Genomic DNA, 115006 nt, shown 5'->3' with positions numbered 1-115006 from the left:
AGCTCAGCCTCAACGGCAACGTGCTGACCAACGACGTGCAAGGCGCCGACCGCGTACCGACTGGCCCAAGCGCCGGCCCGGTCACGCCCGGCACTTTCGTCGGCACCTACGGCACCCTGGTGCTGAACGCCAACGGCACCTACACCTACACCCTCAACACCAGTGACGCCGACTTCAAAGCGCTACACGGCGGCGGTAATGGCACCGAAACCTTCGCCTACACCCTCACCGACGCTGACGGCGATACCAGCACCGCCAATCTGGTGCTGAACATCCACAACAATGACGACCCGGTGATCGTCAGAGGTCTGGATGTGTGTGGTGGCGAGCTGACCGTCTACGAGAAAAACCTCAGCGACGGCACCAACCCCAACGCACCGGCACTGACCCAAAGCGGCACCTTTACCGTCACCGCAGCCGACGGCCTGCAAACCCTGACCGTGGGCGGCATCAATGTAGTCACTGGCGGCGTCGCGGCCGGCTTCCCACAATCGATCACCACGCCGTTGGGCAGCACCCTGACCATCACCGGCTACAACCCGACCACGGGCGTGGTCAGCTACAGCTACACCCTGGTGGACAACGAGGCGCATCCGACCGCCAACGGCGCCAACAGCCTCACCGAAAACTTTAACGTGGTGGCGACCGACACCGACGGCGATTCGGCCAGTGGCCAGATCAACGTCAACATCGTCGACGACGTGCCCAAGGCGGTGAACGACAGCAATACGGGAACCGCTTCGGAAACCCAACTCACCCTCAATGGCAACGTGCTGAGCAACGACGCGCAAGGTGCCGACCGCGTAACGACCGGCCCCAGCAGCGGACCCGTCACGGCAGGGACCTTCGTCGGTACCTACGGCACCCTGGTGCTCAATGCCAACGGCACTTACACCTACACCCTCAACCCCAACGATGCCGACTTCAAGGCCCTGCACGGCGGCGGCAGCGGTACGGAAAGCTTCACCTACACCCTCACCGATGCCGACGGCGACACCAGCACCGCCAACCTGGTGCTGAAGGTCTACAACAACAACGACGGCGTCACGCTCAACGGTCTGGATGTGTATGGCGGCGAGATCACTGTCTACGAGAAAAACCTCAGTGACGGCACCAGCCCCAATTCATCGGCGCTGACCCAGAGTGGCACGTTCACCGTCAACGCACCGGACGGCCTGCAGACCCTGACCGTGGGCGGCATCAACGTGGTCATCGGCGGTGTGGCGGCGGGCTTCCCGCAATCGATCGTCACGCCGTTGGGCAGCACCCTGACCATCACCGGCTACAACGCGACCACGGGCGTGGTCAGCTACAGCTACACCCTGGTGGACAACGAGGCGCATCCAACCGCCAACGGCGCCAACAGCATCACCGAGAACTTCAACGTGGTGGCCACCGACGGCGATGGCAGTTCGGCCAGCGGACAGATCAACGTCAACATCGTCGACGACTTGCCAACCGCCAAGGCCGATACGTCTTCGGTGGCGGAGGGCGGTACCGTCAACATCAGCGTACTGGGCAACGACATCAGCGGTGCCGATGGCCCGGCGACCGTGATCGGCGTGCGTGCCGGCGGCAATACCTCGACCTCGGCGGTCGGCGGCCTGGGCAGCAACATCAATGGCACCTACGGCTACCTGACCCTCGATGCCGCGGGTAACGCGGTCTATCACAGCAACCCGAACTCGGTCAGCCCGGCGGGGGCCACCGATACCTTCACCTACACCGTGCGCGATGCCGACGGCGACGAAAGCACCACCACCATCACCATCAACGTGTCCGACAGCAACATCAAGGCGGTCACCGATACCGATGTGACGGTCTACGAAAAAGCCCTCGACCTGACCAAGGATGGCCAGGATCTGGCGGCGGGCAACGTGACCGGCAGCGACCCAGGCAGCACCGGCGAAACCTCCAGCGGAACCCTGGTCGGTTCGGTGACCGGCGGCAGCGGCGCGATCACCTACACCCTGGTCGGCAGCGCCACCGGGACCTACGGGCAGATCCTGCTCAACCCCAACGGCACCTACACCTACACCCTGACCTCGGCGCCGAAAACCTCGCCGGGTGCCAACGACGGTGCCAATACGCTGACTGAAACCTTCACCTACAAGGCCACCGATGCGCTGGGCAACAGCACCACCAGCACCATCGTGGTCAACATCGTCGATGACGTGCCCAAGGCGGTGGCGTCGGAGCGCTCGGTGGCGGCAGTGGAGGTCGACACCAACCTGCTGCTGGTGATCGACGTGTCCGGCAGTATGGCCGACAACTCCGGCGTGGGCGGACTGTCGCGCCTGGACCTGGCCAAGCAGGCGATCAGCGCGCTGCTCGACAAGTACGACGACCTGGGCGACGTCAAAGTGCAGATCGTCACCTTCAGCAGCAACGCCACCGACAAGACTTCGATCTGGGTGGACGTCGCGACGGCCAAGTCGATCGTGGCCGGCCTGTCGGCGGGCGGCGGCACCAACTACGACGCGGCGGTGGCGATGGCGCAAACCGCGTTCAACACCAACGGCAAGCTGACGGGGGCGCAGAACGTCGGTTACTTCTTCTCCGACGGCAAGCCCAACGAAGGATCGATTGGCGGCGGGGACGAGACGGCCTGGAAAAACTTCCTCATCGACAAGCAAATCAATAACTACGCGATCGGCCTGGGCTCGGGTGTTGGCAGCGGCGACCTCAACCCGTTGGCCTATGACGGCACCGGCACGGGCACCAATACCAACGCGGTGATCGTCACCGACCTCAACCAGCTCAACTCGGTGCTGTCGGGCACCGTGGCGGGCGCGCCGGTCACCGGTTCGCTGCTGGGCGATGGCGCGACCTTCGGTGCCGACGGCGGCTTCATCAAGTCCATCACGGTCGATGGCACCACCTACACCTACGATCCGAAAGGCAACAGCAACCAGGGCTCGCTGACCTTCAGCGGCGGCGCCAACCATGGCACCTTCAACACCGTCAACAACACCCTGAGCATCGCCACCGACAACAAGGGCACGCTGGTGGTGAACCTCGATACCGGCGAGTACAGCTACACCTCGCAGAAAGCCACTTCGGTGCTGATCACCGAAAACATCGGCTTCACCCTCAGCGACAACGACGGCGATCTCGCCAGCTCCACCCTGGTGGTCAAGGTCATTCCGAATGCGGCGCCGGTGGCGGGCGATGACCACATCATCACCAACATGCTGTCCAGCAACGTGGTGGTGCCGGCGGATGTGCTGCTGGCCAACGACAAGGATGCCGATGGCGATCCGATCAAGGCGTCGCCGACCACCTTCAACACCGGGTGGACCAGCAAGGCGGCGGACTTTACCGGCACCGGAGCGATCGACTTCTCGGGCAGCGGCGTCAAGCCGTCCAACCAGGTCCTGGCCGATGTGCGCAATTCCTTCGCGGCCAATGCGGCAACCATGACTGCGTTGCTGGTGATCAGTGGCTACCTTGGGCCGGTCACCAACGCTAATGCCAACGATGAGGACAAGATCACCGTCAACCTCAAACAGGGCGAAACCCTCAACCTGGACCACAACCTGGCCGCCGGCCACATCACCATGGAGTACTCCATCAACGGTGGTAACTGGATTGCCATCGGCGATGGCCAGACCATCACCGCGGCGTCGGACGGTGTGTACCAGATCCATATCACCAACATCACCAACACCTCCGGCAGCAATACCAATGCGGCGGAGAACTACCAGCTGACCATGACGCTCAACTACGCCGGCGCCCATGACACCACTCCGGACTACCACGGTACCTACACCACCAGCGACGACCATGGCGGCAGCGCCAATGGCAACGTGACCATCAGCTACCAGGATGGACACACCCTCACCGGGACTTCCGGCGACGACACGTTGGTGGCGGGCAATGGCGACAACATCCTCAATGCCGGCGACGGCAACGACATCCTCACCGCCGGCACCGGCAACAACGAGCTGCATGGCGGGGCGGGTAATGACCTGCTGTTCAGCGGTCCGGGCAACGATCTGCTCGACGGCGGCACCGGCAACGATACCGCCAGCTACGCTCATGCCACGTCCGGGGTGACGGTGAACCTGGGCGTGACCACGGCGCAGAACACACTCGGCGCCGGTACCGACACCCTGACGGGGATCGAGAACCTGGTGGGTTCCAACTTCAACGACAACCTGACCGGCGACAACAACAGCAACGTCATCACCGGCGGCCTGGGCAACGACGTGCTCAATGGCGGGGGAGGCGACGACTTCCTGATCGGTGGCCTGGGCAACAACACCCTGACTGGCGGCAGCGGCGCCGACACCTTCCAGTGGCTCAAGGGCAACAGCGGCCACGACGTGGTCACCGACTTCACGCCGGGCACCGACAAACTCGACCTGTCGCAACTGCTGCAAGGGGAGAACGGCACCGCGGCCTCGCTGGATGACTACCTGCACTTCACCGTCAGCGGCAGCGGCGCATCGGTGGTGACCAGCATCGATGTCAGCGCCATGGCCGGCGCCGCGCCGAACCAGACCATCGACCTGGCCGGCGTCAACCTGGCCAGCCATTACGGGGTCACGCCAGGGGCGGGCGGGGTGGTCTCCGGGCCGGACACGGCGACCATCATCAACGGCATGCTCAATGATCATTCGTTGAAGGTGGATACCGTGTAATTGCCCCATCTCTCCTTGCAGGCGCTGGCGCAGGCTGCGATCTTTTGATTTTGATTTTTTGAAGATCAAAAGATCGCAGCCTTCGGCAGCGCCTGCAAAAGGGATGTGCAGTGCCGTGGCTACATGGGTTCCGGCGGCCCGATCAGCCTTCCCATCACCCCGAACACCCCCAGCTCCCGGATGACTTGCAGCTCACCCTGGGTCTCGACCATTTCCGCAATCAGCGGCAAATCGATGCTGTTGGTCGCCCTGAAGATCGCCTCGATGAACAGTCGTTTATCCCGCTGCTCATCGATACGCCGGATGTAGGCGCCATCGATTTTCAGGTAAGCCAGACCCAGCTGAGTGAGGTTGCCGATCTGGCTGAAGCTGCCGCCGAAATGCTGAAGGCCCAGGCGGTAATTGGTGTCGAGCAGGGCGTGGCTCAGGCGCTGCAGTTCGTCGGGCGGCGGCAGTTGGCGTTCGTCGATTTCCAGGGTCAGCAACGGCGCCAGTTCCGGCAGTGAATCGAGCATGTCGAGGATCAACCGCAGCTGCGTCTGATCGCGCAGGGTACTGCCGGACAGGCTCAGCGCCAACGGCCAGCGATTGACCGCCAGGTAATCGAGTGTCGCCTCGAGCATGGCCAGATCGAAGCGGGCGGACCAGCCCAGGCGCTCGATCCACGGCAGGAACTGCCCGGCGGCAATCGCCTGGCCCTGGGGATCGAGCAGGCGGGCGAGGACCTTGTGATGCAGCACTTCGCTGGTGTCGGCGCATTGCACCACCGGCTGAAAGTACAGTTGCAACCTGTCGTGGGTCAGGGCGTCGTCGATCCAGCTGCGCCAATCATGTGGGGCGTGATGGATTGCAGAGTCCTCATGACTCAGCTGCGCCCAGGGGCGTTCGGGCTGGAGCCGGGCCTGGGCCAGCGCCTGATCGAGGCGCATCAATACATCGCTGGCCAGTTCACCCGGACGGAAGACGACGATGCCCACGTGCGCGACGGGCAGGCAATCGCTGGCACCGGTCTGGCGCAGGTTTTCCAGGGTGGCACTGAGCTCCGCAGCCAGACGCGCCGCATCTTCGGCATTCAGCCCCGGCGTCAGCAGACTGAATTCGCCCCCACGATTGCGCGCCGCCAGCCAGGTGCGGCGTTCCGGCAGTCCGGTCAGGCGCTTGAGCAGTTCGCCGACGGCGCTGATCAACGCATCGGTTCGCTGGCCGCCAAGGCGCTGGTTGAGCCCAGTCAGGTCGTTGAGTCGCAGCATCAACAGGTGACCTTCGCCATGGTGCTCGGCCAACAGCAGATGGTCGGCCAGCTGTTCATCGAGCAAGCGTCGATTGGCCAGCCCGGTCAGGCTGTCCCGGTAGGACTCGTCGCGCAATTGCTCGCTGCGCGCCGCTTCTTCGCTGAACAGCGCCTTGAGCTTCTCGACCATCTGATTCATCGCCAGCACCACCCGTTTCAACTCGGGCGTGCGCGGCAGTTTCGGCAGGCTCAGGAACTCGCGCTTGCTGATGGCTTCGGCCTGTTTGACCAGGGTGTCAAGGGGGCGAAGTTGCCGGCGCAGCAGCCAGCCCCCGAACACCGCGCTCAGCAGGCCGCAGATCAGCAGCCAGATCAGGCTGCCCAGGGTGCTGTCCCAGAGTTTGGCCAGGGCGAATTGCGGGTTGCTCAGCACTTCGACCCGCGCCGCCTGTTCCCAGCCGCGCATGATCAGTGCATCACCGCCCTGATGGCGCAGGTTGACCAGACGAATGAACCAGCCCGGCACGCCCTCGATCCGCTTCGACGCATTGCGTTCCACCAGTACACGCTGATCGCGGTTGTCGATGATGCGGATGCTGCTGAAGTAGCCACTGTCGAAAATCGAGCTGACCATCAACTCCATCATCGCCGGGTCATCGACCTGCGCGGTCAGCGACAGGCCCAGGGCGGTGGCCGCGTCCTGGGCATGGGAGCGCAACTGGCCGAGGGTCTGTTCGCGGGAGCTTTCCAGACTGACAAAAAAACTGCCGCTGAACGCCACCACCAGGAACAGGCAGATGGCGAGAAACAACTGATTGCGCAGTTTCATGACACGCTCCTTGCTCGGGCTTTCAGCCGTCGCCGACGGGGAAGCCTTCGGCCTGCATTTTTTTCAGTACGTCCTGCCAGCGCGACAGCTTTTTCGAGTCGCTGCTGCGTTTGCCGCCATTGGCGCCCGGCAGGTACAGGCCTTCGGCGTTGAAGGCGTAAACCGGCAGCAGATCCTTGCGTTGCGAAGCGGGGCGGATGTCGCTGATCAGGTTGTCCAGCACCAGCGGGTCGGCGGTGGGGCTGCTGTAGAAGGTCAAGACCATGTGCGCCTGATTCTGGGTCAGTGCCTTGACGTAGGTGATGCGCAGTTTTTCGCTGGGAATTCCCAGCTCGCGCAGGCTGAAATATTTCGCCAGGGCGTAGTCTTCGCAATCGGCGGCGCCCTTGACCAGAGCCTCGACGGGGGTGGCCCAGTAGTCGGTCTGACGCCAGATCCGTGTGTCGTCCTGAAAGCTCAGTTGCTGATTGAAGAAGCGATTGACGGTATTCAACTGTTCGCGCTCGGGGGCATTGCGTTCGCCCTGCAGCATCTGGCTCCAGGCCTCTATCCGCCCCCGCGCCGGGCCGAGGTTGCCGTAGCGTTTTTCGGCGGTTTGCAGGATCTGCGCGAAATCCCAGTCGGCGCGGACCATGCCGAGCCCGGCCAACAGAAATACGCCCAGCAACAGCCACCCGCCGAACCGAAGCCGGGGCGCTGACCATCCTGGACTACGCGGACTGCGGAGCATGTGTGTCTGCTCGGGGGGCGGATTGGTGAAGTCTAGGTGGTGTTTGGGTGGGGGGAGGGTAGATCGTCGTTTTTCGATGTCTGGTTTGGGTACATATCCGTTTCTGCGGTAACGGCTCTGCCCCCAATCCCAATCCCAAAAAACCTCAGGACTTGCGCAAAGTCTTCTGCCGAAGAATATAAACCGTCACCAACACCGCACTGGTCAACATGAACCCCCGCGCCCAGGGCATCGGCACCAGATAGCAGGAAAACAGAATACTGACCCACATCAACCCAATGGCATACACCTTGCCCTTGAGCGGAATGCCATTGCCATCCAGATAATCGCGAATCCACGGCCCGAGACGAGGGTGATGCACCAGCCAGTGGTAGAAGCGCGGCGAACTGCGGGCAAAGCAGGCGGCGGCCAGCAGCAGGAAAGGAGTAGTGGGCAGTACCGGCAGGAAAATCCCGATTACCCCCAGCACTACGCTCAGCCAGCCGATGGCCAGCAGCACGTAGCGCAACATCAGGGGGCGGTTGCCTATGGGGTTGTCCATAGGCGGGACCTTAGTGGTGACGAGGCTTGAGGATCGCCGGTTTTTCGTCCGGTGCGTTGCACAGCAGGTACAGCGCAGTCAGGGCTTCAGGGATTTGAACGATCATGTCGTCCATCAGGTTGGCGTCAGCGGCGATGTCGGAGAACTCCGGTTGCTCGTCAAACAGGCCCGAACCGACCATGATCGGCAGCAGCATTTCGCTGACTTCGTCTTCGGCGGTTTCGAACCAGGCTTCCTCGCGCAGGAACACGCCTTCCATGAAGCCGATGCACCAGCCGCGCAGGTCGGAATCGTCCGGGTCTTCGCCCAGGTCCAGGTCGCAAGGCAACTCGAACTCTTCATCGGAGGCCAGCTGGCGCGCGATGTGGGCCTTGAGGGCCAGCAGGGTGGATTCGATGGCTTCACGCTCGATGTCGTCGGCGTAATGCGGCTCTTCGGCGAAGAGCGCGTCGATCCATTCGCGATCGGGAACGGGTTCGGAACAGATCGACAGGGCAGTGAGGTAGCCGTGGGCGGCCACATAGTCCAGAGCCTCGTCATGCAGTTCATCGGCGTCGAGGAAGGCTTGCAGGCGGGTGAGTTGCTCAGCGAAGGACATTAAAGGGCTACCTTGGGGAATGTGCGATGCGGGAATTCTAGGCCTTCTTGAGCCTCGGGGCCAGCCGCGCGGCATATTTGCTTTGCCCCTTTCCCGTAGGAGCTGCCGAAGGCTGCGATCTTTTGATTTTGTTTCAAAAACAGGATCAAAAGATCGCAGCCTTCGGCTGCTCCTACAGGTCGTATCTCTTCCAAGTGGCACCCTTTGCACAGGAGCGCTCGGGTATACTCGCGCGTTTTGTGATGCCCTGCCGGCTTCACGGCTGGAATGTGAAGCCCCATGTAATGCGCACTTACGATTCGACGGTGCAGCGTTGCCGGTTCTGAACCAGCCTTGCAGGGATGTTTCGGTGATTTTTGGAGTTTTTATGCTCGAACAGGCTCAACGCGTCCTCAAGGACATCTTCGGCTACGACAGTTTCCGTGGCCGTCAGGGTGCAATCATTGAGCGCGTGGCCAGTGGCGGCGATGCCCTGGTGCTGATGCCTACCGGTGGTGGCAAGTCCCTGTGCTTCCAGGTCCCGGCGCTGTTGCGCGACGGCCTGGCGGTGGTGGTTTCGCCGCTGATCGCCCTGATGGACGATCAGGTCGCCACCCTCGAAGAGCTGGGCGTGGCCGCGGCCGCCTTGAACTCCACCTTGAGTGCCGAGCAGCAACGCGACCTGGCCGCGCGCATCCGTCGCGGCGAGGTGAAAATGCTCTACCTCGCCCCGGAACGCCTGGTCCAGCCGCGGATGATGTCCTTCCTGCAGGGCCTGAACATTGCCCTGTTCGCCATCGACGAGGCCCACTGCGTATCGCAATGGGGTCACGACTTCCGCCCGGAATACCTGCAACTGGGTCAACTGGCGGAAATGTTTCCCGATGTGCCGCGCATCGCCCTGACCGCCACCGCCGACAAGCGGACCCGCGAAGAAATCGTCACCCGCCTGCACCTGCAGAACGCCGAGCGTTTCCTGTCGAGCTTCGACCGACCGAACATTTTTTACCGCATCGTGCCCAAGGAACAGCCGCGCAAGCAGTTGCTGGCGTTCCTCGCCGAGCGCCGCGGCGATGCGGGCATTGTCTATTGCCTGTCGCGCAAGAAAGTCGAGGAAGTCGCGGCATTTCTCACCGAACAGGGCTTCCCGGCACTGCCTTACCACGCCGGCCTGCCCAACGACCTGCGTGCCTACCATCAGAAGCGCTTCCTCAACGAGGAAGGCCTGATCATGGTCGCCACCGTGGCGTTCGGCATGGGCATCGACAAACCCAACGTACGCTTCGTCGCGCACCTCGACCTGCCGAAATCCCTCGAGGCCTATTACCAGGAAACCGGTCGCGGCGGCCGTGACGGCCTGCCGGCGGACGCCTGGATGGCCTACGGCCTGCAAGATCTGGTGATGCTCAAGCAGATGCTGCAGAACTCCGAAGGTGACGAGCGCCACAAGCGCCTGGAGCAGCACAAGCTCGACGCCATGCTCTCGCTGTGCGAAGAGACCCGCTGCCGCCGTCAGGCGCTGCTGGCCTACTTCGACGAGGAAATGCCCGAGCCGTGCGGCCACTGCGACAACTGCGTCGATGGCGTGCAGACCTGGGATGCCACCGAGCCTGCGCGACAGGCGTTGTCGGCGATCTTCCGCACCGGTCAGCGCTATGGCGTCGGCCATCTGGTGGACGTATTGCTCGGCAAGGACAACGAGAAGGTGCGCAGCTTCGGCCATCAGCACCTGTCGGTCTACGGCGTCGGCAAGGCCCTGGGCGAAAGCGAATGGCGTTCGCTGTTCCGCCAACTGGTGGCTCGCGGGCTGGCGGACGTTGATCACGAAGGCTACGGCGGGCTGCGTCTGAGCGACACTTGCCGACCGCTGCTCAAGGGCGAAGTGACCCTGGAACTGCGCCGCGATCTCAAGGCGCAGACCACCCCCAAAACCAGCAAGAGCCAGGCCAGCCAACTGGTGCGTGGCGAAGAGCGCGAACAATGGGAAGCCCTGCGCGCCCTGCGTCGCAAGCTCGCCGAAGAGCATGGCGTGCCGCCATACGTCATCTTCCCCGATTCGACCTTGCTGGAAATGCTGCGCAGCCAGCCGACCTCGCTGGCGGAAATGGCCCGGGTCAGTGGCGTTGGCGCCCGCAAGCTGGAGCGCTATGGCGAGGCGTTCCTGGAAGTGCTCGGTGGACAGGTCGAAGCGCCGAAGCCGGTGGCCGACCTGCGCCACGAACTGATCACCCTGGCGCGGGCCGGCATGACGCCGCTGCAGATCGCCGGTCAACTGCAATGCTCGGAAAAGAACGTCTACGCCATGCTCGCCGAAGCCATCGGCAAGCAGCAACTGTCGCTGGAACAGGCGCTGGATCTGCCGGAAGACTTGCTGGGTGAAGTTCAGGATGCGTTTCTGGACGGCGAAGGCGAATTGCCATCGGTTTCGGAGATTTCCGAACTCTTCGCAGGGCGAGTGCCGGAAGGGGTGCTGTACTGCGTCCGAGCTGCCCTTCAGTCGGAATTCGAGATTTAAGCCACTGTTTTTGAACGCGGAATCGCTGATGTAACGATTCAGTACAGAACAGGCCTTGCCACTGCTTCTGGCTCATGCTTAGCTGACTAATAATTAGTAATTCTTTATTTCAGTCTAATCATGAGTGTTTTATGCCGTTAACCGATCAACACCGTTTTGGCATGCAATTGGCCCAGATGTCGCGAGGCTGGCGTGCCGAACTGGACCGCCGTCTGGCAGGCCTTGGTTTGTCCCAGGCTCGCTGGCTGGTGCTGCTGCACCTGGCGCGTTTCGATGAAGCCCCCACCCAACGTGAACTGGCGCAGAGTGTCGGCGTGGAAGGCCCGACCCTGGCCCGGTTGCTCGACAGCCTGGAAAGCCAGGGCCTGGTGCAACGCCAGGCGGTTCTCGAAGACCGTCGGGCGAAGAAAATCGTTCTTTGCACCCCGGCCCGTCCCCTGATCGATCAGATCGAAACCATTGCCAATCAATTACGCCACGAATTGTTCGAAGGCGTCGATGAGGCAGATCTGAAAACCTGCATGCGGGTTCACGCGCACATTCTGGCCAACCTGGAAAAATCTTGATGCAGTGCCCATCTTTGATTTTTTGAGTTAGTGCGTTGAGCGGACTATAAGAACTACCAGGCAATATCGTGTTCGTACTGGATATGCGAACACGTGGAAGCTGGTTCTTGTTACCTAAGGGATGCTCATGCTCGAAAGTCGGCGGGTCGTTGTACGGTGTTGTGCCAGGTGGATACTGGCCGGTACCGCTGTCTGTTGGTCGGCGTTGGCGCCGGCGCTGGGGCTGGGTGAAATCACCCTGCATTCGGCGCTGAACCAGCCATTGCGTGCCGACATCGCCTTGGTGGATGTCGGCGGGCTGGAGGAGGGCGAGTTGTCGGTCAGCCTGGCCACGGCGGACGAGTTCAGCCGCGCGGGCGTCGAGCGGGTGTTCTTCCTCAATGACCTGAAGTTCACGCCTGTGCTGCGGGGCAACCGCAACTGGATTCAGGTCACCTCCAGCAAACCGGTCAATGAACCCTTTCTGAATTTCCTCGTGCAGGTCAATCAGCCCAACGGCCGATTGCTGCGCGAATACACGGTATTGATCGACCCACCGGGTTCCCCGGGGATCGCGCCAGCCGCCGATGAGCTGGTGCCAAGTCGTACCGACTCTGCCTTTCCAAAGGTCCAGCCTGCTGCCGCGCCACCGTCTGCGCCGGCGCAAACCTTGCCGAAACCTGCTGCGGCCCCCGTGCCTGATCCGCTTGCCGAGCAACTGGCGGCCAGCGTGCTGCAGAACCAGCAGTTGCAGGCCACCATCGATCAACTCAACCAGAAGATTCAGGCTCAGGACGAGCAGATCGCCGCTGAAAGGAAGCAGACCGCCGAACTGCAAACCCGGCTGGCGGAGATCAAGCAGGCACCACCACAGCCCGTGGCGCCCGTGGCGGTGACCCCGGCGCCGGTGGTGGTCGAGGAGCCGGGGATCAATTGGCTGTTGGTGGGCGGCTTGTTGCTGCTCATTGCGCTGGGATTACTGGTTGTATGGAATCGTCGACGACAACGGGCCCCGGTAATGTTCGATGTAGCGGCCACACAGCCACCGCGCCATGAACCGTTGGTCAGCCCCGCGGCAGAACCGCTCAGCCAGGATCCGGCGCTGCAAACCACTCACGTACATCCCGAAGAGACACACGCCAGCGAAGTACTGGAAGCGGTGGCGGTCTACCTGACATACGGTCGTTATGCCGAAGCCATCAGCCTGTTGCGCGAGGCGATCGACAAGGACCCGCAACGCACCGATCTTGCCCTGCAATTGCTGGAGGTGCTCGGCAGGCAGGGCGATGTGGCGGCCTATGACGCGCAGGAAGCCAGCCTGCGCAATGCGGGGTTTGACGAGCAAACGCTTCATGACATCCGCTCCCGTCACCCGAAAATCGAGCCCGTCGTGCCGGCTGCCGTTGCTTTACCGGTGGTTGCACCCATCGCTCCGATCTCGGAACCAGAACCCGAGCCCGAACCGGCACCCGCGGACGAGTACCAGTTGAATCTGGAAGAGCTGTCGATGGATACCCAGTGGGACCTGGGGCCAATGGAAGACTCTCCGGTGTCTGACCTGCATTCGAACGAGCCGCCGCTGCCCGAGCCGGAAATCGAATGGGAAATCGAACCCGCCTCGCGATCCCTGGACGACAGCTTTCTTGACGAGTTCAGGGACAGTCCGTCGCTGGAGCTCGAACCGCTGAGCCTGGAGCCGGCCGAACCCGGCAGTGCCGGCAAACTGGAACAGGCTCAGACCTGCATCGACGACGGCGATCTGGACAGCGCCATCAAACTGCTCAACGAGTTGCTCAAAGAGGCCGATGAGCCGATGAGGCAGACGGCTCGCAGCCTGCTGGCCGGTATCCGCTAACACCACGCTCCTACAGGGGAGGGCGGCGTAGGGTTATGATGGCCGCGCCCTCCGGCCTAAGAGACCTATCTTTCATGACCGCTCAAAAACCCGAAATCACCATCACCTATTGCACCCAGTGCCAATGGCTGCTGCGCGCCGCCTGGCTCGCCCAGGAACTGCTCAGCACCTTTGGCGACGACCTCGGCAAGGTGTCCCTGGTGCCAGGCACCGGCGGGGTCTTCCATATTTTCTGCGACGACGTGCAGATCTGGGAACGCAAGGCCGACGGTGGATTCCCGGAGGCCAAGGTGCTCAAACAGCGGGTTCGCGACCGGATCGATCCGGAGCGCGATCTGGGTCACAACGACCGAACTCACAATGACGGGACTCAGTGAGAAGCGGCTTCGGCGGCGACGGCTTTCTTGCTTGAACTGCCGGAAAGCCTGCTGGACACCACGATCGCAACGATGATCAGCGCGCCGCCCAGCAGCATGCGCAGGGTCGGTTGTTCATTGAACAGCAGCCAGGCCATGGTGATGCCATACACCGGCTCCAGGGCGAAGACCACGGCGGCGGTCCGCGCCTTGATCACCGCCAGGCTGGCGACGAACAGGCTGTGGGCGACGCCGGTACAGAACACCCCGAGCAGGGCGATCCACAACCAGTCCAGGGCGCGCACTTCGCTTAACTGCGCAGCGGCCATCGGCAGCAGGCACAGGGCGACCACCACGTTCTGACACAGCGCCGCCTGCACCGGCGCAATGCGCGCGGAGCTGGCGCGATTGGCCAGCGACAGCAGGGAAAACAGCAGACCGGATGCAATCGCCCAGAGCAGACCGGTCGTAGCGCCGCTGGCCAGATCGAAGTCCGGCGTCACCAGTACCAGCCCGATACTCACCAACGTCACCAGGACAATCTCATTGGCGCGGATCCGCTCGCGGAAAATCAGCCCTTCGAGAATCACGGTGAACGCCGGGAAGCTGGCAAAGCCCAGGGTGGCGATGGCAACGCCTCCAACTTTTACCGCAATGAAGAAACTCACCCAGTGACCGGCCAGCAGCAAACCGCTGAGCAGCAGCCGGCGCCAGTCCACCGCTTCGAGTTTTTGCCAGCGGGTATTGCTGGCGAATCGGGCAAAGAACGCCAGCGCCAGCACCGCGAACGCCGCCCGGCCGAAGACGATGATGGCCGGAGACGCGGCCGCGAGTTTGCCGAACACGCCGGTCAGGCCGAACATCAATGCGCCAATATGCAGGGCGCCCAGGGCGGTACGGGGAGTCATGGGAATCCTTAACGAAAGAGCACGAAAATCAATGCAGGAGCTGCCGAAGGCTGCGATCTTTTGATTTTGCTTTTAAAGATCAAAAGATCGCAGCCTTCGGCAGCTCCTACATTAGATAGCGAAAAGGCTGAAGGTGTCTGTCGCGAGGCTATTGTCTTTTGTCGCCAGCCTCGCGCCGCAGCGCACCCGGCGAGGCGCCGAACTCGCGCAACACCGCAGCGGAAAACGCACTCTGGGAGCTGTAACCGACGCGCATGGCGATTTCACCAATGGGCAGAGGGGAGTCGCGCAGCAATTGCACCGCCTTGTGCAAACGCCGGCTGCGGATGTAGTCCATCGGCGTCTGGCCGCATTCGGCGACGAAGCGCGCGTGCAGGCGGGCACTTGAAAGGCCGGCCACCTGGGCCAGGTCGGCGACCTGCAACGGGTAGGCGGCATACTGGTCGATGTGCGCATTCAGCGCGGCGTAGGGCAGGCGTCGACCGCCAACGCTGTCGGGGCGGGCGTTGTTGAGACTGGCCAGCAGCAGTACGGCGCCTTGTTGCGCAATCAGCGGATCAGCGACGTCGCTGTTGGCCAGCCAGTTGACCAACTGACTCTGCCCGGCGTCCAGCGACAACCGGCCGGCAGTGTCGAGCAAGCGCCGACTGGCCTCGGCGTGATCGCCCAAAGACTGGCCAAGCCATTGATCGTCGGGCACATCCAGCACCAGGCAGCGGCTGCCGTTTGGGCTGCCGCACGCATGATGGAACCCCGAAGGGATCACCACAAAACTCTGCTGGACCACCTGACTGCCACGCCCGTCCACCTCGAAATCCAGCGCACCGGACAGCCCGAACACCATTTGCGCGTGCTCGTGGCTGTGGACGATCAGGTCTTCGGTGTACTGGCGCAGTGTGAGGATCGGCCTCATCGCGGCTCTCATGGCAGGTTTGATGGACAAGCCGGCAGTCTACACCGCCGCGGCAGAAGCGCGTTGTCACGGGACTGACTTGCGCTTGTCATGGGCGATTAATCCGACGGGCGCAAGCTTTGCAAAACATGTCTGAGGGTTGCCCATGACCAGCGCCGAGCTCGCCAAACCCACCCGTAAGCAGCGTGTGCGGACCCTGTGGATTTCCGACGTGCACCTGGGCACGCGCGATTGCCAGGCCGAGCACTTGTCGCAGTTCCTCAAGAGTTATCACGCGGACAAGATCTATCTGGTCGGCGACATCATCGACGGCTGGAAGCTACGCGGCGGCATGTACTGGCCCCAGGCGCACACCAACGTGATCCGGCGCCTGCTGACCATGAGCAAGCGCGGTACCGAAGTGATCTACGTCACCGGCAACCACGACGAATTCCTGCGCCGTTATTCCAAGCTGATCCTGGGCAACATCCAGCTGGTGGACGAGGCGGTGCACGTGACCGCCGATGGTCGGCATCTGCTGGTGATCCACGGCGACCAGTTCGACGTGATCACCCGCTATCACCGCTGGCTGGCATTTCTCGGCGACTCGGCCTACGAATTCACCCTGACCCTCAACCGCTGGCTCAACCACTGGCGCGCCCGCTACGGTTACGGTTACTGGTCGCTGTCGGCCTACCTCAAGCACAAGGTGAAGACTGCGGTCAGCTTCATCAGCGACTTCGAAGAAGCCATCGCCCACGAATGCGTCAAGCGCGAGCTGCATGGCGTGGTTTGCGGGCACATCCACCATGCCGAGATTCGCAAGGTCGGGGGGGTGGATTACCTCAATTGCGGCGATTGGGTGGAGTCGTGCACGGCGCTGATCGAGCATTGGGATGGCACGATCGAGTTGTACCGGTTGGCCGATGCGCAGGCGCGGGAGGCGCAGTTGAAAGCGGTGAAGGTTGCGGAACCTGCATAAAAGCAAAATCAAAAGATCGCAGCCTTCGGCAGCTCCTACACAGGTATCGTATTAATCCTGTAGGCGCTGCCGAAGGCTGCGATCTTTTGCTTTTTACGCTGGCGCGTGCTCTTCCATCGCCGCTTTGTAGATCGAGTTCTTTGGCTGCGCAAACAGCCGCTCCATCATCGGCTCGAAGAAACTCAACGGCAGCGTGTCGTACTCCGGATCGAACGCCGCCGCATCGTACTTGGAGCAGAATTCGACGGTCGCCAGATACTGCGGATGGCCTTTGAATTGCTCGCGCAGGTGGCGATCCATCCCCAGATGATGGAAGAAGTAGTAACCCTGGAATATCCCGTGTTTCTCCACCATCCACAGGTTCTCGGCGCTGACGAACGGCTTGAGGATCGCCGCGGCGATGTCCGGGTGGTTGTAGGAACCCAGGGTGTCGCCGATGTCATGGAGCAGGGCGCAGACCACATACTCCTCATCGCGGCCGTCGCGCCAGGCGCGGGTGGCGGTTTGCAGCGAATGGGTCAGGCGGTCCACCGGGAAACCGCCGAAGTCACCTTCCAGCAGCTTCAGGTGCGCCATGATCCGCGAAGGCAACTGTCGGGCATAGGCGCTGAAGTCCGCGGCGATAATCGCCCAGTCTTCCTGAGTGCCATCTTTCATGTGAGTGAAACGTGCGTTGGCATTCATCGGCGATCCTCTCGTGATCTAGAACGGCACGCGTCCCAGAACCATGTCCCGATACATGACGAAGTCACCGAGCAGGCTGTAGAAGGGATGCTGGAAAGTCGCAGGACGATTCTTTTCGAAGAAGAAGTGCCCGACCCAGGCGAAGCCATAGCCGGCCACCGGCAGCAGCCACAACAGCATCCAGGCGCCCCGGCCGATGGTCAGTGCCAGGATGAAGATCACCAGCGTGGTGCCGATGAAATGCAATCTGCGGCAGGTACTGTTGCCGTGTTCACTGAGGTAATAGGGGTAAAACTCAGCGAAGCTGTTGAATCGTCTGATGTTTTCCACGACTGCGATCTCTGTGGTTATTGTTCTGACTGCAAGTTGTTCTGCGGGTAGCTTATTTAAGTCTAGAGTGAACAGTGGTGTGAGCCAGTGACAATCGGCGCCACTTTAGTATCCTTCGGAAATTGGCCGCGATAGCGGCACTTCATGCAAGAACCCGACATGAGCGAACGAACGACTTCTGCAAGCTGGGCGATGGGGATTGTCAAAGCACTGGAAATGGACGGCCTGGATTGCAAGGTTCTGTTCAAACAGCTGGGGCTCGACTACGCGGCGCTGGACGATCCGGACGCCCGCTTCCCGCAAGACTCCATGACACGACTGTGGCAACGCGCGGTTGAGCTGTCCGGCAACCCGGCGATCGGCCTGAACATGGGCAAGGTGGTGCGACCGGCGCAGTTTCATGTCACCGGCTACGCCCTGATGTCCAGCCAGACCCTGGCCGATGGTTTCCGGCGCCTGGTGCGTTACCAGCGCATCATCGCCGAAAGTGCCGACCTGAGCTTTCGCCTGCTGGACGAGGGCTACGCGCTGATCCTCACGGTGCACGGCGATCATCTGCCGCCGACCCGACAAAGCGCCGAGGCCTCGCTGGCCTGCGCCCTGGCACTGTGCGGCTGGCTGACCGGGCGCACGCTGCATCCGCGCAAGGTGCTGGTGCAGGGCGATGAGCCGGTCAATCTCGAACCCTATAAACAAGCTTTCCACGCGCCGCTGGTGTTCAACGCGCCCTACGATGCGCTGATTTTCGAGCGCGCCGACATGGAGGCGCCGCTGCCGACGGCCAACGAAGCGATGGCCCTGCTGCACGACCGCTTTGCCGGGGAGTATCTGGCACGGTTCTCCGAAAGCCGCGTGACCCACAAGGCGCGTCAGGTGCTGTGCCGGCTGCTGCCTCAGGGCGAGCCCAAGCGCGATGCCGTGGCGCAGACGCTGCACCTGTCGCAGCGCACCTTGCAGCGACGCTTGCAGGAAGAGGGCACGAGTTTCCAGACGTTGCTCGACGACACCCGACGAGAACTGGCCGAGCAATACCTGGCGCAACCGGCCATGACCCTGCTGGAAATTGCCTATCTGCTGGGGTTTGCCGATCCGAGCAACTTCTTCCGCGCTTTCCGCCGCTGGTTCGACACCACGCCCGGCGAATACCGGGCGCGGCTGGTGCAAGGGCCGGCGCCGGTCAGTGACGCCAGAACGCCGGAATACACAGTACAAACACCGTAATGATCTCCAGTCGGCCCAGCAGCATGCCGAACGAGAGAATCCACTTTGCGGCATCCGGCAGGGACGCGAAGTTGCCCGCCGGGCCGATGGTCTCGCCCAGACCCGGCCCGACGCCGGACACGGTACTGGCCGCGCCGGTGAGGGCGGTCATCCAGTCCACGCCGAGCAGCGACAGCAGCAGCGCGATCACGCAGATGGTGATGGCGAAGAAGAACGAAAAGGTCAGAATCGAACGCACGATCTCTTCATCGAGACGGTGACCGTTGTACTTCTGTTTGATTACCGCCCGCGGGTGGATCAATTGATTGAGGTTGGCCTTGAGCAGGATGTAGGCCACCTGGAACCGGAAGATCTTGATCCCGCCGGCGGTCGAGCCCGAGCAGCCTCCGACGAAACCCAAGTAGAAGAACAGCATCAGCGAGAAATTGCCCCACAGGCTGTAGTCCCCCAGCGCGAAACCGGTGGTCGTCACCACCGAGGTCACGTTCAGTGCCACATGCCGCAGCGCATCCAGCCAATGCAGCTTGGTGGTCCACCAGTACCAGGTGCCTAGCACCAGCCAGGTCACCAGCAACATGCCCAGCAAACCCTGCACCTGCTGATCCCTGATCAACGCCTTGCGATTGCCGCGCAACGTGGCCACGTACAGGGTGAACGGCAGGCTGCCCAGGATCATGATGACGATCGCCACCCAGTGCACCGCCGGTTGCGTCCACTTGGCCAGTGACTGGTCCGAGGTGGAAAAACCGCCGGTGGAGATCGCCGACATGGAATGGTTGATCGCATCGAAGGGGCTCATCCCGGCCCACCAGAAGGCCAGGCTGCCCAGAATGGTGATGCCGACGTACGCCGCGACGATCAGGCGCGCCACCATGTGCGAGCGGGGCATGACTTTTTCCGAACGGTCCGACGACTCGGTCTGGAACAGGCGCATGCCACCGATTCGCAGCAGCGGCAGAATCGCCACCGCCATACCGATGAACCCGATGCCGCCGATCCAGTGCAGCAACGAGCGCCACATCAGGATGCCGGGGGACATGTCGTCCAGGTGATTGAGCACCGTCGATCCGGTGGCGGTGATGCCGGACATGCTTTCGAAGAACGAGTCGGTGTAGCTGATGTGCTGGGTCAGCAGGAACGGCAGCGCGGCGAAGATGCACACCACCAGCCAGCTGCTGACGGTCAGCAGATACATGTCGCGCGGGCGCAGGTGGATATGTTCGGGACGTCCGGGAATGACCAGGGCGAGGCCGCCGACAAAGGTGATCATGCTCGCCCAGAGGAACGACGGCAGATCGCCGGTGCGATCGAAGATCACCAGGGTGGCCATGGGCACGACCATGGCGATGGCCAGCGTAATCAGGAAGATGCCGATGATGAAACCAATGAGACGTAAGGTCGGCAACGCCATGAAATCCGCTCGGCTGTGATGAGGAAGGGCGCCATTCTACCTGTGGGGCAGGGCATGTAAACCGGCACTCCGGCAGGAGTTACAGCTAGAATAGCTGCACATTTTTTTCAGGAGGTGGCCGATGCAGGCTCTCGACGTTTTGCTCAACCGTGTTTCCGTCCCGCGACTGATCGAACCGGCACCGACCCAGGCGCAGCGCGAAGTGCTGTTCGGCGCGGCCATGCGCGCCCCGGATCACGGGCATTTGCAGCCATGGCGTTTCCTCACGGTTGAAGGCGCGGCGCGCGAGCAGATGGGTGAGTTGCTGGCTGAAGCGGCGCAGATGCAGGAAGGTGAAGTGACCGAAGCGGCCATCGACAAGGCGCGCAATGGTCCGCTGCGGGCGCCGTTGGTGGTGGTGGTGATTGCGCGGGTGCAGGATCACGTCAAATATCCGAAGTCCGAGCAGTTGCTGGCGGCGGGGTGTGCGGCCCACGGGATTTTGCTGGCGGCTTATGCGCAGGGGATTGGTGCGGTGTGGCGTACCGGTGAGTTGGCTTATTCGCCGCATGTGGCCAAGGGCTTGGGGTTGGCTGAGGGGGAGGAGGTGATTGCTTTCCTTTACCTGGGGACGCCGCAGAAGGAGCCGCGGGTGGCGGAGAAGGTTGAGTTGGCGGAGTTTGTGAGCGCTTGGCCTGGTAAGCCTTAACCCTTGTGGGAGCGAGCCTGCTCGCGATGGCGGTTTTGAGGTTGGGTACATATCCGTTGCTGCGGTAACGGCCGCTTCACTCAGCCTGCCCTCGATCCAGATGTAGGAGCTGCCGCAGGCTGCGATCTTTTGCTCTACGGCTGCGCCACTGCTCCCGGCACCAACGGTAACTCCAGACTGGCCACGAACCCGCCTTCGGGGTGGTTGGCCAGCACCAGGCTTCCGCCATGCCGCTCAGCCGCGCGCCGGGCGATGGCCAGTCCCAGGCCGTGGCCGGCGGCGGTTTGTCCTGGGGCGCGGTAGAAGGGTTCTCCCAGTTGATTCAGATGTTCGGCGTCTACCCCCGGGCCGTGGTCGCGCACGGTGACGACGATTCGTTCGCCGTTGCGCAATGCCAGCATTTCGATCGGTTGTCCGCCCGCCGGGTTGAAGCGTTGGGCGTTGCGCAGCAGGTTGTCCACGGCGCGCTCGATCATCGTTGGCCAGCCACGCAGGTTCAGTTGTGGTTCGGCTTCAAGGCGCACGCTTTGTTCCGGCGAGCCCAGTTGCGCATCCTTTTGCAGGCCATTGAGCAGGGCGTTGAGGTCTACGTCTTCGGCGCTGGCGTTGTCGGCGTCGACCCGCGCCAGCACCAGGATTTCGCTGATCAGGGCTTCGAGGCGGTCGCACTCGCGGGTCAGGCGCGGCCAGAGTTTTTCCCGCTCTTGCGCGGACGCCCGTTCGGCCAGGGCCAGGGCGATGCGCAGGCGGGCAAGGGGGGAGCGCAATTCGTGGGAAACGTCGCGCAGCAATTGCCGCTGACTGCCGATCAGGCTCTGCAGGCGCGCGCCCATGCGGTTGAAGTCGTTGGCCAGCACGCCGAATTCATCGCGACGATTGGCCAGTTTGACCAGGCTGTTCTGTTGATAGGCGGTTTGTCCCAGATCATGCACGGCACCGCGCAAGCGGCTGAGCGGACGGGTGATGGACAGGGTCACCAACAGACTGAACAGCGTCAGCACCACCAGGGCAATGCCCAGCGCGCTCAGCGGCCAGAGCAGGCTTTCGCGGTGCCAGGCGTCCAGTTCCGGGTGGGGAATGCGGTAGATCAGCAGGTAGGTGTCGCCGGTTTTTTCGCTGGTGTATTCATCGGTCAGGCGACGCCAGGGCAGGCGCCGGTCATCGTTGTTCTGCCGCGCTTCGAAAGCCGCCGCGCGACGGGGGAACGTGCCGCGCACCACCGGATCACCGCTCTCGTTCAGGACCTGAACGTCGATGTGATACTGGCGTTTGCGCTGTTCGAGAATGTCCTGGGCGGCTTCTTCGCCCTGGGTTTCGTAGGTTTGCGTCCATTGTTCGGCCAGGGTGTTGAGGCCAGGATGGCGGCTGAGAATCCACGCGTCCTGATTGAGCATGTGCCCCAGCAGAATGGACAGGCCTGCAACCAGAGTGATGGCCAGCCAGAAGCTGGCCAGGATACGCCAGAACAATGAACGCACGAAAAATCCTCGGGTGAGCAAAAAAGACCCAACGGCGTTGGCCGTTGGGTCCGGGGTTAACGCATTATTGCGCTTTTTGCGGCTGTTGCGCTTTCCACGCCTTGAATTCGGCCCATTCGGCGCGGCGTTCGGCCTGTTTCTTCTGGATCTCGTCGAATTTCTTCTGTTGATCCGGCTTCAGCACGGCCCGCACATCGGCTTCGGCTTTCTTGTGGTTGGCGGCCATCTCGTCCTTCATGGCTTTCTGGTCGGCTGGCGAGAGTTTTTCCAGGTACTTGTCGACCACTTGCTTACGCTCGTGCATCTGCTCGCCCATGATTTTGCGGATCTGCTCGCGTTGTTCGCGGCTCAGGTCCAGCTGGCTGTACGGGCCTTTACCGTGCATGCCGTGCATCTGACCGCCGTGGCGTCCACCGTCCAGCGGGCCACCCATCGGGCCGCCGCCTTCAGGCATGGCCATGGCCACGGTCGGCAGAGCGGCGGCGAACATCAGAGCGATAAGAGTCTTGCGCATGGTGAATCTCCTTGTCTCATTCCCGGTACGTTCCGGATGAGTACAGATTACGGAGATCAAGGTCAGCGGCGGTCAGCGGAGCGTAAAGCTTGGGTAAAGACGGTTTTGAACTGCCCTGACAATTCAGCCACTCCAATCTCACCGACTGAACATGCCTTATGTAGCAGCTGCCAGGCCCCAGCGCGGCTGCGTCCGACCGCGCAGCGGTCGTCATCCGCCTCACGCGGTATGCAGGCAGGAACGCGTGCGAAGGTTTTTGCGATTGCTGCGCAATCGGACGCGGCCGCGCTGGGGCTTGGCAGCTGCTACAGGAAAGAGCGTGTGGGCGTCAGAGGCTGTAGTAGTAACCGCGGCTGCGCAGCGCCACGATGCGCGGGCGGCCGTCGGGGTGCGGGCCGATTTTCTTGCGCAGGTTGCTCACGTGCATGTCGAGGCTGCGGTCGTACAGGGTCAGCTTGCGGCCGAGGGCGATTTGCGCCAGTTCCTGTTTGTCCAGCGGTTCGCCGGGCTGCTTGAGCAAGGCTTCGAGCAGACGGCTTTCGGACACCGTCAGGGAAAATTCCTGTTCATTGATGCTGACCACGCCGCGTACCGGGCTGAACGCCAGGTCGCCCAGTTCGATCTGGCTGGACACCGCCGCCGGATGGCTGCGGCGCAGCACGGCGCGCAGGCGGGCGGTCAGTTCCCGCGGGTCGCAGGGTTTGGCCAGGTAATCGTCGGCGCCCAGTTCCAGGCCGAGGATGCGGTCCAGCGGTTCGCCCCTGGCCGAGAGCATCACGACCGGCAGGTCCGGGTGATCGCTGCGCAATTGCTTGAGCAGTTCCAGGCCGCTGCCATCGGGCAGCATCACATCCAGTACAACCGCCGCCGGAGAGGTTTCGGCCAGGGCGCGACGGGCGCTCAGGCCATCGTGGCAGGCCCGCACCTGAAAACCTTCCTGGCTCAGCCAACTGCTCAGGAGCTCACACAGCTCCTGGTCATCATCAATTAGTAACAGCTCGCTCATGACTCACTCAATTTAGCCATTGTCGACGTTTTCGACTTGCACCACTGGCGAAGATACCGCAGAGCAGGGCCAATAGCGCAACTCCGGCGCCAACGACGAACCACTGTTGCTGATCGGTCAGCAGGCGCGATGTCACGCTGCCGGCCTGGGCTTCGCGAAGTTGCAGCTTCAGACGCTGATTCTCCTGACGCAGGCGGGCCAGCAGGGGGCTTTCGCGTTCGCTATCGGCGCTCTGCAATTGTTTGCTCAATTCTTCCCGTTGCCGCTCGCTTTCCTTCAAGCGTTGCTGCAACTCGTTTATCTGGCTGCCCGCGCTCAACGACAACGGCGTCGAGTTCGTGCCCTCGGCATGTTCTTCACCATGGGCGGGGGCCACGATCGACAACGTGACCAACATCAGACACAACGGACCCTTGCGCATCGCGACTCCTGATTCCAATACGGGTATTGGGAAGTTGTCGGCCGGCAAACGGGAATAATGAGCGATTGAGAGCGCGGTGAACCGATAAGGTTCACCGCGCGGGGGTATTGCGAAAGGAAAGTTACGGCAGGACTTGCTTGAACGGCTTGACCGAAACGTTGGCGTAGACGCCGGCGGCGATGTACGGATCGGCATCGGCCCAGGCCTGGGCGGCGCTCAGAGAGTCGAATTCGGCGACGATCAGGCTGCCGGTGAAACCCGCCGCGCCCGGATCGTTGCTGTCCACCGCCGGGTGCGGGCCGGCCAGCACGATGCGGCCTTCGCCCTTGAGCACTTGCAGGCGCTCAAGGTGGGCAGGGCGCGCGGCCAGGCGAGCTTCCAGGGAGTTGGCGACGTCTGTGGCAATGATTGCGTAAAGCATGTCAGTCCTCGGTTTTGGGCGATGTGGTATCGGCGTCATGCAGGTGGCGGGACAGGTAGATACCCTGACCGACCAGGAACAGCAGCGTCATGCCCAGGCTGCCGAAGACCTTGAAGTCGACCCAGTAGCTCTGGAAGGTGAACGCGACGAACAGGTTGGCGGCGCCGCAAAACAGGAAGAACACGATCCAGGCGATGTTCAGGCGCGTCCAGACCGGCTCCGGCAGGGTCAGCGCATGGCCCATGATGCGTTTGATCAGCAGACGGTCACCGATGAAGTGGCTGCCGATGAAGCCTAAGGCAAACAGCCAGTTGACCACCGGGGCCTTCCATTTGAGGAAGGTCTCGCTGTGGAAGGCCAGGGTCAGGCTACCGAAGACCAGGCAGGCGATCAGCGTCAGCCATTGGCTCTTCTCCAGCTTGCGCTGCTTGATGAACAGCGTGCCGTACACCACCAGCGAACTGATGATCAGCATCGCGGTGGCACTGTAAATACCGCCTACAGTTACCTCGTGACCGGCAATGTCGACGACCCGTGGATCGATTTTGAAGACGATGAAGAACAGCAGGAGCGGGATGAAATCGATGAATTGTTTCACAGTGGCAGCCAGAAGCAGGATGTGGCGGCATAATAACAAACATATGGGCGCGCGATAGCGCCAGCTGATTTGAGGTTACAACCCCCTGTGAATGTTGATTTGCACTGCCATAGCACGGCCTCCGATGGCGCCCTGGCGCCTGCGGTTCTGGTAGCGCGTGCGTTCGAGCACGGCGTGCGAGTCCTGGCCCTGACCGATCACGACACCATCGAAGGCCTCGAAGAAGCGCGCATTGCCGCCAATCAATTGGGGATGCAACTGGTCAATGGCGTCGAATTGTCCTGCACCTGGGGTGGCGCGACCATCCACGTGCTCGGCTACGGTTTCGACGTCAATGCCGCGCCGTTGGTCGAGGCGATCGCCAAATTGCACGATGGTCGCTGGCTTCGGTCTGAAGAGATAAGCCGCAAACTTGCATTGAAGGGCATGCCCGGTGCGCTGGAAGGCGCCCGGGAAATTCAGCAGGAACTGGGCGACAGCGGCAATGCACCGGCCCGTCCGCATTTCGCCGACTGGATGGTGCGTGAGGGTTTCGTCAAGGATCGTGCCGAGGCGTTTCGCAAATGGCTGGGCGCCGGCAAGCTGGGGGACGTCAAGCAACACTGGCCGACCCTGGAAGAAACCGTCGAAACCTTGCGACAGGCCAATGCCTGGGTGAGTCTGGCCCACCCCTGGCATTATGAATTCACCCGAAGCAAGCGTCGGCGCCTGATTGCCGACTATATTCAAGCAGGGGGCCAGGCAATCGAGGTGGTCAATGGTCATCAGCCTGCCGAGCAAGTAGGCAGCCTGGCCATTCTGGCCCGCGAGTTCGGTCTGCTGGTCAGCGCCGGCAGTGATTTTCATGGCCCTGGAGGCTGGTCCGAGATAGGCGAATATCGCCCGCTCCCGGAGGATCTGCCACCACTGTGGTGTCGGTTCAAACATGACCCAATTATTGCCGTCGTCTGAACAGGTAGAGAATGTGAGTCAATTTTTCCAGATTCATCCGGAAAACCCGCAACCGCGCCTGATCAAACAGGCAGTCGAGATCATCCGCAGCGGCGGGGTGGTGATTTATCCCACAGACTCTTCCTACGCAATCGGTTGCCAGATCGGTGACAAAGTCGCCGTGGAGCGCGTTCGCCGTTTGCGCGGGCTCGACGAAAAGCACAATTTTGCACTGATCTGCAGCGATCTTTCGCAACTGGGTCTGTTCGCCAAGATCGACACCGGCACCTTCCGCATTCTCAAGGCCCATCTACCGGGTCCTTACACTTTCATCCTCAACGCCACCCGCGAAGTCCCGCGGCTGTTGTTGCACCCGAAAAAACGCACCATCGGCCTGCGCGTCCCCAGTCATCCGATTGCCCTGGCGCTGCTGGAGCAACTGGGTGAACCGCTGATGAGCGTGACCCTGATCATGCCCGGTGAAACCGATCCGATGAGCGATCCCTATGAAATGCGCCAGTTGCTCGAGCATCAGGTCGACCTGATCATCGACGGTGGCTTTGGCGGCATAAAGGCGTCCACCGTGATCAACATGGCCGACGGTGAACCTGAAGTGATCCGCGTCGGTTGCGGCGACCCCACGCCGTTCATGGCCGAGGCCTAGATGTCTGCAGTAGAACCCGTCGACCCGCAAGCCGGTGCCCAGCAAGAGCTGCCTTTCGCCATGGTCTATGGCCAGGCGGTCATGGAAATGCCGCTGGACCTGTACATCCCGCCCGACGCGCTGGAAGTCTTCCTCGAAGCCTTCGAAGGCCCGCTCGACCTGCTGCTTTACCTGATCCGCAAGCAGAACATCGACATTCTCGACATCCCGGTGGCGGAGATCACCAAGCAGTACATGGGCTACGTCGAGTTGATGCAGTCGGTGCGCCTGGAGCTGGCCGCCGAGTATCTGGTGATGGCCGCCATGCTCGCCGAGATCAAGTCGCGCATGCTGCTGCCTCGCTCGGAGTCCATCGAGGAAGAGGAAGAAGACCCTCGCGCCGAACTGATCCGCCGTCTGCAGGAGTACGAGCGGTTCAAGGCGGCGGCTGAAGGTATCGATGGCTTGAGCCGCGTCGGCCGCGATGTGGTGGTGCCCAAGCTCGATGCGCCCGAAGCCCGGGCGCGCAAGTTGCTGCCGGACGTGCGCCTGTCGGAATTGCTGTTGTCGATGGCTGAGGTATTGCGCCGCGGCGACATGTTCGAAAGCCACCAGGTCAGCCGCGAAGCGCTGTCGACCCGCGAGCGCATGAGCGACGTGCTCGAACGCCTCAAGGGCGCCGGTTTCGTGCCGTTCGTCGAGCTGTTCACGGCCGAAGAAGGGCGACTCGGCGTGGTAGTGACCTTTATGGCAATCCTCGAGCTGGTCAAGGAATCCTTGGTCGAGCTGGTGCAGAATGAGCCGTTCGCAGCGATCCACGTGCGAGCCCGAGCCGAATAACGAGTTGAATCATGAACCTGAGTGAACCCCGCGAGCTGGCGCCACTGCTTGAGGCCTTTCTGTTGGCCTCGGGAAAACCGCAATCCATGGAGCGCCTGTACGAACTCTTCGAAGAGGGCGAGCGGCCGGAGCCGGCGGTTTTCAAGAAAGCCCTGACGATTCTGGGCAAGTCCTGCGATGGTCGCGCCTTCGAATTGAAGGAAGTCGCCTCCGGTTATCGTCTGCAGATCCGCGAAAAGTTTTCGCCCTGGGTCGGTCGTTTGTGGGAAGAGCGCCCGCAGCGTTATTCCCGGGCAATGCTGGAAACCATCGCTCTGATTGCCTATCGCCAGCCGATCACCCGGGGCGAGATCGAGGACGTGCGGGGCGTGGCGGTCAACAGTCAGATCGTCAAGACTCTGATGGAGCGCGAGTGGATTCGCATCGTCGGTTACCGCGACGTACCGGGCAAACCGGCGATGTTTGCCACCACCAAGGCGTTTCTCGATCACTTCAACCTGAAGAACCTCGACGACTTGCCACCGCTGGCGGAACTGCGTGAGCTGGAGCCGGATCCTGTACTCGACTTCGACGACGCCCCGGTGCCGGCCGGGTTGCAGGAACTGGCCGACGCCAGCGCCGAACCGGAGGAGCCGAAGGAGGAAACCAGTTTCCATACGCTGTTGCTGGAACTGGACAGCATGGAAGAGGGGATCAAGACCGATTTCGACGATTTGTTGCGCGATGGGGAGATGCCGGTGTTCGATTCGGCACTGCCGCAGGTTGAGGTCGAGGTTGAGCTGGAAGGTGAGGTGGCGCAGGTTGTGCCAGAGCCAGAGCCAGAGCCAGAGCCAGAGCCAGAGCCTGAGCCTGAACCTGAACCTGAACCGGAAGACGAGCCAGAGCCTGAGCAGGATGACGACATTCTTGGCGTGGCCGAGGCTCGGGAAAAACTGCTGGCTGCTGTGGCTGCGTTGGAACAAACGGCGCCCGAGCCTGAATTGAGTGAGGAAGAGGCCGAAGCCTTGGCGTTGGCCGAGGCCATCGAAGCCGAGCGTCGCGAGCTTGAAGATTAATCAGTATTCCAGATGATGGAGATCCCTGTGGGAGCGATGCAGGTGAGATGTGCATTCCTCACCATCGGTCGGCGCAAACCCGGTAAATTTTCATTCATCAACTAGTCTCTGATGCGCAAACGCCCTCATGAGCGTATGATTCGCGACCCTTTGGCGATCCCTTCGCCCAAGACCCAGTTCCATATCGCTTCAGGCCACGCCTGAACAGACCACACCGGGAGGTGCCCAGATGAGTATCAACGACCAGCAAGACGACCAGCCAATCGGCCCAGCAGGCGAAAAACTGCAGAAAGTCCTCGCCCGTATCGGCGTCGGCTCGCGCCGTGATGTGGAAGCCTGGATCAGCCACGGCCGGATCAAGGTCAACGGCAAAGACGCCACCCTCGGCCAGCGCGTCGACATGCACGACGCCATCAGCATCGACGGCCGTGTCATCAAGCGCGAAGAGGCCGCCGAGTCGGTCCGCCGCGTGATCATGTACAACAAGCCCGACGGCGAAATCTGCACCCGCGTCGATCCGGAAGGCCGTCCTACCGTTTTCGACAAGCTGCCAAAGCCCAAAGAAGGGCGCTGGATCAACATCGGTCGCCTGGACATCAACACCACCGGTCTTTTGATGTTCACCACCGACGGTGAGCTGGCCAACCGCCTGATGCACCCGTCCTTCGAGATGGACCGTGAATACGCCGTGCGTGTGCGCGGTGAAGTCGACGACGAGATGATCGATCGCCTGAAAGCGGGCGTCGTCCTCGAAGACGGTCCGGCGCGTTTCACCGACATCCAGCAGGCTCCGGGCGGTGAAGGCTTCAACCACTGGTACCACTGCGTGGTGATGGAAGGTCGTAACCGTGAAGTGCGTCGCCTTTGGGAATCCCAAGGTCTGGTGGTCAGCCGTCTGAAGCGCGTGCGTTTCGGTCCGGTGTTCCTCAACTCCGACCTGCCGATGGGCCGTTGGCGCGAAATGAGCCAGTACGAAGTCGATGTCCTCAGCGCCGAGGTTGGCCTGACGCCGGTGGCATTGCCGCAGATGAATGCCAAGAGCAAGGACAAGCTGGAGCGTATGCAGCGTAAATCCTCGCGGCCAATGGCCCGCACCGATCGCGTGCGTACCTTGCGTCCGGCTACAGACGCACCTGCCGCGCCACGCGCCAACCGCGAGCCACAGCTCGAAGGCGAGCGCTCGGGTCGCAAGCCGGCCGCGCGTCAGGATGGCGAGCGCAGCCCACGCGCTCCGCGTCCGGCCGCTGGTCGTACCGAGCGTGGCGAAGGTCGCGGCACGCCAGTGGCCGACCGTCCAGCCGACACCAAGCGCCCGGCCAAGCCGGCGCCGAAGCGTCCGGGCATCAAGCTGACCGACGGCGATACGCCTTCGGGCAAGCGCCGCGGCGCACCGGCCGGTTCCGGCCAGCGTCCGGGGTTTGGACGTCGCAAGACGGAGTGAGGCAGCGGTAAGCCTTGAGCTTCAAGCTGCAAGCGAGATACGCCAGCCTTTGGGTTGGCGTTTTTTTTTGCGGTCAGATTTGATTTTTGGGGGGTGTGAGGGCCTCTTCGCGGGCAAGCCCGCTCCCACAGGGATCGAGTGTGCGGCGCGATTTTGTGATCACTGCAAAAACCTTGTGGGAGCGGGCTTGCCCGCGAAGACGTCAGCGGCAACAACATCGATTCCCGAAATGGAAAATCACCGTTACGGGCTGTAAAGAAATCCTGACGAAATCCACGGATTGCTCCTGTGGAATCACCCTTCACTCGCTACTGTAAGAAAATTCTTCCGCATCCCGACCAAACACGACGCTCCTTAACGCCCCGACCCGCTTGTTTCCCCCCTCCACGCAAGGTGTCATGCGCGCCATGCCCGAGGTTCGGGCGCGCAGTGTCTGGCAGCACGGGGTTGGCGGTGTACAATGCGCCGCGTTTTACCTGTGACCTCCTGCGCTATCGCGCACACCTCAAGGCTATCCGCCTTGTTCACTCCGCCGCGTCACGAGCGCGTCGGGTTCGATTTCGTCACAGATAAAAACAAACAGGTGACGCATGACCGTTGTAAATACGCTGAACTCCTGGTGCCTGCGCTGGGGTTTGATCGGTGCCGCTTAACGTCGTTTCCAAGCAGCAACGCTTCCCGAACATCATCAAACCTTGCGTGAGACCCTTTTCATGAGTGGACAAAACTCGCATTCAGGCGAGCTGAAACGCGGCCTGAAGAATCGCCACATCCAATTGATCGCCCTGGGCGGTGCCATCGGTACCGGATTGTTCCTGGGTTCCGCCGGGGTGCTGAAATCCGCCGGCCCGTCGATGATCCTCGGCTACGCCATCTGCGGTTTCATCGCCTTCATGATCATGCGCCAACTGGGCGAAATGATCGTCGAAGAGCCGGTTGCCGGTTCCTTCAGCCACTTCGCGCATAAATACTGGGGCGGTTTCGCCGGCTTCCTGTCGGGCTGGAACTGCTGGATTCTGTACATCCTGGTGGGCATGTCCGAGCTGACCGCGGTCGGCAAATACATTCATTACTGGGCACCGGAAATCCCGACCTGGGCCACGGCGGCAGCCTTCTTCGTGCTGATCAACGCGATCAACCTGGCCAACGTCAAAGTCTTCGGCGAGGCCGAGTTCTGGTTCGCGATCATCAAGGTCGTGGCGATCGTCGGCATGATCGGCCTGGGCAGCTACCTGCTGGTCAGCGGCCACGGCGGCCCGCAGGCGGCGGTCTCCAACCTCTGGTCCCACGGCGGGTTCTTCCCCAATGGCGTCAGCGGGCTGGTGATGGCCATGGCGATCATCATGTTCTCCTTCGGCGGTCTGGAAATGCTCGGTTTCACCGCCGCCGAAGCCGACAAGCCGAAAACCGTGATCCCGAAAGCCATCAACCAGGTGATCTACCGGATCCTGATTTTCTACATCGGCGCGCTGGTGATCCTGCTGTCCCTGACGCCCTGGAACAGCCTGCTGGATACCCTGAATGCTTCCGGCGACTCCTACAGTGGCAGCCCGTTCGTCCAGGTGTTCTCGATGCTGGGCAGCAACACTGCCGCGCACATCCTCAACTTCGTGGTCCTGACCGCGGCGTTGTCGGTGTACAACAGTGGCACTTACTGCAACAGCCGCATGTTGCTGGGCATGGCAGAGCAGGGCGATGCACCGAAGGCGCTGGCGAAGATTGACAAGCGCGGCGTGCCGGTTCGTTCGATCCTGGCCTCGGCGGCCGTGACGCTGATCGCGGTCCTGCTGAACTACCTGATGCCGCAAAGCGCGCTGGAACTGCTGATGTCGCTGGTGGTGGCGACCCTGGTGATCAACTGGGCGATGATCAGCTACTCGCACTTCAAGTTCCGCCAGCACATGAACAAGACCGGCCAGACTTCGCTGTTCAAGGCCTTGTGGTACCCGTACGGTAACTACGTCTGCCTGGCGTTCGTGGTGTTCATTCTGGGCGTGATGCTGCTGATTCCGGGGATCCAGGTCTCGGTGTACGCGATCCCGGTGTGGCTCGTGTTCATGTGGGTCTGCTACGCCATCAAGAGCAAGCGTCGTGATGCTGCCGTGGTAGCCGCGCCAGCCCGCTAACGGCCAGTGCGTCAATGAAAATGCCCGTCTCGCGAGAGGCGGGCATTTTTTATGGGCGGCGGATTTTTCAGGCCGCAGAAACGCAAATGCCCCGACAAGTCGGGGCATTTGTGATTGTGGCCTTGGCTTACATGTTCGGGTAAGTCGGGCCGCCGGCCCCTTCAGGTGTCACCCAGGTGATGTTCTGTGCAGGGTCCTTGATGTCGCAGGTCTTGCAGTGAACGCAGTTCTGGGCGTTGATCTGGAAGCGCTTCTCGCCGTCTTCCTTGGTTACCACTTCATACACGCCGGCCGGGCAGTAGCGCTGGGCAGGTTCGTCGTACAGCGGCAGGTTCTTGCTGATCGGGATGCTCGGGTCGGTCAGCTTCAGGTGGCAAGGTTGCTCTTCTTCGTGGTTGGTCCCGGAGATGAACACCGAGCTCAACTTGTCGAAGCTGATTTTGCCGTCCGGCTTCGGATAGTCGATCTTCTTGCAGTCGGCTGCCAGCTTCAGGCAAGCGTAGTCCGGCTTGGTGTCGTGCAGGGTGAACGGCAGTTTGCCGCCGAAGATGTTCTGGTCCAGCCAGTTGAAACCGCCGCCGACGATGGCGCCGAATTTGTGGATCGCCGGGCCGAAGTTACGGCTGGCGAACAGTTCTTCATGGAGCCAGCTGTTCTTGAACGCGTCGACGTAGGTGGTCAGCTCTTCGCTGCCGTCCTTGTCGGCGAACAGCGCGTCAGCCACCGCTTCAGCGGCGAGCATGCCGGACTTCATCGCGGTGTGGCTGCCCTTGATCTTGGCGAAGTTCAGGGTGCCGAGGTCGCAACCGATCAGCGCGCCGCCCTTGAAGACCATCTTCGGCAGCGAGTTCAGGCCGCCTTTGCAGATGGCGCGAGCGCCGTAGCTGATGCGCTTGCCGCCTTCCAGGTACTGCTTGAGCACCGGGTGATGCTTGAGGCGCTGGAACTCGTCGAACGGCGACAGGAAGGTGTTGCTGTAGGACAGGTCGACGATCAGGCCGACCACGACCTGGTTGTTTTCCAGGTGATAGAGGAACGAGCCACCGGTGTTTTCGGTGCCCATGATGTCCATCGGCCAACCGGCGGTGTGGACGACCAGGCCTGGCTGGTGCTTGGCCGGATCGACTTCCCAGATTTCCTTCAGGCCGATGCCGTAGTGCTGGACGTCGGAATCGCTGTCGAGCTTGAAGCGCTTGATCAGTTGCTTGCCGATGTGGCCACGGCAACCTTCGGCGAACAGCGTGTACTTGCCACGCAGTTCCATGCCCGGGGTGTAAAGGCCTTCCTTCGGATTGCCTTCGCGGTCGACGCCCAGGTCGCCGGTGATGATCCCGCGCACGATGCCGTTTTCGTCGAACAGCGCTTCCTGTGCGGCGAAGCCCGGGTAGATTTCCACGCCCAGGTTCTCGGCCTGCTGGGCCAGCCAGCGGCACAGGTTGCCCAGGGAGATGATGTAGTTGCCTTCGTTGTGCATGGTCTTGGGCACAAAGAAGTCAGGGATTTTCTGCGCGCTGTCGGCGTTTTTCAGGACGAAGATGTCGTCGCGGGTGACCGGCGTGTTCAGCGGTGCGCCGAGTTCTTTCCAGTCCGGGAACAGCTCGTTCAGGGCGCGTGGTTCGAACACGGCACCGGACAGGATGTGAGCACCGACCTCGGAGCCTTTTTCAACCACGCAGACGCTGATTTCCTTACCGGCTTCGGCGGCCTTCTGCTTCAACCGGCAGGCGGCGGACAGGCCAGCGGGGCCGGCACCGACGATGACCACGTCGAATTCCATGTATTCGCGTTCCACAGGCTATCTCCTACTCAAGGCTCAACAGTTTTTTCTAATTTTTAAGGTTTGGTGTCGCATCCATGAATCCCAGCGTAGAGTCGGGAGAGGACAATCGATCGACCACCTTTGTCTTGGGGTGGCGCATTATATCTACACCACTCTCAGGGTCCAATACAAACGTTTGTTTGAATTGGCTCAAAGCCAGAGAAATCAAAGTCACGCGGGTTATGAACGGCTATTTTGCCGTATTGACCGGAATAGGTGTTCCGGTCAAGATACGGGCGGTTTTGCGCTCGCCGTAGGCTTAATACAGGTATCAAGAGCACCTCTAAAGACAGGGCGATGGCAGTGGAAAGTGAAGCGCCATTGGGATTCAACGCGCAGTTTACACGCCACGAAATCGAATGACTTGTCGGTCACTCCTGACCAACGGTCATGAACATCGTGAGTGATGGTCACTTGACACCAATGCCGGCGTTTTTAGAGGTGCCCTTGCGCCCGATGAGCATCCAACCGCCAGGTTCGCCTAGGCGACTTTCTTTTCACCGGAGAGTAACGAGGAATCCATGAAGGTTCTTGTAGCTGTCAAACGCGTTGTGGATTACAACGTCAAGGTCCGCGTCAAGGCGGACAATTCCGGCGTCGATCTTGCCAACGTCAAGATGTCGATGAACCCATTCTGCGAAATCGCAGTGGAAGAAGCGGTACGCCTGAAAGAGAAAGGCGTTGCATCTGAAATCGTCGTCGTCTCCGTCGGCCCGTCCACCGCTCAGGAGCAACTGCGCACCGCGCTGGCTCTGGGTGCCGACCGCGCCATCCTCGTCGAATCCGCCGAAGACCTGACTTCCCTGGCCGTTGCCAAACTGCTGAAGGCCGTTGTCGACAAGGAACAGCCTCAGCTGGTGATCCTTGGCAAACAGGCCATCGACAGCGACAACAACCAGACTGGCCAGATGCTGGCTGCACTGAGCGGCTACGGTCAGGGCACTTTCGCCTCCAAGGTCGAAATCAGCGGCGACAGCGTAGCTGTCACCCGTGAAATCGACGGCGGCCTGCAGACCGTTTCTCTGAAACTGCCGGCCATCGTGACCACCGACCTGCGTCTGAACGAGCCGCGCTACGCGTCTCTGCCAAACATCATGAAAGCCAAGAAGAAGCCTCTCGAGACGCTGACTCCGGACGCTTTGGGCGTTTCCACCGCTTCCACCAACAAGACCGTGAAAGTCGAAGCGCCTGCTGCACGCAGCGCCGGCATCAAGGTCAAGTCGGTCGCTGAACTGGTCGAGAAACTGAAAAACGAAGCGAAGGTGATCTGACCATGACTATCCTGGTAATCGCTGAACACGACAACAAGGCGCTGGCTGCCGCCACGCTGAACACCGTTGCTGCCGCTGCCAAAATCGGCGGCGACATCCACGTGCTGGTTGCCGGTCAAGGCGCTGGCGCCGTGGCTGAAGCCGCTGCGAAAATCGCGGGCGTGAGCAAGGTCCTGAACGCTGACAATGCCGCCTACGCGCATCAGCTGCCGGAAAACGTTGCTCCTCTGGTTGCAGAGCTGGGCAAGGGCTACAGCCACATCCTGGCTGCCGCCACTTCCAACGGCAAAAACATCCTGCCGCGCGTTGCCGCTGCACTGGACGTCGACCAGATCTCCGAGATCATCTCGGTAGAAAGCGCCGACACCTTCAAGCGTCCGATCTACGCCGGTAACGCCATCGCTACCGTTCAATCGAACGCCGCCGTCAAAGTGATCACCGTGCGTTCCACCGGTTTCGACCCGGTTGCAGCTGAAGGTGGTTCGGCTGCCGTTGAAGCCGTTGCCGCTGCTCACGACGCTGGCATCTCCAGCTTCGTCGGCGAAGAACTGGCCAAGTCCGATCGTCCGGAACTGACCGCTGCCAAGATCGTCGTTTCCGGCGGCCGCGGCATGCAGAACGGCGACAACTTCAAACACCTGTACGCCCTGGCCGACAAGCTGGGCGCTGCCGTGGGTGCTTCGCGCGCCGCGGTCGACGCAGGTTTCGTACCGAACGACATGCAGGTCGGCCAGACCGGCAAGATCGTTGCGCCACAGCTGTACATCGCCGTCGGTATCTCCGGCGCGATCCAGCACCTGGCCGGCATGAAAGACTCCAAGGTGATCGTTGCGATCAACAAGGACGAAGAAGCGCCGATCTTCCAGGTGGCGGACTACGGTCTGGTTGCAGACCTGTTCGAAGCCATCCCTGAGCTGGAGCAGCTGGTCTAATCCGGCCGCTTCACTTATAAAGAGCCCGACCTTTTGGTCGGGCTTTTTTTTTAACTGCAGGAGCGAGCTCGCTCCTACAGGTGTCAGTGTTGTAAACAAGAGGAGTGCTTTCGCCATGGACCTGCGTCTGGCATGGAGTTTTCTGGGACTGGCGCTATTGCCAACGCTGTCGATCGCCGCCGGCAAATGCGAGCGCCTGATGGTCACCGGCAGCCCGGACGCGCCACCGTACCTCTGGCAGGACCCGCAAAATCCCAAGCACCTGATCGGCGCCAGTGCCGACCTGCTGCAGCAAGTGGCGGGGGAGTTGGGCATCAAGGTCGAGTTGCTTTATGCCGGCAAACGTTCCCAGGCCCTGGAGGAAGTGCGCAGTGGCCGCATGGACATGCTGGCCGATACCCCCTTGACGGTCAGCGAGCTGGAATCCCTGGACTACATCCATCCGCCATTGCTGGAAAACGACTACCTGGTCTGGACCCGCAAGGACTCGGCACTGATCTACAACGACCTGCAGGATTTGCCCGGACATGTCGGCGCTTTGTCGGAAAAGTCTCGATTGACGCCAGAATTCGTCGCTTCAACCCAGCAGAATTTGTCCCTGATCCGTACACCAAACCTGACCCAGGCCTTTCAGAAATTGCTGCTGGGCGAGGTGGAATTTGTCCTGGCGGGACGTTACTCGGGCATGGCCATGGCGCAAACACTGGGCATGACCAACGACCTGATCGCCCGTGCGCAACCTATCGACAAGCCGGGATTGTTTCTGGCGGTTTCCCATAACTCGGCCTGCAACGATCCGTGGTTGCGCGGACAGCTGGCGAAAAAGATGACAGAATTGCCCGCGTCCGGACTGACGGAGGCTGTGTTGCAACGCAATATCGAGCGTTGGAATACGCAGCAGCAACAGCCTGTCAGTGCCCCAAAACAGTAGGGATTCTTAGTGAGTATTCGACCTCTTTGCGCTGCCCTGGCCGTACTGGCTCTGGTGGGTTGCGCAGCCGATCCGGCACCCAACGAACAGATGCGCCTGACCGCAAAGGCGCTGGAACAGGCCAAGGCCGTGGGCGCCACGGCCGATGATGTGCCGGAAATGAAGCTGGCGGAAGAAAAGTACAACCGCGCCAAGGGCAGCATGGCCGATCAATCCTTCAAGAACGCGCGCATGCGCTCCGAGCAGGCCGAGCTGGATGCGCGTCTGGCCGAGGCAAAAGTCCTGACCCTCAAGAGCGAGGAGCAGATCAACGTGCTCAACACCCGCATCACCCGTCTGCGCAAGCAATTGGGAGATGCCCAATGAACTTCGGATCGAAGATTGTCGGTGGTTTGATCCTGGCAGGTTGCGCGAGCCTTTATGGCTGCGCCGGCCAGCACAGTGAAGCGGCGTTGCAGCAGGCAGGTGCCGACTTCCAGAAGGTCAAGGAAGATTCCAACGTCTTGCGCATCGCGCCCAAGGACGTGATCCGCGCCGGTGAATCCCTGGCCCGTGCCGATCGCTTGTCCACCTATTGGGGCAGCGGTTCGGACGTGGCGCATTACGCCTATTTGAGCCAGCGCTACAGCGAAATCGCCCGTGAGCACACCAATCAGGTGCTCAACGAAGAGCGCGCGGCGAAGCTCGAACTGGAACGCCAGCGCCTGCAACTGGCTTTGCGCGAATCCAAGCTGCTCAGTGTGCAACAGCAAGGCAAATGGCTCGAAGAACAGATGGCATTGGCCACCACCCAGACCGACCGCGGCCTGGTGCTGACCTTGGGCGATGTGCTGTTCGACACCGGTGAGGCGGAACTGAAAAGCTCGGCCAACCGCGTGGTCTTGAAGATCGTGCAGTTCCTGCAACTCAACCCCAAGCGCGTGGTGCGCATCGAAGGCTACGCCGACAGTACCGGCGGCAAGCAGGAAAACCTCAAGCTGTCCCGTGACCGTGCGCAATCGGTGGCGGACGTGCTGATGGACCTGGGGATCGACGACAAGCGCATCCAGGTCGAAGGTTATGGCGACGAATACCCGGTGGATGCCAACGCCTCCGAACGCGGTCGTGCGCAGAACCGTCGGGTGGAAATCGTGTTCTCCGACGAAAAAGGCCAGCTCGGCGCCGCCCGCTAAGGGTTGCGTCTCTGGAAAACCCGGCACTGTCATGCAGTGCCGGGTTTTTTTGTATCTGCCAACCCTTTGGCAGAACAGTACAGTTTTTTGCTGACACTGCACTGTATGGTCGACTATTGTGGTAACTGTCCCAGTACACTTACGAACTGTTACGGTATCGTTTCCCACAAGAATAAAATGCCTGTGAAACCGAGTGCTGCGTCATGACCAACCTCTTGCTCTATCAACGTATTGCTCAGCAACTGGCTGAAGACATCCGTCGCGGCGTCTATCAACCGGGAGAGCGCGTGCCTTCGGTGCGCAAGATGAGTTCGCAGCTCAACGTCAGCCATGCCACGGTTCTGCAGGCCTATGCCAACCTCGAGGATCAGGGCCTGATCCGCGCCCGTCCGCAGTCGGGTTACTACGTACACCAGACGCCGGCCCTGACCGCGCAGACTCCGGACATCGCCCGGGTCGAGCGTCCCGGCCTGGTCACGCGTAGCAGCATCATTCAGCAGGTACTGGTCGAGTCCCGTCGCGAAGGGGTGTTTCCTCTGGGCGCGGCGGTTCCGAGCGTCGACTACTTGCCGGTTCGGGCGCTGCATCAGCAGTTGGCCAAAGTCACCCGTTTCCACAGTCCTCGTGCATTCAGTTACATGTTCAGCCCGGGTTTCGAGCCACTGCGCCGGCAGGTGGCGATCCGCATGCGCGATGCCGGGGTGGTGGTCGATCCGTCGGAAGTGGTGATCACCCACGGTTGTGTCGATGCCTTGCAGATGTCCTTGCGGGTCCTGACCCGCCCTGGGGATCTGATCGCTGCCGAATCGCCAACCTATTACGGTTTGCTGCAACTGGCCGATCTGCTGGGGCTCAAGGTCATCGAAATCCCCAGTGATCCGGCCACCGGCATGAGTCTGGAAGCCCTGCAACTGGCGGCCAATCAGTGGTCGATCAAGGCGCTGGTGCTGACTACACGCCTGAGCAATCCCCTGGGCGGCACCATGCCCGAGGAGCGGCAGAAACAGTTGTTGCGCCTGGCGTCGGATTTCGACATTCAGATCGTCGAGGACGATATCTACGGCGAACTGATGTTCGAGCAGGGGCGCACGAAGGCGCTCAAGGCCTATGACCGGCTGGACCGGGTGATCTATTGCTCCAGTTTCTCGAAAACCCTGTCGCCGGGTGTGCGGATCGGCTGGATGATCGCCGGCAAGTTCCAGCAGGAAATCCAGCGTTTGCAGACCTTCAGCACCCATTCGGCCTGCAGCGTCACGCAGATGGGCATTGCCGCCTATCTGGAGAACGGCGGGTACGACCGGCACTTGCGCTACATCCGTCAGGAATACCGCAAGAATCTCAGCGCCTTCCAGTTGGCGGTGCAGCAGTATTTCCCCGAAGGCACGCAGATGACCCGCCCGACCGGTGGATTCATCTTGTGGGTCAGCCTGCCGGGAAGGGTCAATACCCAGGAACTGCATGTGCGGGCCTTGCAGCAGGGCATCAGCATTGCGCCGGGGCTGATCTTCAGTAATACCGAGCAGTTCAACCACTGTATCCGGCTCAACTGCGGCATCCCGTGGAACCGTGAGGCCGAGCGTGCCTTGATGACGTTGGGCATGCTCGCCACGCAGCTTTGCCAGGAGACGGCCCTGGGCTTTTGACGCTGTGGGCGGGGTTTGCCTGTCCACACTTGTCTTGTCTCGTGCAACAGGCGAGCATATGGCCTCTCTGTCGTTTTCGCCCGTGCGTCGTTCAGTCCATGAAACCCATTCTTCCCGCCGCTTGGTTATTGATCTGCCTGTCAGTGGGCCTTCAGCCGATTGCTGTCCAGGCTGCATCCGCTCAGGACAAACCGGCGGCCAGCACGACGTCGAAGAAAGCCTCACCCGCCAAAGCCACACCTTCCAAAAGCACCTCCGCAAAGAAAGCCGCGTCGGCCAAAAAGCCTGCCGCGGCGGTCAAGAAGCGTCCACCGATCGCCTCCAAGTCCAAACCGGCCAGCGAGGTAGTGAAGACCCAGCTCCCTCCCGCCAACATCGACTTGAGCCTGCCCCGGGACATGGTCGAGGATCTGGACCCCGTCGGCACCGTCCCTTTGCCCAAGCACGATCCGGTGTTGCCGCAGATGTTCGGAGAAAAGGGCAACAGCCAGTTTCAACTCAACGGACGCCTGATCAGCAACGAAATGCAGCTGCAACTGCGCAATGAGGAGCGTCATGAAGTCGATGGTGCGGCGCTCGAGTTCGAATTCAAGCGCTGATTGCCCCGTTCGTGAGCCGCGTGATAGACGCTTTGTCGGAGACTGCCCGGTCACGCCCGTTTGCAGCGAAAAACCTGTGGTACGGTAATTTAAAACAACTGTTTAAGCGGTTACTCTGTGCCCCGTCCTTTAACACATCGCCCGTCGCGAGGAGCTTGTCGTCATGAAATGCCGTGAGGGCTGTGGCGCCTGTTGCATTGCCCCATCCATCAGTTCCGCCATTCCCGGCATGCCCATGGGCAAAGCCGCCGGGGAACGTTGTGTGCAATTGTCTGCCGAAAACCTGTGCAATATTTTCGGTCAGCCCGAGCGCCCGGCGGTGTGCTCAGGATTCAAGGCGGACGTCGAGGTGTGCGGCAGCAGCAGTGAAGAAGCCATCCGGTTGATTGGCTGGTGGGAGCAGATGACCGCGGCGTGATGTGTTCAACGAACGGAACTTCAACAACAAGGAATATAACTATGGGTTCGCTGCATCGTTTGGCTGTGTTGTGTGGGTTGACGGCGGTTCTGGCCACTTCGGTTGCCCAGGCCGAGGATTGGAAGGAAGCCAAGAATGAAGACGGCATCAAGGTGTCCCTGAGTGAGGTGGCCGGTTCCGATTACAAGGCTTATCAGGGCGTCACCCTGATGAAGACCACCGTGGCCAAACTGCGTGCCCTGCAGGATGACGTGGCTGGCGCCTGTGCCTGGATTCACGAATGCAAGACCCAGAAGTTGCTCAAGCACGAAGGTGATCAGAGCTGGACCTATACCCAATTCAATACACCGTGGCCGGTGACTGCGCGTGATTCGGTGTTGCATGTCACCACCACTGAAGGCGCCGACGGCAGCCTGACCCGCAAGCTCGAAGGCGTGCCGAAGTACATTCCTGAAGAGAAGGGCTTTGTGCGGGTGACCAAGGTTGACGGTTTCTGGAAGTTCGAGCCGTTGGGTGACAAGGTTCGCGTGACTTATCAGGTGCACACCGAGCCGGGTGGTAGCGTGCCTTCGATGGTGGCCAACAAGTTTGTGGTTGATGCGCCGTTCAATACTCTGAAAAATCTGAAGGCGTTGGCGGAGAAGTGATCGGCGTTTAGCTCCTGCATAACCTGTGGGAGTGAGCCTGCTCGCGATCTTTTGATCTTGCTTTTAAAAATCAAAAGATCGCAGCCTCGTTGCACTCTACAGCTCCTACACGGTTCCTGGTTTCTCCCGCAGACATCACGCAAACCGCCTCGCAATCAGGCGGCATTCAGCTCGATGCCTTTATTGTGTTTCCGAATATTCGCTGTACGAAATTTTCACAACACCTCCCAGACAATTCGCGCGCGTTGGCGTGATCGAACAGTAATCAATGGCATTGCCACGTTTGATCGTGCAACATTTGCGCACCGCGCAAACCCCGGGGCCAGGTAGTTGGCCGATAGAGGGCAGGCGCAGCTGTATTCGAACTTAAACTTCCAATGGGTCCTAAAACGACATGGCAATTCCGGACGCCCTGAATCAGCAGCGAGCTTCTAGTCGCCTGCTGCAACCGACCGTCAAATCGCATCTGGCCTACACGTTGTTGTGTGCCCTGATCATGATGGTCATGTTCAGCCTGCTGCGCCTCGCGCTGCTGGTCTACAACCGCGAGATGATTCTCGACACGCCGGCCTCGACCTTTGTCGAAGCGTTCGCCAACGGCCTGCGTTTCGACCTGCGTCTGGTGGTGTACCTCAGCATTCCGTTGCTGCTGGCACTGTTCAGCGCCCGGGCCATGGCGGCGCGCGGTTTTTTCCGTTTCTGGCTGACGGTGGCTTCCAGCATCGCGCTGTTCCTGGGCCTGATGGAGATGGACTTCTACCGTGAGTTCCACCAGCGCCTCAACGGCCTGGTCTTCCAGTATGTGAAGGAAGACCCGAAAACCGTGATGAGCATGCTCTGGTACGGTTTCCCGGTGGTTCGCTACCTGTTGGCGTGGGCCGTGGGGACCTGGATCCTCAGCCTGGCATTCAAGGGCGCCGATCGCGCGACCCGTCCACGCGGTCCATTCAGCGGCGGCAGCATCGGCGCTCGTCAGGTTGCCCCCTGGTACACCCGTGTCGCGGTGTTCGTGGTCTGCCTGCTGATCTGTGTGGTCGCCGCCCGTGGCACTCTGCGTCAGGGCCCGCCGATGCGTTGGGGTGACGTCTATACCACCGATTCCAACTTCGCCAACCAGTTGGGCCTCAACGGCACGCTGTCGCTGGTGGCGGCGGCGAAGAGCCGGATGTCCGAAGACCGCGACAACATCTGGAAAGCCACGCTGCCACAGCCGATGGCGCAGCAGACCGTGCGCGACATGCTGCTGATGAAGGACGACAAACTGGTGGACGGCGAGACCGCCGCGGTACGTCGCGACTACACGCCGCCGGCCGACAAGACCCTGCCGATCAAGAACGTTGTCGTGATCCTGATGGAAAGCATGGCCGGTCACTCGGTGGGCGTGCTGGGCGGTCCGGGCAACATCACGCCTTACCTGGACAAGCTGTCCCAGGAAGGCCTGCTGTTCGACCGCTTCTTCTCCAACGGTACCCACACCCACCAGGGCATGTTCGCCACCATGGCGTGCTTCCCGAACCTGCCGGGCTTCGAGTACCTGATGCAGACGCCTGAAGGCAGCCACAAACTGTCGGGCCTGCCGCAGCTGCTCAGCGCCCGCGACTACGACGACGTCTACGTCTACAACGGCGACTTCGCCTGGGACAACCAGTCGGGCTTCTTCAGCAACCAGGGCATGACCAACTTCGTCGGTCGTAACGACTTCGTTAACCCGGTGTTCTCCGACCCGACCTGGGGCGTGTCCGACCAGGACATGTTCGACCGTGGTTTGCAAGAGCTCAAAGCCCGCGACGGCAAGGACAAGAAACCGTTCTATGCCTTGCTGCAAACCCTGTCCAATCACACCCCGTATGCCTTGCCGACGCCATTGCCGGTCGAGCGCGTGACCGATCGCGGCAGCCTCAACGAGCACCTGACCGCCATGCGCTACTCGGATTGGGCGCTGGGTCAGTTCTTCGAGAAGGCCCGCAAGGAGCCTTACTTCAAGGAAACCCTGTTCGTCATCGTCGGCGACCACGGCTTCGGCAACGAGCGTCAGATCACCGAAATGGACCTGGGTCGTTTCAACGTACCGATGCTGATGATTGCACCGGGCATCCAGGAAAAGTTCGGCAAGCTCGACCACACCGTCGGCACCCAGGTCGACATCGTGCCGACCATCATGGGCCGCATCGGCGGGGAAGTGCGTCACCAGTGCTGGGGTCGCGACCTGCTCAACCTGCCGGAAGGCGACACCGGTTTCGGCGTGATCAAGCCATCGGGTAGCGAGCAGACCACGGCCATCATCACCGCCGACCAGATCCTGGTCCTGCCGAAGGACAAGGACATGGCACCGAAGATGTACGCCTACGAGCTGGGCGCCAAGCCTCACGCCGAGGTCATCCCGGATGCACCGCGTACCGCCGAGATGCGCACCAAGCTGGAATCGTTCCTGCAAACGGCGACCAAGAGCCTGATCGATAACACCGCCGGTGTGATCGACGGCAAGCCGGACTAAATAGCGTCACCCATAAAAAAGAGGCCCTTTGCAGGGCCTCTTTTTTTTGCCGGTCGAAACTTCATATCTTGCCGAGTAACAACAGGATCAATATCACTACCAACACCACGCCGATGATACCGGACGGGCCGTAACCCCAACTTCTAGAGTGCGGGAAGACCGGCAGACCACCGATCAGTAACAGGATCAGGATGATGAGTAGAATTGTGCCCATGTCTATTTCCTTGCTGTAAGTAGTCAGGAATGACCTAGTCGTTAATGGTCAGCAGGAATGCAATTAATTCGAGCTGCTTAAAGTTTCCGACTGCTGCGCCTGGAAGAAAATTCCAAGTTTTTTTCATGTTTTTCGAACATCGGATTATTTCGTTGCGCAAGCGCTAGTTACCGGCGTTTTGCTCGGGCCATTCAGCAATCTGATGGAGCGTGGGTCGGGCAATATCCTTCGCTACACTGAGGCGCATCTTCCCCGGAACAACAAGGCTGTCTGCTATGCAAAATCGCATGATGATCACTGGTGCGGGCTCTGGCCTGGGTCGCGAAATCGCGCTGCGCTGGGCCCGCGAAGGCTGGCAGCTGGCCTTGTCCGATGTCAGCGAGCCGGGCCTTCAGGAAACGCTGAAACGGGTACGCGAGGCCGGCGGTGACGGGTTTATCCAGCGTTGCGACGTGCGCGACTACAGCCAGCTGACCGCTTTCGCCCAGGCGTGCGAATCGAAGTTCGGCGGCATCGATGTGATCGTCAACAACGCCGGTGTGGCGTCGGGCGGGTTTTTCAGCGAATTGTCCCTGGAAGACTGGGACTGGCAGATCGCGATCAACCTGATGGGCGTGGTCAAGGGCTGCAAGGCCTTCCTGCCGCTGCTGGAAAAGAGCAAGGGCAAGATCATCAACATCGCGTCCATGGCGGCACTGATGCAAGGCCCGGCGATGAGCAACTACAACGTGGCCAAGGCCGGTGTGGTGGCGCTGTCGGAGAGCCTGCTGATCGAGCTGGCGCACCAGGAAGTGGGCGTGCACGTGGTGTGCCCGTCGTTCTTCCAGACCAACCTGCTCGATTCGTTCCGCGGCCCGACCCCGGCCATGAAGGCCCAGGTCGGCAAGTTGCTGGAAAGCTCGCCCATCACCGCGGCCGATATCGCCGACTACATCTACCAGCAGGTCGCCGCCGGCGAGTTCATGATCCTGCCCCACGAACAGGGCCGCATGGCCTGGGCGCTCAAGCAGAAGAACCCGCAGCTGCTGTACAACGAAATGACCGTCATGGCCGACAAGATGCGCGCCAAGGCCAAACAATCCGCGGGCTGATCTTGCCCGCAGTCGACAGCCTCGTTAGGGTGGCCGCCATTGGCCATCCTGACGGGACACTCCCATGCTCAACTACCTGTGGTTCTTCCTCGCCGCGCTGTTCGAAATCGCCGGCTGCTTCGCCTTCTGGATGTGGTTGCGCCAGGGCAAAAGTGTCTGGTGGGTGCTGCCGGCGCTGCTCAGCCTGACCCTGTTCGCCCTGTTGCTGACCCGCATCGAAGCCACTTACGCCGGTCGCGCCTACGCGGCTTACGGCGGCATCTACATCATTGCCTCGATTGGCTGGCTGGCGGTGGTCGAGCGGATCCGTCCGTTGGGCTCGGACTGGATCGGCGTGGCGCTGTGCGTGATCGGGGCGAGCGTCATCCTTTTCGGCCCGCGTTTCTCCGCGTCCTGAAGGATCGATCCTGCATCGAGAGGATTTGTCAGACGTTTCCGTCAGGAGGTCGGTTCGCGGGCTGTCAGTCCGTTCTGGATTGCCGCTGTTGCCTTGTAGGCCCGTCTCACGCGGGGCATCTTCAGGGCCTGGTAACCCTGAAGGACGCAAGTCATGTTAGTACTCAGTCGCGTAGTGGGCGAATTGATTTCAATCGGCGACGACATTTCCATTCGGGTCGTCGCGGTCGATGGCAACAGCGTGCGTTTCGGCGTCGAAGCGCCGCGCCACATCAATGTGCACCGGTCCGAGATTTACGACCGGATCAAGCGCAAGCAGCCAAAAAAGGAAAAGTCAGTCGAATAGATGCTTGGGCACGTCGTGCTTGAGCATCAACTGGCATTGCTCGCTTTCCGGATCGAAGACGATCATCGCCTGGCCCTTGATCAAGGCCTGACGCACCCGCAGCACGCGGGTCTGCAGCGGCGTGTCGTCGCCGTTGTCGGTGCCGTCGCGGGTGACGAAGTCTTCGATCAGGCGGGTCAGGGTGTCGACTTCGAGTTGGTCGTGGGGAATCAGCATAGGCACCTCGGGGGAACAATGTCGGGATGCTACGGCGAATGTTCGGTTGCGGCTAGCCTTGGTGCCTTGTGTTGTCTGATCTGGCGCCTTCGCGGGCAAGCCTCGCTCCTACAGGTTTTGGGTCAGATTGACTCGAACCCTGTAGGAGCGAGGCTTGCCCGCGAAGACGTCAGGTCAGGCGCTAAAATCCCGGATCAGCCGTCAGATCGCTGCCCCACCAGACTATCCACCGAAGGCACCCGCGTATCGCTTTCCATCTGCGTGTCATGCTCGATCTGATGACTGAACCGGTCCAGCGATCCGGTGGCCGGCTGCGCATCGCTGGCGAACACAGGCGGGCTGAGGATGTAGGCGCCGAGCAGGCGGCTCAGGGCGGCGAGGCTGTCTATGTGGGTGCGTTCGTAGCCGTGGGTCGCGTCGCAGCCGAAGGCGAGCAGGGCGGTGCGGATGTCGTGGCCGGCGGTCACCGCCGAATGGGCGTCGCTGAAGTAGTAGCGGAACAGGTCGCGGCGCACCGGCAACTCGTTGTCGCTGGCCAGCCGCAGCAGATGCCGCGACAGGTGATAGTCGTAAGGCCCGCCGGAGTCCTGCATCGCGATGCTCACTGCATGTTCGCTGGAGTGCTGGCCGGGAGCGACCGGGGCGATGTCGATGCCGACGAACTCGCTGACATCCCAGGGCAAGGCCGCCGCCGCGCCACTGCCGGTTTCCTCGGTGATGGTGAACAGCGGATGGCAGTCGATCTGCAACTCCTGGCCGCTGTCGACGATCGCCTTCAACGCTGCCAATAACGCCGCGACGCCGGCCTTGTCATCAAGGTGACGGGCGCTGATATGGCCGCTTTCGGTGAACTCCGGCAGCGGGTCGAAGGCCACGTAGTCACCGACGCTGATCCCCAGGGAGTCGCAATCGGCGCGGGTTGCGCAGTAGGCGTCCAGGCGCAGTTCGATGTGATCCCAACTGATCGGCATTTCATCGATGGCGGTATTGAACGCATGCCCGGAGGCCATCAGCGGCAACACGCTGCCGCGAATCACGCCGTTGTCGGTGAACAGGCTGACCCGGCTGCCCTCGGCAAACCGGCTGGACCAGCAACCCACGGGAGCCAGAGTCAGACGGCCGTTGTCCTTGATCGCACGCACGGCAGCGCCAATGGTGTCCAGGTGCGCGGAAACGGCTCGGTCCGGGCTGTTTTTCTTGCCCTTGAGGGTGGCGCGTATGGTGCCGCGGCGGGTCATCTCGAACGGAATGCCCAGCTCCTCCAGACGCTCGGCGACATAGCGCACGATGGTGTCGGTGAAGCCGGTGGGGCTGGGGATGGCGAGCATTTCCAGCAGGACTTTTTGCAGGTAGTTCAGGTCGGGTTCGGGGTGTTTGATGGTCATGGAAACTCCTGATGGGTTGAGCACATCGATGGTTTCGATGATGGAAATTTGGTTTCTGTGCCGGCCTCTTCGCGGGTAAGCCTCGCTCCTGCAGAGTCCGCTTTTGTAGGAGCGAGGCTTGCCCGCGAAGGCGTCAGTCCAGACGCAGCATCATTTGCCAGCCGCCGGCTGACTGTAGGGAAACAACAAATCCACAAACCGCTCCGCCGTCGGCTGCGGCTCATGATTGGCCAGCCCGGCGCGTTCATTGGCTTCGATGAATACGTACTCCGGTCGATCCGCGGCAGACACCATCAGGTCGAGGCCGACCATGGGTATATCCAGCGCCCGGGCCGCCCGCACCGCCGCATCCACCAGGGTCGGATGCAGAATCGCGGTGACGTCCTCCAGAATCCCGCCGGTATGCAGATTGGCCGTGCGCCGCACAAACAGATGCTCGCCCGCTGGCAGAATGCTGTCGTAGTCGAAACCCGCACCCTGCAAGGTGCGCTCGGTTTCGTGGTCCAGGGGGATTTTGCTTTCGCCACCGGTGGCGGCCTGGCGTCGCCGGCTCTGGGCTTCGATCAGCGCGCGGATCGAATGCTGACCGTCTCCGATCACCTCGGCAGGCCGACGAATCGCCGCAGCGACCACCTCAAAGCCGATCACCAGAATCCGCAGGTCCAGGCCTTCGTGGAAGCTTTCCAGCAGCACACGGCTGTCGAATCGACGGGCCGCTTCGATGGCTTGCTGCACCTCCTCGATGCTCTGCAAATCCACCGCCACCCCCTGACCCTGCTCACCGTCCAGCGGCTTGACCACCACCCGCTGGTGCTCGTCGAGAAACGCCAGATTGTCATCGGCATTGCCCGCCAGTTGCTGCGCGGGCAGCTTCAGGCCGGCGGCCTTGAGGGTTTTGTGGGTCAGGCTCTTGTCCTGGCAGAGGGTCATGCTGACGGCGCTGGTCAGGTCGCTTAAAGATTCGCGGCAGCGCACCCGGCGCCCGCCGTGGCTCAAGGTGAACATCCCGGCGTCGGCATCGTCGACCTGCAAGTCAATGCCGCGACGCAAGGCTTCCTCGACAATGATCCGCGCGTAGGGATTGAACTCGGCTTCAGGGCCAGGCCCGAGAAACAGCGGCTGGTTGATGCCGTTCTTGCGCTTGATGGCGAAGGTCGACAGGTTGCGAAAGCCGAGTTTGGCGTAGAGGTTTTTCGCCTGCCGGTTGTCGTGCAACACCGACAGATCGAGGTAGCTCAAGCCACGGCTCATGAAGTGTTCCACCAGATGCCGCACCAGCACCTCGCCGACGCCGGGCCGCGAACAATGCGGGTCGACCGCCAGGCACCACAGGCTGCTGCCGTTCTCCGGATCGTTGAACGCCTTGCGATGATTGAGGCCCATGACACTGCCGATCACCGCGCCGCTGTCCTCGTCCTCGGCCAGCCAGTACACCGGCCCGCCCAGATGACGTGGAGTCAGCAGGGTGGCATCGATGGGCAGCATGCCGCGAGCCTGATACAGCTGATTGATCGCCTGCCAGTCCGCCTCGCTTTGTGCGCGACGGATACGGAAGCCGCGAAACACCCGGGTGGCCTGACGATAATCGCTGAACCACAAACGCAGGGTGTCGGACGGATCGAGAAACAACTGGGCCGGTTCCAACCCCAGCACCTGCTGGGGCGCGGCGACGTACAAGGCGATGTCGCGCTCGCCGGGCTGCTCGTTGAGCAATTCCCGGGCGAGGCACGCCGCGTCGGAAAACGTATGGCCGATCAACAACCGGCCCCAGCCGCAATGCACTGCAATGGGTTCTGCGCCCAGCTGGCTGCCGTCTTCGGCCAGCCGCGCCTGCAAGCGCTCGTAGGAGGGCGTCTGACCGCGCAACAGGCGTTGGCTGATGGCCGTAGCGTGAGGTTTCATCGATCAGATTCCTTGTTCGCTGAGCCACAGGTTCAGGGCCGCCAGTTGCCACAGCTTGGAGCCGCGCAGGGGCGTCAACTGGCCCTGGGGATCGGTCAGCAGGCGGTCGAGCATGGCCGGGTTGAACAGGCCGCGATCCTGGCTCGGGTCGAGCAACAGTTCGCGCACCCAGTTCAGCGTGTCGCCTTGCAAGTGCTTGAGGCCCGGCACCGGGAAGTAACCTTTTTTGCGGTCGATCACCTCGCTCGGAATCACCAGTCGCGCGGCTTCCTTGAGCACCTGTTTGCCGCCGTCCGGCAACTTGAATTTACCCGGCACCCGCGCCGACAGTTCTACCAGTCGGTAGTCGAGAAACGGCGTACGGGCTTCCAGGCCCCAGGCCATGGTCATGTTGTCGACGCGTTTGACCGGGTCGTCCACCAGCATCACCGTGCTGTCCAGGCGCAGGGCCTTGTCCACCGCGGCATCCGCGCCGGGTTGTGCGAAATGTTCCTTCACGAAGTCACCGGCGGCGTCATTGGCTGTCAGCCATTTCGGCTGCACGGTGGCGGCGTAGTCCTCGTAGCTGCGATCGAAGAAGGCTTCGCGATAGGCCGCATAGGGATCGCTGGCGCCGTCGACCTGCGGGTACCAGTGGTAACCGGCAAACAGTTCGTCGGCGCCCTGGCCGCTCTGCACCACCTTGCAATGCTTCGACACTTCCCGGGACAGCAGGTAGAAGGCGATGCAGTCGTGGCTGACCATCGGCTCGCTCATGGCGCTGAAGGCCGCGGGCAGTTGTTCGATGATCTCTTTTTCGTCGATGCGCAGTTGGTGGTGGCGGGTGCCGTAGTGCTGGGCGATCAGGTCCGAATACTGGAACTCGTCGCCGCGCTCGCCACCGGCGTCCTGAAAACCGATGGAGAAGGTCGACAGGTTTTCCACGCCGACTTCACGCAACAGGCCGACCAGCATGCTCGAGTCGACACCACCGGACAGCAGCACACCGACATCCACCGCCGCACGCTGACGGATCGCCACCGCCTCGCGAGTGCTGTCGAGCACCCGGTCGCGCCAGTCTTCGAGGGTCAGGTTCATCTCATCGGCATGGGGGCCGTACGGCAGGGTCCACCAGGTGTGCTGTTCGCTGCGGCCATCGGCATCGATGCGCATCCAGGTAGCCGGCGGCAGCTTTTCGATGCCCGCCAGCAGCGTGCGCGGCGCGGGGACCACGGCATGGAAATTCAGGTAGTGATTGAGCGCCACCGGATCGAGGATCGGGTTGATGTCGCCCCCCTTGAGCAGCGCTGGCAGCGACGAGGCAAAACGCAGGCGCTGGCCGGTGCGCGACAGGTAAAGCGGTTTGACGCCCAGACGGTCGCGGGCGATGAACAGGCTTTGGGTATCGCGCTGCCAGATGGCGAAGGCGAACATGCCGTTGAGTTTCGGCAGCAATGCCTCGCCCCAGGCATGAAAGCCCTTGAGCAGCACTTCGGTGTCGCCACCGGAATGGAACGTGTAGCCGAGGCTTTCCAGTTCGGCGCGCAGTTCGGGGTAGTTGTAGATCGCGCCGTTGAAGGCCAGGGACAGACCCAGTTGCTGATCGATCATCGGCTGCGCCGAGTGCTCCGACAGGTCCATGATTTTCAGGCGTCGGTGGCCCAGGGCAATCGGCCCCTGACTGTGAAAGCCCCAGGCGTCGGGGCCGCGTGGTGCCAGGTGATGGGTGATTCGTTCGATGGCTGCAAGGTCTGCAGGTTGATTGTCAAAACGTAACTCGCCAGCTAATCCGCACATAAATTCCTTACCGGTTTTTCCGTTGGGGAGGGTCAATCGATACCGCGCCAAAACGGCGGGTACTCAGAAACTGACCCGGCGGACTTCTCGTAGTTTTAGATCAATGAGTTATAAGCCGGAAATCGGCCGTGAGGACAGGGCAGATGGGCGGGGGAACGGGTGGTAAGTAAGGCTGCGCTGCCGACAGGTGGCGGGACGTAGGCTTGAGCGCTTCCGAACGCAATAAGGACATTGCCCATGAAAGCGACTGCTACAACCCTGACCCCGGCGCAACGCCTGGCCGCGCTGGTGGAACACACCGGTGACCTGGACAAGGCCGAAGTGCTGGAAAAATCCCTTCCGGACTGGCTGGCCAACGCCGACTTAAGCGTGGTCCAGGCCCTGAAAGCCGATCTTGCCCAATCCCATCTGACCTACTCAAGGGCGTCTGAAGCGCTGGCAAAGCTCAAACCGCTGGATCTGTTCTGCAAGGAGGAGCTGACCCGTGCGCTCAAATCGAAGTGGAAGCGGGAGGTCGATGTCGAGCGAGACACCCTGCAGATCGTCGAAAAGAAGTTCACCGGCACAGGTCTGTTTCCGCTCGGCTACGACGGCAAAATCACCACCACCTCCCACAGCCTGCTGCATGCGGCCATGGTCAATTTCACCGAGGCAAACGCGAAGCCCAACGGTTTTCTCGAAGAGTCAGCGATCAGGATCGACAACAAAACTCAGACAGATTCCGGGATAAAACCCGCAAAATTCGCTGCGCTGTGTCGCGAGCTGGACCTGGGCGCCAGTTACCAGCGCCATATCAACGAAGTCCTGGCGGTGCCTGCAAAAAACGCGGTCATTACCGGCCCGGGTTCCGCTGATGTCCGCCGGCTCAGGTTGCTGGACATGCGGGGCGCCGCCCACATGGCCTTTTTGAAAAACGACATCAGCGATGCGGCCTACAGGATGTTGCTCAAAGTCATCGAACGGGATGTCCCGCTGGCCCAGGCCAAAGACATCCTCTACGACGGGGCACCGGTGCACTGGCAGGGGCTGGTCATTCATGACGCCAGCCTGTACGGCGTGCTGGTGTTCAGCAAGGCGTCCATCGATACCGAGCGCAATGCCAGGTGCGTGGTCTACATGCCCAACAATCCCCGCCGGCCGTTCTATGAATACCCTTCGCTCAATGACCTGAAAACCTATCTGACGCTGCACCTGCAAAGCGAGAGTTTTCGCAAGCACTTCGCCACGCAGTTGCTCGCCGGCGACGACAAGGTCGGCTTTTTCAACCGGTTCGACAAGAACAGGAGCCTTGGCGTGCTCAAAGCGCTGCCAGCCGACAGTTGTCCGGGGGATATCCTGTTCAGCGATTTCGTCAACAAGGCGCAAGAGGACGCGCGAATCCTCGCGATCCCGACGGCGACTGTCGATGCGCAACAGCGAGAGAAGACCCTCCAGGCCCTGTTGGAGGCCGGTCTCCTGCTGTTGAACACGGCCTCGCTTTTCGTACCGGTGCTGGGCCAGTTGATGCTGACCGTGGCCGTCATCGAAATGGTCGGCGAAGTCTATGAGGGCGTGGAGGACTGGACCCACGGCGAGCGCACCGAAGCGCTGTCCCATTTACTCAATGTTGTCGAAGGCCTGGCGCAGATGGCCGCATTCGCGGCGGCAGGCAAGGTGCTGGGCAGCGCCATCGGTAAAGATGTGAAGGAGCCTGCGGCTTTTTTCGATGATTTCGAAGCGGTGACCCGTGCCGATGGCAAGGCCATGCTCTGGAAGCCCGACCTCAAGGCCTATCGACAGCCTGTGGAACTGGAGCCCGATGTACAACGGGTTCCCCAAGGCATCTATACCCAAGGCAGCACCCATTCGATCCGGATGGACGGAGCCACTTTTCGGGTCTCCCGTAAAACGCCGAAGGATCCGTGGCAGATCAATCATCCCACCCGCCCGCAAGCCTTTCAGCCCGCCATTGAACAAACCCTCGAAGGCGGCTGGCGCCATGTATTCGAACATGCCCACGAATGGTCCGACGGCGGATACGCATTGAAACGTACCCATCCTCACCTCGGCGAACTGAGCAGCGACCTGGCGGCAATGGCCGATATCACCGGGCTGACCCCCGGTCGACTGCACCAACTCCATGAAAGCCGACTGAAATTGCCACAGCGCCTGAACGATTGCGCCGAGCGCTTCAGGCTGGACCGGAAAATCACCGGTCTGATCGAGGCCATGGAGCGGGGCGAAACCGCCAGCACCGGGTTCGTGCAGGAACAGCTGCATGCCTTGCCAACGCTGCCCGGCTGGCCGGCGAAACGCTTTATCGAAGTGCTCGATCAGAAAGGCGTCTCCATCGCGCGCTACCCGAAAACGTCCCCGGCGAACGACCTGGTCAACTCCGTCCACGTCTACCGGTCGCAACTGAACTCGGGGCAATTGCTCGATACGGTCATCAGCGGTCTGTACCCGAAGGAAGTCGAAGCCATGATCGGTACGTCGGCCAGCGAAGCGAAGCCGGCATTGCTGGCGCAAAAAATCGCCAGCCATCTCAAGGGCAATCGCCAGCCGTTGTTTGATCGTCTTTACGAAGACTACGACGGCACGGCCAGCGGTGATGTAGCGGTGCTGTGCGAGCAGGTTCCCGGGCTGCCGACCCGTATCGCGCAGGAACTGCTGGAAGCTGTGAACGGCCGAGAACGATATTTCCTCTTCGATCGCAAAATCCAGGGCTCGGATCTGGCCCGGGAAGTCGCGCAGGCTCGGTTTGCCTTGCGCCAGGACCGGGCACTCGCAGGCTTGCATCGGCCGAACCTGGCCAATGCCGACAGCGACACGCTGACGTTCGGGCTGATGGATCGGGTGCAGGGCTGGGAAGACGGTTTTCGACTGGAGCTGCGGCAGGATTCCCGTACCGGTACTTTGCTGGACGCTGTGGGGGAGGCGAATGCGACGTCGAGCGGGATCATCGTCAAGACCTCGACCGGCTATCAGGTCACCCAGAGCCATGACAACGTCTCCTCAACGGTGACCAGCGAGACTCTGCTTCAGGCAATACTCGATGCGTTGCCCGCTGCCCGCCGTACCCGCATGGGTTTGACCGGCGACGACACGCTGGACGGCACGACGCTGCGCCTCCGACTGGGCAAGGCCGGCGCCGGAGATTCCGCGCGCAGCGCTCGGTTGTTAAGGGGCGAGTCCGATAAAACAGCCAGACACTTGTTGTCCTGCGTCCAGTCGGCTCCACCGGCGGCGAGCCAACATCCCAAGAGCCTGTTCCGTAAAGTCAGGAAGCTCTATCCATTGTTCACCGACGTTCAGGTCTCGGCCTTTCTCGACCAGGCCGGCAGCACGCCGATGTTGCGCATGAATCGAATCCGCGAGCTGAAGCAGCAGCTTGATGCCTTCCACAAGACCCTGCACGCCTGGCGCGACGACGAGGTGCAGATGGCCAAGGTGCCGGGGCGGCGTAGCGATGTGCGAATCAACCGGCGCCAGGTGGCCAATGCCATCGAGAATTGCTGGCGCCGGGTTCCGCCGCCGCGCTGGCCGCTCAACCAGCCCCATACCAGCCTCACGCTGGAGCGAAATCCGGTGGGCCCGCTGCCGACGCTCACCGAACAGGATGTCGCCCATGTCCGCACCCTGCTGATCAAGGACATGGAAGCCGGCGATGAACTGGCCTATTTCCTCAAACCCTTCAAGGGCCTGACCCGCCTGGAGCTGGACGGCAACCGGCTCACCCGCTTGCCGGAAGCGCTGTCGCACATGCCCGACCTTCAACACCTGAGCCTGAATGACAATCGGCTGGTGCTGACCGAGCACACCTTGCGCAAGCTGGCCGACATGCGCGGGCTGCGAACCCTGTCGCTGGCCGGCAATCGACTGGGGGCCACGGTGGATGTCAGCAAGATGATCGATCTGCAAGGGCTGTTTCTCGGTTCGACCCATGCCACTGAACTGCCGGTGGGGCTCGAGCGCTTGCCGTATCTGGACATGGTGGATTTGCGGGGCAACGAGATCCGTACCTTGCCCGAATGGCTGTTCGATGCACCGCAGCGCCTGGCCCGAACCATCAATCTGCGGCACAACCCGCTGTCCAGCGCGAGCTCGACCAAGCTCAAAAGCTACCGCGACAGGACAGGCGAGGGGATGGGCTATCTGGAAAACGACGTGGGGGTAATCAACGAGCAAATGGCCCGAGACCTGTGGATGCCGAAATCCACGGAACCGAACTTCGTCCGGCGCAACCACACCTGGCTGGCGTTGAAGAACCAACCGGCCTCCGATGGCTTTTTCCGCCTGCTCGCGGAGGCGGGAAGCACCGCCGACAGCCGTTATCTGCGCGAAGACATGACGCGCCGGGTGTGGCGCGTGATCGAGGCGACCGAAAGGGGATCGGCATTGCGCGATCAGTTGTTGTCGATGGCGGTGAAGTCCAACTGTGCGGATTCGGCGGCCACCATCTTCAGCAATCTCGAAGTGGCGGTGGAAATCGACGGGGTGGTGCGGCACTCGGTCAATGCGCACGACCGCGCTGCGCGGCTGATCAAACTGGGGAGGGCGCTGTTCAATCAGGATTACCTCGACACGATCGCCCGGGAGAAGGTCAAGGCCAATCCCGCGCTCGATCCGGTGGAAGTAGAACTGGCGTATCGCACGGGGCTTGCCGAGCGACTCGATCTGATCGGGCAGCCCCATTACATGCGTTACGCCTCGCTCGCCGGTGTAAAGCCCGCAGATCTGGATGCGGCGTACGGCAGAGTGATCAACGCGCAACTTTCATCGGAACTGCAGACGTACCTGAACGGGCGCACGTTCTGGGTCGATTTTTTGCGCGAGCACCATGGCAAGCAGTTCACGGATCTCGCTGAACCTTTCCATGAGCGCATGCAGACCGCGTTCGAAAGTCAGGGGAAGCTGGGGGACAAGTATCGGGCGAAGGTCGACGGGATCATGGAGGAGATGCAGGCGGCGGAAGAGGGGTTGTTGGAGCGATTGACCCGTGCGGCCCTCAACGCAGATGAATCACACGTCTGCTTTGCGCTGGATTGATTGCTGAAACGCCGTCCCTTGTAGCCGCTGGCGAAGCCTGCGTTCGGCTGCGAAGCAGTCGTGAAATCAGGCACTGCGGTCTGTCAGACAGACCCGGTACACAGGTTTTGCGACTACTGCGCAGCCGAACGCAGGCTGCGCCAGCTGCTACAGGTGTTACGCCTTGCCGCGGATCAGCCGCCGCAACGCAAAGCGATTCGGATGACAAGCCTGCGCCACAGCCCTCGGCAATGGCAACGGCTCGCCATCAATCCACGCGGCGAGCAATTCACCGGACAGTGGCGCGGTGATCAGCCCGCGCGAACCGTGCCCGCTGTTGACGTACAAACCCTCCAGCCAGGGGCACGGAACGTCCGGCACCTGCCGGGCATCCTTGCTCAGGGCGCTGTAGGCCTCTGTGAAAGCCTGCACATCCGCCAGCGGCCCGACAATCGGCAGGTAGTCCGGGCTGGTGCAGCGAAACGCCGCGCGACCTTCGAGGCTTTCCGGTTGCAGGGTATCGGCGTGCAGCCGCGCGACCAGATCCGGGGAAATCTCTTCGAGCATCTGCAGATTGCCGGCGTGCTCCGCCGCCGTCGGCGTCAGGTCCTCGTTGTTGAAATCGAAGCTGGCGCCCAGGGTGTGCTCACCCAGGCGTGCCGGCGCGATATAACCTTCGGCACACACCACCGTGCTCAGCGACTGACTTTCAGCGGTTTGCGTCAGGCGAGTGATCTGCCCGCGAATGCGCTTGAGCGGCAGCTCGCTGCTGTACGCAAAACGCTTGATCTCGGCAGCGCCGGCCAGGACCACCACCGGCGCCTCGGCCAGCAGGCGCTCACCGTCCCAGGCTTGCCACTGTCCTTCAGACCTGCGCAGTTCCAGCACATCGTGGTGGGTGAGCGTGCGGATATCCGGCCGCGCCGCTTGCCATTGGCACAACGCCGGTGGATGCACCCAGCCGCCTTCGGGATAAAACAGGCCACCCGATTGCAGGCCGATCCCGGCTTCGGCTTCGGCCTGGGCCTGATCGAGAACGTGCAGCAAGTCTTCGGGAAAGGCCTCGGCCAATTGCTTCTGGCGCTCCGCTTCCTTGACATTGAATGCCAGCTGCAGCACACCGCAGTCCGCCCAGTCGACACCGCGCTGCAAGTGTTCAAGCAGGCGCCGGGTGTAGCCGAAACCGCTGACGATCAATTGCGACAACGCCGTGCCATGGGCCGATAGCTTGAGATAGAGCACGCCCTGAGGATTGCCCGACGCTTCCTGCGCCAGCGCATCATGGCGTTCCAGCAGACTCACCTGCCAACCCCGCGCAGCGAGGCTGGCGGCGCTGGCGCAACCGGCCAGCCCTGCGCCGATCACCAGCGCCCGACGCTCGCCAGTGTGTGGCATGGGGCGGGCGAACCAGGGTTTGGCCGGGGCGGGCGCCGGGGTTTCTTCAGGCCAGCCAAGAAACGCGCCGCGCAGGATTTCCCATTTGTGGCCGATGCCTGGCGTGCGCTTCATCTTGAAGCCCGCCGCGTTCAGCAGGCGTCGCACCCAGCCGGTGCTGGTAAAGGTGCTGATGGTCGAACCGGGCGCGGCCAGCCGGGCGAGTTCGGCAAACAGCTCGGCGGTCCACATGTCGGGGTTTTTCGCCGGGGCGAAGCCGTCGAGAAACCAGGCATCGATCTGCGCGTCCAGCTGCGGCAATTGCTCCAGCGCATCGCCGATCAACAGGGTGAGGGTGACACGTCCGTTGTCCAGCACCAGGCACTGGAAGCCCTGATGAATCGCCACGTACTGCGCCAGCAACTGATCGGCAAACACCTTGAGTTCCGGCCAGAGCGCCAGGGCGCGGCTGAGGTCGGTCGGGCTCAACGGGTACTTTTCGACGCTGACAAAATGCAGGCGTGCGCTCGCCGGGGCGTGTTGCTCGAACTCCTGCCAGGCGCAGAGAAAATTCAGCCCCGTGCCGAAACCGGTCTCGCCGATGACCAGCCGGCCACCTTCCGGCAGCGCGGCAAAGCGCTCGGCCAGACAGTTCTGTTCGATGAAGACGTAACGGGTTTCTTCCAGCCCCGATTGATCGGAGAAATACACATCGTCGAACACTCGGGAATAGGGACGACCCTGGTCGTCCCAGTCGAGCTGGGCGTGGGGCATTACAGGTTTCATGGCGGGCTCGGCAGGGGCTAGGGCGCCATTCTAGCCGATCGCGGGCCGGACGCAGCCTTCGGCAGCTGCTACAGGTCAATGCTGCGGATAGGGATTTCTGCCACGAAAAACGTGTCAATCCGCTAGTCTTGCTCAGATCTGGAAGGGAGCCATCCATGTTCGAATCCGCCGAAATCGATCACATCATCGACAAAGAAACCTACGAAGCCGAAGTGCCGGCCCTGCGCGAAGCCTTGCTCGAGGCGCAGTTCGAACTGCAAGAGCAGAAGCGTTTTCCGGTGATCATCCTGATCAATGGCATCGAGGGCGCCGGCAAGGGCGAGACGGTCAAACTGCTCAACGAGTGGATGGACCCGCGCCTGATCGAAGTGCGCACCTTCGATCAGCAGACCGATGAAGAACTGGCTCGCCCACCGGCCTGGCGCTATTGGCGGATGCTGCCGGCCACGGGGCGCATGGGGATTTTCTTCGGCAACTGGTACAGCCAGATGCTTCAGTCCCGGGTCCATGGCGACCTCAAGGAGCCTCGATTCGATCAGGCCATCAACGCTGCCGAGCGCCTGGAAAAGATGCTCTGCGATGAAGGCGCGCTGATCTTCAAGTTCTGGTTTCACCTCTCCAAAAAACAGATGAAGGCGCGGCTCAAGGCCCTGGCCGACGACCCGTTGCACAGCTGGCGCATCAGCCCGCTGGACTGGCAGCAATCGCGAACCTACGACAAGTTCGTGAAGTACGGCGAACGTATCCTGCGCCGCACCAGTCGCGACTATGCGCCGTGGCACGTGATCGCCGGGCTGGACCCGCACTATCGCAGCCTGGTGGTGGGCAAGATCCTCCTCGAAGGCCTGCAAAGCGCCCTGAAACGCCCGCAAATCCATCCGGAAAAAGTCAGCGCTGCGCCGGTGTTCCCCAGTGTCGATCAAATCAATCTGCTGGACAGCCTCGACCTGACCCAGCGCCTGGACAAGGAGGATTACGAGGAACAGTTGATCACCGAGCAGGCCCGCTTCTCCGGGCTGATGCGCGACAAACGCATGCGTCGTCACGCCCTGGTGGCGGTGTTCGAGGGCAACGATGCGGCGGGCAAGGGCGGGGCGATCCGTCGGGTGGCCGCGGCGCTGGACCCGCGTCAGTACAGCATCGTGCCGATTGCCGCACCGACCGAAGAGGAGCGGGCGCAGCCGTACCTGTGGCGCTTCTGGCGGCATATTCCGGCGCGGAGCAAGTTCACCGTGTTCGATCGTTCCTGGTACGGCCGGGTGCTGGTTGAGCGCATCGAAGGGTTTTGCAGCCCGGCGGACTGGTTGCGCGCCTACAGCGAAATCAACGATTTCGAAGAACAGCTCGCCGACGCCGGGGTCATTGTGGTCAAGTTCTGGCTGGCCATCGACAAGCAGACGCAACTGGAGCGCTTCCAGGCCCGGGAAGACATCCCCTTCAAGCGCTTCAAGATCACCGAGGACGACTGGCGCAACCGCGACAAGTGGGATGACTATCGCGCCGCCGTCGGCGACATGGTCGATCGCACCAGTACCGAAGTGGCGCCATGGACGCTGATCGAAGCCAATGACAAGCGCTGGGCGCGGGTCAAGGTGCTGCGCACGATCAATCGCGCGCTGGAGCAGGCGTTCGAGCGCTCCGACCGTCATGCGCACAAGGACAAGAAAGACAAGAAGTGAGGCGATGGCTGCGCATACGCGAGGTGAATGATCGTCGCGGTCGGTAATTGCGTGGGCTTATGCTCGATCCACTCTCAACCGATAACAACAATGAGGTATGCCATGCGTGAAGTGGTGATCGTCGACAGCGTGCGGACCGGCCTGGCCAAGTCCTTTCGCGGCAAGTTCAACCAGACCCGCCCGGATGACATGGCGGCGCATTGCGTCAACGCCTTGCTGGCGCGCACCGGCATCGACCCGGCCAGCGTCGAGGACTGCATTGTCGGTGCCGCCTCCAATGAAGGCGCCCAGGGCTTCAATATCGGGCGCAATGTCGCGGTGCTGTCCAGACTGGGCACCGGCGTGGCCGGCATGACCCTCAATCGTTTCTGTTCCTCGGGCCTGCAAGCCATTGCCATCGCCGCCAACCAGATCGCCTCCGGTTGCAGCGACATCATTGTTGCGGGCGGCGTCGAATCGGTCAGCCTGACCATGAAAAGCGTCAACACCGACAACCTGATCAACCCGCTGCTCAAGGAACAGGTACCGGGCATCTATTTCCCGATGGGCCAGACCGCTGAAGTCGTCGCCCGCCGCTACAACGTCAGCCGCGAAGAGCAGGACCTGTACGCGCTGCAAAGCCAGCAGCGCACCGCCCTGGCTCAGACCGCCGGCCTGTTCGACGATGAAATCGTGCCGATGGCGGTGAAGTATCGGGTGGAAGACAAGGCGACCGGCGAGGTGAAGATCCTCGAGGGCGTGGTGGACCGCGATGACTGCAACCGTCCGGACACGACGCTGGAAAGCCTCGCGGGCCTGAAACCGGTGTTCGCTGAAGACGGTTCGGTCACGGCTGGCAACTCATCGCAGCTGTCTGATGGCGCGTCCATGACCCTGGTGATGAGCCTGGAAAAAGCCTTGGCGCTGGGTTTGAAGCCCAAAGCGTTCTTCCGCGGCTTCACCGTGGCCGGTTGCGAGCCGGATGAAATGGGCATCGGCCCGGTGTTCTCCGTGCCCAAGCTGCTCAAGGCCAAGGGTTTGCAGATCGCCGATATCGATCTGTGGGAGCTCAATGAGGCTTTTGCTTCGCAGTGCCTGTATGCGCGCAACCGGCTGGAGATCGATAACGCCAAATACAACGTCAATGGCGGCTCGATTTCCATCGGTCATCCGTTCGGCATGACCGGGTCGCGGCAGGTCGGGCATCTGGTTCGCGAGTTGCAGCGGCGCAATTTGCGCTACGGCATCGTGACCATGTGTGTGGGTGGCGGGATGGGGGCTACCGGGTTGTTTGAGGCGGTGCGTTGAATCTGAAGAATTGTGGTGATTGTTAGATAGCATTCGCGGGCAAGCCTCGCTCCTACAGGTCATTGGAAATCCTGTAGGAGCGAGGCTTGCCCGCGAAGCAGACGCCGCGGTCTACCGGCCCAAATGCAAATTCCGCATCCGCTCGATGTAAGCCAGAATCTCCTGCTCAGCCACTTCGGCACTGACAAACGGCCCCTCCAGGGTGTTCTCCCGGGTGCTGAAGTACAACTCCCCATTCACCCGACACAACCGGTCACTGCGAAAGTGGGTGGCGGGGGCGTTGTCCTGGGCGCGCATGCCGTACATGGCTACCTCCTGAAATGATGGGGGGGGCGGATCCAATCAGCTTATGCATGAATCACTTGCGGCGCCTGACAATCGGATCGATGGCTCATCGCCAATTAACTGATGCGACCTGCACAGTTTCATTCGCGGCCAGGCTGCAACTGTCCCTGTGTGCCACATCGCGGTGCGCCTAGAATGGCGATTCCGGACATTCGGTTAATTGGGGGGCACATGCACATTTCATCCGGTCGCTGGGTTTACGGGTTGTTCCTGGCCTTGCTGACCGCGCTTCTGTGGGGAATCCTCCCCATCAAGCTCAAACAGGTCCTGTTGGTGATGGACCCGGTCACCGTGACCTGGTTTCGCCTGATGGTGTCCGGTGGTTGCCTGTTCCTTTATCTGGCCGCGACCAAACGCTTGCCCAGCCGCAAAGTACTGGGCCCCCGTGGCGGCTGGCTGGTGGCGATGGCCGTGCTGGGCCTGGTGGGCAACTACGTGCTGTACCTGATGGGCCTGAACCTGCTCAGCCCCGGCACCGCGCAACTGGTGGTGCAGATGGGCCCGATCATGCTGCTGATCGCCAGTGTGTTCGTATTCAAGGAGCGTTTCAGCCTGGGGCAGGGGATCGGCCTGGCGGTGCTGCTGGTCGGTTTCGCGCTGTTCTTCAATCAGCGTCTGAGTGAACTGCTGACCTCCCTGACCGACTACACCGCCGGCGTATTGCTGGTGCTGCTGGCTTCCACGGTCTGGACCTTTTACGCGCTGGGCCAGAAGCAGTTGCTGACGGTGTGGAATTCGTTGCAGGTGATGATGGTGATCTACCTGTTCTGTGCTCTGCTGCTGACGCCCTGGGTGCATCCGCTGGAAGCGCTGCAGTTGAATCCCCTGCAAGGCTGGCTGCTGCTGGCGTGCTGCCTCAATACCCTGATTGCCTACGGTGCATTTGCCGAAGCCCTGGCTCATTGGGAGGCCTCGCGGGTCAGTGCGACGCTGGCGATCACGCCGTTGGTAACCTTCGGCGCCGTGGCGCTGGCGGCCTGGTGGTGGCCTGAGTATGTGCATGCCGAGACGATCAATGGTCTGGGGTATGGCGGGGCAGTGCTGGTGGTGTTGGGGTCGGCGCTGGTGGCGTTGGGGCCGTCTCTGATTGCCGGGCTCAAGGCTCGGAAAATGCGGATGGCGGCCAGTTAGACCGCGTTATCGTTCTTCGCGGGCAAGCCACGCTCCCACAGGGGAGGGGGTTGTTCACAAAAATTGTGATCGACACAAATCCCCTGTGGGAGCGGGCTTGCCCGCGAAGACTGACTACCAGACGCTAAAGAATTCAGCCCTTGGCCCCGGCCTCCAGCATGTTCTCCGGCCGCACCCACGCATCGAACTGTTCATCCGTCAGATACCCCAACTGCAACGCCGACTCCCGCAGGGTCAGCCCTTCGCTGTAGGCCTTCTTGGCAATCTCCGCCGACTTGTCATAGCCAATGTGCGGATTCAGCGCCGTCACCAGCATCAACCCACGCTCCAGATGCTCAGCCATTTTTCCGGCATCCGGCTCCAGGCCCGCGATGCAGTGCTGCTGGAAGTTGCTGCAGCCATCGCCCAGCAGGCGGATCGATTGCAGCAGGTTGTGGATGATCACCGGTTTGAACACGTTCAGTTGCAGGTGGCCCTGGCTTGCGGCAAACCCGATGGTCACGTCGTTGCCCAGCACCTGACAGGCCAGCATCGACAGCGCCTCGCACTGGGTCGGGTTGACCTTGCCCGGCATGATCGAGCTGCCCGGCTCGTTGGCCGGCAGTTTCACTTCGGCAAACCCCGCGCGTGGGCCAGAACCCAGCAGACGCAAGTCGTTGGCGATTTTCATGAGGGCCACGGCGAGGGTTTTCAGCGCGCCGGAGAGGCTGGTCAGCGGCTCATGGCCGGCCAGCGCGGCGAACTTGTTCGGTGCGGTGGTGAAGGGCAGGCCGGACAGCGCTGCCAGCTCGGCGGCAATCGCTTCGCCGAAACCGTGGGGCGAGTTCAGCCCGGTGCCGACGGCGGTGCCGCCCTGCGCCAGTTCGCAGACCGCCGGCAGTGCCGCGCGGATCGCCCGTTCGGCGTAATCCAGTTGCGCTATGAAACCCGACACTTCCTGACCGAAGGTGATCGGCGTGGCGTCCATCATGTGGGTGCGCCCGGTTTTCACCAGCTTCATGTGTCGCGCCGACAGCTCGGCCAGACCGCCCGACAGTTCGGCAATCGCTGGCAGCAAATGTTGCTGGACGGCCTGGGCCGCGGCGATGTGCATGGCGGTGGGGAAGCAGTCGTTGGAGCTCTGGGAGCGATTGACGTGATCGTTGGGGTGAACCGGGGATTTGCCGCCGCGCGGGTTGCCGGCCAGTTCGTTGGCGCGCCCGGCGATCACTTCATTGACGTTCATGTTGCTCTGGGTGCCGCTGCCGGTCTGCCAGACCACCAGCGGGAACTGGTCGTCGTGCTCGCCGTCGAGCACTTCGTCGGCGGCCTGTTCGATCAGGCGGGCAATGTCGGCCGGCAGATCGCCGTTGCGGTCGTTGACCCGCGCCGCGGCTTTCTTGATCAGCGCCAGGCCGTGCAATACCGCCAGCGGCATGCGTTCGTTGCCAATGGCAAAGTTGACCAGCGAGCGTTGCGTCTGAGCGCCCCAGTACGCTTCATCCGGGACTTCAACCTGGCCAAGGCTGTCGGTTTCGATACGGCTCATCGGTCACTCTCCAGTAGTCTGATTGCGCAGTTTAGGCCGTGCTCGACGGCCGGGGTTCCATCGGTCTCGCTTGCCTCCATTGAACCCCTCTAAATCAGGTGCGACAAGGCTTGGGGTTGAGTGACACACTTTTTTAGGCGCAGAATGGTCGTCCTTGGGGTTTAACCTCGCCTGCTAGATAAGGAAACTCGATGACTCGTCTTCGTGCCATCTGTACCGCGGTTGCATTGGTTTGTGCCAGTGGCCAGGTTCTCGCCGATACCGCCAGCCATAACGCCAGTGCCGAGGCTTTCCTGACCCTGGCGCATGCTGACAAATTGGGCACTCCGGTGTACATGCAGGTTCAGCAGATGTTCGCCCAGCGTTTCCAGCAAACCAAAGCCCCGGAATCGAAAAAAGCGGTCCTGGAAACCTACCAGGCCAAGGCCAACGCGGCGCTTGACCAGGCCATCGGCTGGAACAAGCTCAAGCCGGACATGGTCAAGCTCTACACCACCAACTTCACAGAATCGGAGCTCAAGGACCTGGTGGCCTTCTACCAGTCGCCATTGGGCAAGAAAGTGCTGGAAAAAATGCCGCAGCTGACCCAGCAATCGGCGCAGCTGACCCAGGCCAAGCTGGAAAGCGCGGTGCCTGTGGTCAACAAGCTGCTGGCTGACATGACCGCCGAGCTGGAGCCGAAAGCCGCTCCGGCCAAGAAAAAGCCTTAAGCGGAGTTCGCAATGACCATGCAACAACGCATCGAATCGACGCTGGGCCTGCTGCAACCCGAGCACCTGCAAGTGCTGGATGAAAGCCACATGCACAGCCGTGGGACACAGACCCATTACAAGGCCGTTGTGGTCAGCCAGCAGTTCGAGGGGCTCAATCGCGTCAAGCGTCACCAGAAAGTCTACGGCACGCTCGGCGAGCTGATGGGCGAGTTCCATGCGTTGGCGCTGCATACCTACACGCCAGAGGAATGGGCACAGATGGACGGGGCTCCGGCTTCGCCGACCTGTGCCGGTGGCAGTAAGCACTAAGAGCAGCTGCAAGCTACAAGCTGCAAGTTTGCGACGGTTTGCCTTGAGCTTGCAGCTTGAAGCTTGCCGCTCGAAGCTGCACTTTTGTTAGAATGCGAAACGCGCCGCTCACCCGGCGCGTTTTTTTTCGCATCCGGTTCACCCCTTACGAGGGTAGCCACCTGGAGATTCACCCATGACACAACCGATTGTCGTGGCGGCACTGTACAAGTTCGTCACCCTGGAAGATTACGTCGCCCTGCGCGAGCCACTGCTGCAGGCGATGGTCGACAACGGCATCAAAGGCACACTGCTGATCGCCGAAGAAGGCATCAACGGCACCGTTTCCGGCAGCCGTGAAGGCATCGATGGCCTGCTGGCCTGGCTGCGCAACGATGCGCGCCTGATCGACATCGATCACAAGGAATCCTACTGCGACGAGCAGCCGTTCTACCGCACCAAGGTCAAGCTCAAGAAAGAGATCGTGACCCTGGGCGTCGACGGCGTGGATCCGAACAAAAAGGTCGGCACCTACGTTGACCCGCAAGACTGGAACGCGCTGATCAGCGACCCGGAAGTGCTGTTGATCGATACCCGCAACGACTACGAAGTGTCGATCGGCACCTTCGAAGGCGCGATCGATCCGAAAACCACCAGTTTTCGCGAATTTCCCGACTACATCAAAGCCAACTTCGATCCGGCCGTGCACAAGAAGGTCGCGATGTTCTGCACCGGCGGCATTCGTTGCGAAAAAGCTTCGAGCTACATGCTCGGCGAAGGCTTCGAAGAGGTCTATCACCTCAAGGGCGGCATCCTGAAGTACCTCGAAGAGGTGCCGCAGGAAGAAACCAAATGGCAGGGCGACTGCTTCGTGTTCGATAACCGCGTGACGGTGCGTCATGACCTGAGCGAAGGCGACTACGATCAGTGTCATGCCTGCCGCACACCGGTCAGCGTCGAAGATCGCGAGTCCGAGCACTATGTGGCCGGCATCAGCTGCCCGCATTGCTGGGACAGCCTGAGCGAGAAGACCCGCCGCAGCGCCATCGACCGGCAGAAGCAGATCGAACTGGCCAAGGCACGCAACCAGCCTCACCCGATCGGCTACAACTATAAGCAAGCATCCACCGAGGCCTGAACCATGTCTGCATGCCGCCTGCTCTATGTAATGGACCCGATGTGTTCCTGGTGCTGGGGTTTTGCTCCGGTTGCAAACGCACTGGTCGAACAGGCGGCGGCAGCGGGAGTGGACGTGCATCTGGTGGTGGGCGGTTTGCGCACCGGCAGCGGCGCGGCGCTGGAGCCGTCCACCCGGCGCTACATTCTTGAGCACTGGCAGGCGGTCACCGAGGCCACCGGCCAGCCGTTCAAGGTGGAAGGCGCCTTGCCCGAAGGATTCGTCTACGACACCGAACCGGCCTGCCGGGCTCTGGTGACTGCGCGTAGCCTGGCGCCGGATTGTGCGTGGAAACTGCTGGGTCTGATCCAGCATGCGTTTTATGCGCAAGGCCGCGACGTCACCCACGCCAGCGTGCTGGTGGAGCTGGCTGAGCAGGCCGGTCTGCCGCGCATCGAATTCGCCGGCGCCTTCGACCGCGCCGACATGCACACCGCGACGGCCGCCGATTTCACCTGGGTCCAGGACCTGGGCATCGCCGGTTTCCCTACCTTGCTGGCTGAGCGAAATGGACAATTGGCGCTGCTGACCAATGGCTATCAACCGCTCAGTGTGCTGTCACCGCTGCTCGGCCGCTGGCTGGAGCGCGCTGCCTGTGCATGACCTGCCCGACGACGTTCAAACCGCAAAACGCGTCGACCGCTTGAGCTGGGCGGAAATCCGTCGTCTGGCCCTTCAACACAAGAAATCCCTGTGGATCGCCAACGGCGTGGCCGTGCTGGCGACCCTGTGCAGTGTTCCGATCCCCTTGCTCCTGCCATTGCTGGTGGACGAAGTACTGCTGGGACACGGCGACGCCGCACTGAAAGTCATGAACCTGGCACTGCCCGAGGTTTGGCAAAAAGCCGCCGGCTACATCGGCCTCATGCTCATGGTGACCCTGGCCTTGCGTTGCGCGGCCCTGCTATTCAACGTGGTGCAGGCGCGACTGTTCGCGTCTCTGGCCAAGGACATCGTCTACCGAATTCGCATCCGCCTGATCGAGCGGCTCAAACGCATCTCCCTCGGCGAATACGAAAGCCTGGGCAGCGGCACGGTGACCACGCACCTGGTTACCGACCTGGATACCCTCGACAAATTCGTCGGCGAAACCCTCAGTCGCTTCCTGGTGGCGATGCTGACCCTGGTCGGCACCGCCGGGATTCTGCTGTGGATGCACTGGCAGCTGGCGCTGCTGATTCTGCTGTTCAACCCGCTGGTGATCTACGCCACGGTGCAATTGGGCAAGCGGGTCAAGCATCTGAAAAAGCTGGAGAACGACAGCACCTCGCGCTTCACCCAGGCGCTGACCGAAACTCTGGACGCGATCCAGGAAGTGCGCGCCGGCAACCGTCAGGGCTTTTTCCTCGGTCGCTTGGGGTTGCGGGCCAAGGAGGTTCGCGATTACGCGGTCAGTTCGCAGTGGAAGACCGACGCCTCGAACCGTGCCAGCGGCCTGCTGTTCCAGTTCGGCATCGATATCTTCCGCGCCGCCGCGATGCTCACCGTGCTGTTCTCCGACCTGTCCATCGGCCAGATGCTCGCGGTGTTCAGCTACCTGTGGTTCATGATCGGCCCGGTGGAGCAGCTGCTGAATCTGCAATACGCCTACTACGCCGCCGGCGGCGCGCTGTCGCGGATCAACGAACTGCTGGCCCGGGCCGATGAGCCGGAATACCCCAATGGCGTCGACCCGTTCACCGGTCGCGAGACCGTGGGAATCGAGGTGCAGGGCCTGAGTTTCGGTTACGGCGACGAACTGGTGCTGAACCAGATGAACCTGTCCATCGCGCCCGGTGAAAAGGTCGCGATCGTCGGCGCCAGCGGCGGCGGCAAAAGTACTCTGGTTCAACTGCTGCTGGGCTTGTACACGCCGCAGTCCGGGACCATTCGTTTCGGCGGCTCGACTCAGCAGGAGATCGGCCTGGAAACCGTACGGGAAAATGTCGCGGTGGTCCTGCAACATCCGGCGCTGTTCAATGACACCGTGCGCGCCAACCTGACCATGGGCCGTGAGCGAAGTGATGAGGCCTGCTGGCAGGCGCTGGAAATCGCCCAGTTGCACGCCACGATCCGCGAATTGCCCAATGGCCTGGACAGCATCGTCGGGCGTTCCGGGGTGCGGTTGTCCGGCGGGCAGCGCCAGCGTCTGGCTATTGCGCGAATGGTATTGGCCGATCCGAAGGTGGTGATCCTCGACGAAGCCACTTCAGCGCTGGACGCCGCCACCGAGTACAACTTGCACCAGGCATTGGCCCGGTTCCTCAGTCACCGCACCACGCTGATCATTGCCCATCGCCTGTCGGCGGTGAAGCAGGCTGACCGTGTGTTGGTGTTCGATGGCGGGCAAATTGCCGAAGATGGCGACCATCAACAATTGATCGCTGATGGCGGCTTGTACGCCAAGCTTTACGGGCATTTGCAGCAGCATTGATCGACACGCGACGCGCGCGGTGGTGGAAGCCGCGACGGGCTGATCCAGAAGGGCAACGCAAGTATTAATAATAAGTAGAGAGTACGCCTGAATGTTTTCCATTCATGACTTGCCGGGATTTGTAACGCCCCCTAGTCTAGCTGTAGCGATCACGTTGGATGATGATCTGGCAGTGCTAAGTCAAGGGAACTCATGAATCAAACGCGGACTCTCGCAACGCCTCGGTTGCTGGGCATCGTATGGCCCTTTATCGCCGTCGTGCTGTTCCAGGCCTTGTTGGGCGGCGTCAGCCTTTATGTACTGTCGGCCGTCCGGGGCTATGTAGCCGGTGAAAGCCTTTGGTCCAAGGGCCAGAAAGACGCCATCTATTACCTCAATCTCTACGCCGACAGTGGCGACGAGACCGTTTTCCGCAAGTACCAGCGTGCGATTTCCGTCCCCCAGGGCGGTCACGAGTTGCGTGTAGCGCTGGATCACGAGCCCCCTGATATCGAAGCCGCCCGCGTGGCGATCATCAAGGGTGGCAACCATCCCGACGATGTCTCCAGCCTGATCTGGCTGTACCTCAATTTCCGTCATTTCAGTTACCTCGAAACCGCCATCGAGCGCTGGACCGTGGGCGACTCCTATCTGGTCAAGCTCGATGACGTTGCCCAGGACATGCACCGGCACATCACTGCCAGCCCGGCTTCCCGTGCGGATATTCAGCACTGGAAGGAGCAGGTCCTGGCGATCAACGAAGAAGTGACGCCAGCGGCGAAAGCCTTCAGCGATGCACTGGGCGAGGGCTCGCGGGTCATTCTGCGTCTGCTGCTGGTGACCAACCTTGCCACGGCGCTGATTCTGATTGCGCTGGCCCTGATGCGCACCCACAAGCTGCTCAAGCAACGCCACGCCTTTGCCGACGCGTTGCAATTGGAGAAAGACCGGGCGCAGATCACCCTGCAATCGATCGGTGACGGGGTGATCACCACCGATGTGTCCGGCGCCATTGCCTACATGAACCCGGCCGCCGAAGCCCTGACCCACTGGAAGGCAGAGCAGGCGACCGGTCTGCCGCTGGCGGCGCTGTTCAATCTGCTGGACGAGAACGCCCAGGCCGAAGGTTTCAATCTGATCGAGCGCATTTTGAGCGGTCATCTGAGCGGCGGCAGCGAACACTCCAAACTGATCCAGCGTCTGGATGGCAGCACGGTGTCGGTGACCCTGGTCGGCGCGCCGATCCGCAATGCCGGCAAGGTCAGCGGTACCGTGCTGGTTCTGCACGACATGACCCAGGAACGGCAATACATCGCCAATCTGTCCTGGCAGGCGACCCATGATGCGCTGACCGGCCTGGCCAACCGCCGTGAATTCGAATATCGCCTCGAGCAGGCGCTGCACAACCTGACGCGCCAGTCGGGGCGTCATGCGTTGATGTTCCTCGACCTGGATCAATTCAAACTGGTCAACGATACCTGCGGCCACGCGGCGGGCGACGAGTTGCTGCGTCATATCTGTGCGCTGCTGCAATCGGGTCTGCGCGAGGGCGATACCCTGGCGCGTCTGGGCGGCGATGAGTTCGGCATCCTGCTGGAAAATTGCGGCCCGGATGCGGCGGAAAGAATCGCCGAAGGCTTGCGTCAGACCGTGCAGAACCTGCATTTCGTGTGGAAGGGCCGGCCATTCGTGACCACCGTGAGCGTCGGGCTGGTGCATGTATCACACAATCCGACCACCCTCGAGGCCTCGCTGCGAGCGGCTGACATGGCTTGCTACATGGCCAAGGAAAAAGGCCGTAACCGGGTTCAGGTCTATCACCCGGATGACTCGGAATTGTCCCTGCGCTTCGGCGAAATGGCCTGGGTGCAGCGTCTGCACATGGCGCTGGAAGAGGACCGCTTCTGTCTTTACGCCCAGGAAATCGCACCGCTGGGCACCAGCGACGAAGGCGGGCATATCGAGATCCTCCTGCGTCTGCACGATGAAGCCGGGCGCATGATCCTGCCTGACAGTTTCATTCCCGCCGCCGAACGTTACGGCTTGATGACTTCCCTTGATCGTTGGGTGGTGCAGAACGTTTTCCGCATCATTGCCCAGTGCCGGGCCGAGAAGCGCAAGGGGCCTCTGGCGATGTGTGCGATAAATCTGTCAGGCACGACCATAGGAGATGAGGCGTTTCTGGACTTCCTCAGGGAACAGTTCGTTACGTATTCGATTCCGCCTGAAATGATTTGTTTTGAAATCACCGAAACAAGCGCAATTTCCAATTTAGGTAGCGCAATCAGATTTATTAATGAACTCAAAGGGTTAGGTTGTCATTTTTCACTGGACGACTTTTGCGCCGGTATGTCTTCATTCGCTTATCTGAAACATTTGCCTGTAGACTTCTTGAAGATCGACGGGAGTTTCGTAAAGGATATGCTGGACGACCCGATTAACCGCGCCATGGTCGAGGTGATCAATCACATCGGCCATGTCATGGGTAAACGCACGATTGCCGAGTTTGTCGAGACGCCCCAGATCGAGCAGGCATTGCTGGAGATCGGGGTGGATTACGCTCAGGGCTATGTCATAGAACGCCCGCAATTGTTTACCTGCGACAGTTTGCAAAGTCGTCCTGCCAGGCCTCAGCCTTTGCTGTTCAAGGCGCCTGGCACATTTCGTTGAAGTCTCTTGCCGGTCCAACAATCACAATCAAAAGGAGCTCGACAGTGATCGACACATTCATCCGAACCGGCCCACTCATGGAAGCTGCAAGTTATCCTGCCTGGGCCCAGCGCCTGATCCAGGATTGCAGCGAGAGTAAGCGCCGGGTTGTCGAACACGAACTGTATCAGCGCATGCGTGATAACAAACTCAGCGCAAAAACCATGCGTCAGTACCTCATCGGTGGCTGGCCTGTGGTCGAACAGTTCGCGTTGTACATGGCACAAAACCTCACCAAGACCCGCTTTGCCCGTCACCCGGGCGAAGACATGGCCCGTCGCTGGCTGATGCGCAACATTCGCGTTGAACTCAACCATGCCGACTATTGGGTCAACTGGAGCCGTGCCCACGGCGTCAGTCTGGAAGATCTGCAGGCGCAAAGCGTGGCCCCGGAGCTTCACGCGCTGAGCCACTGGTGCTGGCACACAAGTTCGGCGGATTCGCTGATCGTGGCCATCGCCGCCACCAACTACGCCATCGAAGGCGCGACCGGTGAATGGTCGGCAGTGGTCTGCTCCACCGGCGTGTACGCGGCAGCCTTCCCTGAGGAAGAGCGCAAGCGTGCAATGAAGTGGCTGAAGATGCATGCGCAGTACGATGACGCGCATCCATGGGAAGCGCTGGAGATCATCTGTACGCTGGCGGGCATGAACCCGAGCAAGGCGTTGCAGATGGAACTGCGTCAGGCGGTGTGCAAGAGCTACGACTACATGTACCTGTTCCTGGAACGTTGCATGCAGATCGAACACTCGGAAAAAGCACCGGTAGCCCGTGAGCGGTTGGAGTTGGCGGAAAGCTGAGTGAGCGGTAAGAGGTAAAACTGTGGGAGCGGGCAAGCCCGCTCCCACATTTGTTTTTGCGTTGTTCTTGAAATCTCAGCCCGCCATCGTCAGGCGGTTACGCCCCTCGCGCTTGGCGATATACAGCGCATTGTCGGCCCGTCGCAACAAACTCTCGGCCGATTCCCCCGGCAGCAGGGTCGAACAGCCAATACTGATGGTCAGCGCAATCGAGCGCCCCTCGGCCAGATAATCCTCGGCCTGCACCGCAAACCGCAGTCTCTCGCCCACCATTGCCGCCGCTTCGCGCGGGGTGTTGGACAGCAGGACCAGAAACTCTTCCCCGCCATAACGAAACACCATGTCCACATTGCGCAGCTGGCTTTTGATCGAAGTGGCCACGGCCCTGAGCACCTCATCGCCGACGCTGTGGCCGTGGGTGTCGTTGATCAGTTTGAAGTGATCGATGTCCAGCATCAGCAAGGACAGCGGTTGCAGGTGGCGCCGCGCGACTTCGATTTCCCGCGCCAAGGTCTGGTCCATGGCAATCCGGTTGCCGGTGTCAGTCAGCGGATCGCGCAGCGCTTTCTGGGTCGCGGCGCGGTAGAGCAGGGTGTTGCGCATCGGGTAGAGCAGAGCGGCCAGCAGCGACTCGAGGCTGCCCTGATCCTTCTCGCTGAAGCGCTGCCCGCGGCGAAACACCAGTTCACCCAGGTGTTCGCCTTCATGGCTGAGGCTATAGCTGATCGAATGACGGCCGCGCTGGCCGAATTCCAGGCGCAGATCGCTGCTCTTGTGCTCGTAGGTCAAGGCGTCGAGGGGAACGAGTCGCTGAACTTCACGGAAAAACAGCCCGAGAATGCGTTGAGGCTCAAGACTGGTCTGCAGCTGTATGCTCAGTTGCTGGCGCAATTGCGCAAGACTGACAGGCCTTTCCAGAACCGGTTGCTGCTGACCAAAGCCCAGGCGTTGCAATTTGGCGCTATCGAAGTCAATTGCGTTGGTCTGGGAGGGTGATTTCATATGGCGCGTGCTCTTGAGCGTTCAGGCTGTCTTACAAGCTGGGTGAGAGCGGCCTGGGGCAGCGCGTCATACTGGTCCGTCAGTCCCGTAGGACATTTCTTACAAGTCTAATCCGCTTTGTACAAGTTTTGCCTGCGCAAATGCCGCGACGAGAGGTCGGCGCGGCACAAAAGCGACGTACGGCATTACTGGGCGTTGAAAGCCTGGCCGTTGATGCCCGTACTGTCCGGCCCCATCAGGTACAGGTAGACCGGCATGATCTCCTCGGGTGTCGGGTTGTTCAGCGGGTTTTCTCCCGGATACGCCTGGGCGCGCATGCTGGTGCGCGTGGCGCCCGGGTTGATGCTGTTGGAGCGCACGGGCGCCACGGTGTCGACTTCATCGGCCAGGGTCTGCATCAGGCCTTCGGTGGCGAACTTGGACACGCCATAAGCGCCCCAATAGGCGCGACCCTTGCGGCCGACGCTGCTGGAGGTGAACACCACCGAGGCGTCCTGGGACAGCTTGAGGAGCGGCAGCAGGGTGCTGGTGAGCATGAACATCGAGTTGACGTTCACCTGCATCACCCGCATGAAGTTCTCGCCGGAGAGTTGCTCGATTGGCGTGCGTGGGCCAATGATCGAGGCGTTATGCAGCAAGCCGTCGAGGTGGCCGAATTCGGTCTCGATCATCGCCGCCAGCTCATCGTATTGATGGGGCAGGGCGGTTTCCAGATTGAACGGGATCACGGCAGGTTGCGGGTGACCGGCCGCTTCGATTTCGTCATAGACCTGGGACAGGTTGGCTTCGGTCTTGCCCAGCAGCAGCACGGTCGCGCCGTGGGCGGCATAGGTTTTTGCAGCGGCGGCGCCGATGCCACGACCGGCACCGGTGACCAGAATGATGCGGCCTTGGAGCAAATCGGGGCGGGCGGAGTAATCGAACATAAAGAACCTCGACAAATCATTGTTTGCGCCACAGTGAGTGCTGCGCAGGCAAGTCACTCAATCAAGTCGAAACACGAACCCTGTAGCAGCTGGCGAAGCCTGCGTCCGGCTGCGAAGCAGTCGCAAAACCTGAGTCCGCGGTCTACATGCAATACCGCATTGGCTGACTTCACGACTGCTGCGCAGCCGGACGCAGGCTTCGCCAGCTGCTACAGATCCTGCGGCGTATTCCCGACAAAACATTTTCAGGATGTGAAACCGGATCTCAGCAGCTGCACAGCGCGCTATCGAGCACCTTGCGCAACTCCAGCGGATGATCAACCACCACATCCGCCCCCCAATGCCGCGGATTGTCATCCGGGTGGATGTAGCCGAAGGTCACGGCAGCGGTTTTGGTCCCGGCATCGCGTCCCGATTCGATATCGCGCAAGTCATCGCCCACGAACAATACGCTGGCCGGGTCCATGTCGAGCATCTTGCAGGCGAGGATCAACGGCTCCGGATCCGGCTTGCTGTTCTTCACATGGTCCGGGCAGATCAGCAGTGCCGAACGCTCGGCCAGGCCGAGTTGCTGCATGATCGGTTCGGCGAAGCGCAGTGGCTTGTTGGTGACCACGCCCCAGGTCAGGTTGGCCTTCTCGATGTCCGCCAGCAGTTCACCCATGCCGTCGAACAGTTTGCTGTGAACGGCGCAACCGACCAGGTAGCGCTCGAGAAACTCCTGGCGCAGCTCCTCGAACCCCGGGGATTCCGGATCCATGGCGAAGGTCACGGCGACCATCGCTTTGGCGCCGCCGGAGATTTCGTCGCGGATGTGCTTGTCGTTGATCGGCGGCAAGCCGCGGTCGGCCAGCATCGCCTGACAGATCGCGATGAAGTCCGGCGCGGTGTCGAGCAGGGTGCCGTCCATGTCGAAAAGAACTGCTCTGATTGGCATCGGCTTACTCCTCGCGCAGGGTCTGGATCATGTAGTTGACGTCCACGTCGGCCGCCAGCTTGTAGTGCTTGGTCAACGGGTTGTAGGTCAGGCCGATGATGTCCTTGACGGTCAGGCCGGCCATGCGGCTCCAGGCACCGAGCTCGGAAGGGCGGATGAACTTCTTGAAGTCATGGGTGCCGCGCGGCAGCAGCTTCATGATGTATTCGGCGCCGACGATGGCGAACAGGTACGCCTTCGGGTTGCGGTTGATGGTGGAGAAGAACACCTGGCCACCTGGCTTGACCATGCGGAAGCAGGCGCGGATCACCGAGGATGGATCGGGAACGTGCTCGAGCATTTCCAGGCAGGTGACCACATCGAACTGCTCCGGCATTTCTTCGGCCAGGGCTTCGGCGGTGATCTGCCGGTATTCGACGTTCACTCCAGACTCCAGCTGATGCAACTGCGCGACCGCCAGCGGCGCTTCGCCCATGTCGATGCCCATGACGGTGGCGCCGCGCTGGGCCATGGCTTCACTGAGAATGCCGCCGCCGCAACCGACGTCGAGGACTTTCTTGCCCGCCAGGTTGACGCGCTCGTCAATCCAGTTGACCCGCAGCGGGTTGATGTCGTGCAGCGGTTTGAATTCGCTTTCCCGGTCCCACCAGCGATGGGCCAGGGCTTCGAACTTGGCGATTTCGGAGTAGTCGACGTTGCTCATGGTGTAGTCCTCGAAAAACTTGAAAAATCCTGATGCCCCGGTTTTGAGTCCGGGGGACTTACGATTCGGTGTGGCCGCTGATGCGCTCGCCCCAGCTCCTGGCCGTGGCGCAAAGCTGTTCTTCATCCAGGCGCGTCAGACGACGCTCGTCGAGCAGTTGCTTGCCTGCGACCCAGACGTGTTTCACGCAATCGCGGCCGGTGGCATAAATAAGCTGCGAAACCGGGTCGTAGACCGGTTGCTGGGCCAGCCCGGAGAGATCGAAGGCCACGATATCGGCCGCCTTGCCGACTTCCAGCGAGCCGACCTCGGCTTCGATCCCCAAAGCGCGGGCGCCGTTGAGGGTAGCCATGCGCAAGGCGCGATGGGCATCCAGCGCGCTGGCCGAACCCGCGACGGCCTTGGCCAGCAGGGCGGCGGTGCGGGTTTCTCCGAGCAGGTCCAGGTCGTTGTTGCTGGCGGCACCGTCGGTACCCACGGCCACGTTGACCCCGGCTTGCCACAGACGCTCCACCGGGCAGAAACCGCTGGCCAGCTTCAGGTTCGATTCCGGGCAATGAATGATGCTGGTGTTGCTTTCTACCAGCAGCGCCAGGTCTTCATCGCTGATCTGGGTCATGTGAACCGCCTGGAAGCGCGGCCCCAGCAAGCCCAGGCGCGCCAGGCGGGCCAGCGGGCGTTCGCCGGTCTGTTCCACCGCCTGCTGCACCTCGAAAGCGGTTTCATGTACGTGCATGTGGATCGAAGCGTCCAGCTCTTCGGCGATTACCCGGATTTTTTCCAGGTTTTGGTCGCCCACGGTGTAAGGCGCATGGGGGCCGAAGGTGATTTTGATGCGTTCGTGGTGCTTGAGATCGCCGAACAGTTCGACGCCCTGACGAATGGCGTCATCCGCCGTGCTGGCGCCGGGAATCGGGAAATCGAGGATCGGAATCGCGATTTGCGCGCGAATGCCGCTGTTGTGCACGCGTTCGCTGGCAACCTTCGGGAAGAAATACATGTCAGAAAAACAGGTGATGCCGCCTTTGAGCTGCTCGGCGATCGCCAGATCCGTGCCGTCGCGCACGAAATCTTCGTCTACCCATTTAGCCTCGGCGGGCCAGATGTGGTTTTCCAGCCAGGTCATCAGCGGCAAATCGTCGGCCAGGCCGCGAAACAGAGTCATCGCCGCGTGCCCGTGGGCATTGATCAGGCCGGGGCTGAGCAGCATGCCCGGCAGTTCGCGGGTTTCGGTTGCGTTGAGTTTCGATGCGCCAGAGCGCGGGCCGATGAAGACGATGCGCCCGTCACGGATGCCCAGCGCATGATCCTTGAGGACAACGCCAGCGGGTTCGACGGGTACCAGCCAGGTCGGCAGCAACAGCAGGTCGAGCGCAGCGGCAGTGTTCGGCATCGAGGGGCGGTTCCAGTGCTTTTGTAAAAGGATGGCGAAGTATACCCGAGCGTCTTCGCTGGGGGATCGCTATAATCGGCGGCTTTTGTTCATGAGTGCGGGGTGTGGGATGCGCGATCGACTGTTGGCAGCGGAGAAGGTGAAAGCCATCGATTGGCGAGACGGCGCCCTGTATCTGCTGGATCAGCGTATTTTGCCGTTCGAGGAAACCTGGATCGCCTACACCAGCGCCGCTGGCGTGGCCGAGGCCATTCGCTCGATGGTCGTGCGCGGCGCGCCGGCGATTGGCGTCAGTGCCGCCTATGGCATCGTGCTGGCCGCCCGTGCCCGGATTGCTGAAGGCGGCGACTGGTACGCGGCGCTGGAGGAAGATTTCGCGCTGCTGGCCGATTCCCGTCCCACCGCCGTCAATCTGTTCTGGGCGCTCAATCGCATGCACGATCGCCTCGATCGCCTGAAAGAGAATGCCGACCCCCTGGCAGCGCTGGAAGCTGAAGCCATCGCCATTCATGAAAGTGATCGCGAAGCCAACCTGACCATGGCGCAGTTGGGCGTGGACCTGATCCGCAAGCACCAGGGCAATGCCCAGGCAATCCTCACTCACTGCAATACCGGGGCGCTGGCTACCGGTGGTTTCGGTACGGCGCTGGGGGTCATTCGCGCAGCATTCATCGAAGGCATGGTCGAGCGCGTGTATGCCGGCGAAACCCGTCCGTGGCTGCAAGGCTCGCGGCTGACGGCCTGGGAGCTGGCCAACGAAGGCGTTCCGGTGACCCTCAATGCCGACTCCGCCGCCGCGCATATCATGAGAACCAAGGGCATTACCTGGGTGATCGTGGGGGCGGACCGGATCACCGCCAATGGCGACGTGGCGAACAAGATCGGCACCTATCAGCTGGCGGTCAATGCGATGCACCACGGCGTGCGGTTCATGGTGGTGGCGCCGAGTTCGACCATCGACATGAATCTGGCCAGCGGCGACGACATTCCGCTGGAAGAGCGTGATGGTCGTGAATTGCTGGAGGTCGGCGGTCAGCGGTTGGGCGCGGATGTCGATGCATTCAACCCGGTGTTCGACGTGACGCCGGCGGATCTGATTGATGCCATCGTCACGGAAAAGGGCATCGTCGAGCGCCCGGATACCGCGAAAATGGCGCAGTTGATGTGCCGCAAGCGTCTGCATTGATGGATTAGGTGAGTCCGTCAAAGTGAGCGCGGTCCATGTAGCAGCCGGACGCAGGCGTCGCCAGCCGCTACAGGTCCTGTGGCGGCTTGACTGACTGGAGTTGACGCCCGCCCACGAAGAACGATGACTCAACTTCCCTCTGTATTTTCACAAAATTCACTTGCAAATCCCGGGCTGCAACAGCTCTAAGCCCCTCAGACCCCCCTCAAGCCTGTCATCGGTCAACTAACTATGCTCCATGCGCATCTGGGGGATAGGTGCGTGGCGGCTCTTGTGATAACATCCGGCGGTTTCCAGGGTTGCCCGGCGTGGCGACCTTCACTACGCAGATCCAAGGCATAACTCGTTGATTTGTCGTAAGTCGGTGCATGGCATTCAGCCTGCAACGGCGAGCTTCGTTCTTCCCATATGGATGTGACGGAGTTTCACCAGAAAAAGGAATCAGGCTTCTCATGGGCGAACTGGCCAAAGAAATCCTCCCGGTCAATATCGAAGACGAGCTGAAGCAGTCCTACCTCGACTACGCGATGAGCGTAATTGTCGGCCGGGCACTGCCGGATGCGCGCGATGGCTTGAAGCCCGTGCACCGGCGCGTGCTGTTCGCGATGAGCGAGCTGGGTAACGACTTCAACAAGCCGTACAAGAAATCTGCCCGTGTTGTCGGTGACGTGATCGGTAAGTACCACCCGCACGGTGATACCGCGGTGTACGACACCATCGTTCGTATGGCGCAGCCGTTCTCGCTGCGCTACCTGCTGGTAGACGGTCAGGGCAACTTCGGTTCGGTGGACGGCGACAACGCCGCGGCCATGCGATACACCGAAGTGCGCATGACCAAGCTGGCGCACGAGCTGCTGGCTGACCTGCACAAGGAAACCGTGGACTGGGTGCCGAACTACGACGGCACCGAATTGATCCCCGCGGTCATGCCGACCCGTATTCCCAACCTGTTGGTCAACGGCTCCAGCGGTATCGCCGTGGGCATGGCGACCAACATCCCGCCGCACAACCTCGGTGAAGTCATCGACGGTTGCCTGGCGCTCATCGACAACCCCGAGCTGACTGTCGATGAACTGATGCAACATATCCCCGGTCCGGACTTCCCGACTGCGGCGATCATCAACGGCCGCGCCGGCATCATCGAAGCCTACCGCACTGGTCGCGGCCGCATTTACATGCGCGCCCGCTCGATCATCGAGGACATCGACAAGGTCGGTGGCCGTCAGCAGATCGTCATCACCGAACTCCCTTACCAGCTGAACAAGGCGCGTCTGATCGAGAAGATCGCCGAGCTGGTAAAAGAGAAGAAACTCGAAGGCATCACCGAACTGCGCGACGAGTCCGACAAGGACGGTATGCGCGTGGTGATCGAACTGCGTCGCGGCGAAGTGCCTGAGGTCATCCTCAACAACCTCTACGCCCAGACCCAGCTGCAGAGCGTGTTCGGCATCAACATCGTTGCGCTGATCGACGGCCGTCCGCGGATCCTCAACCTCAAGGACCTGCTGGAAGCCTTCGTGCGTCACCGCCGCGAAGTCGTCACCCGCCGTACCGTGTTCGAACTGCGCAAGGCGCGCGAGCGTGGCCACATCCTGGAAGGCCAGGCGGTTGCCCTGTCGAACATCGACCCTGTGATCGCCCTGATCAAGGCCTCGCCAACCCCGTCGGAAGCCAAGGAAGCGCTGGTCAGCACGCCTTGGGAATCGACTGCGGTGGTGGCGATGGTGGAGCGTGCCGGTGCCGATTCGTGCCGTCCGGAAAACCTCGATCCGCAATACGGTCTGCGCGACGGCAAGTACTTCCTGTCGCCAGAGCAGGCGCAAGCCATTCTGGAACTGCGTCTGCACCGCCTGACCGGTCTGGAGCACGAGAAGCTGCTGGCCGAGTACCAGGAAATCCTCAACCAGATCGGCGAGCTGATCCGCATCCTCAACAGCGCCACGCGCCTGATGGAAGTGATCCGCGAAGAACTGGAAGTGATCCGCGCCGAGTACGGCGATGTGCGTCGCACCGAGATCCTCGATGCGCGCCTCGACCTGACCCTGGGCGACATGATTCCGGAAGAAGAGCGTGTCGTGACCATTTCCCACGGCGGCTATGCCAAGACCCAGCCACTGGCTGCGTACCAGGCTCAGCGTCGTGGCGGTAAAGGCAAGTCGGCCACCGGCGTCAAGGATGAGGACTACATCGCTCACCTGCTGGTCGCCAACAGCCACACCACGCTGTTGCTGTTCTCCAGCAAGGGCAAGGTTTACTGGCTCAAGACCTACGAAATCCCTGAAGCGTCCCGTGCCGCCCGAGGCCGTCCGCTGGTCAACCTGCTGCCGCTGGATGACGGTGAGTACATCACCACCATGTTGCCGGTCGAGGAATACACCGAAGGTCACTACATCTTCATGGCGACCGCCAACGGCACCGTGAAGAAGACTCCGCTGGAATCCTTCAGCCGTCAGCGCAGCGTCGGTCTGATCGCGCTGGAGCTGGACGAAGGCGACGTGCTGATTTCCGCGGCCATCACCGATGGCGAGCGTGAAGTCATGCTGTTCTCCGACGGCGGCAAGGTGACTCGCTTCAAGGAATCCGACGTTCGCGCCATGGGCCGTACCGCCCGCGGTGTTCGCGGCATGCGCCTGCCGGAAGGCCAGAAACTGATTTCCATGCTGATCCCGGAAGAAGGCAGCCAGATCCTCACCGCTTCCGAGCGCGGTTATGGCAAGCGTACGGCGATCACCGAGTTCCCTGAGTACAAGCGTGGCGGCCAGGGCGTTATCGCCATGGTCAGCAACGAGCGTAACGGCCGTCTGGTCGGCGCGGTCCAGGTGCTCGACGGCGAGGAAATCATGCTGATTTCCGACCAGGGCACTCTGGTACGTACCCGGGTCGACGAAGTTTCCAGCCTGGGTCGTAACACCCAGGGCGTGACCCTGATCAAACTGGCCAAGGACGAAACCCTGGTCGGCCTCGAGCGGGTACAGGAACCTTCGGAAGTCGAGGGCGAAGAGTTTGAAGGTGAAGAGGGCGAGGTATTCGAGGGTGACGTCGTGATCGACGACGCCGTGGAAGACCAGCAACTCGACGCCGCTGCTGACGAAGAACCACAGGAATAAGCGTACATGCAGGGGGCGGATGAGAATTCGCCCCCTTGTTGTTTATCCCTTATGAAAAAATCGACACCACCACGATTCCCTGTGGGAGCGGGCTTGCTCGCGAAGACGGACTGACATTCTCCAGCGATGTCGCCTGATACACCGCTTTCGCGAGCAAGCCCGCTCTCACCTTGAATCGGCGTCGACTGAAATGTTTGCACGACCTACCAAATCAGAGCGAGATTGGATGTGAGCAAGAGAGCCTATAACTTCTGCGCGGGTCCCGCGGCACTTCCCGAAGCTGTCCTGCAGCGCGCCCAGAGTGAACTCCTTGACTGGCACGGCAAGGGCCTGTCGGTGATGGAAATGAGCCATCGCAGCGATGAGTTCGTGTCCATCGCCACCAAGGCCGAGCAGGACCTGCGTGATCTGCTGAATATCCCGTCGAACTACAAAGTGCTGTTCCTGCAAGGCGGCGCCAGCCAGCAGTTCGCCCAGATTCCGCTGAACCTGCTGCCGGAAAACGGCACGGCCGACTATATCGACACCGGTATCTGGTCGCAGAAAGCCATCGAAGAAGCTTCGCGCTACGGCCACGTCAATGTCGCCGCGACCGCCAAGCCTTACGACTATTTCGCCATTCCCGGCCAGAACGAGTGGAAGCTGTCCAAGGACGCGGCCTACGTTCACTACGCGCCGAACGAAACCATCGGCGGCCTGGAATTCCAGTGGGTCCCGGAAACCGGCGACGTGCCGCTGGTGGCCGACATGTCTTCCGACATCCTCTCCCGTCCGATCGATGTCTCGCGTTTCGGCATGATCTACGCCGGTGCGCAGAAAAACATCGGCCCGAGCGGCATCGTCGTGAACATCGTTCGCGAAGACCTGCTGGGCAAGGCACGTACCCTGTGCCCGACCATGCTCAACTACAAGGTCGCGGCCGACAACGGCTCGATGTACAACACTCCGCCAACCTTGGCCTGGTACCTGTCCGGCCTGGTGTTCGAGTGGCTGAAAGAGCAGGGCGGTGTCGAAGCCATTGCCAAGCTGAACGACGTGAAACAACGCACGCTGTACGAGTTCATCGACGCCAGCGGCCTGTACAGCAACCCGATCAACAAATCGGACCGCTCGTGGATGAACGTGCCGTTCCGCCTGGCGGACGACCGTCTGGACAAGCCGTTCCTGGCCGGCGCCGACGAGCGTGGCCTGCTGAACCTCAAAGGCCACCGTTCCGTGGGCGGCATGCGCGCCTCCATCTATAACGCCGTCGACATCAACGCAATCAACGCGCTGGTGGCGTACATGGCAGAGTTCGAGAAGGAACACGGCTAATGTCTGAGCAAGAACTCAAGGCGCTGCGCGTTCGCATTGATGCTCTGGACACCAAGATTCTGGAGTTGATCAGTGAGCGTGCGCGCTGTGCCCAGGAAGTCGCACGAGTAAAGATGGCGTCGCTGACTGAAGGCGAAGCGCCGGTGTTCTATCGCCCGGAGCGCGAAGCTCAGGTACTCAAGCGCGTGATGGAGCGTAATCAGGGCCCGCTGGGCAACGAAGAGATGGCGCGGCTGTTCCGCGAAATCATGTCCTCGTGCCTGGCCCTCGAGCAGCCGCTGAAAGTGGCTTATCTCGGCCCTGAAGGCACCTTCACCCAGGCGGCGGCCATGAAGCACTTCGGCCATGCGGTGATCAGCAAGCCGATGGCGGCGATCGACGAAGTGTTCCGTGAAGTGGCAGCCGGTGCGGTGAATTTCGGCGTGGTCCCGGTGGAGAACTCCACCGAAGGCGCGGTCAACCACACCCTCGACAGCTTCCTGGAGCACGACATGGTGATCTGCGGCGAAGTCGAGCTGCGTATTCACCATCATTTGCTGGTTGGCGAAAACACCAAGACCGACAGCATCAGCCGCATCTACTCCCACGCCCAGTCCCTGGCTCAGTGCCGCAAGTGGCTGGACGCCCATTACCCGAATGTCGAGCGCGTGGCGGTGTCGAGCAACGCCGAAGCGGCCAAGCGGGTCAAGGGTGAGTGGAACTCGGCGGCGATCGCCGGTGACATGGCGGCTGGCCTGTACGGCCTGACCCGGCTGGCCGAGAAAATCGAGGACCGTCCGGACAACTCCACGCGGTTCCTGATGATCGGCAACCAGGAAGTGCCGCCGACCGGCGACGACAAGACCTCGATCATCGTTTCGATGAGCAACAAGCCAGGTGCGCTCCACGAGCTGCTGGTGCCGTTCCACGACAACGGCATCGACCTGACGCGTATCGAGACTCGTCCGTCGCGCAGCGGTAAATGGACCTACGTGTTCTTCATCGATTTTGTCGGCCACCACCGCGATCCGCTGGTAAAAGGTGTGCTGGAAAAAATCAGTCAGGAAGCAGTGGCACTCAAAGTGCTGGGTTCCTACCCGAAAGCAGTTCTCTAAGGGGCGGTAGCAATGAGTGGCAATTTCCTCGCTCTGGCACAGCCGGGCGTGCAACAACTTTCGCCTTACGTTCCAGGCAAACCCGTGGACGAACTGGCTCGCGAGCTGGATCTCGATCCGGCCAGCATCATCAAACTGGCGAGTAACGAAAACCCGTTGGGCGCCAGTCCCAAAGTGCTGGCAGCCATCCGTGAGGCGCTGGATGAGCTGACCCGTTATCCCGACGGCAATGGTTTCGCACTCAAGTCCCTGCTGGCCGAACAGTGCCGCGTCGAAATCGATCAGGTGACTTTGGGCAACGGCTCCAACGACATCCTCGAGCTGGTCGCGCGCGCCTATCTGGCCCCAGGCCTGAATACCGTGTTCAGCGAGCACGCGTTCGCGGTCTATCCGATTGCGACCCAGGCGGTCGGCGCCCAGGCCAAGGTCGTTCCGGCCAAGGATTGGGGGCATGACTTGCCGGCCATGCTGGCAGCCATCGACGCCAACACCCGTGTGGTCTTCATCGCCAACCCGAACAACCCGACCGGGACCTGGTTCGACGCCGAGGCCCTGGACGAATTCCTGCAAGACGTCCCGGAACACGTGCTGGTGGTGCTGGACGAGGCCTACATCGAGTACGCCGAGGGCAGTGACGACATGCCGGATGGCCTGGATTTCCTCGCGGCCTATCCGAACCTGCTGGTCTCGCGCACTTTCTCCAAGGCCTACGGCCTGGCGTCATTGCGGGTCGGTTACGGCCTGTCCACCCCGGTGGTCGCCGACGTCCTGAACCGTGTACGTCAACCTTTCAACGTCAACAGCCTTGCATTGGCTGCTGCTTGCGCGGCAGTGAAGGACGACGAGTATCTGGCTGAAAGCCGCCGCTTGAACGAAGCCGGCATGCAGCAGCTGGAAGCGGGTTTCCGTGAGCTGGGTCTGAGCTGGATTCCGTCCCGCGGCAACTTCATCTGTGTCGATATCGGCCGTGAAGCCGCTCCGATCTTCCAGGGTCTGCTGCGCGAAGGTGTGATCGTGCGTCCGGTGGCCAACTACGGCATGCCGAACCACTTGCGCATCACCATCGGCTTGCCGGCGGAAAACAGCCGCTTCCTCGAGGCGCTGACCAAGGTTCTGGCCCGTGGTTGATGTCACTGCGCTGCAATCTGTTGAGCCCATGATCGGTCGCCTGGTGGTGGTCGGTCTGGGGTTGATTGGCGGTTCGTTTGCCAAGGGCTTGCGTGAAAGCGGCCTGTGCCGCGAAGTGGTGGGAGTCGATCTCGATCCCCAGTCGCGCAAGCTGGCGGTCGAGTTGGGTGTGGTGGATCGCTGCGAAGACGATCTGGTTGCCGCTTGTCAGGGCGCCGACGTCATTCAGTTGGCCGTGCCGATCCTCGCCATGGAAAAAGTGCTCGCTCGATTGGCGGGCATGGATCTGGGCGGGGCGATTCTGACCGACGTCGGCAGTGCCAAGGGCAATGTCGTGCGCGCCGCCACCGAAGCGTTTGGCGGCATGCCGTCGCGTTTCGTGCCGGGTCACCCGATTGCCGGCTCCGAGCAGAGCGGGGTGGAAGCCTCCAATGCCGAGCTGTTCCGTCGTCACAAGGTGATTCTGACGCCGCTGGAGCTGACCGATCCGGCAGCGCTGGCGGTCGTCGATCGCCTGTGGCGCGAATTGGGCGCCGATGTCGAGCACATGCAGGTCGAGCGCCATGACGAAGTGCTGGCGGCGACCAGTCACCTGCCGCACCTGCTGGCGTTCGGTTTGGTCGACTCGTTGGCCAAGCGCAATGAAAACCTTGAGATCTTTCGTTACGCTGCGGGCGGTTTCCGCGATTTCACGAGAATCGCCGGAAGCGACCCGGTCATGTGGCACGACATCTTCCTCGCCAACCGCGAAGCTGTCCTGCGCACACTCGATACATTTCGCAGCGACCTCGACGCCTTGCGCGACGCGGTCGATGCAGGGGATGGGCACCAGTTGTTGGGCGTTTTCACTCGCGCCCGGGTTGCCCGCGAGCATTTCAGTAAAATCCTGGCCCGCAGGGCCTATGTGGACGCTATGAATTCCAACGATCTGATTTTCCTGGCTCAACCTGGTGGCCGCCTGTCCGGTCGGATTCGCGTACCAGGCGACAAATCGATTTCCCACCGTTCGATCATGCTCGGTTCCCTCGCTGAAGGCGTCACCGAAGTCGAAGGTTTCCTCGAGGGTGAAGATGCCCTGGCCACCCTGCAGGCTTTCCGCGACATGGGTGTCGTGATCGAAGGCCCGCACCACGGTCGCGTGACCATTCACGGCGTCGGCCTGCATGGCCTGAAGCCGGCACCGGGTCCGATCTATCTGGGCAACTCGGGCACTTCGATGCGCCTGCTGTCCGGCCTGCTGGCCGCGCAGAATTTCGACAGCACCCTGACCGGCGACGCTTCGCTGTCCAAGCGCCCGATGAATCGCGTGGCCAATCCGCTGCGTGAAATGGGTGCCGTGATCGAAACCGCTGCTGACGGTCGTCCGCCGATGACCATTCGTGGTGGCAACAAGCTCAAAGGCTTGACCTACACCATGCCGATGGCCAGTGCCCAGGTGAAGTCCTGCCTGCTGCTGGCAGGTCTGTATGCCGAAGGCAAGACCACCGTGACCGAGCCTGCGCCGACCCGTGACCATACCGAGCGCATGCTGCGTGGTTTCGGTTACCCGGTGAGCGTCAATGGCGCGACCGCATCGGTCGAATCCGGCAACAAACTGACCGCTACCCACATTGAAGTGCCGGGCGATATCTCGTCGTCGGCGTTCTTCCTGGTGGCGGCATCGATCGCCGAAGGTTCGGAACTGGTGCTGGAACACGTCGGCATCAACCCGACCCGTACCGGCGTCATCGACATCCTGCGTCTGATGGGCGCTGACATCACTCTGGAGAACCAGCGTGAAGTGGGCGGCGAGCCAGTGGCGGATCTGCGTGTACGCGCAGCTAAACTCAAAGGTATCGAGATTCCCGAAGAGCTGGTTCCGCTGGCGATCGACGAATTCCCGGTGCTGTTCGTCGCTGCTGCCTGCGCTGAGGGGCGTACCATTCTGCGTGGCGCCGAAGAACTGCGCGTCAAGGAATCGGACCGTATCCAGGTGATGGCCGACGGCCTGCTGGCGTTGGGTGTCAAGTGCGAGCCGACTCCGGACGGGATCATCATCGACGGCGGCCAGATCGGTGGTGGCGAAGTGCACGGTCACGGCGATCACCGGATCTCCATGGCGTTCAGCGTTGCCTCGCTGCGTGCTTCGGCGCCGATCCGCATCCATGACTGCGCCAACGTCGCGACCTCGTTCCCCAACTTCCTCGCGCTGTGCGCGCAGGTTGGCATCCGCGTTGCTCAAGAGGCCCAGTCGTGAAAAACATTGCACCGGTCATCACCATCGATGGGCCAAGCGGCTCTGGCAAGGGCACGGTAGCCGGGATCCTGGCCAAGCGCCTGGGCTGGAATCTGCTGGATTCCGGTGCGCTTTACCGCTTGCTGGCGTTCGCCGCGCACAACCATGGCGTCGATCTGACCAACGAAGAGCTGCTGAAAAAACTTGCCGCTCATCTGGATGTGCAATTCATCGCGGCGACCGAAGGTCAGTTGCAGCGCATCATTCTGGAAGGTGACGAAGTCAGCGATGTGATCCGTACCGAAAGCATCGGTGCCGGTGCCTCCCAGGTGGCTGCATTGCCCGCCGTACGCGAGGCGCTGCTGCAGCGCCAGCGTGCTTTCCAGGAAGCGCCGGGGCTGGTGGCCGACGGTCGTGACATGGGAACGGTGGTTTTTCCGGACGCGCCACTGAAGATTTTCCTCACCGCCAGTGCCGAGGAGCGGGCGCGCCGCCGATATTTGCAGTTGAAGGGCAAAGTCGAGGGTGTTAGTCTGTCGAGTCTGCTAGATGAGATACGTGCACGCGACGAGCGTGACACCCAGCGAGCGGTAGCCCCGCTCAAGCCGGCGGCTGACGCCATACAGCTGGATTCCACGGAATTATCCATCGATCAGGTGCTGGAACGCATCATGAGCGAGATCGCCATTCGCGATATCGCCGGGTGACCAAGAAGGCCGCAGGGGACCAGTCATAGTCCTGCAGCGCTTCTTTTAAATGAAACCAACCCACATCGTCTGGGATGTGGAGATGGGCGTATTTCTCGCCCTCATCAACAGGAATTAAAATGAGCGAAAGCTTTGCGGAACTCTTTGAAGAAAGCCTGAAAACCCTGAACCTTCAGGCAGGCTCCATCATCACCGGTGTCATCGTCGATATCGATTACCAGGCTCGCTGGGTAACCGTTCACGCTGGCCTGAAGTCTGAAGCACTCATCCCGCTTGAGCAGTTCTACACCGACGCTGGTGAGCTGAACATCAACGTTGGCGATGAAGTTCACGTTGCTCTGGACTCGGTTGAAGATGGCTTCGGTGAGACCAAGCTGTCCCGTGAAAAAGCCAAGCGTGCTGAATGCTGGATCGTTCTGGAAGCAGCCTTCGCAGCCGAAGAAGTGGTCAAGGGCGTTATCAACGGTAAGGTTAAAGGCGGCTTCACTGTCGACGTTAACGGCATCCGTGCGTTCCTGCCAGGTTCTCTGGTTGACGTCCGTCCAGTGCGCGACACCACGCACCTGGAAGGCAAAGAGCTGGAATTCAAGGTCATCAAACTGGACCAGAAGCGCAACAACGTTGTCGTTTCCCGTCGCAGCGTCCTGGAAGCCGAGAACTCCGCCGAGCGTGAAGCTCTGCTGGAATCCCTGCAGGAAGGCCAGCAAGTCAAAGGTATCGTCAAGAACCTCACCGACTACGGCGCATTCGTCGATCTGGGTGGCGTCGATGGCCTGCTGCACATCACCGACATGGCCTGGAAGCGCATCAAGCATCCTTCCGAAATCGTCAACGTTGGCGACGAGATCGATGTCAAGGTTCTGAAGTACGATCGCGAGCGCAATCGTGTTTCCCTGGGTCTGAAGCAACTGGGTGAAGATCCATGGGTTGCTATCAAAGCCCGTTACCCAGAAAGCACTCGCGTCACCGCTCGTGTAACCAACCTGACCGACTACGGCTGCTTCGCTGAGCTGGAAGAAGGCGTTGAAGGTCTGGTACACGTTTCCGAAATGGACTGGACCAACAAGAACATCCACCCTTCGAAAGTCGTACAAGTCGGCGACGAAGTGGAAGTCATGGTTCTGGACATCGACGAAGAGCGTCGTCGTATCTCCCTGGGCATCAAGCAGTGCAAGTCGAACCCATGGGAAGACTTCTCTGGCCAGTTCAACAAGGGCGACAAGATCTCCGGCACCATCAAGTCGATCACCGATTTCGGTATCTTCATTGGTCTGGACGGCGGCATCGACGGTCTGGTTCACCTGTCCGACATCTCCTGGAACGAAGTGGGCGAAGAAGCCGTACGTCGCTTCAAGAAGGGCGACGAGCTGGACACCGTCATCCTGTCGGTTGACCCAGAGCGCGAGCGCATCTCCCTGGGCATCAAGCAACTGGAAAGCGATCCGTTCTCCGAGTACGTTCAAGAGAACGACAAAGGCGCCATCGTTAAAGGCACTGTGAAAGAAGTTGACGCCAAAGGCGCCATCATCACTCTGGCCGACGATATCGAAGCAACTCTGAAAGCCTCCGAAATCAGCCGTGACCGCGTTGAAGACGCTCGTAACGTTCTGAAAGAAGGCGAAGAAGTAGAAGCCAAGATCATCAGCGTTGACCGCAAGAGCCGCGTAATCCAGCTGTCGATCAAGTCGAAAGACGTTGAAGACGAAAAAGAAGCCATCCAGAGCCTGCGCGACAAGCCAGTAGCTTCGGATGCTCCAGTAGCCACCACCCTGGGTGACCTGCTGCGTGCTGCACAAGCGGAAAAGCAGAACTAAGTTCTGACTTTCTGTAAAAAAAGGGCGACTTCGGTCGCCCTTTTTCATGCCCAAAATTCCGTCCCACCCCAACCCCTGTAGGAGCTGCCGAAGGCTGCGATCTTTTGCCTTTGCTATGCGTTTGCTTTAGTAGCCCCTCACATCCGAAACGATCCCCCTTCGCAGTTGTCTTTTCTTAAGCAGGATCAATCGCTTATTTCCAGCTAAGCTAATCCTCAAGCGAGCGACGCTCGGCCAGCGCAGCCGGCATAAGGAAGTGAATGAACAAACTCATCGTCGCACTAGCAGTCGTGGTGGCTCTGGCAGGCTGTACCACGAACGCCAAGACCCATGCGGTACGTGGTGTGAGCGGTATCGAAGTCGATTGTTCAGGGTTGGGTTCCAGCTGGGAGAAATGCAAAAAGCGGGCGGCGAAGGAGTGCAGAGGGGCAGGCTACAAAACGATCGTCAGATCCGACGACGCCAAGGAAGAAGACTATTTCCCCTTCGGCTTCAACCCGGCCGGCTACTTCACCCGCACCATGCTGGTCATTTGCCGATAGGAGTGCAGGCGGCTTACAGGTGGATGGATGTTCAAAGAACCGCGCAATACGCGGTTTGCAGTAGGGTGTCAAAACTCATACTGTTCAAATCCATCCGGGCATGCTAAAACCGTCGGAGCGATTTTCCTAGCTGCTTGAAAAAGAAGGGAAAAATATGACGAAGTCGGAGTTGATCGAACGAATTGTCACCCATCAAGGGCTGCTCTCGTCCAAGGATGTGGAGCTGGCCATCAAGACCATGCTTGAGCAAATGTCCCAATGCCTTGCTACCGGGGATCGGATTGAGATTCGGGGGTTTGGTAGCTTTTCATTGCACTATCGTGCGCCGCGAGTTGGGCGCAATCCTAAGACCGGTCAGTCAGTCAGCCTCGATGGTAAGTTTGTTCCTCATTTCAAGCCTGGAAAGGAGTTACGAGATAGGGTGAATGAGGATGAAGAGAATGATATCTGAGTTACGTTGAGGGCATTATGATGAAAAAGCTACTGCGCTGGTTTTTTCTATTAATACTGTTGCTGGCGAGTGCAGCGCTTATTGTTTTTGTGCTTGAGAATCAACAATCTGTCAAAATCGGTTTCTTCGGGTTCTCTAGTGGTGAGGCTCCCGCATCTTTATGCTTGGTCATAGCGCTTTTGGTCGGAATGGCGATAGGTCCAGTTGTTTCTTTCATGTTTAAATACGCACGTAATCATGATGTAAGAAAAATCTAAATGCCTAGTTGGTTTGTGGCACATTAATCTTTTGAGAATGGATTATAGTAAGCATATGCAAGATATTAGCACTAGTACCCAAGGCTTAAATGAATTGGATTTATATGATTTTATAAAAGGGGTTTGGGCGCAGCGCTGGTTGATCTGTCTGGTTGCTGGTTTAGTAGTGGTTGTGGCAAGTCTTTATGCTTTTTTGAGTCCTCCTGTTTATGAGGCGCGAGCTTACGTTTCACCTCCAAATCAAAGTGATATTGAGAATCTGAACTTAGGGCGCACGAAAAAATCAGAGTTAAAGCCTTATTTGGTAAAAGATGTATATGATGTTTTTATTAAGAATCTTCAGTCGGAAACTTTAAAGCGTGATTTTTTTAAGAGTGTTTATCTGCCCTCGCTGAAAGAATCTGATCGAGAGAAATCACAGGACGTTTTATATCGCCAATTCCTGAAGGATTTAACGATCATTCAGCCCGTTAAAGAGTTTCCGAATCGATTCTCAATATTGGCATTGAGCGGTGATTCTGCGGTTTCAGTAGAGTGGTTGACTAAATATATAAATAGCGCTGGCGAAATGTCAAAAAATGAACTTATAAATAATTATGATAAAGAAGTGGAGATGCGAGCGCGGAGTGTTGGTGCGCTAATTCAGACTTCAAGAGAAAATGCTGCAAATAAACGAAAAGATACACTCGTACAATTACGCGAAGCTGAGCAAGTCGCCGATGCTATTGGTCTGGAGAAGCAGTTGACTGTACTGGGGAGTGCTCCCAGAGATATATCTGGCGAGGATGATCCTCGATTGATTTATTTGCGGGGAACAAAGGCTTTGGCTGCGGAGGCAAAGGTTCTCGAAACGAGAGGTTCAGATGATCCCTATATTGTTGATTTACGGAGACTTCAAGGTGAATACGATTTTTATAAAAGCTTGAGAGTAAAATCTGAAGATATTGCTGTGTATCAACTTGATGGCGCGATTCAACCTCCCGATGCGCCAGTCAAGCCAAGAAAAGCATTGATTCTCGTTCTAGGTGCCGTCTTGGGATTGGGCCTGGGCGTAATTGCGGGGCTTATTCGTCAGTTTTGGATGCGAAATGCACTCCGCCATGCTTAAGTTTTTGCCTAAGGCAACAGAAAATATGGTATCTGCGTAGTTGTGTTTGTAGGTAAATTGCTCGCTAGTACCATTAGCGGGCAATTTCCGTTTCTGCGGTTTAGGGCGCTCGTATAAGAGTCTGGAGCGCAGATTTTCACCTTTTTGCTCCGAGCAAGCTTAAGGGGCGTTTCGTAGCTCAAAGGGTGAGTACTTGGATTGAGAGCAGCCCTTGAGTGCTCATCTTGGATTGTGTGTAGCGAACACGAAATCCACGATCAATAATGCTTATTGAACAAGGATCTGCACTAACCGATTTGCTCCAGTGGTCGTATAATCCACGGTTTGAGCGCCCAGATCTCGCTTCAGCATGCATAATACAGCTGTGCCAGTAGTGGGCTTAGCCGCCAGCCCTGAGGGGATTGTGAAGCCTGAATCTGCGGGCTGCAGCCTGGAACGACCGCACCTTAGTGATTGAATCAAACTCCGGTTCGATGAGTCTCAGGGCGTTAGGTAGGCATCAAAGATGGAATATGGATATGAACATTCGCAGTGCCAAAAATCACTTCAATTCTCCTTCGCTGGGGAATGGCATCTTGGTACCGGGCAGTTCTAGGAGGGATGCCGCGCTGTGGAGAATCTGATTCGACAAAATACTGTCTCCGCTCGCTCAGTTTGTCAGAGGGGCTGTGGTATGCGCGGTCGCTACGATCTTACGCAAGAGTCGCTGCGCATCGGCTGTCGAGTCGTTTTTTCCCATGCTAATGGAGTTTGGTCGTCGTTGTGCTCTTTCCCTTGCGTAGCCCGTCGTAAGGAGGGGCGTGTCAAGCCATTATCTATATGTCCAAGCATCGTCGCGCAATTTCAAGATAACGGGTCAGGATTTCCCTGTGCGCCTCCCTGAGCATTCGCGGGTAGAGTAAAATTCTTCAATGAGGAATTTACAGAGCTCAGCGCCGTTTTTTGACTAGACGACGAGAGGTGAAGAACCGCTCATGTGATTGTTTAAACTGTCATTAGCAGACGGGCCTGCCATTGGGGAGGTTTTGAGCGCTCTGAGCCCTAGGTGGGAGACGCTCTTGACATGCTGAGCTGTTTTGATTTTCAACGGAAAATCTTGGAGTGCTAGCGTGCCTTTAACACTGATATTTCACTTGGCTTGAATGTGAGTCCATTAGAAATATCAAATTTTTATCGCTCATCAGCCTGAGCCGGAGCAAGATTGATGTCCCAGCAAATAAAGAACAGTATCTCCAAATTTAAGAGCAAGGAAGCCTTGATCGGTATCGTCGGTCTGGGATATGTCGGGTTGCCGTTGATGCTGCGGTACAACGCCATTGGTTTTCGTGTATTAGGGATCGATATCGATGAACAAAAAGTTGGCAAGTTGAATGCCGGTGAAAGTTATATTGAACACATCCCTGGAGTAAAAATTCAGCAAGCACGAACCACGGGTTTCGAAGCAACCACCGATTTTAGCCGTGCGTTGGAATGTGATGCTCTGATCTTGTGCGTGCCGACACCGCTGAATAAGTATCGCGAACCCGATATGAGCTTTGTGATCAATACTACCGATGCGCTCAAGCCATACTTGAGAGCAGGACAAGTCGTCTCTTTAGAAAGCACCACATATCCGGGTACCACAGAAGAAGAACTGTTACCCCGTGTACAAGAAGGTGGCTTGATCGTAGGTGAAGATATTTTTCTCGTGTATTCACCCGAACGCGAAGACCCAGGTAATCTAAGTTTCGAAACACGCACCATTCCCAAGATCATCGGTGGTGACACTGCAGCCTGCCTCGAGGTAGGCATTGCGCTTTATGAGCAAGCCATTGATCAAGTTGTCCCAGTAAGCTCGACTAAGGCAGCTGAAATGACTAAGCTGCTCGAAAACATTCACCGCGCCGTAAATATTGGCTTGGTCAACGAAATGAAAATTGTCGCGGATCGTATGGGCATCGATATTTTCGAAGTAGTTGACGCCGCAGCGACTAAACCTTTCGGATTTACCGCTTACTACCCAGGTCCGGGACTCGGCGGGCACTGCATTCCAATCGATCCATTCTATCTCACATGGAAAGCGCGGGAGTATGGGCTTCACACCAGATTTATCGAACTATCAGGTGAAGTAAACCAAGCGATGCCTGATTATGTCTTGAGCAAGTTGATTGACGGCTTGAATGATGCCGGTAAAGCGTTGAAGGGTAGTAAAGTATTGGTCCTCGGCATCGCATATAAGAAAAACGTAGACGATATGCGTGAGTCGCCTTCAGTAGAAATCATGGAGTTGATTGAAAGCAAAGGCGGCACGGTGGCCTACAGTGATCCCCATGTGCTGGTGTTTCCAAAAATGCGGGAACATCATTTTAATTTGAATAGTGAACCGCTGACGGTAGAAACACTGGCAGAATTTGACGCTGTGGTGTTAGCAACTGACCACGATAAGTTTGACTATGATCTCATCAAGCAGCACTCTAAGTTGATCATTGATAGTCGTGGCAAATACAGAGACCCGGCGAAAAATATCATTAAAGCTTGAATTTTATAGGTTAGCGTTTAATCGGATAATGGTTTAGGCCATAGAAGAGGTAAAATGAAAAACTTTGCTCTGATCGGTGCTGCTGGTTACATTGCTCCCCGGCACATGCGTGCAATTAAAGACACCGGTAACGTTTTAGTTTCTGCCTACGATATAAATGATTCCGTTGGTATCATAGACAGCATTTCCCCGCAAAGTGAATTTTTTACTCAGTTTGAGCGATTTATCGAGCATGCCCATCAGCTTAAACGGAATCCCGGTACTGAACTTGACTACGTAGCGGTTTGTTCACCTAACTATCTTCACCACTCGCACATTGCTGCTGGATTGCGACTCGGCTGCGATGTCATTTGTGAAAAACCTCTTGTCCCTACGCCTGAAATCCTGGATGAACTCGCATTAGTTGAAAAGGAAACAGGAAAGCGCGTATACAATATTTTGCAGTTGCGTCACCATAAAGCGATTCTGGATCTTAAAACCAAAGTTGCAAATGAAAGTGCAAACGAAAAGTACGATGTTGAGCTCACCTATATTACCTCACGCGGTAATTGGTACATGGAAAGTTGGAAAGGCGACCCGCGCAAGTCCTTTGGGTTAGCAACAAATATCGGTGTGCATTTTTACGATATGCTTCATTTTATATTTGGAAAACTGCAGCGTAATGTCGTTCACTTTGCGTCCGAATACCGCGCTGCTGGATATCTTGAGTATGAAAAAGCCCGTGTGCGTTGGTTTTTGTCGATCGACGCGAATGATCTCCCAGAGTCTGTAAAAGGCAAGAAACCGACCTACCGTTCTATCACTGTCAATGGTGAGGAAATTGAATTTTCGGAAGGTTTCACGGACTTGCATACGGTCAGTTACCAAGAAATATTGAATGGGCGTGGGTACGGCATTGAAGATGCGCGCCATTGCGTTGAAACCGTGAATACCATCCGTTCGAGCAAGGTCGTAGTACCCTCTGCTGGGGAGGGTCATCCATTTCTGCAAAGTCTCTAATGCGAAACTGGCCCATCTTATCGATGGGCCTTCGCCTACAATTAATATTTATAATGGCAGATACAGGAGTGTGAAGTGAATTACTCGGCTCATAGCAGCGCGATAATTGATGATGGAGCGGTCATCGGTGAAGGCTCTCGTGTGTGGCATTTTGTTCACGTATGTAGCGGCGCACGTATCGGCAGTGGTGTGTCTCTGGGTCAAAACGTGTTCGTGGGCAATAAAGTTGTAATTGGTGATTTTTGTAAAATACAAAATAACGTATCTGTATACGACAACGTAACACTCGAAGACGGCGTGTTTTGCGGCCCAAGTATGGTGTTCACGAATGTCTATAATCCGCGCTCGCTAATAGAGCGTAAAGACCAGTACCGAAATACTTTGGTCAAAAAAGGCGCTACGTTAGGTGCAAATTGCACAATCGTCTGTGGTGTCGTAATCGGAAAGTTTGCGTTTGTTGGGGCGGGAGCTGTAATCAATCGTGACGTGCCAGCATATGCATTGATGGTTGGGGTGCCTGCCCGACAGATTGGCTGGATGAGCGAATTTGGTGAGCAGTTAAAGCTTCCTGTCATAGGTTCAGGAAAAGTAAAGTGTGAGCACAGTGGCGCATATTATGTGCTTAACGAAAATGTTATCACCAAAATTGATGCGTGAGTCCAATGCTCGAATTTATCGATCTAAAGTACCAACAAGCTAGAATTAAAACCCAACTGGACGCTGCCATTCAGAGGGTGTTGATGCACGGTCAGTATATCTTGGGCCCAGAAGTTTCTGAGTTGGAAGAGAGACTTGCAGATAGAGTAGGTGCCAAATTTTGCATTACTTGTGCTAATGGGACAGATGCTCTTCAGATTGCTTTAATGGCGTTGAATATTGGGCCAGGTGACGAAGTGATCACCCCCGGCTTTAGCTACATTGCGACAGCTGAAGCAGCCGCCCTGCTAGGGGCGAAAGTCGTCTATGTCGATGTAGATCCATTTACCTATAACCTTGATCCAAAGAACCTTGAGTCTGCAATAACGCCGAATACAAAGGCGATTATTCCAGTTTCGTTGTACGGTCAATGTGCTGACTTCGATGCAATTAATACAATTGCAGAGAAGTACGGAATTCCGGTCATTGAAGATGCGGCCCAAAGTTTTGGTGCTACTTATAAAAATAGAAAGTCCTGCGGGTTAACCACAATTGCATGCTCAAGCTTTTTCCCAAGTAAGCCGCTAGGTTGCTATGGTGATGGCGGAGTGATGTTTACCGACAATGAAAGTATCGCTGTCGTGTTACGTCAAATCGCGCGTCATGGTCAAGATCGCCGCTATCATCACGTCAGGGTCGGGGTGAACAGCCGCATAGATACACTGCAAGCCGCAATTTTGCTCGAGAAGTTAACCATATTTGATGAAGAAGTAGAGCTGCGACAGTCGGTTGCCAAACGCTATGATGCTCTTTTGTCCGAAGCGGGTGTTAAGTCTATACCCTTCATTCATCCTGATAATAAGAGTGTTTTTGCCCAATATACAATTCGCGTGGAGCAGCGTGATAGTCTGCAGAAAACACTCTCAAATTTTGGTGTTCCTACCGTGGTGCATTACCCCATTCCATTGAATAAGCAACCGGCAGTAGCCGATCATTCTGTTTCGTTGCCTATCGGAGATGAAGTGGCGCGTACGGTGTTGAGTTTGCCGATGCATCCGTATCTTCGCGAAGCTGATCAATCACAAATTGTTCAATTTCTAAAACAAGCACTTATTGCTTAAATTTATTGGCGTTAGTTGATCAGTGCATGGCGATTTTTTTTGAGTATTGAGTGTGGTGATGCGATTCTGGAAAAAGATGGAGAGGTATAAAGCGAGTGATTTTGTCAGGGCCGTAAGCGTGCTGATTGGCGGTACAGCTGTGGCCCAGATAATAATGCTTTGTGTACTTCCGTTACTGACTAGGCTTTACACACCTGAAGATTTCAGCGTCTTATCGGTGTACTTGGCATTGCTAAGCGTCATTTCTGTTGCAGCAACACTAAGATTTGAATTGGCCATTCCGATCCCTGAGGATGATGTTGACGCGATAAATATACTTTTTTTAGCCATAGTATCGTCGGCACTGAGTGGTACGCTCATTGCGTTAGTGGTGTATTTTTTTTCCGAGTATCTCTCACTATTGTTTGGCCGGCCAAATCTTCAATACTATCTGTGGGTCTTGCCTGTCGGAATTTTTTTTTCCGGTAGCTACAGCGCATTGCAATTTTGGACTGGCCGAAAGAAAAGGTTTTCAGATATAGCAAAAACTAAAGTGCAACAAGCCTTCGGCGCAGCGTCAGTTCAGATTCTATATGGTTTTTTTGCAAGCACCCCGTTGGGTCTCATTCTTGGGCAAACGATAAATAATGGGGCTGGTGCGGTCGGGTTAGCAACAAAGAGCTATTTTTTGGATAAAAGCTCATTAAGTGGTGTTCAGTTCCACAAAATGAGGAAGCTCTTCAAGAAGTACGATCGATTTCCAAAATACTCTATGCTCGAAGGGCTTGCGAATAACGCCGCAATTCAAGTCCCCGTAATTCTTATCGCGAGCCTGGCTGCGAGCCCGGAGGCTGGATACCTTCTTTTGGCCATGCAACTCATGCAGGCTCCAATAGGCCTTGTTGGAGGAGCAGTCTCCCAAGTTTATCTATCTAAAGCTCCAGAGATGCAACGAGCAGGTCAGCTTTCCAACTTTACATTAGACACACTTTTAGGCCTGGTCAAAGTGGGTATTATTCCACTGGTTGCAGCAGGTGCAATGGCACCATTCGTATTCCCGATTATCTTTGGAGAGCAATGGCAGCGGGCGGGGGTAATTATCTTGTACATGGTTCCCTGGATTGCTATGCAATTGCTGGCTTCTCCAATCTCCATGGCTCTCCATATCACCAATAATCAACCGATCGCGATGTATTTGCAATTCTGTGGTCTATTGCTACGAGTTGGAGCTGTCGCCATTATCGCATTGTGGATTCCAAGCAAGCTAACTGAGGTTTACGCGGTCACGGGTTTTGTTTTCTACACTGTTTACTTGATAATTGTAATGAATGTGACGCAGGTGAAAATTTGGGATTTTCTTTGCAGAGTAAAATATATTATTGGCGTTGCAGTTGCGTTGTTTTTATTAGCTATTATATATGTCGCGCGTCTGCGCTTTATTTGATGTCCAGAGGTGTTCATGTTTTTCTATAATTTAACAAGCACCCGAATAGCTGTGTTTTTGTTTGTGCTTGCGGTGTCGTTGGTTTACATGTGGCTCCCCCTTTTTGTTAATTTCGCTTTGTTGCCAAGTGAGTACTTTCTGAAGTTGGCGTTCATGACATTCTTCGCCATCGTCAGTGTTCTGGTAGGTTACAGTGTTCCTCTATTTGACTCGCGCTTCAGGCCTCATGCGATAAGAATCAGAATCCCACCAAATACTGTGCACTTTTTTGTTTGGTTCGTTTTTATCTTCTTTCTTTTCATTACCTTATATACAGCCCCAGCCATTCCCATTCTTTCGGCAATATCAGGCGCTGACACTGATGAACTGAGCGTTCAGCGTGGAGCCTTTTTGAAAGGCAGGGAGGGCGCAGAGGTCGCGCTGATATATGTCAGCACGATATTTGTCAGCGCATTTCTACCCTATAGTCTCGCAAGAATGTTTATTGATAAACATAAGTATCGCTATGTGTTTCTGCTGATTTTCTTTGGCTACTCGGTCAGTTTCTTACAAAAAGCACTTTTTTTGAATGCGCTTTTGCCATTGTTTTATATCGCGTCGCAACGCAAGAAAATCAGTTTTGCTACCGCAGTCATCCTCGTTGTCGCGTGCGCCGGGGTTCTATACCTTGTTACGTTGCTGGCCATGGGCGGTACCGCGGATTCTAGCGCTGTCACACAAAGTGGTGGAGTTTCTGCCCCGGAGTTCTATAGCTCAAAGTATTTACCTTCGGGAGCAATTGATCACCTCGTATGGCGCATTGTTGCGGTTCCGATGTTCACTGCCGCAGATACTTTGGTGGTCTTGAAGCAACAGTTTGATGATCTTCCATTGCTGGGAGCTACAAGTACTTTCTTTTCTGCATTGTTTTCTCTGGATCGTGTCTACTTGGAAAAACTGGTTTTTGAATACGAATGGGGATGGAATGACACGGCAAATTCGAACGCCGTCTTCTTTACCGAGGGGTTTGCAAATTTTGGATGGCTTGGCGTCTGGCTTTATTCATTTTTTGTCGGCCAAACGTTTCGCTGGTTCAGAAAGTCAGAGGATGATGCATTCAAGGCTTTATGGCTGATCTATTTTCTGGGTTTGTTTACAGGTGGCTTGATTGGAACACTATTGAGTAACGGATATTTGCTCATGTTTTTTGCAAACTTCTTTTTAAGTGTTCGGGCTAAAAACACAGGCGAAAACAAACTCAATAGTGCGTATTGAAATATTCGATAATAGGAGCTCACATGAGTGACCTTAATGTTAGTGTAGTCGTTGCAGTTAAAAATGAAGAAAAATACGTCCAGTCTGCGATGCTCAGTATACTCAGGCAACAAGGTTTAAGTTTTGAGTTGATTGTGGTGGATGACGGTTCCACCGATGAAACTTATAATATTCTTCAAGCGTTGGCTGCTGAGTATACAAATCTACGATTGTTGAAAAATCCTAATTCAGGTAAGTGTTCTGCGTTTAATTTTGGCGTGCAACACGCGACGGGCAGATTTACCTGCATCTATGCAGGTGACGATCTCATGCCCGCGGGGAGTCTGGCCGCGCGCTTCTCCATGGTAGCCGGCTGTGGCGAGCACGAAGCAGTTGTCGGGCTTTGCAAGCTGATCACTCTTTCTGAAAATAAAAAATTTGATGGTCATCTTGTGCCCAAGCGCGCGGGCCAAGGCGGCTTGACGGGTGTCTCTTACATGATGAGCCGGCAGGTCGTTTCAAAGATCTTCCCAGTACCTGAGTCACTGCCGAATGAAGATACGTGGATGGAGTTGGCGGTCACTCATTTTGTCGATTGGACCGTGGTTCACTCGGACATTGTTGGTTGCATGTGGCGGGTTCATAGCGGGAACAGCATTAATATGCTAGTAGACTTCCCCACCTATAACAGGAAATTAACCCCAAGGATGGCTGCAATCGGTTTGTTTTACGACAGACACGCTTCAGAACTTTCAAATGCATCCAGGGACGAGCTATACCAAAAAGTCAGATGCGAATCGAGCCGTTCGAAGGGCGATATGCTAGGCATTCTGCTTTCGAACACCAGTTTGGTCAACAGACTGAGAGCACTATCGGCTTGCAACAGCTTCTTCTATAATCTTCGTAAAAAACTGTACGGTCTTCTCTCTGGCTGGTGAGAGCGGAATTCGTGGATGCTTAAGGTGCTTTATGAGTCTGAAGAAATACAACATTTGCCGCACATGCATTATGGATACCAGTGATCCTAATCTCACTTTTTCGCAAGATGGTCAATGCGAATATTGCTTGAATTTTGAGAATAATATCCGTCCCAATTGGGACACTGGATCAATCGGCGAAGCCGAGTTGATGAAAATTGCGGATAAAATTAGAAAAGAAGGTGAAGGTAAGGAGTTTGACTGCATCATCGGTCTAAGTGGTGGGCTTGACAGCTCTTATCTTGTATATGTCGCAAAGGAAAAAATGGGTCTCAGGCCTCTGCTTTTTCACGTGGATGCTGGCTGGAATACTGATCAGGCCGTCGGGAATATCGAAAAGCTTGTTGATGGTCTGGGTTTGGACCTTTATACCGAAGTAATCAACTGGGAAGAGATGAAGAGTTTGCAGGTTGCGTTCTTGAAGTCTCAAGTTCCGGATCAGGACATTCCTCAAGATACCGCATTCTTCTCTGGCCTGTATAAGTTTGCTAAGGCTCATAAGATCAAGTATGTATTGACAGGGGGGAACTATTCAACCGAGTGCTGTCGTGAACCCGAAGAGTGGGGCGCTTATCCAGGTATTGATAAGATACTTATTAATGACATACATAATAAATTCGGCTCGCGGAAACTGAAAAGTTTTCCGATTGTCGATGTGCTGTCCTACAAAATTTACTATCGCTACGTCTTGGGTATGAAAGTGATTCGTCCTTTGAATTTGCTGCCTTATATTAAAAGTGAGGCTGAGGAGACCCTAGAACGGTTGTTCGGCTGGAAGCGTTTCCAACACAAACACCACGAATCGAGGTTCACCCGTTTTTACGAAGATTATTGGATGCCTCGAAAATTCGGATACGAAAAGCGTCGGGCGCATTTTTCGAGCCTCATCATGACCGGTCAATTAACACGTGACGCCGCGTTGGAACGTATTTCCAAGCCTGAGCTGGATGAGAAATTTCTGCAATCCGAATTTGAGTATGTGGCTCATAAATTAGACTTGACTGTCCCTGAGCTTCAGAGCATTTTTGAAGGTCATAACAAGACGTGTCTTGACTACAAAAACAAACGCTTCCTCATCGGGATCGGCTCTCGGGTGCTAAGCGCACTTGGTTTGGAAAGAAGACTCTTCAGATGATCACAATCGTAGATTATGGTTTGGGAAATATTCAGGCGTTCGTCAATGTTTACCGACGATTACATATTCCTGTGGCTGTAGCGAAATGTGCAGCCGAACTCGAAGCTGCCTCTAAAATAATCCTGCCCGGAGTCGGGGCATTTGACCATGCGATCGAACGTCTTGACGCGTCAGGCATGCGGCCAGTCTTGGATAACCTCGTAGTGGAATCGAAGATTCCTGTGCTGGGAATATGCGTTGGTATGCAGATTCTCTCCGACAGCAGTGAGGAAGGGTCGCTGCCTGGTTTGGGGTGGGTCCCTGGGAAGGTCCGGTCATTCAAAGCTGTTCCGGAGTTATCGGACTTGCCATTGCCGCATATGGGGTGGAATGATGTTTCGCCTTCATTGAATAATTCCCTTTTCAAGGGCTTCGAAAAAGAAGCTCGTTTCTACTTCCTTCACTCTTTCTTTTTCGAATGCTTGAATTCTGAACATATCGCTGCATCTTCTAACTATGGATTGGATTTTAGCTGTGCTGTCCGTGCGGATAATGTGTATGGCGTCCAGTTTCATCCCGAAAAGAGCCACCACTTTGGGGTGGGCCTACTGAAAAATTTCGCGGAACTATGAAATGCTAAGACCACGAATTATTCCATGTCTTTTGATTCAAGATGGCGGGCTAGTTAAGACAGTAAAATTTAAGGATCCAAAATATGTTGGTGATCCAATCAACGCCGTGAAAATTTTCAACGAGAAAGAAGCTGACGAACTGATTGTTATTGATATCGATGCTACGGTTAATAATGCTGAGCCTAACTATAAGCAAATAGCAAATCTGGCCGCTGAATGCCGTATGCCTCTTTGCTACGGTGGTGGAATACGTACGGCGAAACAGGCGAAAGAAATTATTGCGTTGGGCGTCGAAAAGGTCGCTATCAGTTCGGCTGCCCTGGATAACCCCGCGCTGATCACCCAAATCGCCGAAGAAATTGGGAGTCAAAGTGTTGTCGTCGTGCTCGATTATAAGTCTCGGATGCTAAGCAAGGCCTGCGATGTCTGGACGCATAATGGAACTCGCAATACCAAGCGGAGCGTTCTTGATGTTGCCTTGGAAGTAGAGAAGCTTGGCGCCGGTGAAATAGTTATAAACTCCATTGAAAACGACGGTCGAATGAAGGGCTATGATATCGATCTAGCCCAGAAGCTTCGTCAGACGGTCCACATACCCATTACGATTCTGGGCGGAGGTGGATCGCTTGGCGACATGCGCAATGTGGTCGCTGCGTGTGGTGTAGTGGGGATTGCAGCCGGTAGTTTTTTCGTTTTCAAGGGGGCATACCGTGCCGTTCTGATTAGCTATCCAAGTGCACAGCAAAAAGACGAGCTAATTTATTCAGCATTACGAACTAAGTAACATTGCCTGGTTCGCGGCAAGGGTAGGTCATTATGTTTAGTGGAAAAAAACTTCTTATCTCTGGTGGTACAGGTTCGTTCGGTAACGCAGTCTTGAAGCGTTTCCTCGACACCGATATTGCTGAAATTCGCATTTTCAGCCGTGACGAAAAGAAACAAGATGACATGCGCAAGCGGTACAGCAACCCGAAGCTGAAATTCTATATTGGTGATGTGCGCGATTACCAAAGCGTTTTGAATGCTACCCGCGGTGTTGATTATATTTTTCACGCAGCAGCGCTCAAGCAGGTTCCGTCCTGTGAGTTTCATCCGATGGAAGCCGTCAAGACTAATGTTATTGGGACCGATAACGTTCTTGAAGCCGCGATCCAGAACGAAGTCAAGCGCGTTGTTTGTCTGAGTACCGATAAGGCTGTATATCCCATCAACGCCATGGGCATCTCCAAAGCCATGATGGAAAAAGTGATGGTAGCCAAGTCCCGCAATGTGGACGAATCTAAGACCGTCATCTGTGGCACTCGCTACGGGAATGTCATGGCATCTCGTGGGTCTGTGATCCCTCTGTTCATTGAGCAGATTCGCGCAGGTAAATCCCTGTCAATTACTGATCCCAACATGACACGCTTCATGATGACACTGGCGGATGCCGTCGATCTGGTTTTGTACGCTTTTGAGAATGGTAACAATGGTGACCTCTTTGTCCAGAAAGCCCCTGCTGCCACAGTAGAGACACTTGCCCGGGCGTTGACGGCATTGCTCGGACAACCCGAGCATCCCATCCAAATCATCGGAACACGTCACGGCGAAAAACTTTACGAGGCTTTGCTAAGTCGCGAAGAGATGGCTTGTGCTGAAGACATGGGAGCCTACTTCCGCGTTCCTCCAGATTTGCGTGATTTGAATTACAGTAAATTTGTTGAGCAAGGTGAGGAAAAGATTTCCACTATGGAAGATTACAACTCCCACAATACCGAACGGCTCGACGTTGAGGGAATGCAAAATTTATTACTGAAATTAGATTTCATGCGCGCGATTCAGCGCGGTGAATTTGCGACACCCGAGGAATAAGGCATGAAAGTATTGATCACCGGTGCCAACGGATTCGTCGGTAAAAATCTACTCGCTCATCTAAATGAACGAAATGATGTTGAGGTACGGAAGTTTTGTCGAGAAGACGATGTCTCCCAGTTGCCGTCATTGGTATCAGATGTGGATTTTATTTTCCATTTGGCCGGGGTCAATCGTCCTGAAAATGTCGAAGACTTTAAAGTTGGGAATACCGATCTGACGAAGACTTTGTGTTCTGCTGTCGCTAGAACAGGTCGCAACATCCCTTTGCTCTATACATCCTCTATACAAGCAGAATCGAACCATGCATATGGTTCCAGTAAACGAAATGCTGAGGAAGCGTTGTTGAGTCTGTCTGTCCAGAGTAATAGCCAAGTACATTTGTTCAGATTGCCTAATGTTTTTGGAAAATGGGCGCGACCTAATTATAATTCTGCTGTTGCGACATTTTGCCATAACATCGTTAACGGCCTACCTATAAACATAAATGATGCAAATGCGAATATTTCCCTAGTTTATATTGATGATGTTATTAACTGCTTTATCTCTGTCATGGATGGAAAAGTATCTGGCGATCCCTTTGTTGTTGTCGAGCCACAGTTTTCAATTACAGTCGGCGAATTGGCTACACAGTTGCGTGCATTTAAGGAAAGTCGGCAATCGATGATTGCTGAGCGCGTAGGGACAGGTTTGGTTCGTGCTCTGTACTCCACATACCTCAGCTATCTGCCTCCTAAGGATTTTACTTACGAGGTTCCAAAGTATGGAGACGCACGTGGTGTCTTTGTGGAGATGCTCAAAACTAAAGATTCAGGTCAGTTTTCTTATTTCACTGCTCATCCGGGTATTACCCGCGGTGGCCATTACCATCACACGAAAACAGAGAAGTTTTTGGTAATTAAAGGGGATGCTTGTTTCCGCTTCCGTAACATCGTATCAGGGGAGTTCTACGAGCTTTTTACAAATGGGGATACGCCGGAAATTGTCGAAACTGTGCCTGGCTGGACCCACGACATCACGAACATTGGCGAGAGTGAAATGATAGTGATGTTATGGGCGAACGAAATTTTCGATCGTGAACTTCCAGATACTTACACGATGCCTGTAGGCACCCAAGCCTGATTGAATTAGGAATGAGTATTGCAATGAAAAAGCTGAAAGTTGTAACTGTAGTAGGAACGCGCCCCGAGATTATTCGGTTGTCGCGCGTTATTACCGCGCTGGATAAGTACTGCGATCATGTACTAGTCCATACAGGTCAAAATTATGACTATGAACTGAATGAAATTTTCTTTCAGGACCTTGGTATTCGTAAGCCTGATCATTTCCTGAGTGCGGCGGGTGGTAACGGCGCAGAAACGATCGGAAACGTCATTATTTCAGTGGACCGCGTGCTTGCCTCAGTGCAACCTGAAGCCCTACTTGTCCTAGGTGATACCAATAGCTGTATGGCGGTTATTCCTGCAAAACGTCGGAAGATCCCGACTTTTCACATGGAAGCAGGCAATCGTTGTTTTGATATGCGGGTCCCTGAGGAAATCAATCGTCGGATTGTAGATCACACGGCTGATATCAATCTTACCTACAGTACAATTGCGCGTGATTATTTACTCAATGAAGGTCTGCCTCCAGATAGGGTGATCAAAACGGGTAGCCCTATGTTTGAGGTCTTAAACCATTACCGCAATGGTATCGAAACTTCTGACGTAGTACAGCGTCTGGGGCTTGAATCCGGGAAATTCTTTGTCGTTAGTGCGCACCGTGAAGAGAATATCGACTCTGATAAAAATTTTCTTAAATTGGTTGATGTTCTGAATACGGTTGCAACTACATTTGGTCATCCGGTCATTGTTTCTACTCACCCGCGCACACAGAAGCGAGTTGATGCTATGGGTGTTGTATTTCATGAAAATGTTAGGCTTTTAAAGCCTTTAGGATTCAAGGATTACAATAAACTTCAGCTTGAATCCAAGGCTGTACTGTCTGATAGCGGAACTATAAATGAAGAGTCTTCAATCCTTAATTTCCCAGCGTTGAACATCCGTGAAGCTCATGAACGGCCGGAGGGCATGGAAGAGGCTGCCGTGATGATGGTCGGGCTTGAAGTCGAGCGGGTTCTGCAAGGATTAATGATTTTGGAAACTCAAGCTTCAGGAACGATGCGTTCGTTGCAACTTGTATCCGACTACAGCATGCCGAATGTATCTGAGAAAGTCGCGAGGATCGTACATAGTTATACTGACTACGTTAATCGTGTGGTCTGGAAGCGCTACTAATTTGAGTTGTGTTCATGTCTGAGAGTAAATTGAGGATTTTGGTAGTTACGCAATATTTTTGGCCTGAAAATATGCGTATCAACGATTTGGTTCGTGACTTTACCGAGAAAGGACATTCGGTCACTGTGTTGACTGGACTACCAAATTACCCTGAGGGTGAGGTATATAGGGAATACCTATCTGCACCTGAGCGCTTTAGTGAGTATTCAGGCGCTGAAATCTTCAGGGTGCCTATGGCTGCGCGTGGGAAACGCAGTATTAGTTTAATGTTGAATTATCTAAGTTTTTTCACCAGTGCCTCCTCTATTGGGGCATACAAACTGCGCGGCAAGCAATTTGATGCGATATTTGTCTATGCTGTTTCCCCAATTATGACTGCGATTCCAGCGCTGGTCATTGGACGGTTAAAGAAAGCCCCCGTGTTTGTTTGGGTGCTGGATTTATGGCCTGAGACACTTCGAGCTGTTGGCGTTATCAAACATCCAGCCTTGCTATCGATGGTCGGTAAAATGGTTTCCTGGATCTACAATCGTACAGACTACTTACTTTTGCAGTCGAACGGATTCTTCGATAATGTAAAAAGATACTGTACGCGAAACATTTCTCCTGAACGGTTGGTGTACTTTCCAAGCTGGGCTGAAGATGATTTTTCATCCCCATCATCGCAATATTCTCGTTTACTCGAACGGGACGGTTCCGTATTCACCGTAGTATTTGCGGGCAACCTTGGCGAAGCTCAAGATCTCCCGGCTGTACTGGATGCAGCCGAAAAATTGCAAGGCAAGGTGGCAGTTCGCTGGGTAATTGTCGGTGACGGTCGAATGAGTGAGTGGGTTGGTCAACAAGTTCAATCCAGGGGGCTAAGTAACGTATTGTTATTGGGAAGGCACCCATTAGAAGAGATGCCAGCTTTGTTCGCGAATGCAGATGCTTTGCTCGTATCTCTGAAAACCAATGACGTTTTTGAAAAGACCATCCCCGGCAAAGTGCAAGCATATTTGGCTTCGGGTAGACCACTTCTAGGCATGATCAATGGCGAGGCTGCCAGAGTGATTACTGAGTCAGGTGCCGGTTTTACTTGTGCGTCCGGCGACGCCAGCGGCTTGGCTGAGATCACCATGGCGCTTGCAAATACAGATGCGATGGGTCTGAAAGCGATGGGACAAGCGGGGCATCAGTACTACTTAAACTATTACTCTAAACCCATTCTTTTGTCTCGGCTTGAACGTTTATTCCGTAACGCTACTCTACGCAAGGCTACCTGATAATGCAGCCGACAATACTACTTACTGGTGCAACAGGTTTCGTCGGTGGCGCCATTCTAAAACGTTTAAATTTCGAGAGTAAATTTCCTGTCGTAGTTGCTGTTCGAGACGAGTCACGCGTGTGTGTTCCGAATGTTCCTAAAGTCTGCATCGAAACGTTCGATGACATGACTAAGTGGGAGGCACACTTGGCGGGTTGCGGTGTTGTTATACATTCCGCAGCTCGAGTACACGTCATGCAAGACGTCGAAGTCGATCCGTTGGCTGCTTTTCGTAAAGTGAACGTTGACGGTACATTGAATCTTGCTAGGCAAGCGGCCGCTGCTGGTGTGCGAAGGTTCATATTTATCAGTTCCATCAAGGTCAACGGCGAAGGGACTGACGAAGGCTCCATGTATAGTGCTGAAGACGTTCCAGCTCCTGTCGATCCCTATGGAATTTCGAAGATGGAAGCTGAGGAAGGGCTTCGCCAACTGGCCAAAGCAACAACAATGGAGATCGTCATTATTCGGCCGGTTCTGGTCTATGGACCAGGTGTTAAAGCTAATTTTCTGAGCATGATGCGTTGGCTTGATCGAGGCATTCCTCTTCCTTTCGGAGCGATTCATAACAGTCGCAGTCTCGTTGCACTGGGTAACCTTGTCGACCTGATCCTTACCTGTATCGATCATCCCGCTGCGGCTAACCAGACATTTTTGGTAAGTGATGGAGAGGATTTGTCCACTACCGTATTGCTCAGCAAGATGGCTAAAGCACTCAACAAGCCGGCCAGGCTTGTTCCAGTCCCTGCCTGGGTGCTTCGGAGTGGTGCAGCGCTTTTAGGTAAAAAGGCGCTTTCCCAGCGCCTTTGCGGTTCATTGCGAGTCGATATCAGCAAAACACGAGACCTTCTAGGCTGGGCGCCCCCACTCAGTGTGGATGAGGCGCTGGCGATCACTGCAATGCATTTTCGGGAACATCAATAACAATGGTTTATTTGTGGCTGGTACCGGTAGTTACCGTTATTTCTTTTTTGTTAACTGCTGCTCTGCGACGATATGCATTGGCTCGAAGCATTATCGATATTCCCAATGCGCGAAGCTCCCATACTATCCCAACTCCGCGAGGGGGAGGGGTGGCAATTGTGCTGACTTTTTTGGCCTCGATTCCAGTTTTTGGTAGTTTCGAAATGGCTCCCTGGCAGCAGTTGATCGCCGTAGGCGGAGCTGGCGCTGCAGTAGCCGTAATTGGGTTTATGGATGATCATGGTCACATCGCTGCCCGCTGGCGTCTGTTGGGGCATTTTGGAGCCGGAGTTTGGGCTCTCGCTTGGTTGGGCGGGCTTCCCCCCATAACGTTGTTCGGTACTAACCTGAATCTATACTGGGTTGGTCACTTCCTGGCTGCTGTTTACTTAGTTTGGCTGCTGAATCTATACAATTTCATGGATGGAATTGATGGCATCGCTAGTGTTGAAGCGCTAAGCGCTTGCCTTGGTGCCTGCTTGCTTTATTGGCTCATTGACGCTCAAGAACTCATTTGGGGGCCGGCAATGCTGGCTGCGGCGGTTGTCGGTTTCCTGTGCTGGAATTTTCCCCCTGCGCGAATATTTATGGGGGATGCGGGAAGCGGTTTTCTAGGAATAACCTTAGGTGTACTGTCTCTACAGGCGGCTTGGATCTCCCCTAAAATGTTGTGGGCGTGGGTAATTTTGCTGGGTGTGTTCATTGTCGATGCGACATTTACCTTGATACGCAGGCTTCTACGTGGCGATAAAGTGTATGAAGCTCATCGTAGCCATGCCTATCAGTTTGCATCCCGTCGGTTCGGCAAGCATCTACCCGTAACGCTGGCTGTAGCTGCAATCAACCTATTTTGGTTGTTGCCTGTTGCCTTCGCGGTGACCCGACTCGGGCTCGATGGGGCCTGGGGTGTGCTTATCGCGTACGTTCCGCTGATCATTCTTGCCTTCAAATTCCATGCTGGAAAACTGGAAACTCCCTAGGATTTTTGACCTGGGTAGGCGTCGTATTTAGACAGTGCCGGTTTCGAGCGAATATGTACAATGATCGAGTGATATCAGTTTAGGAGCGGTAAAAGGTGTTTGAAGCGTTTATGGATCGATTACGCGCGGTGTTGTTGGGGCTCCCGCGTCGTCACAAACGGCTGATTCAGGTACTAGCTGATGTAGGTCTGGTTTGGATGGCGTTGTGGTTGGCATTTATTGTGCGTCTCGGGATCGATGAAATGATCAATCCCTTCACCACTCACGTCTGGCTTTTCGTCAGCGCGCCTCTCGTAGCGATTCCGCTCTTCATTCGATTTGGCATGTACCGCGCAGTCATGCGCTATTTCGGCAATGATGCACTAATTGCCATCATCAAGGCAGTGAGTCTTTCTTCATTGATCCTTGGTTTTATTGTCTATTGGTATAGCAATCATCAAAATGTAGTGCCGCGGTCCATCATATTCAATTACTGGTGGTTAAGCATGGTGATGATCGGGGGGCTTCGCCTTGCGATGCGTCAGTACTTCCTCGGTGATTGGTTTTCCGCCGCTCAACACGTTCCATTCGCTAACCGTGATGATGGGTTACCTAGAGTTGCGGTCTACGGCGCTGGTGCTGCGGGTAATCAACTAGTAGCTGCACTGAGAATGGGGCGCGCCATGCGCCCAGTCGCCTTCATTGATGATGATGACAGTATTTCTAACCGGGTTATCTCAGGCCTTCAGGTTTATAAGCCACGTCATATCGAGCAAATGATTCACGCTACAGGTGCTCAGGAGATACTGCTCGCCATTCCTTCGACCTCTCGGGGACGACGCCGCGAAATTCTCGGTCTCCTTGAAAACTATCCATTGCATGTACGCAGCGTGCCGGGATTCATGGATCTGGCGAGTGGCAGAGTGAAGGTGGATGATATTCAGGAGGTCGACATTGCCGATCTCCTAGGTCGCGATGCTGTGCCCGCACAAGATGATTTGCTAGAGCACTGCATTCTGGAGAAAGCCGTTCTTGTAACTGGTGCGGGTGGCTCAATTGGTTCGGAGCTGTGCAGACAGATCCTTACACAGTCACCCACCACACTGATTCTATTCGATCATAGTGAATTTAATCTTTACTGCATCTTGGCAGAGCTCGAACAACGTATAAGTCGTGAATCATTATCGGTGAAACTCCTACCTATATTGGGATCTGTGCGTAATCAAGCCCAGTTGGTGGAAGTGATGAAGACTTGGAAAGTTGATACTGTCTACCACGCAGCCGCTTATAAGCACGTGCCTATGGTTGAGCATAATATTGCCGAAGGTGTGTTGAATAACGTGATGGGTACTCTTAATACTGCACAAGCCGCGTTACAAGTAGGAGTTTCTAATTTTGTACTAATCTCAACCGATAAAGCAGTTCGGCCTACAAATGTTATGGGTAGTACCAAGCGTCTTGCAGAGCTCACTCTTCAGGCACTGAGTCGTGAAATAGCACCCGTTTTGCTTGGCGATTATTCTAAAATTTCTCGTGTTAATAAAACGCGCTTTACGATGGTCAGGTTTGGGAATGTCTTGGGTTCGTCTGGGTCGGTAATTCCACTTTTTCACAAGCAAATAAAATCGGGCGGGCCGTTAACTGTTACCCATCCAAAAATTACGCGTTATTTCATGACTATCCCAGAAGCAGCCCAATTAGTCATACAAGCCGGTTCGATGGGGCTGGGAGGTGATGTATTTGTTTTGGATATGGGTGAACCTGTAAAAATTGTCGAACTCGCAGAAAAAATGATTCATCTCTCGGGATTAAGTGTTCGCTCGGATAAAAATCTGAACGGCGATATTGCCATAGAATTCACGGGCCTGCGCCCAGGTGAAAAGCTCTACGAAGAGCTTCTTATAGGCGATAACGTAGCCGCAACTAAACATCCCATGATTATGTGCGCGAACGAGGACTATTTGACTTGGGACGTATTGAAAGAGAAGCTTACCGAGTTGCTGCTTGCGGTAGAACATGACGATTATTCAAGAGTGCGGCAACTTTTGCGTGATACCGTTAGTGGCTACACACCAGATGGTGAAATTGTGGACTGGATATATCAACAGCAAAAGCTTGAGCCTTGATTGCTGATCTATAATATGTATGGGGAGACGTCCGTAACCGGGCGGGCGTTTTTATTATAAAGTTCTTGAGGTTTTTGCGTTGAGTAACGGTAATTTTTTATATATATCATAAAATATGACGGCTCTTGTTAAGCGATTGCTGTAGTAACGTCGAAGTAAAAGTTAAGGGCTAAGGTTGTAATGAGCATTCAAAGCGATACCTCTGATTTGACTAAGAATAATTCTCTGAAGGTTAGGTTTTCGCAGGCGACTGAATGGTGCCTAGCTCTACTCTCTGCTATTGGATCTATGGCGGTACTTATTTGGTTGCTATTCTACAGTTCTTATGGCTTTGAATTTACTGACGAGGGTTTTTACTTAAATTGGGTGGCAGCCCCAAAATTGTATGATTCGTCTCTGACGCAGTTTGGCTATATCTACTATCCATTGAATCTGCTTGTAGGAGGGGATGTTGCATGGCTGAGAAGAGCTAATGTGCTGCTTACATTTTTCCTAAGTTGGTTTCTGGTCGACACCATCATTAAAGGTTTATTTCCTTCGGATATTAAATCGAAAGTAAATCGATATGTAGTATCTTTTGGTTTTGCAAGCGGAGGGGTAAGCTTTTTTAGCTTTTGGCTTCTGTCGCCGAGTTACAATAGCTTAAATTTTCAAGCGCTCCTAATCATTGCCGCCGGATTGTGTTTGATTGAGCTAGAAAAAGAGCGTTCCTTCGGTTGGGTCTTAATTGCTGTTGGTGGCTGGTTGGCTTTCATGGCGAAGCCTAGTAGTGCTGCTTTAGTTGGAGTCTGTGTTTTCTTTTGTTTGCTGATTACGAGAAAAATTAATATTCGTATGATGCTGCTTTCGGCAATGTTGCTGGTTTTTTTATTGATTTTAAGTTCGCTAATAATTGACGGGTCAATATCGGGATTTATACTAAGACTGCAAACAGCGATGACTTTCGCCGAATTTTTAGGTGGCGGTCATACACTAGTGCAACTGTTGCGATTTGATGATTTTTTACTAAGTTCAGAGGAGGTGACAAATTTTCGAGTCGTGCTCATTGCGTGTCTCGTTGTTCCGTTTTTTTTATATGTTAATAATTTTTTAACCCGTACGTTAGGACTTTTACTTTCAGGTGTTTTGCTGCTTGTTATTATTTTATTAATTACGGGTAAATGCCACTTAAGTCTTAAGCCTAGCAGTTTTCAAGGGCTTTTGATCTTGGTGGTCCCAACCGCAATGCTATTGCTTAGCTGCTTTTTTTTCAGTCGTCGGTTTATCTCGAAATTTTCTTTATCGCATATCTTTATGGCGTTATCGTTTGCAGTATTTCCACATATTTACGCCTTCGGTAGTAATAATAACTATTGGGCAGTTGGGAGTTTGGTTGGTTTTTTTTGGTTGGTGGCTGGATTGGTACTTTTTGTCCCATCGCTACGTGGTGAGAAGTCATCCTTCATTCTATTTCCACTGGTGTTGTTCACCCAGGTGGTCGTAGTAATATTGGTTCACTCGGGTATGACCTTGCCTTATAGGCAGCCGCAACCATTAGTATTAAACGTTCAGCCGGTGGAATTAGGCCGGAGTGGTTCTCGGCTCTGGCTTTCTGAGGGGTATGCTAACTACTTGACAGATGCCATAACGACAGCGCGAAAAGCTGGCTTTCATTCAGGCACACCAATCATAGATTTAAGCGGCCAGTCCCCAGGGCTGCTTTACGCGCTCGGTGCCAACAGTATCGGCCGGGCGTGGATGATTGGAGGTTATCCGGGCAGTTTCAAGTTGGCTACTGAAGTGTTGAAGAGGGTTCCGTGCGAACAACTGATTTCAGCATGGCTTTTAGTCGAGCCAGGAGGTCCTAGGAGTATTTCTGATAGCCTCATTGGTACATTCGGAGCGGATCTCAAGGATTATGAGGTGGTTGCATCCTGGAATACCCCTAAAGGTGCAGGCGGGTTTGAAGAGCGACCTATCCAACAGCTACTAAAACCTAATTATTCTATTGATCTGTCTGCAGATAAATGTGCCCAAACAAGAGCTCACTAGGTTCTGTACGAAAAGTAATATCGTAAACACCGCATAGCACAAGCCAGCGAGACCATCGCCGCATAACTTTTCGCG

The 115006-nt window shown here is 58.0% G+C and carries 97 protein-coding genes; 68 read left to right on the top strand and 29 right to left on the bottom strand.

The genetic code is table 11. The features are described from left to right. Nucleotides 1–4646 (top strand): S-layer family protein (locus tag HNO86_RS18680; RefSeq protein WP_175378409.1); only part of this gene is annotated, 4646 nt, incomplete at its 5' end. Nucleotides 4647–4765: 119 nt separating this feature from the next. On the opposite strand, the gene lapD is transcribed toward HNO86_RS18680, so the two are convergent. From lapD to HNO86_RS18660, 4 genes are all read right to left on the bottom strand, one after another. After that, nucleotides 4766–6706: a cyclic di-GMP receptor LapD gene (gene lapD / locus HNO86_RS18675; RefSeq protein ID WP_175378408.1), complete on the bottom strand. Its 1941-nt coding sequence runs from the start codon at nt 6704–6706 to the stop codon at nt 4766–4768. A 22-nt stretch (nt 6707–6728) separates the two neighbouring features. Beyond that, on the bottom strand, nt 6729–7436 hold the full coding sequence (gene lapG / locus HNO86_RS18670; RefSeq protein WP_175378407.1) for a cysteine protease LapG: 708 nt from the start codon (nt 7434–7436) through the stop codon (nt 6729–6731). 145 nt (nt 7437–7581) lie between these two features. Further along, nucleotides 7582–7977 (bottom strand): YbaN family protein, encoded by a 396-nt coding sequence (locus HNO86_RS18665; RefSeq protein WP_175378406.1) that lies wholly within the window; start codon nt 7975–7977, stop codon nt 7582–7584. A 10-nt stretch (nt 7978–7987) separates the two neighbouring features. Next, a complete protein-coding gene (locus tag HNO86_RS18660; RefSeq protein ID WP_175378405.1) occupies nt 7988–8575 on the bottom strand; it encodes a YecA family protein in 588 nt (195 codons plus the stop codon). Nucleotides 8576–8942: 367 nt separating this feature from the next. Here HNO86_RS18660 and recQ point away from each other — a divergent pair, with 367 nt between their 5' ends. The 4 genes from recQ to HNO86_RS18640 all read left to right on the top strand — a co-directional run bounded on the left by recQ (nt 8943) and on the right by HNO86_RS18640 (nt 13846). After that, complete coding sequence (recQ, locus tag HNO86_RS18655; RefSeq protein ID WP_175378404.1) at nt 8943–11069, top strand: DNA helicase RecQ; 2127 nt, start codon at nt 8943–8945, stop codon at nt 11067–11069. A gap of 131 nt (nt 11070–11200) precedes the next feature. After that, complete coding sequence (locus HNO86_RS18650; protein WP_175378403.1) at nt 11201–11635, top strand: MarR family transcriptional regulator; 435 nt, start codon at nt 11201–11203, stop codon at nt 11633–11635. 127 nt (nt 11636–11762) lie between these two features. Then, nucleotides 11763–13469 carry a FimV/HubP family polar landmark protein gene (locus HNO86_RS18645; protein WP_175378402.1) on the top strand — a complete coding sequence of 569 codons (1707 nt, stop codon included), beginning with the start codon at nt 11763–11765 and terminating at the stop codon, nt 13467–13469. Nucleotides 13470–13543: 74 nt separating this feature from the next. Next, nucleotides 13544–13846: a SelT/SelW/SelH family protein gene (locus HNO86_RS18640; protein ID WP_175378401.1), complete on the top strand. Its 303-nt coding sequence runs from the start codon at nt 13544–13546 to the stop codon at nt 13844–13846. On the opposite strand, the gene HNO86_RS18635 is transcribed toward HNO86_RS18640, so the two are convergent. Then, a complete protein-coding gene (locus HNO86_RS18635; protein ID WP_175378400.1) occupies nt 13840–14733 on the bottom strand; it encodes a DMT family transporter in 894 nt (297 codons plus the stop codon). The two genes, HNO86_RS18640 and HNO86_RS18635, sit on opposite strands and share 7 nt — an antisense overlap. A 148-nt stretch (nt 14734–14881) precedes the next feature. After that, nucleotides 14882–15646: an AraC family transcriptional regulator gene (locus tag HNO86_RS18630; RefSeq protein WP_175378399.1), complete on the bottom strand. Its 765-nt coding sequence runs from the start codon at nt 15644–15646 to the stop codon at nt 14882–14884. Between the two features lie 145 nt (nt 15647–15791). Between HNO86_RS18630 and HNO86_RS18625 the strand changes: the two genes are divergently transcribed. After that, nucleotides 15792–16607 carry a UDP-2,3-diacylglucosamine diphosphatase gene (locus HNO86_RS18625; RefSeq protein ID WP_175378398.1) on the top strand — a complete coding sequence of 272 codons (816 nt, stop codon included), beginning with the start codon at nt 15792–15794 and terminating at the stop codon, nt 16605–16607. Nucleotides 16608–16700: 93 nt separating this feature from the next. On the opposite strand, the gene HNO86_RS18620 is transcribed toward HNO86_RS18625, so the two are convergent. Together HNO86_RS18620 and HNO86_RS18615 are read right to left on the bottom strand one after the other, a co-directional pair. Continuing rightward, complete coding sequence (locus HNO86_RS18620; protein ID WP_175378397.1) at nt 16701–17291, bottom strand: HD domain-containing protein; 591 nt, start codon at nt 17289–17291, stop codon at nt 16701–16703. An 18-nt stretch (nt 17292–17309) separates the two neighbouring features. Next, nucleotides 17310–17621 (bottom strand): Mpo1-like protein, encoded by a 312-nt coding sequence (locus tag HNO86_RS18615; RefSeq protein ID WP_175378396.1) that lies wholly within the window; start codon nt 17619–17621, stop codon nt 17310–17312. A 159-nt stretch (nt 17622–17780) separates the two neighbouring features. Between HNO86_RS18615 and HNO86_RS18610 the strand changes: the two genes are divergently transcribed. Beyond that, nucleotides 17781–18842 (top strand): AraC family transcriptional regulator, encoded by a 1062-nt coding sequence (locus tag HNO86_RS18610; protein ID WP_218583524.1) that lies wholly within the window; start codon nt 17781–17783, stop codon nt 18840–18842. Here the strand turns inward: HNO86_RS18610 and HNO86_RS18605 are convergent. Then, nucleotides 18799–20253: a TrkH family potassium uptake protein gene (locus HNO86_RS18605; RefSeq protein ID WP_175378395.1), complete on the bottom strand. Its 1455-nt coding sequence runs from the start codon at nt 20251–20253 to the stop codon at nt 18799–18801. The genes HNO86_RS18610 and HNO86_RS18605 overlap by 44 nt on opposite strands. A gap of 121 nt (nt 20254–20374) precedes the next feature. On the opposite strand from HNO86_RS18605, the gene HNO86_RS18600 reads away from it, so the two are divergent. Further along, nucleotides 20375–20941, top strand: coding sequence for an NAD(P)H nitroreductase (locus HNO86_RS18600; protein WP_175378394.1), 567 nt, complete (start codon nt 20375–20377; stop codon nt 20939–20941). A gap of 134 nt (nt 20942–21075) precedes the next feature. Here HNO86_RS18600 and HNO86_RS18595 read toward each other — a convergent pair whose 3' ends face one another. From HNO86_RS18595 to HNO86_RS18570, 6 genes are all read right to left on the bottom strand, one after another. Beyond that, entirely contained in the window at nt 21076–22419 is a 1344-nt protein-coding gene (locus HNO86_RS18595; RefSeq protein WP_175378393.1) for an ATP-binding protein, read from the bottom strand. A gap of 64 nt (nt 22420–22483) precedes the next feature. After that, nucleotides 22484–22933 (bottom strand): LTXXQ domain protein, encoded by a 450-nt coding sequence (locus tag HNO86_RS18590; protein WP_175378392.1) that lies wholly within the window; start codon nt 22931–22933, stop codon nt 22484–22486. Between the two features lie 328 nt (nt 22934–23261). Beyond that, on the bottom strand, nt 23262–23939 hold the full coding sequence (locus HNO86_RS18585; RefSeq protein WP_175378391.1) for a response regulator transcription factor: 678 nt from the start codon (nt 23937–23939) through the stop codon (nt 23262–23264). Nucleotides 23940–23946: 7 nt separating this feature from the next. Further along, a complete protein-coding gene (locus HNO86_RS18580; protein WP_175378390.1) occupies nt 23947–24360 on the bottom strand; it encodes a translation initiation factor 2 in 414 nt (137 codons plus the stop codon). Between the two features lie 121 nt (nt 24361–24481). After that, a complete protein-coding gene (locus HNO86_RS18575) occupies nt 24482–24781 on the bottom strand; it encodes a YciI family protein (RefSeq protein ID WP_008156126.1) in 300 nt (99 codons plus the stop codon). 1 nt (nt 24782) lies between these two features. Further along, complete coding sequence (locus HNO86_RS18570; RefSeq protein ID WP_175378389.1) at nt 24783–25379, bottom strand: septation protein A; 597 nt, start codon at nt 25377–25379, stop codon at nt 24783–24785. Between the two features lie 87 nt (nt 25380–25466). Between HNO86_RS18570 and HNO86_RS18565 the strand changes: the two genes are divergently transcribed. The 6 genes from HNO86_RS18565 (at nt 25467) to HNO86_RS18540 (ending at nt 32414) form a co-directional block, all read left to right on the top strand. Continuing rightward, on the top strand, nt 25467–26330 hold the full coding sequence (locus HNO86_RS18565) for a PHP domain-containing protein (protein ID WP_175378388.1): 864 nt from the start codon (nt 25467–25469) through the stop codon (nt 26328–26330). 13 nt (nt 26331–26343) lie between these two features. After that, entirely contained in the window at nt 26344–26973 is a 630-nt protein-coding gene (locus HNO86_RS18560; protein ID WP_175378387.1) for an L-threonylcarbamoyladenylate synthase, read from the top strand. A 120-nt stretch (nt 26974–27093) separates the two neighbouring features. Continuing rightward, nucleotides 27094–27792, top strand: a complete 699-nt coding sequence (locus HNO86_RS18555; RefSeq protein WP_175378412.1) for a ScpA family protein — start codon at nt 27094–27096, stop codon at nt 27790–27792. Nucleotides 27793–27803: 11 nt separating this feature from the next. After that, a complete protein-coding gene (scpB, locus tag HNO86_RS18550; protein WP_175378386.1) occupies nt 27804–28847 on the top strand; it encodes an SMC-Scp complex subunit ScpB in 1044 nt (347 codons plus the stop codon). 229 nt (nt 28848–29076) lie between these two features. Next, entirely contained in the window at nt 29077–30288 is a 1212-nt protein-coding gene (gene rluB, locus HNO86_RS18545; protein ID WP_175378385.1) for a 23S rRNA pseudouridine(2605) synthase RluB, read from the top strand. A gap of 713 nt (nt 30289–31001) precedes the next feature. Next, entirely contained in the window at nt 31002–32414 is a 1413-nt protein-coding gene (locus HNO86_RS18540) for an amino acid permease (RefSeq protein ID WP_175378384.1), read from the top strand. Between the two features lie 127 nt (nt 32415–32541). Here the strand turns inward: HNO86_RS18540 and HNO86_RS18535 are convergent, their stop codons facing one another. After that, a complete protein-coding gene (locus HNO86_RS18535) occupies nt 32542–34206 on the bottom strand; it encodes a 4Fe-4S dicluster domain-containing protein (protein WP_175378383.1) in 1665 nt (554 codons plus the stop codon). Nucleotides 34207–34754: 548 nt separating this feature from the next. Between HNO86_RS18535 and HNO86_RS18530 the strand changes: the two genes are divergently transcribed. From HNO86_RS18530 to HNO86_RS18485, 10 genes are all read left to right on the top strand, one after another. Then, nucleotides 34755–35504 carry an electron transfer flavoprotein subunit beta/FixA family protein gene (locus HNO86_RS18530; RefSeq protein WP_110967025.1) on the top strand — a complete coding sequence of 250 codons (750 nt, stop codon included), beginning with the start codon at nt 34755–34757 and terminating at the stop codon, nt 35502–35504. A 2-nt stretch (nt 35505–35506) separates the two neighbouring features. Beyond that, nucleotides 35507–36436: an electron transfer flavoprotein subunit alpha/FixB family protein gene (locus HNO86_RS18525; RefSeq protein WP_175378382.1), complete on the top strand. Its 930-nt coding sequence runs from the start codon at nt 35507–35509 to the stop codon at nt 36434–36436. Nucleotides 36437–36551: 115 nt separating this feature from the next. Further along, nucleotides 36552–37367, top strand: a complete 816-nt coding sequence (locus HNO86_RS18520; RefSeq protein ID WP_175378381.1) for an ABC transporter substrate-binding protein — start codon at nt 36552–36554, stop codon at nt 37365–37367. 9 nt (nt 37368–37376) lie between these two features. Continuing rightward, nucleotides 37377–37733 carry a DUF4398 domain-containing protein gene (locus HNO86_RS18515; protein WP_175378380.1) on the top strand — a complete coding sequence of 119 codons (357 nt, stop codon included), beginning with the start codon at nt 37377–37379 and terminating at the stop codon, nt 37731–37733. Further along, complete coding sequence (locus tag HNO86_RS18510) at nt 37730–38539, top strand: OmpA family protein (protein WP_175378379.1); 810 nt, start codon at nt 37730–37732, stop codon at nt 38537–38539. The genes HNO86_RS18515 and HNO86_RS18510 overlap by 4 nt, the downstream gene beginning before the upstream one ends. 203 nt (nt 38540–38742) lie before the next feature. Beyond that, on the top strand, nt 38743–40182 hold the full coding sequence (locus HNO86_RS18505) for a PLP-dependent aminotransferase family protein (protein ID WP_175378378.1): 1440 nt from the start codon (nt 38743–38745) through the stop codon (nt 40180–40182). A gap of 98 nt (nt 40183–40280) precedes the next feature. After that, nucleotides 40281–40781, top strand: a complete 501-nt coding sequence (locus HNO86_RS18500) for a translation initiation factor 2 (protein WP_175378377.1) — start codon at nt 40281–40283, stop codon at nt 40779–40781. 163 nt (nt 40782–40944) lie between these two features. After that, nucleotides 40945–41199, top strand: coding sequence for a YkgJ family cysteine cluster protein (locus HNO86_RS18495; RefSeq protein ID WP_175378376.1), 255 nt, complete (start codon nt 40945–40947; stop codon nt 41197–41199). 41 nt (nt 41200–41240) lie between these two features. Next, nucleotides 41241–41846, top strand: a complete 606-nt coding sequence (locus HNO86_RS18490; protein ID WP_175378375.1) for an START domain-containing protein — start codon at nt 41241–41243, stop codon at nt 41844–41846. A gap of 394 nt (nt 41847–42240) precedes the next feature. After that, complete coding sequence (locus HNO86_RS18485) at nt 42241–44340, top strand: LTA synthase family protein (protein WP_175378374.1); 2100 nt, start codon at nt 42241–42243, stop codon at nt 44338–44340. A 61-nt stretch (nt 44341–44401) separates the two neighbouring features. Here HNO86_RS18485 and HNO86_RS18480 read toward each other — a convergent pair whose 3' ends face one another. Continuing rightward, nucleotides 44402–44560: a DUF3309 family protein gene (locus HNO86_RS18480; protein ID WP_170948722.1), complete on the bottom strand. Its 159-nt coding sequence runs from the start codon at nt 44558–44560 to the stop codon at nt 44402–44404. A gap of 269 nt (nt 44561–44829) precedes the next feature. On the opposite strand from HNO86_RS18480, the gene HNO86_RS18475 reads away from it, so the two are divergent. From HNO86_RS18475 to csrA, 3 genes are all read left to right on the top strand, one after another. Continuing rightward, nucleotides 44830–45645 (top strand): SDR family oxidoreductase, encoded by an 816-nt coding sequence (locus HNO86_RS18475; protein WP_175378373.1) that lies wholly within the window; start codon nt 44830–44832, stop codon nt 45643–45645. 64 nt (nt 45646–45709) lie between these two features. Next, nucleotides 45710–46042, top strand: coding sequence for a YnfA family protein (locus tag HNO86_RS18470; protein WP_150770045.1), 333 nt, complete (start codon nt 45710–45712; stop codon nt 46040–46042). A gap of 153 nt (nt 46043–46195) precedes the next feature. Continuing rightward, nucleotides 46196–46387 carry a carbon storage regulator CsrA gene (gene csrA, locus HNO86_RS18465; RefSeq protein ID WP_175378372.1) on the top strand — a complete coding sequence of 64 codons (192 nt, stop codon included), beginning with the start codon at nt 46196–46198 and terminating at the stop codon, nt 46385–46387. Here the strand turns inward: csrA and HNO86_RS18460 are convergent. From HNO86_RS18460 to HNO86_RS18445, 4 genes are all read right to left on the bottom strand, one after another. Next, nucleotides 46376–46603, bottom strand: a complete 228-nt coding sequence (locus tag HNO86_RS18460) for a YheU family protein (RefSeq protein WP_175378371.1) — start codon at nt 46601–46603, stop codon at nt 46376–46378. The genes csrA and HNO86_RS18460 overlap by 12 nt on opposite strands. Nucleotides 46604–46797: 194 nt before the next feature. Further along, the gene (locus HNO86_RS18455) at nt 46798–47988 is read right to left on the bottom strand and encodes an osmoprotectant NAGGN system M42 family peptidase (RefSeq protein WP_175378370.1); all 1191 of its coding nucleotides are present in this window, start codon (nt 47986–47988) and stop codon (nt 46798–46800) included. A 150-nt stretch (nt 47989–48138) separates the two neighbouring features. Continuing rightward, nucleotides 48139–49890, bottom strand: a complete 1752-nt coding sequence (ngg, locus tag HNO86_RS18450; RefSeq protein WP_175378369.1) for an N-acetylglutaminylglutamine synthetase — start codon at nt 49888–49890, stop codon at nt 48139–48141. 3 nt (nt 49891–49893) lie between these two features. Further along, nucleotides 49894–51666 (bottom strand): N-acetylglutaminylglutamine amidotransferase, encoded by a 1773-nt coding sequence (locus tag HNO86_RS18445; RefSeq protein ID WP_175378368.1) that lies wholly within the window; start codon nt 51664–51666, stop codon nt 49894–49896. Nucleotides 51667–51903: 237 nt separating this feature from the next. Here HNO86_RS18445 and HNO86_RS18440 point away from each other — a divergent pair, with 237 nt between their 5' ends. After that, nucleotides 51904–56694 (top strand): NEL-type E3 ubiquitin ligase domain-containing protein, encoded by a 4791-nt coding sequence (locus HNO86_RS18440; protein ID WP_175378367.1) that lies wholly within the window; start codon nt 51904–51906, stop codon nt 56692–56694. Nucleotides 56695–56850: 156 nt separating this feature from the next. Here the strand turns inward: HNO86_RS18440 and mnmC are convergent, their stop codons facing one another. Next, complete coding sequence (gene mnmC, locus HNO86_RS18435; protein ID WP_175378366.1) at nt 56851–58833, bottom strand: bifunctional tRNA (5-methylaminomethyl-2-thiouridine)(34)-methyltransferase MnmD/FAD-dependent 5-carboxymethylaminomethyl-2-thiouridine(34) oxidoreductase MnmC; 1983 nt, start codon at nt 58831–58833, stop codon at nt 56851–56853. A gap of 155 nt (nt 58834–58988) precedes the next feature. Here mnmC and pap point away from each other — a divergent pair, with 155 nt between their 5' ends. Beyond that, the gene (gene pap, locus HNO86_RS18430; RefSeq protein ID WP_175378365.1) at nt 58989–60512 is read left to right on the top strand and encodes a polyphosphate:AMP phosphotransferase; all 1524 of its coding nucleotides are present in this window, start codon (nt 58989–58991) and stop codon (nt 60510–60512) included. Between the two features lie 102 nt (nt 60513–60614). Next, nucleotides 60615–61799 (top strand): thiolase family protein, encoded by a 1185-nt coding sequence (locus HNO86_RS18425; protein WP_175378364.1) that lies wholly within the window; start codon nt 60615–60617, stop codon nt 61797–61799. 111 nt (nt 61800–61910) lie between these two features. On the opposite strand, the gene HNO86_RS18420 is transcribed toward HNO86_RS18425, so the two are convergent. Then, a complete protein-coding gene (locus tag HNO86_RS18420; RefSeq protein WP_175378363.1) occupies nt 61911–62105 on the bottom strand; it encodes a DUF6316 family protein in 195 nt (64 codons plus the stop codon). Between the two features lie 210 nt (nt 62106–62315). On the opposite strand from HNO86_RS18420, the gene HNO86_RS18415 reads away from it, so the two are divergent. Further along, a complete protein-coding gene (locus tag HNO86_RS18415; protein WP_175378362.1) occupies nt 62316–63275 on the top strand; it encodes a DMT family transporter in 960 nt (319 codons plus the stop codon). 133 nt (nt 63276–63408) lie between these two features. On the opposite strand, the gene HNO86_RS18410 is transcribed toward HNO86_RS18415, so the two are convergent. After that, complete coding sequence (locus tag HNO86_RS18410) at nt 63409–64803, bottom strand: class II fumarate hydratase (protein WP_175378361.1); 1395 nt, start codon at nt 64801–64803, stop codon at nt 63409–63411. A 191-nt stretch (nt 64804–64994) separates the two neighbouring features. Here HNO86_RS18410 and HNO86_RS18405 point away from each other — a divergent pair, with 191 nt between their 5' ends. The 7 genes from HNO86_RS18405 (at nt 64995) to HNO86_RS18375 (ending at nt 72882) form a co-directional block, all read left to right on the top strand. Continuing rightward, the gene (locus tag HNO86_RS18405) at nt 64995–65513 is read left to right on the top strand and encodes a DUF2059 domain-containing protein (protein WP_175378360.1); all 519 of its coding nucleotides are present in this window, start codon (nt 64995–64997) and stop codon (nt 65511–65513) included. Between the two features lie 12 nt (nt 65514–65525). After that, on the top strand, nt 65526–65825 hold the full coding sequence (locus HNO86_RS18400; RefSeq protein ID WP_175378359.1) for a BolA family transcriptional regulator: 300 nt from the start codon (nt 65526–65528) through the stop codon (nt 65823–65825). 175 nt (nt 65826–66000) lie between these two features. Next, the gene (locus HNO86_RS18395) at nt 66001–66942 is read left to right on the top strand and encodes a rhodanese-related sulfurtransferase (RefSeq protein WP_175378358.1); all 942 of its coding nucleotides are present in this window, start codon (nt 66001–66003) and stop codon (nt 66940–66942) included. A 39-nt stretch (nt 66943–66981) separates the two neighbouring features. Next, entirely contained in the window at nt 66982–67584 is a 603-nt protein-coding gene (locus tag HNO86_RS18390; protein ID WP_175378411.1) for a DsbA family protein, read from the top strand. Continuing rightward, complete coding sequence (locus HNO86_RS18385; RefSeq protein ID WP_175378357.1) at nt 67577–69394, top strand: ATP-binding cassette domain-containing protein; 1818 nt, start codon at nt 67577–67579, stop codon at nt 69392–69394. Before HNO86_RS18390 ends, HNO86_RS18385 begins: the two co-directional genes overlap by 8 nt. Nucleotides 69395–69586: 192 nt before the next feature. Next, nucleotides 69587–72043, top strand: a complete 2457-nt coding sequence (locus tag HNO86_RS18380; protein ID WP_175378356.1) for an EAL domain-containing protein — start codon at nt 69587–69589, stop codon at nt 72041–72043. Nucleotides 72044–72120: 77 nt separating this feature from the next. Beyond that, entirely contained in the window at nt 72121–72882 is a 762-nt protein-coding gene (locus HNO86_RS18375) for a TenA family transcriptional regulator (RefSeq protein WP_178131261.1), read from the top strand. Nucleotides 72883–72957: 75 nt separating this feature from the next. Here HNO86_RS18375 and HNO86_RS18370 read toward each other — a convergent pair whose 3' ends face one another. The 5 genes from HNO86_RS18370 to HNO86_RS18350 form a co-directional block, all read right to left on the bottom strand. After that, entirely contained in the window at nt 72958–73884 is a 927-nt protein-coding gene (locus tag HNO86_RS18370) for a GGDEF domain-containing protein (RefSeq protein ID WP_175378354.1), read from the bottom strand. A gap of 185 nt (nt 73885–74069) precedes the next feature. Next, nucleotides 74070–74810, bottom strand: a complete 741-nt coding sequence (locus HNO86_RS18365) for a YciK family oxidoreductase (protein ID WP_175378353.1) — start codon at nt 74808–74810, stop codon at nt 74070–74072. Between the two features lie 265 nt (nt 74811–75075). Next, nucleotides 75076–75747: an N-acetylmuramic acid 6-phosphate phosphatase MupP gene (gene mupP, locus HNO86_RS18360; RefSeq protein WP_175378352.1), complete on the bottom strand. Its 672-nt coding sequence runs from the start codon at nt 75745–75747 to the stop codon at nt 75076–75078. Nucleotides 75748–75751: 4 nt separating this feature from the next. Beyond that, entirely contained in the window at nt 75752–76450 is a 699-nt protein-coding gene (gene ubiG / locus HNO86_RS18355; protein WP_110967058.1) for a bifunctional 2-polyprenyl-6-hydroxyphenol methylase/3-demethylubiquinol 3-O-methyltransferase UbiG, read from the bottom strand. 58 nt (nt 76451–76508) lie between these two features. Further along, nucleotides 76509–77843, bottom strand: coding sequence for a TRZ/ATZ family hydrolase (locus HNO86_RS18350; protein ID WP_175378351.1), 1335 nt, complete (start codon nt 77841–77843; stop codon nt 76509–76511). A 109-nt stretch (nt 77844–77952) separates the two neighbouring features. Between HNO86_RS18350 and mtnA the strand changes: the two genes are divergently transcribed. The 30 genes from mtnA (at nt 77953) to HNO86_RS18200 (ending at nt 114931) form a co-directional block, all read left to right on the top strand. Then, nucleotides 77953–79029, top strand: a complete 1077-nt coding sequence (gene mtnA / locus HNO86_RS18345) for an S-methyl-5-thioribose-1-phosphate isomerase (RefSeq protein ID WP_175378350.1) — start codon at nt 77953–77955, stop codon at nt 79027–79029. A gap of 452 nt (nt 79030–79481) precedes the next feature. Further along, on the top strand, nt 79482–82136 hold the full coding sequence (gyrA, locus tag HNO86_RS18340; RefSeq protein WP_175378349.1) for a DNA gyrase subunit A: 2655 nt from the start codon (nt 79482–79484) through the stop codon (nt 82134–82136). A 228-nt stretch (nt 82137–82364) separates the two neighbouring features. After that, the gene (serC, locus tag HNO86_RS18335) at nt 82365–83450 is read left to right on the top strand and encodes a 3-phosphoserine/phosphohydroxythreonine transaminase (RefSeq protein ID WP_175378348.1); all 1086 of its coding nucleotides are present in this window, start codon (nt 82365–82367) and stop codon (nt 83448–83450) included. After that, nucleotides 83450–84544, top strand: a complete 1095-nt coding sequence (gene pheA / locus HNO86_RS18330) for a prephenate dehydratase (protein WP_175378347.1) — start codon at nt 83450–83452, stop codon at nt 84542–84544. Before serC ends, pheA begins: the two co-directional genes overlap by 1 nt. A gap of 12 nt (nt 84545–84556) precedes the next feature. Beyond that, nucleotides 84557–85672 carry a histidinol-phosphate transaminase gene (hisC, locus tag HNO86_RS18325; RefSeq protein WP_175378346.1) on the top strand — a complete coding sequence of 372 codons (1116 nt, stop codon included), beginning with the start codon at nt 84557–84559 and terminating at the stop codon, nt 85670–85672. 28 nt (nt 85673–85700) lie between these two features. Next, complete coding sequence (locus tag HNO86_RS18320; protein ID WP_256672682.1) at nt 85701–87908, top strand: bifunctional prephenate dehydrogenase/3-phosphoshikimate 1-carboxyvinyltransferase; 2208 nt, start codon at nt 85701–85703, stop codon at nt 87906–87908. Further along, on the top strand, nt 87905–88594 hold the full coding sequence (gene cmk, locus HNO86_RS18315) for a (d)CMP kinase (RefSeq protein WP_175378344.1): 690 nt from the start codon (nt 87905–87907) through the stop codon (nt 88592–88594). The genes HNO86_RS18320 and cmk overlap by 4 nt, the downstream gene beginning before the upstream one ends. A gap of 119 nt (nt 88595–88713) precedes the next feature. Next, a complete protein-coding gene (rpsA, locus tag HNO86_RS18310) occupies nt 88714–90408 on the top strand; it encodes a 30S ribosomal protein S1 (protein WP_175378343.1) in 1695 nt (564 codons plus the stop codon). 260 nt (nt 90409–90668) lie between these two features. Beyond that, entirely contained in the window at nt 90669–90950 is a 282-nt protein-coding gene (locus HNO86_RS18305) for a hypothetical protein (RefSeq protein ID WP_175378342.1), read from the top strand. A gap of 154 nt (nt 90951–91104) precedes the next feature. Beyond that, nucleotides 91105–91401 carry an integration host factor subunit beta gene (ihfB, locus tag HNO86_RS18300; RefSeq protein ID WP_175378341.1) on the top strand — a complete coding sequence of 99 codons (297 nt, stop codon included), beginning with the start codon at nt 91105–91107 and terminating at the stop codon, nt 91399–91401. A gap of 20 nt (nt 91402–91421) precedes the next feature. Then, nucleotides 91422–91658: a LapA family protein gene (locus tag HNO86_RS18295; protein WP_175378340.1), complete on the top strand. Its 237-nt coding sequence runs from the start codon at nt 91422–91424 to the stop codon at nt 91656–91658. 55 nt (nt 91659–91713) lie between these two features. Beyond that, nucleotides 91714–92766: a Wzz/FepE/Etk N-terminal domain-containing protein gene (locus HNO86_RS18290; RefSeq protein ID WP_175378339.1), complete on the top strand. Its 1053-nt coding sequence runs from the start codon at nt 91714–91716 to the stop codon at nt 92764–92766. Nucleotides 92767–93970: 1204 nt separating this feature from the next. Further along, complete coding sequence (gene wbpA, locus HNO86_RS18285; protein ID WP_175378338.1) at nt 93971–95284, top strand: UDP-N-acetyl-D-glucosamine 6-dehydrogenase; 1314 nt, start codon at nt 93971–93973, stop codon at nt 95282–95284. A 54-nt stretch (nt 95285–95338) separates the two neighbouring features. Next, the gene (gene wbpB, locus HNO86_RS18280; protein ID WP_175378337.1) at nt 95339–96283 is read left to right on the top strand and encodes a UDP-N-acetyl-2-amino-2-deoxy-D-glucuronate oxidase; all 945 of its coding nucleotides are present in this window, start codon (nt 95339–95341) and stop codon (nt 96281–96283) included. Between the two features lie 75 nt (nt 96284–96358). After that, nucleotides 96359–96940 carry a UDP-2-acetamido-3-amino-2,3-dideoxy-D-glucuronate N-acetyltransferase gene (gene wbpD, locus HNO86_RS18275; protein WP_175378336.1) on the top strand — a complete coding sequence of 194 codons (582 nt, stop codon included), beginning with the start codon at nt 96359–96361 and terminating at the stop codon, nt 96938–96940. Between the two features lie 5 nt (nt 96941–96945). Beyond that, on the top strand, nt 96946–98040 hold the full coding sequence (locus HNO86_RS18270) for a DegT/DnrJ/EryC1/StrS aminotransferase family protein (RefSeq protein WP_175378335.1): 1095 nt from the start codon (nt 96946–96948) through the stop codon (nt 98038–98040). A gap of 58 nt (nt 98041–98098) precedes the next feature. Further along, nucleotides 98099–99463 carry an oligosaccharide flippase family protein gene (locus tag HNO86_RS18265; RefSeq protein ID WP_175378334.1) on the top strand — a complete coding sequence of 455 codons (1365 nt, stop codon included), beginning with the start codon at nt 98099–98101 and terminating at the stop codon, nt 99461–99463. 15 nt (nt 99464–99478) lie between these two features. Beyond that, the gene (locus tag HNO86_RS18260) at nt 99479–100717 is read left to right on the top strand and encodes a hypothetical protein (protein ID WP_175378333.1); all 1239 of its coding nucleotides are present in this window, start codon (nt 99479–99481) and stop codon (nt 100715–100717) included. A 23-nt stretch (nt 100718–100740) separates the two neighbouring features. Further along, nucleotides 100741–101634, top strand: coding sequence for a glycosyltransferase family A protein (locus tag HNO86_RS18255; protein WP_175378332.1), 894 nt, complete (start codon nt 100741–100743; stop codon nt 101632–101634). Between the two features lie 31 nt (nt 101635–101665). Beyond that, a complete protein-coding gene (locus HNO86_RS18250; protein ID WP_175378331.1) occupies nt 101666–102808 on the top strand; it encodes an N-acetyl sugar amidotransferase in 1143 nt (380 codons plus the stop codon). After that, a complete protein-coding gene (gene hisH / locus HNO86_RS18245) occupies nt 102805–103419 on the top strand; it encodes an imidazole glycerol phosphate synthase subunit HisH (RefSeq protein WP_175378330.1) in 615 nt (204 codons plus the stop codon). Before HNO86_RS18250 ends, hisH begins: the two co-directional genes overlap by 4 nt. 1 nt (nt 103420) lies before the next feature. Then, nucleotides 103421–104203, top strand: coding sequence for an AglZ/HisF2 family acetamidino modification protein (locus tag HNO86_RS18240; protein ID WP_175378329.1), 783 nt, complete (start codon nt 103421–103423; stop codon nt 104201–104203). A 32-nt stretch (nt 104204–104235) separates the two neighbouring features. Further along, nucleotides 104236–105270: a polysaccharide biosynthesis protein gene (locus HNO86_RS18235; RefSeq protein WP_175378328.1), complete on the top strand. Its 1035-nt coding sequence runs from the start codon at nt 104236–104238 to the stop codon at nt 105268–105270. Nucleotides 105271–105273: 3 nt separating this feature from the next. Continuing rightward, nucleotides 105274–106392, top strand: a complete 1119-nt coding sequence (locus HNO86_RS18230) for an NAD-dependent epimerase/dehydratase family protein (protein WP_175378327.1) — start codon at nt 105274–105276, stop codon at nt 106390–106392. 23 nt (nt 106393–106415) lie between these two features. After that, nucleotides 106416–107546 (top strand): non-hydrolyzing UDP-N-acetylglucosamine 2-epimerase, encoded by a 1131-nt coding sequence (gene wecB / locus HNO86_RS18225; protein ID WP_175378326.1) that lies wholly within the window; start codon nt 106416–106418, stop codon nt 107544–107546. 14 nt (nt 107547–107560) lie between these two features. Further along, the gene (locus HNO86_RS18220; RefSeq protein WP_175378325.1) at nt 107561–108811 is read left to right on the top strand and encodes a glycosyltransferase family 4 protein; all 1251 of its coding nucleotides are present in this window, start codon (nt 107561–107563) and stop codon (nt 108809–108811) included. 2 nt (nt 108812–108813) lie between these two features. Then, on the top strand, nt 108814–109776 hold the full coding sequence (locus HNO86_RS18215) for an SDR family oxidoreductase (protein ID WP_175378324.1): 963 nt from the start codon (nt 108814–108816) through the stop codon (nt 109774–109776). A gap of 2 nt (nt 109777–109778) precedes the next feature. Then, complete coding sequence (locus HNO86_RS18210; RefSeq protein ID WP_175378323.1) at nt 109779–110795, top strand: glycosyltransferase family 4 protein; 1017 nt, start codon at nt 109779–109781, stop codon at nt 110793–110795. 110 nt (nt 110796–110905) lie between these two features. Next, nucleotides 110906–112900, top strand: coding sequence for a nucleoside-diphosphate sugar epimerase/dehydratase (locus tag HNO86_RS18205; RefSeq protein WP_175378410.1), 1995 nt, complete (start codon nt 110906–110908; stop codon nt 112898–112900). A 180-nt stretch (nt 112901–113080) separates the two neighbouring features. Continuing rightward, complete coding sequence (locus tag HNO86_RS18200) at nt 113081–114931, top strand: hypothetical protein (RefSeq protein WP_175378322.1); 1851 nt, start codon at nt 113081–113083, stop codon at nt 114929–114931. Nucleotides 114932–115006 lie beyond the last annotated feature (75 nt).

It is taken from the genome of Pseudomonas sp. C1C7 (assembly GCF_013359595.1).
In the GTDB taxonomy this organism is placed as follows: Bacteria; Pseudomonadota; Gammaproteobacteria; order Pseudomonadales; family Pseudomonadaceae; genus Aquipseudomonas.
This window is presented reverse-complemented; position numbering and strand designations above follow the sequence as displayed.

Coding starts and splice junctions, on each gene's coding strand:
- HNO86_RS18590 (WP_175378392.1), bottom strand. CDS start 22,933: ATGCGCAAGACTCTTATCGCTCTGATGTTCGCCGCCGCTCTGCCGACC.
- rpsA (WP_175378343.1), top strand. CDS start 88,714: ATGAGCGAAAGCTTTGCGGAACTCTTTGAAGAAAGCCTGAAAACCCTG.
- HNO86_RS18220 (WP_175378325.1), top strand. CDS start 107,561: ATGTCTGAGAGTAAATTGAGGATTTTGGTAGTTACGCAATATTTTTGG.
- wbpA (WP_175378338.1), top strand. CDS start 93,971: ATGTCCCAGCAAATAAAGAACAGTATCTCCAAATTTAAGAGCAAGGAA.
- HNO86_RS18270 (WP_175378335.1), top strand. CDS start 96,946: ATGCTCGAATTTATCGATCTAAAGTACCAACAAGCTAGAATTAAAACC.
- HNO86_RS18600 (WP_175378394.1), top strand. CDS start 20,375: ATGCAGGCTCTCGACGTTTTGCTCAACCGTGTTTCCGTCCCGCGACTG.
- HNO86_RS18425 (WP_175378364.1), top strand. CDS start 60,615: ATGCGTGAAGTGGTGATCGTCGACAGCGTGCGGACCGGCCTGGCCAAG.
- HNO86_RS18420 (WP_175378363.1), bottom strand. CDS start 62,105: ATGTACGGCATGCGCGCCCAGGACAACGCCCCCGCCACCCACTTTCGC.
- HNO86_RS18455 (WP_175378370.1), bottom strand. CDS start 47,988: ATGACCATCAAACACCCCGAACCCGACCTGAACTACCTGCAAAAAGTC.
- ihfB (WP_175378341.1), top strand. CDS start 91,105: ATGACGAAGTCGGAGTTGATCGAACGAATTGTCACCCATCAAGGGCTG.
- HNO86_RS18530 (WP_110967025.1), top strand. CDS start 34,755: ATGAAGGTTCTTGTAGCTGTCAAACGCGTTGTGGATTACAACGTCAAG.
- HNO86_RS18445 (WP_175378368.1), bottom strand. CDS start 51,666: ATGTGCGGATTAGCTGGCGAGTTACGTTTTGACAATCAACCTGCAGAC.
- HNO86_RS18210 (WP_175378323.1), top strand. CDS start 109,779: ATGGTTTATTTGTGGCTGGTACCGGTAGTTACCGTTATTTCTTTTTTG.
- csrA (WP_175378372.1), top strand. CDS start 46,196: ATGTTAGTACTCAGTCGCGTAGTGGGCGAATTGATTTCAATCGGCGAC.
- HNO86_RS18415 (WP_175378362.1), top strand. CDS start 62,316: ATGCACATTTCATCCGGTCGCTGGGTTTACGGGTTGTTCCTGGCCTTG.
- HNO86_RS18395 (WP_175378358.1), top strand. CDS start 66,001: ATGACACAACCGATTGTCGTGGCGGCACTGTACAAGTTCGTCACCCTG.
- hisH (WP_175378330.1), top strand. CDS start 102,805: ATGATCACAATCGTAGATTATGGTTTGGGAAATATTCAGGCGTTCGTC.
- HNO86_RS18230 (WP_175378327.1), top strand. CDS start 105,274: ATGAAAGTATTGATCACCGGTGCCAACGGATTCGTCGGTAAAAATCTA.
- scpB (WP_175378386.1), top strand. CDS start 27,804: ATGAACCTGAGTGAACCCCGCGAGCTGGCGCCACTGCTTGAGGCCTTT.
- HNO86_RS18295 (WP_175378340.1), top strand. CDS start 91,422: ATGAAAAAGCTACTGCGCTGGTTTTTTCTATTAATACTGTTGCTGGCG.
- HNO86_RS18370 (WP_175378354.1), bottom strand. CDS start 73,884: ATGAAATCACCCTCCCAGACCAACGCAATTGACTTCGATAGCGCCAAA.
- pheA (WP_175378347.1), top strand. CDS start 83,450: ATGTCTGAGCAAGAACTCAAGGCGCTGCGCGTTCGCATTGATGCTCTG.
- HNO86_RS18630 (WP_175378399.1), bottom strand. CDS start 15,646: ATGAGGCCGATCCTCACACTGCGCCAGTACACCGAAGACCTGATCGTC.
- HNO86_RS18490 (WP_175378375.1), top strand. CDS start 41,241: ATGGGTTCGCTGCATCGTTTGGCTGTGTTGTGTGGGTTGACGGCGGTT.
- HNO86_RS18635 (WP_175378400.1), bottom strand. CDS start 14,733: ATGACTCCCCGTACCGCCCTGGGCGCCCTGCATATTGGCGCATTGATG.
- wecB (WP_175378326.1), top strand. CDS start 106,416: ATGAAAAAGCTGAAAGTTGTAACTGTAGTAGGAACGCGCCCCGAGATT.
- HNO86_RS18580 (WP_175378390.1), bottom strand. CDS start 24,360: ATGCGCAAGGGTCCGTTGTGTCTGATGTTGGTCACGTTGTCGATCGTG.
- hisC (WP_175378346.1), top strand. CDS start 84,557: ATGAGTGGCAATTTCCTCGCTCTGGCACAGCCGGGCGTGCAACAACTT.
- HNO86_RS18265 (WP_175378334.1), top strand. CDS start 98,099: ATGCGATTCTGGAAAAAGATGGAGAGGTATAAAGCGAGTGATTTTGTC.
- HNO86_RS18650 (WP_175378403.1), top strand. CDS start 11,201: ATGCCGTTAACCGATCAACACCGTTTTGGCATGCAATTGGCCCAGATG.
- HNO86_RS18235 (WP_175378328.1), top strand. CDS start 104,236: ATGTTTAGTGGAAAAAAACTTCTTATCTCTGGTGGTACAGGTTCGTTC.
- HNO86_RS18380 (WP_175378356.1), top strand. CDS start 69,587: ATGAATCAAACGCGGACTCTCGCAACGCCTCGGTTGCTGGGCATCGTA.
- HNO86_RS18440 (WP_175378367.1), top strand. CDS start 51,904: ATGAAAGCGACTGCTACAACCCTGACCCCGGCGCAACGCCTGGCCGCG.
- HNO86_RS18625 (WP_175378398.1), top strand. CDS start 15,792: ATGACCAGCGCCGAGCTCGCCAAACCCACCCGTAAGCAGCGTGTGCGG.
- HNO86_RS18620 (WP_175378397.1), bottom strand. CDS start 17,291: ATGAATGCCAACGCACGTTTCACTCACATGAAAGATGGCACTCAGGAA.
- HNO86_RS18260 (WP_175378333.1), top strand. CDS start 99,479: ATGTTTTTCTATAATTTAACAAGCACCCGAATAGCTGTGTTTTTGTTT.
- HNO86_RS18200 (WP_175378322.1), top strand. CDS start 113,081: ATGAGCATTCAAAGCGATACCTCTGATTTGACTAAGAATAATTCTCTG.
- gyrA (WP_175378349.1), top strand. CDS start 79,482: ATGGGCGAACTGGCCAAAGAAATCCTCCCGGTCAATATCGAAGACGAG.
- mnmC (WP_175378366.1), bottom strand. CDS start 58,833: ATGAAACCTGTAATGCCCCACGCCCAGCTCGACTGGGACGACCAGGGT.
- HNO86_RS18390 (WP_175378411.1), top strand. CDS start 66,982: ATGTGTTCCTGGTGCTGGGGTTTTGCTCCGGTTGCAAACGCACTGGTC.
- HNO86_RS18375 (WP_178131261.1), top strand. CDS start 72,121: ATGGAAGCTGCAAGTTATCCTGCCTGGGCCCAGCGCCTGATCCAGGAT.
- HNO86_RS18205 (WP_175378410.1), top strand. CDS start 110,906: ATGGATCGATTACGCGCGGTGTTGTTGGGGCTCCCGCGTCGTCACAAA.
- HNO86_RS18460 (WP_175378371.1), bottom strand. CDS start 46,603: ATGCTGATTCCCCACGACCAACTCGAAGTCGACACCCTGACCCGCCTG.
- HNO86_RS18400 (WP_175378359.1), top strand. CDS start 65,526: ATGACCATGCAACAACGCATCGAATCGACGCTGGGCCTGCTGCAACCC.
- lapD (WP_175378408.1), bottom strand. CDS start 6,706: ATGAAACTGCGCAATCAGTTGTTTCTCGCCATCTGCCTGTTCCTGGTG.
- recQ (WP_175378404.1), top strand. CDS start 8,943: ATGCTCGAACAGGCTCAACGCGTCCTCAAGGACATCTTCGGCTACGAC.
- HNO86_RS18575 (WP_008156126.1), bottom strand. CDS start 24,781: ATGCTTTACGCAATCATTGCCACAGACGTCGCCAACTCCCTGGAAGCT.
- HNO86_RS18405 (WP_175378360.1), top strand. CDS start 64,995: ATGACTCGTCTTCGTGCCATCTGTACCGCGGTTGCATTGGTTTGTGCC.
- ubiG (WP_110967058.1), bottom strand. CDS start 76,450: ATGAGCAACGTCGACTACTCCGAAATCGCCAAGTTCGAAGCCCTGGCC.
- HNO86_RS18350 (WP_175378351.1), bottom strand. CDS start 77,843: ATGCCGAACACTGCCGCTGCGCTCGACCTGCTGTTGCTGCCGACCTGG.
- HNO86_RS18665 (WP_175378406.1), bottom strand. CDS start 7,977: ATGGACAACCCCATAGGCAACCGCCCCCTGATGTTGCGCTACGTGCTG.
- HNO86_RS18475 (WP_175378373.1), top strand. CDS start 44,830: ATGCAAAATCGCATGATGATCACTGGTGCGGGCTCTGGCCTGGGTCGC.
- mupP (WP_175378352.1), bottom strand. CDS start 75,747: ATGCCAATCAGAGCAGTTCTTTTCGACATGGACGGCACCCTGCTCGAC.
- wbpB (WP_175378337.1), top strand. CDS start 95,339: ATGAAAAACTTTGCTCTGATCGGTGCTGCTGGTTACATTGCTCCCCGG.
- HNO86_RS18290 (WP_175378339.1), top strand. CDS start 91,714: ATGCAAGATATTAGCACTAGTACCCAAGGCTTAAATGAATTGGATTTA.
- HNO86_RS18365 (WP_175378353.1), bottom strand. CDS start 74,810: ATGTTCGATTACTCCGCCCGCCCCGATTTGCTCCAAGGCCGCATCATT.
- HNO86_RS18410 (WP_175378361.1), bottom strand. CDS start 64,803: ATGAGCCGTATCGAAACCGACAGCCTTGGCCAGGTTGAAGTCCCGGAT.
- HNO86_RS18500 (WP_175378377.1), top strand. CDS start 40,281: ATGAAACCCATTCTTCCCGCCGCTTGGTTATTGATCTGCCTGTCAGTG.
- HNO86_RS18215 (WP_175378324.1), top strand. CDS start 108,814: ATGCAGCCGACAATACTACTTACTGGTGCAACAGGTTTCGTCGGTGGC.
- HNO86_RS18485 (WP_175378374.1), top strand. CDS start 42,241: ATGGCAATTCCGGACGCCCTGAATCAGCAGCGAGCTTCTAGTCGCCTG.
- HNO86_RS18505 (WP_175378378.1), top strand. CDS start 38,743: ATGACCAACCTCTTGCTCTATCAACGTATTGCTCAGCAACTGGCTGAA.
- HNO86_RS18585 (WP_175378391.1), bottom strand. CDS start 23,939: ATGAGCGAGCTGTTACTAATTGATGATGACCAGGAGCTGTGTGAGCTC.
- lapG (WP_175378407.1), bottom strand. CDS start 7,436: ATGCTCCGCAGTCCGCGTAGTCCAGGATGGTCAGCGCCCCGGCTTCGG.
- HNO86_RS18660 (WP_175378405.1), bottom strand. CDS start 8,575: ATGTCCTTCGCTGAGCAACTCACCCGCCTGCAAGCCTTCCTCGACGCC.
- pap (WP_175378365.1), top strand. CDS start 58,989: ATGTTCGAATCCGCCGAAATCGATCACATCATCGACAAAGAAACCTAC.
- HNO86_RS18320 (WP_256672682.1), top strand. CDS start 85,701: ATGATCGGTCGCCTGGTGGTGGTCGGTCTGGGGTTGATTGGCGGTTCG.
- HNO86_RS18250 (WP_175378331.1), top strand. CDS start 101,666: ATGAGTCTGAAGAAATACAACATTTGCCGCACATGCATTATGGATACC.
- rluB (WP_175378385.1), top strand. CDS start 29,077: ATGAGTATCAACGACCAGCAAGACGACCAGCCAATCGGCCCAGCAGGC.
- HNO86_RS18495 (WP_175378376.1), top strand. CDS start 40,945: ATGAAATGCCGTGAGGGCTGTGGCGCCTGTTGCATTGCCCCATCCATC.
- HNO86_RS18240 (WP_175378329.1), top strand. CDS start 103,421: ATGCTAAGACCACGAATTATTCCATGTCTTTTGATTCAAGATGGCGGG.
- mtnA (WP_175378350.1), top strand. CDS start 77,953: ATGCGCGATCGACTGTTGGCAGCGGAGAAGGTGAAAGCCATCGATTGG.
- HNO86_RS18640 (WP_175378401.1), top strand. CDS start 13,544: ATGACCGCTCAAAAACCCGAAATCACCATCACCTATTGCACCCAGTGC.
- HNO86_RS18520 (WP_175378381.1), top strand. CDS start 36,552: ATGGACCTGCGTCTGGCATGGAGTTTTCTGGGACTGGCGCTATTGCCA.
- HNO86_RS18305 (WP_175378342.1), top strand. CDS start 90,669: ATGAACAAACTCATCGTCGCACTAGCAGTCGTGGTGGCTCTGGCAGGC.
- ngg (WP_175378369.1), bottom strand. CDS start 49,890: ATGAAACCTCACGCTACGGCCATCAGCCAACGCCTGTTGCGCGGTCAG.
- HNO86_RS18610 (WP_218583524.1), top strand. CDS start 17,781: ATGAGCGAACGAACGACTTCTGCAAGCTGGGCGATGGGGATTGTCAAA.
- HNO86_RS18470 (WP_150770045.1), top strand. CDS start 45,710: ATGCTCAACTACCTGTGGTTCTTCCTCGCCGCGCTGTTCGAAATCGCC.
- HNO86_RS18255 (WP_175378332.1), top strand. CDS start 100,741: ATGAGTGACCTTAATGTTAGTGTAGTCGTTGCAGTTAAAAATGAAGAA.
- HNO86_RS18525 (WP_175378382.1), top strand. CDS start 35,507: ATGACTATCCTGGTAATCGCTGAACACGACAACAAGGCGCTGGCTGCC.
- HNO86_RS18605 (WP_175378395.1), bottom strand. CDS start 20,253: ATGGCGTTGCCGACCTTACGTCTCATTGGTTTCATCATCGGCATCTTC.
- HNO86_RS18540 (WP_175378384.1), top strand. CDS start 31,002: ATGAGTGGACAAAACTCGCATTCAGGCGAGCTGAAACGCGGCCTGAAG.
- HNO86_RS18510 (WP_175378379.1), top strand. CDS start 37,730: ATGAACTTCGGATCGAAGATTGTCGGTGGTTTGATCCTGGCAGGTTGC.
- HNO86_RS18645 (WP_175378402.1), top strand. CDS start 11,763: ATGCTCGAAAGTCGGCGGGTCGTTGTACGGTGTTGTGCCAGGTGGATA.